This is a genomic window from Nocardiopsis coralliicola, from assembly GCF_054779695.1.
In genome coordinates this window covers 57,672-169,753 of sequence record NZ_BAAGXT010000004.1, presented here as the reverse complement: position 1 = coordinate 169,753, position 112,082 = coordinate 57,672, and the positions used below count along the sequence as shown (strand labels likewise).

Below are 112,082 nucleotides of genomic sequence, written 5' to 3'. Positions count from 1 at the left end.
CTTGTGGGCGGGGACGGCGTCGGGGTCGGTCTTGCACAGCAGCGCGATCAGGCCGGAGCGGCGGGCGTTGGAGATCCAGGTCTTGGTGCCGTCGACGGTGTAGCCGCCGCCGTCGGCGGGGCGGGCGGTGGTGCGCATGGCCTGCAGGTCGGAGCCGCCGCCGGGTTCGGTGAGCGCCATGGTGGCGCGCAGCTCGCCGGTGGCCATGCGCGGCAGGTAGCGCTGCTTCTGCTCCTCTGTGCCGTAGGAGAGCAGCAGCTTGGCGACGACGGTGTGGCCGCCCATGGCGCCGGCCAGGCTCATCCAGCCGCGGGCGAGCTCCTCGGTGACCTGGGCGTAGCACACGGCGGAGACGGCGGCGTCGCCGTAGGGCTCGGGGATGGCCAGCCCGTAGATGCCCATCTCCTTCATGGCGTCGATGAGCTGCTCGGGGTAGGTGTTGCTGTGCTCCAGCCCGGGGGCGGCGGGGCGGACTTCGCGGTCGACCCACTGGGCGACGGTGTCGACGATGAGCTGCTCTTCTTCGGGCAGGCGCGGCATGGCGGTCGGTCTCCTTAGCGTTTCGGGCGGTGCTGCGGCCGGCGCAGCTGGGGGCGGTGGCGCCGCCGGGCCCCGGGGCCCGGCGGCGGGATGGGTGAGGGTGCGGTCAGCGGTGGTGGCCGGCGGGCTCGGGCGCGGGCAGGTGCTCGGCGGCGAAACGCTCGGCGTCCTCCCAGGTGAGGGAGGACAGTTCTGCGGCGAGCGCGGGAGCGCAGTCGGTGATTTTGGCGGCCATCTCCTCCTCGGACGGCGGGCGGCCCGGTGCGCCGGGCGGAAGGCTGAGGGAGGCGGTGCGCACCCCGCCGCCGCGGAGGGCCGCTTCGACCACGACGCCGCCGGCCAGCAGGCCGCCTTCGCCGGAGTCGGCCTCGGCCTCGGTGCGCACGGCGGTGGTGAGTCGGCGCGCCTCGGGGCGCTGCACAGCGGCGTCGGTGAAGGACGCGAAGCCCGGCCGGCCGTCCAGCAGCGCGGCGGCCACGGCGTACTCGAGGCTGAACTTGCCCTCCAGGCCGGTGGCGGGGGAGTGGTGGATCAGCGGCTGCAGGGTGCAGGCCGGGGTGCGCACGGTCACCGACTCCACCTCGCCGGCGCGCAGTCCGAGGTCGAGCACCGCGCTGATCGGCCGCTGCATCGCGTAGCAGCAGGGGTACATCTTGATCGCCAGCCCGCCCGGGACGGCGCCGGCCCCGGCGGGAGCACCGTGCGGGGTGCGGCACAGCTCGGCCAGCACGGCGGGGTCTCCGCCGGCGAGGGCGAGCCACTGGTCGACGGCGCCGGGGTCGGCGGTGGCGCCGTCGGCGGCCAGCGCTGCGGCCCGGAGTCCGGCGTCGGCGGCGAAGCCGACCTGGAGCGCCTTGCCGGAGGTGCCGAACGCGCGCTGCACGCCGCCGGCTCCGGGCACGGCCAGGGCGAGGGCCCGCTCGATGCCGTCGGCGTCCAGCCTGGCCTTGACTGCGGCGGCCGCGGCGGCGCCGAGCGCTCCGGCGGCGCACGTGGCGTGCCAGCCGGCGGAGTAGTGCTCCCAGCCCAGCGCGGAGCCGATACGCGCCATCGCGGCCGCGCCGGCCAGGTAGGCGCGCTCGGCCCGCTCGGCGGGGCCGGGGGCGGCGATGGCCGCCGGGACGCACACCACGCTGATGTGGGTGGTGGAGGCCATGTGCAGGTCGTCGAAGTCGAGTACGTGCCCGGCGGCGGCGAGCCGGCCGGCCGGGCCCAGGTGGCGGGTCAGGGGGAGCAGGGCGTCGCCTTCGGCGGCGGCCGCGGAGGCGGCGGTGTCGCGCAGGGCCCTCACCGCCAGTGCCCGGTCGGCTGCGGAGTCGAACGGGTCGGCGGCCAGTAGGCGGGCGAGGTCGGCAGTGGCGCTCATCAGCGGTCGCCTCCGGTCTGGTAGTCGGCGCGGGCGGTGGCGGAGGGGTCGGCGGCCGCGCTGTGCGCGCGCAGGTCGGCGCCGGTGCCGTCGGGCTCGCCGGTGACCGTGACGGGCGCGCCGAGGAAGGCGGGGCGGCGCAGCCGGAAGCTGTAGCGGTGCACCTGCGCGCCGCTGCGGCGCAGCGGCTCCAGCATGGCGAGGGCCAGCAGCGGGCCGTGCACGACCAGGCCGGGGTAGCCCTCCTCGCCGGTGGCGTAGGGGTGGTCGTAGTGGATGCGGTGCGCGTTGTAGGTGAGCGCGCTGAACCGGAACAGCAGCGCAGCGGTGGGGTTCAGGGTCAGCGACAGCGGCGCCCCGGCGGGGTCGGGCGGGTCGCCGGCGGGCGCGGTGCGTGCGGGCGGCAGCACGTGGCGGCGGTAGACGATGTCCTGCTGCTCGACCATGCGGGTGCGGCCCTGCACGGTGTAGGTGTGCTCCTCGGTGACGAAGAGGAGTTCGCCGCTGCGGCCCTGCTTGGGCTGTACGGCGGCCACCCGGGAGGTGCGCACGGCGCGCTCGCCGGCGCGCAGCGGCCCGGTGATGTCGAGGCGGCCGCCGGCGAACATGCGGTGCCGGCCGGGGATGGGCGGCAGGAACGCGCCGTCGGCGCGGTGCCCGTCGGGCCCCAGCTCGGATTCGGCGGGCCGGTCGAGGAAGTAGGCCCAGTGCCACAGCGGCGGCAGCGGGTCCCCGTCGGCGCGCACCGGCGAAGGCTGGTCGAGGACTCCGGCGAGCGCGCGCGCCGGCCCGGGGGCCACCACCTCCTCCCGCGCCGCCGGCTCCGGCTCCCAGCCGGACACGTACTCGGCGATCGGCGTCTCGTCCACCGCTGTACTCCCTTCCTTCGTCGGTTCCTGCAGTCGTTGTGCGGCGGCGGCCGGCCGGGTCACAGCCCGAACACCCAGGTGCCCAGGGTCAGCACGGCGATCGGGACCAGGGCGATGCCGACCAGGTTGAGCCAGAGCCCGCCGCGGATCATCTGCCCGATGGTGATGTAGCCGGTGGAGATCGCGATGGCGTTGGGCGGTGTGGCCACCGGCAGCATGAAGGCGAACCCGGCGGCGAAGACGGTGGTGAGCACCAGCAGCAGCGGGTCCATCCCCAGCCCGACGGCGATGCCGCCGAACACCGGCACGTAGGTGGTCACGGTGGCGGTGGTGGAGGTCAGCTCGGTCAGGAAGAGCATCAGCACGGCGACCACGATGACCACGACGACGGCGGACACGCCCTGCAGGACGGTGACGCGATCGCCGATCCAGGCGCTGAGGCCGGTCTGGGTGATCATCGCCGACATGCTCAGCCCGCCGCCGAACATCAGCAGGATGCCCCAGGGCAGCTCCTTGGCGTCCTCCCACTGCATCAGCATCTGCCCGCGCGAGGGGCGCACCGGGATGAGGAAGCAGGCGAGCGCGGCGAGGATGGCGATGCCGGCCTCGCTGAACCGGGACAGCCACGGCACCGCGGCCGCCACGGCGGGGGTGCCGGCCAGCAGCGGGATCGCGATCCAGCTCACCGCGGTGGTGACGAAGACGGCGGCGATGATGCGCTCGCCGCGGCCCATCCGGCCCAGGGCGCTGTGCTGGGAGCGGATGAGCTCCTCGCCGCCGGGGATGGCGGCGATGCGCGGCGGGAACACGACGCGGGTGAGCAGGAACCAGGCGATGGCGAGGAACACCAGCGCCAGCGGCGTGCCGACGGCCATCCACTGCGCGAAGGAGATGTGCACGTCGTGCGCCTCGGCCATGTAGGCGACGACGAAGGCGTTGCTGGGCGTGGCCACCATCGTGGAGGTGGTGCTGATGGTGGCGGCGAAGGCGATGCCCAGCAGCAGGCAGGTGGAGAAGTTGCGGTCGACTTCTGCGCCGTCCTTGCGCAGCAGCGCCACCACGGACATGCCCATGGGGAGCATCATCATGGTCGTGGCGGTGGAGCTCACCCACATGGAGATGAAGCAGGTGGCGATCATGAATCCGGCGATGATGCGCCGGGGCTTGGTGCCGACCATCAGGACGGTGCGCAGGGCGATGCGCCGGTGCAGCTCCCATTTCTGCATCGCCAGCGCCATGACGAAACCGCCCAGGAACAGGAAGACGGTCTCGGAGGCGTAGGGCGCGGCGGCCTCGCCGATCTCGGCGACGCCGAACAGCGGGAACAGCGCGAGCGGCAGCAGCGCGGTGGCGGCGAAGGGGATGGCCTCGGTCATCCACCACACGGCCATGAGCACGGTCACGCCGGCCACTGCGCAGGCGTCGAAGGCCAGCCCGTCGGCGCCGGCGAGCAGGGCGAGGAACACGGCGCCGCCCAGCAGCGGCCCGAGAGCCAGGCCGATGGCCTGGCGGCGCGGCATGCGGGAGGGCGGTGCCGCGTCCGCAGGGGCGGGGGCGGCGGAGTCGGGTGGTTCAGCGGATGCGGTGTCGGTGGGGTGCATCGGGGGGTCCTCGTGGCTGGAGGGGACAGGGACGGATGGGGGATGGTGCGCCCGGGCCGGGGCGCGGCGGAGGCGGGCACCGCGCGGTCCTGGTGGGCGGAACCGCGGCCGCGGTGGCGGGGGTCAGTCGGGGCGCGGCGCGATCTGCAGCAGGGGCTGCGCCATGGGGGCGTAGAAGTCGCCGCCCTTGTCGTCGATCATCAGGAAGGCGGGGAAGTCCTCCACCCGGATGCGCCAGACGGCTTCCATGCCGAGGTCGGCGTGGTCGATCACCTCGACTGCGCGGATGTGCTCGGCGGCCAGCCGGGCGGCCGGTCCGCCCACCGATCCCAGGTGGAAGCCGCCGTTGCGGCGGCAGGACTCCACCACTGCGGCCGAGCGGTTGCCCTTGGCCAGGGTCACCAGCGAACCGCCGGCGGCCTGCAGGCCGGCGACGTAGCGGTCCATCCGCCCGGCGGTGGTCGGGCCGAACGATCCGGAGGCCATCCCGTCGGGGGTCTTGGCCGGGCCGGCGTAGTAGACCGGGTGGTCGCGCAGGTAGTCCGGGAGCGGCCGGCCCTGCTCCAGGTCGGCGGCGAAGCGGGCGTGGGCGATGTCGCGCGCCACGACCAGTGTGCCGCTCAGCGACAGCCGGGCACCCACCGGTACCGCCGACAGTGCGGCGCGGACCTGCTGCATCGGCTGGTCCAGGTCGATGCGGACCGCCTCGCCGGGCTCTCCGGGGTCCTCCTCGGGCAGGAAGCGCGCCGGATCGGCCTCCAGGCGCTCCAGGAAGACGCCCTCGGGGGTGATCACCGCTTCGGCCTGCCGGTCGGCCGAGCAGGAGACGGCGATGGCGACGGGCAGCGACCCGCCGTGCCGGGGCAGCCGCACCACCCGGACGTCATGGCAGAAGTAGCGGCCGCCGAACTGGGCGCCGTAGCCGATAGCGCGGGTCAGTTCGAGGACGCGCTGCTCGAAGGCGCGGTCGCGGAACCCGTGCCCCTGCGCCGAGCCCTGCTCGGGCAGCCCGTCGAGGTGGCGGGCCGAGGCGAGCTTGGCGGTGCGCAGCGCGGCTTCGGCGCTGGTGCCGCCGATCACCACCGCCAGGTGGTACGGCGGGCAGGCCGAGGTGCCCAGTTCGCGCAGGCGCGCCTCCAGGAAGGCGATCATCCGCTCGGGTTCCAGGAGCGCCTTGGTCTCCTGGAACAGGAAGGTCTTGTTGGCGCTGCCGCCGCCCTTGGCGAGGTAGAGCAGCCGGTACTCCAGGTCGCTGCCGGGCGCCAGTTCGATATCGACTTGGGCGGGCAGGTTGGTGCCGGTGTTGGCCTCCCGCCACAGCGTCAGCGGCGCCATCTGGGAGTTGCGCAGGTTGAGCCGCCGGTAGGCCGTGTAGACGCCTTCGCTGATGCGCCGGTGGTCGTCGCCGTCGGTGAGCACCGCGGCGGTGCGCGCTCCGGCGACGATCGCGGTTCCGGTGTCCTGGCACATCGGCAGCACGCCGCCCGCGGCCACGCAGGCGTTGCGCAGCAGGTCGGAGGCGACGAACCGGTCGTTGGCCGAGGCTTCGGGGTCGTCCAGGATGGCGCGCAGTGAGGCCAGGTGGGCGGGGCGCAGCAGGTGGGCCAGGTCGCCCATCGCGGTGTCGGTGAGCTCGGTGAGGACTTCGGGCTCCACCCGCAGCAGGTCGCGGCCTGCCGCGCGGGCCGCAGAGACGCCGTCGGTGGCGAGGGTGCGGTAGTCGGTGGAGTCGGGGCCCAGGGGGAGGAGCTCGGTGTAGGCGCCGCTGAAGTCCGGTGCGGCGCTCATGCTGCGCCCCCTGCGGTGCCCTCGGTGGTGCCCAGGCCGAGTTCGGCGAGGATTGCGCCGGTGTGCTCGCCGACGGCGGGGACCGGCCGCAGCGGGGGCTCGGCGCCGTCGGGCAGCGCCGGCGGGAGGAGGGTGCGCAGCGGCCCGGCGGGGGAGCCGACCTCGCGCCAGCGGTCCCGGGCGGCCAGCTGCGGGTGGCCGGCGAAGCCCGCCATGTCGCGCAGCCGGGCGTTGGCGATGCCGGCCGCCTCCAGCAGCTCTTCGGCGCGGGCCGCATCGATGCCGCTGAAGGCGTCCTCGATGGCGCCGCGCACCCGCTCGCCGGCCGCGACGCGCTGGTCGTTGGCTGCCAGCGCCGGGGCCGCGGCGAGATCGGGCCGGTGCAGCACCTTTTCGCAGAGCGAGCGCCACTCGCGGTCGTTCTGCACGGCGAGGAAGACCTCCTCCCCGGAGCCGGTGCGGAACGGTCCGTAGGGGGCGATGGCGGCGTGCCGGGCGCCGGTGCGGCGCGGCGGGGTGCCGCCGTAGGCCGCATAGAAGTAGGGGAAGCCCATCCACTCGCCGAGCGCCTCCAGCATGGACACCTCCACGTGGGCGCCCTCGCCGGTGCGGCCGCGCTGCAGCAGCGCCGCGAGCACGCCGGAGTAGGCGTACATGCCGGCGGCGATGTCGGCCACCGAGATCCCGGCCTTGGCGGGGTCGTCCTCGGTGCCGGTGACCGACAGCAGGCCCGCCTCGCACTGCACCAGCAGGTCGTAGGCCTTCTTGTCGCGGTAGGGGCCCTCCGGGCCGTAGCCGGAGATGCTGCAGGTGACCAGGCGCGGGTTGCGGGCGCGCAGTTCGGCGTGGCCCAGTCCGGCCCGGTCGGCGGCGCCGGGGCCGAGGTTCTGCACGAACACGTCGGCGGTCTCCAGCAGGCGGGCCAGCGCCTCGGCGCCGGCCGGGTCCTTCAGGTCCAGGGCCAGGCTCTCCTTGCTGCGGTTGAGCCAGACGAAGTGGCTGGACAGCCCGTTGACCGTGGTGTCGTAGCCGCGCGCGAAGTCGCCGCTGCCGGGCCGCTCGACCTTGATGACGCGGGCGCCCAGGTCGGCGAGCTGGCGGGTGGCGAAGGGGGCGGCGACGGCCTGCTCGACCGCGACGACGGTGATTCCGTCCAGTGCGCCCATCAGGGCTCCTCCTTGGGGTGGGGCGGGGGACCGGCCCGCGCGGGGGAGCGCGGGCAGCGGCAGCGGGTGGCCCGGCGCACCCGGGGGTGTGACGCGCCGCACCGCTGCATCGTCGCAAGAGTAATTTATAAAGTGCAAATTATGAAGGGCAAAAAGCAACGATGCGCTAGCCTGCTGGGCATGCCGATCGATCGCGTCGAGGCGCCTACGAAGTCCGAGGTCGCTTACGCGGCCCTGCGCGACGCCATCCGCTCCGGTGAGCTCGCCCCCGGCGAGCGGCTGCTGCTGCAGGACTTGGCGGGCCGCCTGGGGATGAGCCTCACGCCGGTGCGCGATGCGCTGCGCATGCTCGCCGCCCACGGCCTCATCGAGCACCGCGCCAACCACGGTGCGGTGGTCGCCGAGTTCACCCCGGAGCGCGCCGAGGAGGTCTACCGGCTGCGCACCGTCCTAGAGCCGATGGCGGCCGAGCTGGCCGCCCAGCGCGCCGCCCCGGCCGAGCTGGCGGCCATGGAGGCGGCTCTGGCGGAGGTGGACCGCGCGGTGGCCGACGGCCGGGAGAACGACATCACCGACCTCAACGCCCGCTTCCACCACGCCGTGTACTCCGCCGCGGGATCGCCCTACCTGCAGGAGTTCATCGACCGGCTGTGGAACGGCGTCCCCTACCAGGCCATCAGCCTCGCCGGCCGCGCCCGCGCCTCCTCCCGCCAGCACCGCGCCATCATGGACGCCCTGCAGGCCGGCGACGCCCCCGCCGCCGCCGAGGCGATGCGCGCCCATATCGCCGAGGCCGCCGAGCACACCCTGCGCCAGCTCACCGACCGCTCCGCCGTCCCCGACGCCTGACCCCCGCACCCGCCGCCCCGCTCGGCTGCGGCCGCTGCCAGGGCGCTTCCCGCTGCGCCGCCTCCCGTGGTTTCGGCGCTGCCGGCCGCGCCCCGCCAGGCCAGCCGGGGCGCTATTGGGAGAACGCGTTCCTCCTCCCCCCCCCCTGGGCGCAGAGAGCGCCTGCGCCGCGGCCGGGCCACCGCACCGGGGCTGCCCGCGGCGCCGCCGGGAAACCCTCACTGCACGGGGTTGCACCGGATGGGGCCGGACGGCTCCGTGTCCACCGCCGTGTGGCGCCGGGTAGCGCGCCGGGGAGGGCCCGCTGCCCTGGGGCGTGTCGGATGGACACCTGTCCTGCTGCGCGGCGCCCCCGCAGGCCCCTCGCGGCGTTCTCCTCTCCTCGGCAGGAAAACCCCCGCCCTGACTCCCTCGTCGGCCCTGCGACGGGTGCACCGCCGACACCGCTCGCGGTGAACGCCACCCACCACACACGCCCTAGTCCGTTCCCGTCCTCCCGGGCGGTGGGTGAACCGGGAACTGCCCGGCGGTACGGTCCCGTCCTGGACCCTGGCCGGCGACGGCGCGGCAGGACACGGTGGCAGAGCGGATCCCCGGCGGGGGCACGCTGGCGCACGCACCAGCGCGGCGCAGCGCTGACCGTCCGGGCGCGTCCTCCGGCAGCGCGCGGCGCGGCCCGAAGGGCACCCCCTCCGCCGGCGCGGCACAGCAGGTGACCTGGGAATCAGACGGGTTTGCGGCAGATCATCCTTGACCGGGCAGGTCCCGGACGCGGGCGGCCCGGGTGAGACCCGACACGGCACCGGCGGGGAAGGGGCCCGGCGAAGCCGGCGTTGCCGGGTGCAGCCGATCACACCGACCGGAAGGCCCCCGTGCGCACCCCGTCCCCCACGCCCGCGCTGGCCGCCCTCGCCCTGGGCGGCTTCGGCATCGGCACCGCCGAGTTCACTGCGATGGGCCTGCTGCCCGACGTCGCCCGGGACTTCGGCGCCAGCATCCCCGCCACCGGAGCCACCATCTCCGGCTACGCGCTCGGCGTGGTCATCGGCGCCCCGCTGCTGGCCGCCGCAGGGGCGCGCGTCGAGCGGCGCCGCCTGCTCATCGCACTGATGGCGCTGTTCACGCTGGGCGGCCTCGCCTCGGCGGCCGCACCGACCCTGGAGGCGCTCGTCGCCGCGCGCTTCGCCACCGGCCTGCCGCACGGCACGTTCTTCGGCGTCGGCTCCGTCGTCGCGGCCGGGCTGGTCCCGCCGGCCCGCCGCGCCCAGGCGGTGGCGCTGGTCATGGCGGGGCTGGCGGCGGCCAACGTCGTCGGCGTCCCGCTGGCCACCTGGCTCGGCCAGCACCTCGGCTGGCGGGCCGCCCAGCTGGCGACCGCCGCCATCGGGGTGCTCGCCGCCGCCGCGGTCGCCCGGTGGGTGCCCGAGCGCCGCGCCGAGCCGGGCGCCTCGGTCCGCTCCGAACTGGGCGCGCTGCGCCGCCTGCAGGTGTGGCTGTCGCTCGCGGTGGGCGCGGTCGGCTTCGGCGGCATGTTCGCCGCCTACAGCTACATCGCCCCGACGATGACCGAGGTGACCGGCCTGCCGGAGGCAGGGGTGGCGCCGGTGCTGGGCGTGTACGGCGTCGGCATGGTGCTGGGCACCCTGGCCGGCGGGCGCGCCGCCGACCGCGCCCTGATGCCGACCCTCTACGGTGCGCTGGCGGCCATCGGCTGCACCCTGCTGCTGTTCTCGGCCGCGGCCCCCTACCCGGTGCCCGCGATCGCCGCCGTCTTCCTGCTCGGCTTCTGCGGCAGCGCCCTCATCCCGTCGCTGCAGATGCGCCTGATGAACGTCTCCGCCGACGCCCCGTCGCTGGCGGCCGCGCTCAACCACTCCGCCCTCAACTTCGCCAACGCCGCCGGCGCAGCGCTGGGCGGAGTCGTCATCGCCGCGGGCTACGGCTACACCGCCCCGGCCGTGCTCGGCGCTGGCCTGGCCGCGCTGGGCCTGGCCATCGCCGTCACCGCCGGGGCCCTGTCCCGGCGAGCGCCCGTCCCCGCCGCATGACGTGCCACGGAACCCCGGCACCGGCGCAGCAGGGGCGGGCCGGAACGCAGCGGCCCGTGCAGGCCGGCGGCGGGCAGCGGGAACCGCGCGAATGCGGATGATCGGAAGCGATCAGCCCCTCGCCGGGGGCGTCTTCCCGGTGGTCCCGTCTCAGCCGGCGACCTCGGCGACGAGGTCGGGGGAGTCGTTGCGGGGGGAGCCGACGGCGCGGCCGACGCGGCGGGGGACCAGCTCGGGCTCGGGGAGGGAGTCGATCAGGGAGCGCACGTCGGCGGGGTCGGTGGCGGACGGGTCGAGCCACTCGGCGACGCGGTCCATCGGCAGGACTAGGGGGGCGCGGTCGTGGATGTGGCCCAGCGAGTCCGACGCCGGGCGGGTGAGCACCGTGCAGGTGCGGACCCAGCGGTCCGGGTCGCCGCGGGGGAGGTCGGGGTCGGGCCACAGTTCGTACAGGCCGGCCAGCGCCAGCACGCCGTCGCCGCCCGGGTGCAGGTAGTAGGGCACTTTGCCGCCGGCGGTGCTCTCCCACTCGTAGTAGCCGTCGGCGGGCAGGACGCAGCGGCGGCGGGCGGCGGCGGACCGGAACGAGGGCTTCTCGGTGACGCTCTCGGAGCGGGCGTTGATGAGCCGCGCCGCCATCCGCCGGTCCTTGGCCCAGGGCGGCAGCAGGCCCCAGCGGGCATCGCGCAGGACCCGCACGCGGTCGTCCGCGCCCGCGCCGCTGCCGGCTGCACCGGCGCGGAGCTCCTCGACGACGATGCGCACCGGCTGGGTGGGCGCGACGTTGTAGGACGGGCCGGATCCGTGGTCGGCGCTCTCCTGCACGTCGAAGAGGAGCTGCAGCTCGTGGTCGTTCCGGGCGCTGACATAGCGGCCGCACATGGTGGTCCCCCCGGTTGCTCGGCCGGAATCGGGTGCCGATCCGCACCGCCGGGCCATGATCGCACCCGGGACCGACGCCGGCGGGGCGGCGCCGCGCGCCGCCCCGCCGATCCGTTCCGCCGCCCGCAGGCGGGCGGCGCCGGACGGTCCATCGCGGGTCCCCTCCCACGCAGGGCGCGCACCCGGGGCCGCCCCGGCTACGGGTGCGCGCCCCCGTATGGTGGCGCCTCCCGTCCGATCCCGCCAACGTTGCATTGACGTTGCAACACCCGGTGCGCGGCAGCGAAAACCCCTTGCGCGCCCCGCCGGTTTCAGCCAGATTGGCGGCCATGTTCCTCCGTGCCTTCGCAGCGACGCCCGCAGCAGCGGGCGCTGCGGAGCGTGCGCGCCGCAGCGGCGAGCGAGTCCGGCCGTTCCCCGGACGCACAGCGGGATGACCCTCGGGGAGCGGTAGCGCAGTCCTACGGGTCTCCTGTCCGTGCAGCACCCCGAGAGGAACAGCTATGACGCCCCGGCAGGGCGCCGCCGCGCCCCCCAAGCCGCACCTCAACATCGGCACCATCGGCCACGTCGACCACGGCAAGACCACGCTCACCGCCGCCATCACCCGCGTGCTGGCCGAGCAGGGGATCGCCGCGGCCGTGCCCACCGGCCGGATCGACCGCACGCCCGAGGAGGCCGCGCGGGGTATCACGATCACCGTCGGCCACGTCGAGTACGAGACGGCCACCCGGCACTACGCCCACGTCGACATGCCCGGCCACGCCGACTACGTGAAGAACATGATCACCGGCGCGGCCCAGGTCGACGGCGCGCTGCTGGTGGTCTCGGCGGTGGACGGGATCATGCCGCAGACCGCCGAGCACCTCGTGCTGGCCCGCCGGCTCGGCGTGCGCCACGTGGTGGTGGCCGTGAACAAGGCCGACGCGGCAGCCCCCGAGCTGGTCGAGCTCGTCGAGCTGGAGGTGCGCGAGCTGCTCGCCCGCTCCGGTTTCGACGGCGCGGCCGCTCCGGTGGTCCCGGTCTCCGCGCTGCGCGCCCTGGAGGGTGACACGCGGTGGAGCGGGGCGCTGCTGGAGCTGCTGGCAGCGGTCGACGCGCACGTCCCGGTGCCCGAGCGCGACGTCGACGGCCCGTTCCTGCTGCCGGTGGAGAGCGTGCTGACGATCTCCGGCCGCGGAACCGTCGTCACCGGCGTGGTGGAGCGCGGCACCGTCGCGACCGGTTCCAGCGTGGAGCCGGTCGGTGCGGGAGAGCGGTTCCGTGCGGTGGTCACCTCGGTGGAGACCTTCGGCCGCCCGCTCGGCGCCGCCCGGGCCGGCGACAACGCCGCGCTGCTGCTGCGCGGGGTGGCGCGGGACCGCGTCCGGCGCGGCGACGTGCTCGCGGCGCCGGGGAGCACGGCGGCGCACCGGCGGTTCCGGGCGCGGCTGCGGCTGCTGCCCGGGGACGAGGGCGGCCGCCGCACCCCGGTGCGCAGCGGCTACCGGCCGCAGTTCCACCTGCGCACCACCGACGTGAGCGGCGCGATCGACCTCGGCGGGGCGGACCCGGCCCAGCCGGGGGAGACCGTCGAGGCGGAGGTGGAGCTGGGCCGGGCAGTGGCGCTGGAGCGGGGGCTGGGCTTCGCGGTGCGCGAGGGCGGCCGCACGGTCGGCGCGGGCACGGTGCTCGCGCTGCTCGACGCCCCGCAGTGAGTACCCCGTAGCGGCGCGGCGGGCGGCGGGACGGTGTGTCCTGCCGCCCGCCTCCTGTGTCCTGCCGCTGCCGTCCCTTCCTGATCGCTCCGAACTTCGTCGCAGGTCGCAGCGTCGTAGCGGGTAAGAGGGATCACTACACGGGGGGATTGGCAATGAGCGCGAAGGCACACCTGCGTGCGGGCTCCGCGGCGACGGCGGCACTGGCCGCCGGGGTTGCACTCGGAGCATGGGCGGCCGCGCCCGCGGCGGCCGACTCGGCCGGCGGAGCCGGCGAGCAGGGCGTCCGCGGCTGTCTGTCCGGCGACTTCAAGCCGGTCTACGAGGGGCGGGATGCTGCGGCGGGCACCGACTACATCCGGGTGACACTGGTGCGGATCCAGGGCGGTGAGGGCTCGGACGAGACCTGCACCGTCACGCCGCCGGCGTCGATGCACTGGGTGGACGAGCTCGGCGGAGAGCAGGTGGGGGATTGGGCCGAGGCGGACCCGGACCAGCCGGGGGCGTTCGACGTGGAGCCGGGCGGCACCGCGGAGGTCGTGGTGGCGCAGCCGCACCCGGGCAACTACCCGGAGGAGGAGTGCAAGGCCCAGGACGTGGCGGGCTTCCAGCTCTATCTGGACCAGGGCAGCAGCGACGACGGGGTGTACGCCTCGACCGGCGGCGAGGACACCATGTGCACCGTCTCCGGCGCCGCGGTGCCGACGCTGTCCGTCAAGCCGGCCGCGTAGCTGCGGCCCCGGGCGCACTCGGCCGGGGCCGCAGACGGTCCTGGGCGGGGCATAGGGGAGGGGAGCGCGGCAAGGACGGCCGCAGTAGCGGGGGCGGGGGCCGGCGCGGATGGCGCCGGCCCCCGCTTATGCGCTCGCTCTGGGGGCGCGGCCAAGGCGACGGGGCGGCGCCACGGCCGCTCATAGCTTAAAAATCTACATCGTAAAGGACGTGGTGAGGAGCACTCCTCACTAACCCCTTCACTAACCCAAAAGGAGCGGCTACGCCGCCCTCATTGCCAAGGGGGCGCCGTCTCGGGCATTTCCAGCAGACCGGGGCGAAGCGTCACCGTCCGTAGTCGCTGTGCCGGATGGGGCGCACCTTCCGCTGCCCTGGCCCGCGAGCGCGGCCCTCCGGCGGTCGGCGGCGGCTCGGACTCCGGCGCGTGCGGTGCGCTGCGCTCAGAGTGTCCGGGGTTATCCGGAGGGAGGCCGCACCTCCGGAACGCGGCGGGGCGCGAACCGGTGTAGATTCCCGCCATGGCGAGTGCGGATGAACGCGTGGAGATCTACACCGACGGTGCGTGCAAGGGAAACCCCGGGCCGGGGGGCTGGGGCGTGCTGCTGTCGTGGGGCGGGCACGACAAGGAGCTCTACGGCGGGGAGTCGGAGACCACCAACAACCGCATGGAGCTGATGGCCGCGATCGTGGCGCTGGAGAGCATCACCCGCCCGGCCCCGGTCCGGCTGCACACCGACAGCACCTACGTCCGCAACGGCATCACCGGCTGGATCCACGGCTGGAAGCGCAACGGCTGGCGCACCTCCACCAAGAAGCCGGTCAAGAACGCCGACCTGTGGCGCCGGCTCGACGCCGCGGCTGCGCGCCTGGACGTCGACTGGCAGTGGGTGAAGGGCCACGCCGGCGACCCGGGAAACGAGCGCGCCGACCTGCTCGCCTGCAAGGGCCGGGACGAAGCGGCGACCGGCTGAGCTTCCGAGCCAGTGCAGGGTCCGCGTACCGGACGGGCCCCGTCAGCGCCGCAGCCGGGCCGCGGTGGCCAGGACGGTATCCGCGGGTAGCCTTCGTGCGCGGCACGTCGCCGTTTTCAATGTCTGAGTGAGGTGTATGGATGACGGTCCGGGCAGTGGCTGCCGGCTTCGGTCGGCGGTTTTCGGCAGGTGCAGTGATCGGATCGAACCTTAAGGACGTCTCCCGTGGATCTTCCACGCATCTTCACCATCTACGAAGGTAGCCATCGCATTCACAACCCGCTGACGCCGGGGAAGTTCGCGCAGTTGGGTGCGGCGCTGCGGTTGCCGCCGGGCACCAGTGTCCTCGATCTGGCCAGCGGGTCGGGCGAGATGCTGTGTACGTGGGCGCGCGACTTCGGGTTCGCCGGGACCGGGGTGGATATCAGCTCGGTGTTCACCACCCAGGCGCGGGAGCGGGCGGCCGAGCTGGGTGTCGCTGACCGGGTGGACTTCGTGCACGGCGATGCTGCGGGGTTCCGCGCTGCGGAGCCGGTGGATCTGGCTGCGTGTGTGGGGGCGACGTGGATCGGCGGCGGTGTGGCCGGGACGGTCGCGCTGCTGCAGGAGAGTCTGCGTCCGGGCGGCATGATGCTGGTCGGTGAGCCGTTCTGGCGCGGTGAGGTGCCTGATCAGGCGACGGCTGAGTTGTGCCAGGCGACGGGGCCGGACGATTTCCTGGTGCTGCCGGATCTGGTGGCGCAGTTCGGCGGTCTGGGCTACGACGTTGTGGAGATGGTGCTGGCTGATCAGGACAGCTGGGATCGGTATCAGGCGGCGCAGTGGTTGAATATGCGCCGCTGGCTGGATGGGAACCCTGATGATGAGCTGGCCGCTGAGGTGCGGGCTGAGCTCCGGGAGGGGCCGGTGCGCTATACGCGGTTCCAGCGGGAGCTGCTGGGCTGGGGTGTGTTTGTGCTGATGCAGCGCTGATCCGGCTGGTTTCGGGGCGCTGAAGGGGCGGGTCCGGGCTTTTCTGCCCGGGCCCGCTTTTCTGTGTGCGGATGGGGGTCAGCGGCGGGTGCGGGCGGCGATGTCGGCGCTGCCGCCGGCGCCGACGGCTGCGGCGCGCTGGTGGGCGGTGGCGTCGAGGCGGGGTTGGAGGCGGCGGATTTCGCGGGGGCCGAAGGTGCCGGTGATGGCGGGGAGGCCGGCGCGGACGGCGTTGAGGCCGCGGAGGAAGGGCTGGCCGTAGACGTGGGGGGAGCGGCGGGCGATTCCGGTGACGATGCGGTCGACCGCGGGTGGGAGGGGGTGGGTGGTGTTGAGGGGCCAGGGGAGGCGGGCGCGCATTTCGCGGAGGACGTCGTCGTGGTCGGCGCCGCGGACCATGTCGGTGTCGGTCCAGGAGAGGTAGGCGATGCCGACGGTGGTGCCGTGGACGGCGGCTTCGGGGCGGATGCTGTGGGCGAAGGATTCGACGGCGGCTTTGCTGGTGCAGTAGGCGGCCATGAGGGGGGCGGGGGTGATGGCGGCGAGGGAGGCGATCTGGAGGTAGTGGCCTTGGCTGCGGCGGAGTGCGGGGAGGAAGGCGCGGGCGGTGTTGATGGAGCCGTGCAGGTTGACGTCGATGACGCGGTGGAAGGCGTCGGGGTCGCTGTCGGTGAAGGGGCCGCCGGTGGCGATGCCGGCGTTGGCGACGGTGATGTCGATGGTGCCGTGGTGGTTTTCGATGTCGGTGGCGGCTTGGGTGAGGGCGTCGGCGTCGGTGACGTCGGCGGGGTGGTGGGTTGCGGTGGGTCCGCAGTCGGCGGCGGTTTTGGCGAGGAGGTCGGGTTCGAGGCCGATGAGGGCGACGGTGGTGCCTTGGTCGGCGAGTTTGCGGGCGAGGAGGGCGCCGACTCCGCGTGCGGCGCCGGTGATGACGGCGGTGCGGCCGTTGAGTGCGGGGTGGCGGCGGGTCATGCGGGGGCCTCTTCCGGGGTGGTGGCGGGCAGGTGGGTGCGGGCGAGTCGGGTGAGGGCGGTGGCGATGGCGGCGGGGTTTTCGAGGGGGGTCATGTGGGCGGCGCGGGGGAGTTGGATGAGTTCGGTGAGGTTGGGGAGGGCGCGGGCGGTGTGGTGGGCGTGGGTGATGGGGGTGAGGCGGTCGCGGGTGCCGTGGATGACGGTGGTGGGCATGTCGAGGTGGGTGAGTTGGCGGGTGAGGTCGAGGGTGCCGAGGACGCGTCCCCAGTGGGCGCGGGCGAGGGGGTGGCAGGTGTGGATGATGCGGGCGCAGAGTGCGCGCATGCGGGGGTCGGCGGTGGGGTGCATGGTGACGTAGCGGAGGGCGTGGGTGGTGAGGGGGGTGCGGGGGCCGAGGGGGAGGGGGGCTTGGAGGGCGAGGCGTTGGAGTGTGGCGCGGGGGGTGCTTCCGGTGGGGAAGAGGGGGAGGACGTTGCTGGTGTGGGGGAGGTGGGTGGAGCCGGTGGAGATGAGGGCGGTGGCTTTGGCTCGGGTGCGGAAGGCGGGGCGTTGGGCGGCGGCCATGATGGTCATTCCGCCCATGCTGTGGCCGGCGATGACGGCGGGGGTGTTGTCGGGGAGGGTGTGGGTGAGGACGGCGGTGAGGTCGTCGGCGAGGGCGTCGGTGGTGTAGGCGCCGGGGTGGGTGGGGCGTTGGCTGTGGCCGTGGCCGCGCTGGTCGTAGAGGACGATGCGGAGGTTGCGGGGGAGGTGGTGGATGACGGGGGCCCAGAAGGCGGTGCGGCAGGTCCAGCCGTGGGAGAGGACGATGGTGGGGGCGTCGGGGGGGCCGATGGTTTCGGTGTGGATGCGGGTGCCGTCGGCGGAGTGGACGGTGGTGGGGTGCCGGGTGGGGGTCATGGGGGCTCCCTGTCCGGGGTTGTTACTGGCGGGTTGTGGTCGGTGCCACAGGAGCGTAGACCATGACAATGATCATTGGAAGGTTGTGGGGTTCGGTGGTGGATCCGGCGCTGGGTCTGGAGGCGTTGGTGCGGGGGTTTCCGCTGTTCACGGTTGCCGGTGAGGGGCGGCGCGGCCGGGTGAGCTCGGTGGGGTCGGATCCGGTGTCGGGGGAGGCGACGCGGGCGGTGGTGGACTTCGGGTCGACGCCGGAGGGGGCGGATCGGGGCCCGGAGGTGGAGGTGGCGACGCGGCTGTGGGGGGAGGCGGTTCCGGAGCGGGTGCTGCGCGGGCTGTGTGCGGAGCGGGCGCTGATGGAGCGGCGGATGCGGGATCCGCTGGCGGGGGATGCGCTGTCGCTGGGCGGGGATGCGGTGTGGTCGTCGGGTGAGCTGGTGGTGGATGGCCGGGTGCTGGTGTCGGTGGTGCTGGAGTCGGGGCCGGCTCGGGTGGTTGCGGCCGATGTGGGCGGCGGGGTGCTGGTGCGGGTGTTTGAGCGGGTGGCGGAAGGGCCGGTGCCGGGGCTGCGGCGGGTGGCGGATGCGGGGGAGTTGGAGCCGCTGGTCGGGCGGGGGTGAGTGCGGTGCCGCCGGCGGTGCGGGGCGGGCTGCCCGGTGCGGTGCGGCTGGAGGCGGGAAGCGGGGCCTTCCGGGAGGGCTGCCGGCGGCGCGGTCGCTGCGCGCGGAGGGCGGGCAGGCTAGCACGGTCGGTGGAGTGTGCGGTGGGCGTTAGGCTCCGGCGGAGTCGTGAGAGTTTCGGGGGTTGCTGGTGATGAGCGGTCGTGCGGGTTCGGCGAGTGGCGCGGAGCTGGTGTGGGAGTCGGGCGCGGGGGTGGAGGAGCGGCTGGCCGCGGAGGTGCTGGCGTCGGCGGGCTTCGACGCGGGGGTGGCTGACGCGGCGGGTGAGGCTGCGGAGGGCGCCGAGGATGCGGTGGAGCTGCTGGGGACGGTGGTGGCGCGGCGCGGCGGTGAGCTGCTGGGCTGGGCGAGTGTGATGGCGGGCGGCGAGGGCGACCCGGTGGCGGAGTGGGCGCTGGCGTCGTTTGAGGAGGAGCTGGCGGTGACCGGGTCGGCTCCGGAGCGGGGTGCGGAGCCGGGCGAGGTCGCGGTGGTGCAGGACCTGGTGTGGGAGGCGGCGCAGTGGGTGCGCGGGCGCGGGTTCGGCGGTCTGCTGTGGGCGGCGGGGCTGCCGGAGGCCGATGCTGCGGTGGCGGAGCGGCTGGGCGCTGCGGTGCACCGGGAGGAGGGCCGCGACTGGTCGGGTGATGTCGCGGCGGTTGCGGTGTCGGCCGGGGAGGGCGTGCGCGAGGTTGCGGGGGAGCTGCCTGCGGGGCGGCTGGAGGAGTATGCGCAGCTGTTCGCGGCGCACGCGATTCTGCACCCGTTCCCGGAGGAGTGGGATGCCGAGGATGTCGCGGAGTGGCTGGGCGGCGCCGAGGAGGAGGGGGATGCGGAGTGGCTGCTGGCGTCGCGGACCTTCGACCTGGTGGGCGGGCGCGGTGAGGCGCCGGTGGTGGCGCAGGTGACGGTGCTGGTGGACCGGGAGGGTGCGGCGTCGGTGGCGCGGGTGGTGCACCACGGGGTTCCGGCGGGGCGGCTGGCGGGCCTGCTGGGGGGTGTGGCGGCGGCGCTGGAGGGGTCGGCGCGGCGGCTGTCGGTGCGCGAGTTCGATGATGCGGTGGTGGCGGGGGCGTGCCGGGAGGCGGGCTTGTCGGTGGAGCGGGTGTGGCCGGTGTACCGGTTGTCCTGGTAGGTGTGCTGCGCCGGCTGGTGGAGCGGCGGGGAGTTGGCGGCGGGGGCCGCTGCGCTGGTGGGCGCGGCGGCCCCCGCTGTCTGTGTGCGGGGGTTAGAAGGCTTTCCCGGGGTTGAGGATGTGCTGGGGGTCGAGGGCGTCTTTGACGGCGCGGTGCAGGTCGAGGACGTCGGGGCCGAGTTCGGCGGCGGCGCCGCGGCGTTTGAGCAGGCCGACGCCGTGTTCGCCGGTGACGGTGCCGCCGAGGGCGATGGCGTCGTCGACGATGTCTTCGAAGGCGGCTTGGGCGCGGCGGCGGGCGTCGTCGTCGCCGGCTTCGACGATGAAGAGCGGGTGGAGGTTGCCGTCGCCGGCGTGGGCGATGTTGCCGATGCGGGTGGTGTGGCGCTGGGCGGCGGCTTCGATGCGGGCGAGCATGTCGGGGACGCGGATGCGGGGGACGCAGACGTCTTCGGTGAGCAGCGGGCCGAGGCGTTCGAGGGCGGGGTAGGCGAGGCGGCGGGCGGAGAAGAGGGCTTCGGCTTCGTCGGGGTCGGTGGAGCGGTCGGCGTGGGTGGCGCCGGCGTCGCGGAAGGTGGCCAGGACGGTGTCGGCTTCGGCGTCTCCGGCGGCGCCGGGGGCGTCGGTGCGGGCGAGGAGGAGGACGTTGCCGTCGGCGGCCAGGCCCATGTTCTTCCAGTCGTCGACGGCTTGGAGGCAGAAGCGGTCGATGAGTTCGAGGGCGGAGCAGGTGGTGCCGGATGCGGCGACGGCGGCGACGGCCCGGCCGGCGTCGGCGAGGGTGTCGAAGTGGCCGACGATGGTGTGTTCGGTGCCGGTGCGCAGGGGGCGCAGGCGGAGGGTGATTTCGGTGATGAGGGCGAGGGTGCCTTCGGAGCCGACCATGAGTCCGGCGAGGTCGTAGCCGGTGACGCCTTTGGCGGTGGCGCGGCCTAGGCGCAGGGTGCGGCCGTGGGCGGTGACGGCTTGGAGGGCGAGGACGTAGTCGCGGGTGACGCCGTATTTGACGCAGCAGAGGCCGCCGGCGTTGGTGTTGACGTTGCCGCCGATGGTGGACCAGGGGGAGGAGGCGGGGTCGGGCGGGTACCAGAGGCCGCGGGTGGCGGCGTGGGCGCGCAGGTCGTCGTTGATGACGCCGGGTTGGACGGTGGCGGTCTGCTGGTCGGTGTCGATGTCGAGGATCTGGTTCATGCGTTCGAAGGAGAGGACGGTCCAGCCTTCGGCGGCGTTGGCGGCGCCGGAGAGGCCGGTGCCTGCTCCGCGGGGGGCGATGGGGGTGCGGTGGCGGGCGCAGATTTCGACGGCGGTTTGGACGTGGTCGGCGGTGGTGGGGCGGACGAGGGCGGCGGGGGTGCCGTAGGGGGCCCATTCGGCTTCGTCGTGGGCGCGGGAGGCGGTGATGTCGGGGTCGGTGGTGACGATGTCGGGGCCCAGGGCCTGGAGGAGTTCGCGGGCGGTGGCGGTCTGGGCGGTGGTGGGCACGGTCGGGGTCCTTTCGGACGGCGGTGTGGCTGGTGGTGGTGCTGGGGGGAGCGTATGCGGTGGTGGGGCGGGTGTGCGGGGGCGGGGTCAGGCGTGGGCGTCGAGGTAGGTCCAGGCGCCGTTGTGGCGGCGGAAGCGGGAGTTTTCGCGCTGGTGGCCGGGCTGGCCGGCGCTGGTGTAGGCGGCGGTGAAGTCGACGGTGGCTTCGGTGTGGAAGGGCGTGCCGCCGGTGGTGGCGTGGATGGTCAGGCCGGTCCAGGTGGTGTGGGGGTCGGGGTCGATGCGGGCGGGGCGGGTGTCGGGGTGCCAGGTGCGCAGCAGGTGGGCGGTGTCGCCGAGGGCGAAGGCGCTGTAGCGGGAGCGCATGAGGGCTTCGGCGGTGGTGGCGGGCGCGCCGGCGTGGAGGGGGCCGCAGCAGTGGGTGTAGGCGGCGGCGCCGCAGGGGCAGGTGCGGGGTGTGCGGGCAGTCATGGTGTTGATTGTGCCTGCTCGGGCGGGGTGGCCCGGCCTGGCCGGGGTGGGGGGGGGTAGCGGTGGGGCGCAGGGCTGCGTCGCTGCGGCGGGAGGGTTCGGCGCGGCCGCCGGTCGGGTGGTGGCGGCGGTCGTATTGGGCGCAGAGGTGTTCGGCCGCGGCTGCGGCGAAGGCGCTGGCGGCGGAGCGGTCGGCGAGCAGGCGGGTGGTGATGGGGGTCTAGGGGTGCGGCGGCCGGGTCGGCGGGGGCGGTTCGGCGCTGGGGTGGCAGCGGGTGCGGCGGCGGTGGAGTGTGCACCGTGTGGGCGGGTGGGCCCGGGGCCGGGGCCGGTGGAGGGCGGCGGCCGGGGGCGGGCAGGTGGTGCGGGGCGTGAGGGCTGTGTCGGGGAGTGCGGGGCTGGAGCCGAGCAGGGCTGCGGTGAGGCTGGCGGCGAGGATGCAGTGCGGGGGCATGGGGGTGGTGTGCCCGCGGTGGGCCGGGTGGGCACTGGGGCGGCCGTTAGCGGCCGGTTGTGCTGTTGGGCGGGTGCCGGGTGGTGCGGTCCGCTAGGGCGGTGCCGGGGTTTGACCTTGACGCAGCGTCAATGCTTAGCGTTGGGGGCATGTCCATCACTGTTGTTGACAGCCTTTCTGCGATGCGCCGGGTCCTGGCTGCGGCGCCCGACGAGCGCCGCGGTCTGCTGCGGGAGCTGCACGCCCCGGTCGCGGCCCAGTACCGGTTTGCGCCCGAGCCGCCCGATCTGGCCGATGTGCACGGATTCGGGCACGGCTTCCCGATCGACCGCGATGGTGATCGGTGCCTGGCCGCGGTGGAGGTGCTGGAGGAGGCCGATGCGCTGGGGCGGATGCAGCGCGCCCTGGACGGCGCGGCCGCGGTGCTCGCCGAGGCCAACCCGGGGTTTGCGGTGCCGGATGTGGCGGTGCTGCTGGTGCTGGGCGATCCGGGCGATGAGCACTTCCTGCAGACCAGCCTGGGGATGACCGCGATGGGCGGTATCTCGGGCGCCATCACGATCACGCTGTGGCCGACCCCGGAGAACCTGGAGCGGTTGGAGGCGACCGCGGTGCACGAGCTGCACCACAATCTGCGGTACAGCCCGGGCGGGGTGGTGTGGAATCCGGCGGCGGTGACGGTGGGCGAGCAAGTGGTGGCCGAGGGGCTGGCGGATGCGTTCGCGCGCAGCCTGTACGGCGACCGGCTGGGCTATGCGCGTGTCGGTGCGGCGCACCTGGGGGACGACGCGGTGTATGCGCGGGTGCTGGAGGGGCTGGAGGTGACGGGTATGGAGAACATCACGGCGTGGGTGCTGGGCGATGCGCATGCGCGCCGGTACGGGGGCGAGCCGGTGGGGCTGCCGACGGGTGCGGGATATAGTGCCGGGAACCGGCTGGTGGATGCCTATCTGGCGGCGAGCGGCCGGACGGCGGCGCAGGCGCTGCACGACGACCAGGCGCGCATCATCGCTGCGGCCCGCGGCTGAACCCTGCCGGGGCGCGGCGCGCGGGTGAGGGGGCGGCGGGGTGGAGTGGACGGTTGCGCAGCTGGCGGCGCGGGCCGGTGTCACCGGGCGCACGCTGCGCTACTGGGACCGGGTCGGGCTGCTGCCGCCCACTCGGGTGGGCGGCAACGGCTACCGCTACTACGGGCCGGGCGCGGTGGCGCGGCTGCAGCGGATCCTGCAGATGCGGCGCACCGGGATGGGGCTGGCGGCGATCGGCGAGGTGCTGGCGGGCGAGGTGGACCGGTGCGCGGGGCTGGAGTCGCATATCGCTGCGCTGCGCGCCGAGCGCGAGCGTATCGACGGGCAGCTGCGGGCGGCCGGGCACGCGCTGGAGGCGGCGCGGGCCGGTGTTGAGCCGGACGGCGATGTGCTGCTGGAGGGGTTCAACGACCGCTACGAGGCAGAGGTGAGTGCGCGGTGGGGGGCGGAGGCGTTCCGGGCCGCCTACGAGTGGTGGCACGGTATGGCGCTGGCCGAGCAGGTGGCCTGGCGCGATGAGCGCGACGGGTTGGCGGCGGACTGGGCGTCGGCCTGGCGCGAGGGCGCGGCGGTTGCGGGTGGGCGGGCGCGTGCGCTGGCGGCGCGGCATGTGGCGTGGCTGTCGTCGATCCCGGGGACGCCGGTGTACGAGGGCGACCGGGGGCGTTCGCGGGACATGGTGGCGGGCATCGGCGACAGCTACGTCGCCGAGCCGCGGCTGGCTGCGGCGTTCGGCGGCCCCGGAGGCGCGGAGTTCGTGCGCGAGGCGCTGCGCCGGTATGCGGCGGAGTGCATGTAGGCGGTGGCCCGTGGCGGGTGCGGCTCCTCCCCTGACGTCGGCGCTGGCGGGGAAGGTCAGGGGCGTCGGGCGAGGAACACGAGTTCGCGGCCGGGGCGGTCGGGGGCGCCGCGGACCTCTTCGACGGTGAAGCCGGCCGCGGCCAGGTCGGCGGAGGTCTCGGCGCGGGTGCGGAAGCGCAGTGTGGAGGTGGAGGTGAGCTCCTGGCCGTCGGCGAAGGCGAAGGTCCATCGGAAGGCCACCAGCGGCCCGTCGACGTCGAGCAGGTCCACCCAGACGGTGACCGGGCCGGTGCCGGGGACCTCCAGGGTGCGCAGGGACTCGGCGCGGTTCCAGCGCTCCCAGGCGCGGGCGTCGGGGTTGCGGGTCTCGAAGGCGAACAGGCCGCCGGGGCGCAGGGCGGCGTGCAGGTCGGTGAGGGTGCGCCGCCACTGGGCGGGGTTGTCGACGGCTTGGGAGGCGTTGCCGGCCATGACGGCGGCGTCGGCGCGCAGCGGCGGGTCGAGGGCGGCCAGGGCGGAGGAGTCGCCGTGGACCCAGCGGACGCGGTCGGCGCCGGGTTTGGCGCGGGCGACGTCGAGGGAGGCGCGGGCCGGGTCGAACCCGGTGGCGGTGCAGCCGCGTGCGGCCAGCGCCAGGGTGAGGCGGCCGGTGCCGCAGCCGGCGTCGATGATGTCGCGGGCATCTTCAGCCCGCAGGATCTCCAGGTAGGGCGGCAGGTCAGAAGGGTCGGCGTGGAGGTGGTCGTAGAGGGCGGCCAGGCGGGGGTGGGCGTACTCGGCGTCGGGCATGGCGGCGAGGCTACGCGGGGTCCGGCGGGCCGCACCAGCGGGTTGTGCGCTGGGGTCAGGGCATGAGGTCGGAGGTGGCGAAGAGCAGAGCGAGGCCCCCTGCGGCCGCCCCGGCCAGGAGGAACGCGACGGCTGCGCCCGCCTGGGTGGCGCGCGCGACGTGGGCGCGGGTGGGGTCGTGCGGGTCGTAGGCGACGGTGACCTCTTGGCCGGGGTGCAGGCGCGTGGTGGTGCTGGCGAAGGCCTGGGTGGCGGTGGTGCGGCGGCCGTCGCGGGTGGTGAAGGAGAACACGACAGGGCCGCGGGCTCCGCCGGTGGGCACGGAGTCGATGCGGCCGGGTACGCAGATGCCCCGGCGGCGCAGCGCGGCGGTGCGCGCCAGTTCGGCGGTGCCGATTCCGGTGGATGCGGCACACAGCAGCACGCCGATCGCGGCGGGAAGCACGGTGCGCAGTGTTTCGCCGTCCACAGCGGCCCCCCTTTTTTGTGGTCTGTCGTCTTTGCCGCCGGGCGGGTGATCCTAGCGCGGGGGCGGGTTCAGCGGGCCTTGGCCTGTTCCCAGGCGGTGTCGGGGATGCGTTCGAGCAGGTCGGCGAGGCGGTCGGCGACGGTGCGGACGCGGTCGGGGTGCAGGCGGGTGGCCTCCCAGGTGATGAGGTGGTCGCCGGTGAAGCGCAGCGGCAGGTGGCCCGCTGCGGGGGTGGCCAGGAGCCAGGCGCGCAGGTCGGCGTCGAGGACGGCCCGGGTGAAGTCGTCGTCGGTGGTTTCGATGCGGAAGGCGCGGTCGAAGTCGTCGTCGCCCAGGCGGAGGTCGTGCAGGCCGACGAGGTTGAGCAGGGTGTGGCCGAAGTGCTCTTCCTTGATCTGCAGGGTGGGGGTGGAGACGGGGGTGGCCAGGGCGGTGATGTGGAAGCGGTGGGTCTTGCGGGTGGTGGTCTGCCCGGTCGACTGGACGGTGGTGTAGGTGTGCTCGTAGGCCAGGACGCGGTGGCCGCGGTGGGTTCCGGTGAGGGCGAGTCCGGCGGTGGGGTTGCTGCCCTTGTCGAAGGGGGTGCCGGAGAAGTAGCCGACGAGGTCGGGGCGGCGTTCTTCGAAGCGCCAGCCGTGTTCGTCGGCCCAGGCGGTGAGTTCTTTGATGCGCTTGTCGAGGGCGGCGCTGGAGGCGGCCATGGCGATCACGGCGATGGCGACGGTGGCGATCACGACCAGGGGGATGAGGGTTTCGGGGTTCTCCACGGGGGATGGGGCCTTCCTCGGTGCTGCGTGCGGTCCGGGGGTGGGACGGTTCCGGCGGGCGGGATGGTTCCGGCCGGGTCGGGCCGCGCGGCGCCGCGTCCGCCGGCCCGCCGCGCGGGTCGGCGGGGGCCGGCGTTGGGGTGCGGCTGCCGGTGCTGGGGGCCGCGGTGCGCGCCGGCCGCCTGCCGGCGTTTCGTCAGCTGGACCCGCCGCTGCGGGGCAGGGCGTCGGGGCTGTAGGCGGCGGCGAATTCGGGTGAGGGGGCGATGGGTTCGATGATGTCGATCAGGACGCCGCCGGGGCCTTCGATGATGAAGTGGCGCTGGCCGAAGTCCTCGTCGCGCAGGCCCAGGACCGGTTCGATGCCGTGGCTGCGGGTGAGGCGGGTGTGCAGGGCGGTGGCGTCGTCGGTTTCGAGGTTGAGGAGGAGGCCGGCGGCGCGGGTGCCGTAGCCGTGGGGGACGGTGGCGTGTTCGGGGTCGAGGAGGGCGAGTTCGTAGCTGCCTAGGCGCAGGCTGGTGTACCAGTCGGAGGTGAAGGTGGTGGTGAAGCCGAGGATGTCGCGGTAGAAGGCGGTGGCGGCGGGGATGTCGTCGGTCATCAGGACGGGGTAGAAGCTGGTGGTCGGCATGGGCGCCCCTCAGATACATACACTGTGGATGTAAACACGGCCATCATACATACTCCATGTATGTAAAGTCTGCGAGGACCGCCCATGCCCCGCGCCACCGCCGCTGACGCCGCCGCCACCGGCCGCCGCGTCCTGGACGCCGCCCTGCACCACTTCGCCGCCCACGGCTACAGCCGCACGTCGCTGGATGCTGTGGCCCGCACCGCCGGCGTGACCCGCGGCGCCGTCTACCACCACTACGACGGCAAACCCGCGCTGTTCGCCGCCGCGGCCCAGCGCCTGCACGCGCAGGTGGGCGACGCCGTGGCCGCGGCCGCCGACGCTGCCGGCCCCTCGCCCCGCGACCAGCTCGCGGCCGGCAGCCACGCCTTCCTCGACGCCATCACCGCCGACGGCGCCGCGCGCGTGCTCCTCACCGACGGCCCGGCCGCACTGGGCTGGGCCGCCTGGCGCGCCCTGGACGAGGCCCACTCCGGTACGCATCTGCGCGAAGCCCTGGCCGCGGCCGGCGTCGGCCCCGACCTGTGCGGCGCGCTGGCCGTGCAGCTGTCCGGCGCCATGAACGACGCCGCCCTGTGGCTGTCCGAGCGCCCCGGCGACACCGCGGCGCGCGATGCCGCCCACCGGGCGCTGGACCGCCTGCTGGCCGCCGCCCTGGCCTGAGGGCGCCGGAGCGCGGCTGGCTCAGCGGCGCCGGCCGCTCACAGCGGCCGGTAGCGGGTGCGGACCACGCCGGACGGGAACGCGGCGGCGTCGAGCAGTTCGAGCCGCGGGATGGCCCGGCCCTCGGGGAAGAGCCGCCGCCCGCCGCCCTGCACGGCCGGGTAGGTGAACAGGCGGTACTCGTCGACCAGGTCCGCGGCGATGAGCGCATGCGCCAGGCGGATGCTGCCGATGCAGGCGAGGTCCCCGCCGCCCTCCTCCTTGAGCGCGCGCACCTGCCCGACCGGGTCGCCGGCGAGCACCGCCGAGTGCTCCCAGCCGGCGTCGGCCAGAGTGGAGCTGACCACGTACTTGGCCGCGCTGTCCAGGGCGGCGGTGACGCCGGTGCGGTCGTCGCGCTGCAGCGGCCAGAACCCGCGCGGGTCCTCGAAGGTCCTGCGGCCGAACAGGAGGGACTCGCCCGCGGCGCCGTAGCGGGCCAGCTCTCCGGCGAGATAGTCCTGGGAGGCCGCGTCCTCGGGGGAGAACCAGTCGCCGATCATCTCGGCCGCCCCGTCCAGGGTGAGGTTCTGGGTCATGATCAGCCTGCGCATCGGCCCCCCTTGTCCTTGCGGCCGGCGCGGGAAGCGCCGGCCGTCCACGGCATGCTGTGCGGATACTGCGCGGCCCCGCCGCTGCGGTGCAGGTCAGGCGCTGGTGTAGGCCGCCAGGTGCTCGCCGGTGAGCGTCGACCCGGAGGCGGCCAGGTCGGCCGGGGTTCCCTCGAACACGATGCGGCCGCCGTCGGAGCCGGCGCCGGGGCCCAGGTCGATGATCCAGTCGGCGTGGGCCATCACCGCCAGGTGGTGCTCGATCGCGATCACCGTGCGGCCCGAGTCCACCAGCCGGTCCAGCAGTTCGAGCAGCTGGGCCACATCGGCCAGGTGCAGGCCGGCGGTGACCTCGTCCAGTACCACCACGCCGCCCTTGTCGCCCAGGTGCACCGCCAGCTTCAGGCGCTGGCGCTCGCCGCCGGACAGGGTCGTCAGCGGCTGGCCCAGCGCCAGGTAGCCCAGCCCCGCCTCGGCCATCCGCGCGGCGATGCGCTGGGCGGCCGGCACCCGCGACTCACCGGCGGCGAAGAACTCGGCCGCCTCGGCCACCGGCATCGCCAGGACCTCGGCGATGGTACGCCCGCCCAGTGTGTAGGCCAGCACCGACTCCTCGAAGCGCTTGCCGCCGCACACATCGCAGGTGATCGCGGCGCCGGCCATCATCCCCAGGTCGGTGTAGAGCACCCCGACGCCCTTGCAGTTGGGGCAGGCGCCTTCGGAGTTGGCGCTGAACAGCGCCGGCTTGGTGCCGTTGGCCTTGGCGAACGCCTTGCGCACCGGCTCTAGCAGGCCGGTGTAGGTGGCCGGGTTGGAGCGGCGCGAGCCGCGGATCGGCGCCTGGTCGATGGCCACGACGCCCTCGCGCGGGGCCACCGAGCCGTGGATCAGCGAGCTCTTGCCGGAGCCGGCCACGCCGGTGACGGCGACCAGCACCCCCAGCGGGATGTCGACGTCGACGCCGTCGAGGTTGTGCGCGCGGGCGCCGCGCACCTCCAGGACTCCGGAGGGGGTGCGCACCTTGTCCTTGAGCGGGGCGCGGTCGGCCAGGTGGCGGCCGGTGGCGGTGTCGGCGGAGCGCAGGTGCTGCACGCTGCCCTCGAAGACGACGTGGCCGCCGCCGGAGCCCGCGCCGGGGCCCAGGTCGACGACGTGGTCGGCGATGGCGATGGTCTGCGGCTTGTGCTCGACCACCAGCACCGTGTTGCCCTTGTCGCGCAGCCGCAGCAGCAGCCGGTTCATGCGGGCGATGTCGTGGGGGTGCAGGCCGATGGTGGGCTCGTCGAAGACGTAGGTGACGTCGGTGAGGGCGGAGCCCAGGTGGCGGATCATCTTGGTGCGCTGGGCCTCGCCGCCGGACAGGCTGCCCGCGGCGCGCTCCAGCGACAGGTAGCCCAGGCCGATCTCGACGAAGGAGTCCAGGGTGTGGCCCAGTTTCTCCAGCAGCGGCGTGACCTCGGGGAGGTCCAGGGCACGCACCCACTCGGCGAGGTCGCTGATCTGCATCGCGCACAGGTCGGCGATGTTCCTGCCCTCGATGCGCGAGGCGCGGACCGCGTCGGAGAGGCGCGTGCCCTGGCAGGCGGGGCAGGTGCCGAAGGTGACGGCGCGGTCGACGAATTCGCGGATGTGCGGCTGCATCGCTTCGCGGTCCTTGGACAGGAACGACTTGCGGATGCGGGGGATGAGGCCCTCGTAGGTGAGGGTGGAGCCGTCCACGGTGACCTTGACGGCCTCCCGGTAGAGGAAGTCGTGCAGTTCGCGCTTGGTGTAGTCGCGGATGGCCTTGTCGGGGTCGACGAATCCGGAGGCGGCGTAGGTGCGCACCGTCCACCAGGAGTCCGACTTCCAGCCGGGGATGGTGAAGGCGCCCTCGGACAGGGATTTGGTGTCGTCGTAGAGCTGGGTGAGGTCGATGTCGTCGACGCGGCCGAGTCCTTCGCAGTGCGGGCACATGCCGCCGGTGCGGCTGAAGGCGACCTTCTGGGCGCGGGTCCGGTCGGGGTCGCGCTGCACGGTCATCGCGCCCTGGGCGGAGACGGAGGCGACGTTGAAGGAGTAGGACTGCGGGCCGCCGTTGCTCGGGCTGCCCTGGCGGGAGAAGAGGATGCGCAGCATCGCGTTGGTGTCGGTGGCGGTGCCCACCGTGGAGCGCGGGTCGGCGCCCAGCGGCTCCTGGTCGACGATGATGGCGGTGGTCAGGCCGTCCAGCACGTCGGCCTCGGGGCGGTGCGCGGCGGGCATGAAGCCCTGCAGGAACGCGCTGTAGGTTTCGTTGATCATGCGCTGGGACTCGGCGGCGATGGTGCTGAAGACCAGGGAGCTCTTGCCGGAGCCGGACACCCCAGTGAAGACGGTGAGGCGCCGCTTGGGCAGTTCGATGGCGACGTCGCGCAGGTTGTTCTGGCGGGCGCCGACGACCCGGATGCGGTCGTGCCGGTCGGCAGGGTGGGATCCGGGGGCGCCGGCGGGCGCAAGGTCGCTGGTCATGGCGGTGTCCCTCGTGGTGTGGGTCGGGTGGGCGGGCCGGCGCGGGCGTCAGGCAGGCCACTGGCGGTCGCGCATCAGCGTGCGCCCCGCCGGTTCGTCTGCTTCGCGCCGGGCGTGGATGCGGGCGGGCGTGCTGCGGTGCCGGCGGTAGCCCTGGCCCTGGGCGGGGGGATCGAAGCCGGTGCGCGCGGCAAAGAGGTCGGCGCGCTCGCGCGGCAGGGCGTCCAGGGCGATCGGTTCGGCGCGGCCTTCGACCATGGTGGCGTCGCGGGTGGGTCCGATCCCCAGGTGGACGGCGCCGTCCTCGAAGCCGCAGGACAGCGGTACCAGGGGCGGCACTCCCTGCGCGGAAGCGGTGTCGGTGCGCAGCCGGTGCTCGGTGTCGCGGCGGCACCGGGCGGCCGGGCGCGGCCCGCCGGCGGTGCTCAGCTGCGCTCCTGGATGCGCAGCAGGGTGCCGGCCGGGTCGCGGAAGGCGCAGTCGCGCACGCCCCAGAACTGGTCGGTGGGCTCCTGGACGACTTCGGCGCCGCCGGCCTGCAGCCGGTCGAAGACCTCCTGGAGGTCCTCGGCGGCCAGGAGCAGCCCGGCGTAGGTGCCCTTGGCCATCATCTGCTCGATGACGGCGCGCTCGTCCTCGGTGATGCCGGGGTCGGCCGAGGGCGGCTGCAGCACGACCGAGGTGTCCGGCCGTCCGGGCGGGCCGACGGTGATCCAGCGCATCGTGCCCTGGCCGACGTCGTTGCGCACCTCCCAGCCGAGCAGGTCGCGGTAGAAGCCCAGCGACGCCTCGGGGTCGGTGTGCGGCAGGAAACTGGCGTTGATCGCGATGTCCATGCAGATCACACTAGGCTCAGCGGCGCCGCGGGCGCTTCTCGATTCCTGACCGGCCGCGCGACCTGCTTGGCGATGCACGCCGGCAGGTGCTCGGCGCCGGAGTCGGCCAGGTCGCGGTAGGCGCTCGGGGACATGCCGACGAGTTCGGTGAAGCGGGTGGAGAAGGTGCCCAGCGAGGAGCCGCCGACGGCGAAGCAGACGTCGGTGACGCTGAGGCTGCTGCCGCGCAGCAGTGCCATGGCGCGTTCGATGCGGCGCGTCATCAGGTAGGAGTAGGGCGATTCGCCGTAGGCGGCGCGGAACTGGCGGCTGAGGTGGCCGGCCGACATGCTGGCGCTGCGCGCCAGTGCGGCCACGTCGAGCGGCGCGGCGTACTCGCGGTCGATGCGGTCGCGGACCCGCCGCAGCGCCGCGAGGTCGCGCAGCCGCTGCTCGCGGGAAGATCGCCTGGCCATGCGCCCAGTCTTCCATGCAGCTCCGACGTTTCCCGTAAAGCGGCGGTCAGCAGCGCGGCCTGCTTGGGTCACCGGCCGCGGCGTCACTCGTCCAGGGGCAGAGTGATGCAACCGGTGCCCCCCCGGGTCCAAGGCCAGTCCGTCCGGGGTGCGCACCAGGCGCAGCACGAGCACCGCGCAGGCGGGGCAGCGCGCCACCAGGCCGGGGCCGCCGGTGGAGACGTGCAGGCGGGCGAACGCGCCGCGGTCTCCGCTTCCATAGCGCTCGGTCCGGATCCGGCGGGGGTCGTGTCCGAGGGCGATCAGGCCGTCGGCGGCGGTCTCGACAAACCCGGTGGGTCCGCACACGAAGCACACCGGGCTGAACTCTGCCGGGAACCCGTGAGTGTTGAGGTCGGCGACGCTGAGCCGCTTGGGTCCGCGGGGCGACTCCTCGGGCACCTCCCGGATGTAGGCCAGGAACACGTCGACACCGGGCCCGGCAGCGGGCCCCAGTTCGGTGCGGTAGTAGCGGTCGTCGGGGCTGCGCAGGGAGTAGAGGACCCGGAACAGGGCCCGGCTTCCGGTCCGGCGGCGCTCGCGGACCATGCTGGCGAGCGGGGCGATGCCCGAGCCGCCGCCGATGAGGACCACCGGGCCGGGCGCGGTGGTGTTCCACACGGACCAGCCGCCCAGTCGGCCGCGCACATCGATCCGGTCGCCCACCCGGAAGTCGCGGAGCAGGTAGGGGGAGACTTCGCCGCCGGGGTCGAGCAGGACGGTGAGTTCCAGGCGGTCGGGGCCCGACGCCGAGGACACCGAGTAGGAGCGAGCCGTATTGGGCCGTGAGGCGCACGCCGACGTGCTGTCCGGGGCGGTGCCCGGTCCACCCGGGGACGGACAGCACCAGGGTGCGGGCGGTGGGGGTCTCCCACCGGTCGGCTTCCAGGGCGGCCGGGAGCCAGCGGGCCACGGATCAGTCCCCCCGGTAGCGCTGTTCGCGCCAGGGGTCGCCGTAGCCGTGGTAGCCGGCCTGCTCCCAGAAGCCGGGTTCGTCGCTGGGCAGGAGCGTCAGGCCGCGCACCCATTTCGCCGACTTCCAGAAGTACAGGCGCGGGACGAGAAGCCGGGCCGGGCCGCCGTGGGAGTGGGTCAGGGCGTCGGCGGCGGTGGTCTCCACGCCTTCCACCAGGCTGACGCCGGCCCAGTCGGTGTCGAGCTCATGGGGTTAGCGGTCTCCTGCGAGGCGCTCGAGTCCGTGCCGGGTCACTGCTTCCCAGGTGGGCTGGTGTGCCGACACGGCGCGGTGCAGATGGGGGTAGCCCCGGTCCTCCAGTGATGCCGGCCATTGCTGGCCCGCCGATTCTGCGTTGCGCTGTGCAAGCACGCAGCCGATCACGAAGTCGCTCATCGCGTAGGACGTGCTCAGCAGCTCCTCGTCCGGCACCCCGCGCTCGGACAGCAGCGCGCACAACCGGTCGGACAGGGCGAGATAGCCGGGACCAAGCGGTGGTTGCCGCATCACGTGCGTGATCGCCCAGGGGTGCCGGAGCAGGTGGGATCGCCACGCCAGCAGCGTGCGCACGAGGTCGTCGCCGGTCAACTCGCCGGCGGTATCGGCGTCGGAGACCAGCACGGCGTCCACGGCCAGATCCAGTACTTCGCTGCGGCTGCGCACATGGCGGTACAAGCTCGCGACCACAACACCCAGCTGCGCGGCCAGTGTCCGCAGGCTCAGGCCGTCCTCGCCCTCGGAATCCAGGATCACCACGGCGGCCTCCGCGATCGCTTGCGGTGACAGTGCGCGCTTGCGCTGCGGCGCAGGGCGCTGCCGGAGCCAGTACGACATAGTTCCTCATCTGCTAGCGTGCTAAGCGAACGGTGATCACTTTAGGAGGCTGTGTGGACATCCGGGCACTGCTGCCCATCGCGCGAGCAGGTGTGATGATCAGGCCCCTGGGCGCCGACGATGCCGCCGCGTATGCTGCCGGCACCGCGGATGCAGACGTCCGCCGGTTCGCCCATCTTCCCGAACCGCACTACACCCCGGCCCTGGTCGTGGAGCAGGTCGACTCGATCATCACCCCGGGGCTCGTCAGCGGCACCCTGGCCGTGCTCGCGATCGCCGAGTCCGGCTCGGAGGAGTTCCTCGGCAGCGTGGTGCTGTTCGACATCGCCGGCGACCGCGCCGAGGTCGGCTTCTGGCTCGCTGCAGCGGCGCGCGGCCGCGGAGCCGCGCAGCAGGCCGTGGAGTGCACGGTCGAACTCGGCACCCGCATGGGGCTTGGAGAGCTGTACGCCCGGACCGCCAGCGAGAACGCAGCCTCTATGCGCACACTGGCCGCTGCGGGTTTCGCCCCCTACGGCGACGTCGAGCTGGGCACAGCGCCCTCCGGCGAGCAAGCCCTCCTGCAGCACTACATCCGCAGCCTGTGACCGGGCCTGGCCCGAATCTGCCGCGGCACGGCCGTTCCGGGCGCTTGGCGACTCCGCAGAGGCCGCCCCGCAAGGGGATGCCCGGCTGAGACGGCTGCCTGCCCGGTGGCCGTGTCCGCCGGGCAGCTCGCCCAGCTCCTCAGCCAACGGCTCTCACCAGCGTTCCGGCGATGGGCGCGCGGCCCGGCCCGAGCGGGGCAGGGGTGGTCGCGTTGCGGTCTGCTGAAAAACGTTTGGTTGGAAACGTTATTTCGCGACAGAACAAACAGATCGCGACGCAATGAAGTCCATGGAGCCGCCGGATTCACGCCTCCGATAAGTGGGGCTTCCCGGAGGCCAGGCAATATTGGTTGACGCGAGGCTGGGGAGGCTGGAGCGAGCTGCCTGCAACGGAATTCGCACGGCGAAGGAAGCTCGAAAACGCGTCGAAGTCGTACATGCGTTCGCTGATCTCCGGCGTCAGGCGATTCGACAACCAGGGTTGGAACTCCAGCTGCTTCGACCACAGCGCGTGCGGCCACCGCCACAAGCGGGAGATAACGAGTTGCCGACGGCCGGCGGGGAAGTCGCCACCCCGCCTTTGCGGCAGCTGCGGCCAGCAGTTCGTCTACCGGGTGAGTTCCATGCGGTACTGCTCCTGGGAGTGCAAGCTTGATGACCCGGCTGGATGGATCCGCCTGAATCACGGTTCGCTCTTCAAGTACGTGAACATGCTGGTCCCCGGCAGCGAAGGCGCTTGGAGACCCAAACGGGTTTCCTTCCTTCAGCACAGGTGGGTGATGGCACGCAAGCTCGGGCGATTGCTCAGTGAGCACGAAACCGTGCACCACATCAACGGCATCGCCGACGACAACAGGATCGAGAACCTCCAGCTCCGCAGCGGGAACCACGGCCAGGGGGCGCGGCGCATCTGCGGAAGCTGCGGCTCTGAAGACGTACGCGACATCGCCCTGTGAGGGGTGCGGCAGCACGATCGGACGTCCGCCTTCCCCACCCGGCTCCGGGCGGCTTGCGGAGGGAGGCCACCGAGTGTGACCGGAGTAGGCGAGCAGGGTGGATCGCCGGTGGTCCACCCTGCTCGGCGCCTCGGAGCCGCGGCCGGGGGCGCCCAGGCGGGCGTTGAAGGTCGACGACTCTGCCCTGCCCGGGGGGGGCCGACTCGCTCGGTGAGCACCGGCAGCTCGCCGCGGTAGGAGCACGGTGCCGGGGTCGGCGACCTCGTCGAGGAACATCTCGGCGGCCCTGCGCCACTGCCGGGGCGGGTGCGGGCACCACCCCCGGCGGAAGACCGCCACCCCTGACGGCGGGGCGGCGCGGGGGAAGCCTGGGAGCCGACCACCCCCCATGGAAAGAGGCGGAGATGTCCTCCACACCGCAGACCCGCACCACCGGACTGGGCGCCTTCGCCGCGCTCACCCTCGCCCTGTCCTGGCTCCCGTGGGCCGCGCTCATCGCCACCGGGACCGCCACCGGCGACGGTCCGGGCGCCACCGCCCTGTTCGTCCTCGGCTCTTTCGGCCCCACCCTGGCCGCTGCGGCGCTGTGGGTGCGCGGCCGCGCAGGGCTCGCCCCGCTGCGCGCCCGCGCAGCCGCCGCCTGGCCCGCCCTCGCCCTGCTGCTCGGCGCCGCGCCCACCGCCACCGCCGCCCTCGCCCTGAACACCGGCGACCTGTCCGCGCTGCCCCAGCACGCGGCAGCGGTCGCCGCCAGCGTCGGCGGAGCCGGCGGCGTCCTGGGCTACACCCTCATCTCCGGGCCGCTCGCCGAGGAGTTCGGCTGGCGCGGCTACGCCCAGCCGCGCATGCGCGCCACCCGGGGGCCGGCCCGCACCGCCGCTGTGCTGGGCGGCGCCTGGGCGCTGTGGCACCTGCCGCTGTTCTTCATCGAAGGCACCGGGCAGCACGCCATGGGCCTCTTCAGCTGGCCCGGCGCGCTGTTCTTCCCCACCCTGCTGCCGCTGAGCTACCTGATCCTGTTCGCCAGCGAGTACCTCGGCGGCGGGGTGTGGGCGGCGGTGCTGGCCCACGCCTCCTGGAACGCCGCCGACGCACTGCTGCCCGAGCTCGGCACCCCCGGCCTGCTCCTGCGGTCGGCGGTCACCTTCGCCCTGGCCGCCGCCGTGGCCCTGTACTGGCGTGCGCAGCAGCGGCGGGCCGCAGATCCGCCGCAGTACCGGGCCTGCGGCCGGCGGCTCCGCGCCGCTAGCCGCGGGCCCGGCAGTGCGCGGCCCTCTGCGGACGCCCGCCCGTGACACCCTGGGCCGCAGCGGCGCGCCGCGGTCCGGTCGCGCCCAGAGCCCACCCGTGCCGTGCAGGGGCCGGCGGTCCGGCTCCCGGCGGCGAGGAAGGAGGCGGCTGCAGATGCAGCTCCTGGTCATCGGCGGCAGCGGGTTCCTCGGCAGCGAAGTCGTCCGGCAGGCCGCGGCCGCGGGACACCGGGTGGCCGCAACATGCCGGGCGCAGCGGCCCGGCACGGCAGCGGCGGCCTGGTCGCCCCTCGACGTCCGGGACCGCGGGCGGGCCGCTGAGGTGGTGGCCGCGGTGCGGCCGGACGCCGTCGTCAACGCGGCCTACCGGCAGAGCGACTGGCGCATCACCGCGGACGGAGCCGCGCATGTGGCCCTCGCATCCGCAGCGGCCGGCGCCCGGCTGGTGCACGTCTCCAGCGACGCCGTCTTCTCCGGGGCCGCGGTCAGCTACGGCGAGACGGCGGCCCCGGACCCGGTCACCCCCTACGGTGCCGCCAAGGCCGCGGCGGAGACCGCGGTCAGCGCCATCAGCCCCTCGGCGGTGATCGTCCGGACGTCGCTGATCCTCGGCGATGGCGGGTCGCCGCACGAGCGGAGGGTCCGCGACCTGGCCGCGGGGGCCTCCAGCGGAGCGCTGTTCACCGACGACGTGCGCTGCCCGGTCCACGTCGGCGACCTGGCATCCGCGCTCCTCGAACTCGCCGCACCCGGCCACGCCGGCGTCCGCCACGCTGCCGGATCCGACGCGCTCAGCCGCCACGAGGCGGGGACCCTGATCGCCCTGCGGGACGGCATCGACCCGGCCGTGCTCCCCGCCGCGCGGCGGTCCGAGACCGGCCCGCCCGGGCCGCTCGATGTGCGCCTCGACTGCACCGCCACGCAGGAACGCCTCCGCACCCGACTGCGCGGCGCCCGCGAGTTCCTGCGCTGACCGCGGCACCGCGGCACCGCGGCGGCGCCGCCCCCGCGTCCCCGCGCACCTGCCCGGTGCCCCCGGCTCTACCGGCGGACCGGGTACATCAGGTGCAGGGCGCGCCGACCGGGGATGACGACCGGGTCCTCCAGCAGCACGTGCCCGCCCTTGAGCGCGGCGAAGTAGGGGATGCCGTCGCCGAACAGCACCGGGGCGAGGCTGACGCAGACCTGGTCCACCAAGCCCAGGGCGAGGGCCTGCTGGGTCACGCTCGCGCTGGCGATGACGGTGTCCTTGGCGCCGGCGATCTCGGTGGCCGCCGAGACCGCTTCTTCGATGCTGCCGGCGAAGACTGTCCGCGGCCACTTCTCGGCGGCGTCTTCGGGCGGCCGGCGGGTGACCACCACGACGGGTGCTCCGGCCGGGTGCTGGTCGTTCCAGCCGCCGGCGATGTCGAACAGGCGGCGGCCCGCGATCAGCGCTCCGGTGTTCTCGGTGAGGCGCCGCCACGCCTGCGCCCCCGCGCTGTCCACCGTGAAGGAGAGGTCGGTGTTGGGGGTGGGCACGGCAGTGTCGCCGGCGTGGTACCACTCGAACAGTTCTCCGACCCGGTCGTCGGTCTGGGCGATGTAGCCGTCCAGGGACATCGTCATGTGGCTGAAGATCATGCTCATCGCGGTCCGGTCTCCTCGTGTGCGGTTGTCGGCGGGGCAGCGGCCCGTGGTGCGGCTGTCCTTACCGGGAGGGAGACCGGTCGGGGCGCGCGAACTCATCGCAGGGGCTCCCGGCCGCGCGGTGCGCGGTCCTTGACTCTGCCGCGGCGTCGTGGTTTTAGCTGGCAGCGGCGGGGCCGCGCAGGGCGGCCGCCGCGCGCGAGTGCCGCCCGGACCCGCGCGAGCGGGGAGGGGACCGGGCAGTGGGACGGCCGCGCGCCCGGCGCGGCCCGGAGCCGAAGGAGCAGCCCATGCGCAGCAGCGAGCTCGCCGAACTGGCCGGCGTCACCGTGCGCACACTGCGCCACTACCACCAGATCGGGGTGCTGGAGGAGCCGCCGCGCTCGGCCGGCGGCTACCGCACCTACGGCGTCGGCCACCTCGTGCGGCTGCTGCGCATCACGCGGCTGACCGCGCTCGGCGTCCCGCTGGCGGCGCTGCCCGGCGTACTGGACGACCCGGATGCGGCCGAGGAGCTGCTGGCCGAGCTCGACCGCCGCGCTGCCGACGAGATCGAGCGGCTCACCACCCGCCGGGCCCGTATCGCGGCGCTGCGCCGCGCCGGATCGCCGCCTGACCTGCCTCCCGAGCTGTCGGCGTGGCGCTCGGCTGAGGTGGCGGAGATCCCGGAGGACATGGCGCGCTACGAGCACGAGCAGCTCATCCTGGTCGCCCATCTGCTCGGCGAGGACGGCCCCGCCCGGTTCGCCGCCCTGCTCGGCGAGCCGGAGCAGTTGCAGGCGCCGTTCGCGCAGCTGACGGAGCGCTTCTACGCACTGGGGCCCGACACCCCCGATGACGAGGCCGCCCAGCTGGTCGAGGACATGGCGGCGCAGATGGGGCCGCTGACGGAGCGGCTGGCCCGCCTGGGCCCGTTCGGGCGCAGGGCCGCTGAGCTGGTGGACGAACTGAGCCGGCAGAACCTCCAACCGGTCCAGCACCGCGTCCTGCGCCGCCTCCAGCAGCGGCTGGATTCCACCGGCGGGGCCTGACCGGCGCCGGTGCGTGCCGCGGCGGCCCGCGCTGCGCGGAGCCGCTGCCGCGAGTCGCCGGCGGCCGGGGGCTTGCGCCCGACGCGACGTCAGGGAGTGGACTCTGCGGTGTCCGCACGTGACCGACCCTGAGGATGCGCCATGACCACCCAGCCGCCGCTGATCACCGCCGAAGCGTTCTTCGGCCTTCCCGACCGCACCGGGGCCGTGCTGTCCCCGGACGGGACGCGGGTTGCCTACCTCGCGCCGTGGCGCGGGCGCCTCAACGTGTTCGTGCGGGCCGTCGACTCCGACTGGAGCGTCGACGACGGTGCCCCCGCCTCCGGTGCCCGGCGCGTCACCTCCGATGAGCGGCGCAGCATCGACGCGTTCTTCTGGAGCGCCGACGGCCGCTACCTGCTGTTCCAGCAGGACACTGACGGCGACGAGAACTGGCACCTGCACCGCGCCGACCCGTTGCGGCCCGATGAACCCGCGGTGGACCTGACGCCGTACCCGGGCGTGCGGCTGGTGGGGGTGCAGCTGCCGCCGGACCGCCCGGGGGCGGTGCTGGTCCAGCTCAACAAGCGCCGCGCCGACCTGATCGACCTGTTCGAGCTCGACCTGGCGACCGCGGAGCTGGTGCCGGTCGCCGAGAACCCCGGCGACGTCATCTCCTGGCTGAGCGCCGGCGGTCGGGTGCTGGCGTTCACCATGGAGGAAGGGGGCGACCAGGCGCTGTGGGAGTGGGAGGCCGGCGCGCGGCGCCCCATCGCGCGGTTCTCCGGCAGCGACGCCCTGTTCGGGGCGCTGCCGGCGGCGCCGGCCCCGGACGGGGGCGGGCTGTGGGTCGGCTCGGCGCGGGGGACGGACCGCACCCGGCTGGTCCGCCTCGACCTGGCCACCGGCGAGGAGACCGAGGTTGACAGCCACCCCGTGTTCGATCTGGACACGCCGCGGCCCGAGGCCGACCCGCGCTTCCCTTCCTCGCTGATCCTGCACCCGGGCACCGGGGAGCTGCTCGGTGCCCGCTATCTCGGGGCCCGCCAGGAGGTCCATGCGCTCGACCCGCACTTCGCCGAGGTGCTGCCGCGGCTGGCCGAGCTCTCCGACGGCGATCTGGGCCGCGTGTCCTGCGATGCCGCGGCGCAGCGGTGGGTCGTGGACTTCACCCGTGATCGCGACCCCGGCGCGACCTGGTTCTACGACCACGCCGCCGGCACCGCCCGGCGGCTGTTCCGGTCCTTCCCCCGCCTCGACCCGGCCCAGTTGGCGCCGGTCGCGCCGGTCACCGTGACCGCGCGCGACGGGCTGCAGCTGCCCTGCCACCTGACCCTGCCGGCCGGGGTGGAGCCGCGCCGCCTGCCGACCGTGCTGCTGGTGCACGGCGGGCCGTGGTACCGCGACAGCTGGTGCTACGACCCGGAGGTGCAGTTGCTGGCCAACCGCGGGTATGCGGTGCTGCAGGTCAACTTCCGCGGGTCGACCGGCTATGGCAAGGCCCATGTCGAGGCCGCGGTCGGCGAGTTCGCCGGACGGATGCACGACGACCTGATCGACGCCCTGGACTGGGCGGTCGGGCAGGGCTACACCGACCCCGGGCGCGTGGCGATCTACGGCTGCTCCTACGGCGGTTACGCCGCGCTGGTGGGGGCGGCGTTCACTCCGGACCGGTTCGCGGCGGCGGTCAGCTACACCGGGATGTCGGACCTGGTCGACCTCGTCGAGTCGGTGGTGCCGTTCGCCCGGCGCGCCGTGGAGAACTCCTACCTGCGCTACATCGGCGACCCGGAGGACCCGCGGCAGAGGGAGGACATGCTCGCCCGCTCGCCCATCACCCGGGTCGGCGACATCACCGCGCCGGTGCTGCTGATCCACGGCGCCAACGATGTGCGCGTGCACCGGCGCAACTCCGACCGGGTCGCCGAAGCGCTGCGCTCGCGGGGGGCCGAGGTGGAGTACCTGCTCAACGAGTCCGAGGGCCACTGGTTCACCAACCCCGACAGCAACATCGAGCTGTACCGCGCTCTGGAGCGGTTCCTGGCCCGGCATCTGGGGGGCCGGGCGGCGGACGGGCTCTGACCTGAGCCGGCGTTTCTCCGCCCGCCGGCGCACCGCGGGGTCAGGGGGAGGCGGCGGGGGCGGCCAGCGCGTCGGCGATCCACGCCCAGGGCAGGTCGCCGGCGTCGCCGGTGCCGTTGATGGCCGCGACCAGCATCAGGTAGCGCTCGTGGGCGTCGTCGTAGGGGGGTGCTCCGGCGGCGGCTTTCTCTTCGGCGATGGTGCGCTCGATCTCGGGCACCTGGCGGAGGCCTGCGGCGACGCGGTCCCGCAGCTGGCGGGTGTCCTCGTCGCCGGAGAGTGCGGCGACCCCCTCGGCCAGCTGCCGCGCCGCGTCCTGCACCCGCGGCGACGACGGGGGTTCGCCGTCGCTGTGCAGGGCGACGAGTGCGGACATCGCGTCCGTTCCGGTGCCGTAGATGAAGCCCTGGAAGGAGGGGCTGGCGATCACCTGCCCGGTGCTGTCGTCGATGAAGCCCTGCAGGGCGGTCCGGACCTCCTCGCGGAACGCCGTGTCCTGGAGCAGGTCGCCCAGCTCGATCCAGGCCTCCAACTGGGCGAGGGTGGGGTCGGCGGGCAGGACGGGGCGCACGCCGCGGTTGCGGTCGACGAGGCCGCCGGGGGTGTCCAGGCCGCGGCCGACGTCGTTCCAGAAGTCGTCGATGATCTGCTCGCGCTCCTCGTCCGTCATGGAGACCAGGCGGTGCATGAGCGCGGCCTGGGCGGGGGTGGCGCCCTGGGTGGTCAGCGACCGCAGGACCGCTCTTCTGGCGCGCAGGGTCCGCTCCTGGCGTTCGACGACGGCGAGGTGGGCGGTGAGCAGACCGTGCAGTGTCGTTCCGCCGCTGAGATAGCCGCGGATGCCCGGCAGGTCGGTGCCGAGTTCGCGCAGGGTCCGCACGAGCTCCAGCGCGGCGATGGCGCCGATGTCGTAGAGCCGGTGGCCCGCCTGGCTGGTGCCGGTGGGCGCGACGATCCCCTCGTCTGCATAGAACCGCACGGCGCTGACGCTGAGCCCGCTGCGCCGGGCGGCGTCGCCGATGGAGTACAGCGTGTCGTTGTCCATGGGGCCACTGTGGTGCCTCAAGCGGCTTGAGGTGCAACCGGATCGACGCCGCTCCGGGGGTTCTAGGATCGGCGGCATGGACATCACCTGGGAGGCCCTGACCGTTGCGGCCGGCGAGCCGCTGGCGCTGGCGCAGTGGTGGGGCCGGACCCTCGGCTGGGACGTCGTCGATCCCTATCCCGACGGCGTGGAGGTCCGGCCGCGCGGCGGGCGCGGGCCGTCGCTCTTCTTCATCCCTGCCGGCGGGCCGGGAACCGGGCAGAACCGGCTGCACCTCGACCTTTCGGTGCGGGACCGGGCGGCCGCCGCCGAAGAGCTGGTGGCCCGGGGCGCCGCCCACGCCGACGTCGGCCAGCCGGCGGATGCGGAGTGGACCGTGCTGCGTGATCCCGAGGGCAATGAGTTCTGCCTGCTCGAACAGCACTGAGGGCGCATTCGGCTCCCTCCGGCAGGAAGCTCCCGGCCCTGCGTGAGAAGCGCCCTTGCGGTACCGGCCCGCGCCGCTGCGGGCGGGCCGGTACGGGGTGGGCTGCACTGCGGCGGCCCCGGCGGAACCGCAGTCGGCCGTGCCGGAGCGGGGCCGCCGCGGTCCTGCGGCGTTACAGCAGTGCGGAGACGGCAAGCGCGGCGGCGATGCCCAGGCACAGCAGCGCGATGGCACCGAACACCGCCGCCATCACCATCGAGCCGTCGCCGCGGATGCGGAACCGCTCGGGGTTCTGCGGCAGGTAGTGCAGCTCGACGGCCTGGCCGACGCTGATGCGGGGGTGGCTGCTGCCCATCGGGCTGCGTCCGCGCACGTCGAGGCCCTCGGCCGTGCGGTAGGCCACGACCGGGTGGTAGGTGCGTCGGCTGGATCCGCCGCTGCCCGAGGTGCTGCTGCTGCGGCGCACCTCGAAGTCGACCACTTGCGCCATGACGGCGACGCCCTGGGTGCGGTAGCGGCGTTCGCTCCACACCAGCAGCGCGGAGACCAGACCGAAGATGAGGGCGAACAGGGCCACAACGCCGACGGCGATCACGAAGTCCACGGCACAGGCTTTCTCTCGGGAGCGGGCCGCCCTACCCTGCCAGAGCCCTGCGCCCGCCTGCACCGCCCGGGGGCGGTCCCGGCCGGTGCGCAGGCGCGCCCGGCCGGGAACGTGCCGCACGGTCCGCGGCGGTGCCGTGCCACGATGGGGCCATGACCGCCTTTGCCTCCGCAGCTGACCGTGCCCGCCGCACCGCTGGTGCCGCCGACGCTGCCGTGGCCGCGGGGCGCGGCCTGGGCCTGGATGTGGCCGGCGCCGACCTCGTGCACGACGTGTTCTCCGTGGTGGTGCGGCTCCACCCGGCACCGGTGGTGGCGCGGATACCGGTGGTGGTGCCCTCCAGCGGCGGCACGGCGGCCCTGCAGCGCCGCCAGCGCGACGAGCTCGCGGTCGCGGCCTGGCTCGACGGCCGCGGCGTCCCGGTCCTGAAGCCCAGCCCCCTGGTGCCCGCCGAGCCGGTGGAGCAGGACGGGTTCTCGATGACCTTCTGGGAGTTCGCCGAAGAGGACCGCAGTGCTGCGCCGGACTATGCGGCCAACGCCGAATCGGTTGCCGGCCTCCACGCCGAGCTGCGCCGCTACCCGGGCCGGCTGGGCTTCCTGTCGGCCGCCGACCCCGACTTCGTCACCGAAGCCTTCGCGGAGCTGGCGGGCCATCCGGACCTGATCGGCGCCCAGGAGCTGGACCGGGCGCGGCGCGAATGGCGGGTGCTGGAGCCGCTGGTGCGCTCCCCGGAGGCGTTCGCCGCCCGCTTCCCCGGCGTGCAGGTGCAGCCGGTGCACGGCGACAGCCCGGTCGCCAACGTGTTCGCCGGCGCCGCGGGCCCCCGCTTCGCCGACTTCGAACTGGTCTCGCGGGGCCCCGTCGAGTGGGACCTGGCCGGTCTGGGCCCCGACTTGGAGGCCGCCTACAACCGCGGTGCCACGGCGCGCGGGCTGCGCCCCCTCGACCCCGATGTCCTGGCATTCGTCAACGCCGTGGGGGTTCTGCGCGGGCTGGCCACCCTGTCCCTTGCGCCGCAGCTGCCCGCCGTGGTCGGCTTCATCGCGCCGGTCTTCAGCGAGTGGGCCGGCATGCCCTTCGCCGGGGGCCTGGCCGGCTGAGCCTGCCGGGCCGCACCGGGGCCGGGGTGCCGCGGCGTGCGGCCCGCGGCGGCCGGGTGCAGTTCACAGGAGCGCCCTGGCCACGGCCGTGCCGCCGATGCTCAGGAACAGCACGGCGAAGGCGCCGAGCACCGCCGCCATGTGCGCTGAGCTGTGGCCTTCGATGAAGAAGCGCTCCGGCTCCCGGGGCAGGTAGTGCACCTGCACGGCGTGGCCCACGGGGAGCAGCTTCGGGCTGCTGCTGACGGTGCTCTGCTCGCGGACGCTGCGGCCGTCGTGCGTGTGGAACTCCACGGTGGGGAAGTAGTGCGTGCCGCGGCCAATGGACACCCACTCGAAGTCGACCACCCGGGCGGTCGCGGTCAGGCCTTGGGCTCTGATGGGGCGGTCGCTGCAGATCATGTGCACCGGCAAGGCAGCCAGAAGCAGGCCGACGGGGAATGTCAGACCGATAGTCAGTGCCAACTCCACGGACACGGCCTCTCTCTCGGTCGCCGCCCACCACTCTGCCGGGAGTCGGCGGACCGAGTACACCACCGCCGCCGCCACTCGGGCCTTACCGTGCCGTGACCGCGCACCAGGGGCAGCCGCCGGCGCTGCGGGCGGCCCCGGCACGCCGTGCTGATCCTGCCGTGTGCCCTAGGTCCGCGGCGCTAGGACAGGGGCTTTTCGTAGCGCATGACCGGGTGCCACCCCACTGCGGGGCCGAAATCGCGCCGGCCCCGCGGCAGGTAGCCGCGGTGCTCGTAATAGGCGCGCAGGGGGCGGTTGCCGGCGACGCAGTCCAGCCGGGCGGCGGCGCAGCCGTCCTGTGCGGCGCGGGTTTCGGCCCAGTCCAGCAGGAGGCGGCCCCGCCCTTTGCCGGCGGTGGAGCGGGCGGCCATCAGCCCGTGGATGTAGAGGGCCTTGGCCGGCCCCGGGTCGGGCCACACCTGGGGGTCCGCGGCCAGCAGGCGCACGGCCGCCACGAGACCGCCGTCGCGCACGACCCACCACTGGCGCCGGTCGATCTGGCCGGCAACCTGCTCGGTGCTGACCTCGCCCGGATTCCACTGGGTAATTCCGCTGCGCTGCTGCCAGCGGGCGCATGCGTCGCGCAGGGCGGCGATGGCTGCGGCGTCGCCCGGACGCGCGGGTACCGGTTCTTCGGCCACGTCTCCTCCTCCGGGTCCGGCGTCAGGGTGCGGGGACGGCGGCTTCGATGCCCGCGATGTGGGCCGCCAGGATCTCATCGAAGGCGGCTGCCCGGCCGGTGCCCAGCGGGCGCAGGTCGCGGGCGAAGCGGGTGAGGGCGGGGAACCGGCCGGGGTCGGCGCCCAGGACGGCGACGCGGAACAGTTCGAGGCTCTGCTCCCGCTCGCGGGAGCTGACCGCGGCCATCCCGGCGTCGGCGGAGATCAGCGCCGCGGTGAGGACCACGAGCCGGTGGTAGCGGTCCGGGATCTCCTCGTCGGACAGCCCGGACGCCTGCAGGGCCTGCAGCACCTCCTCCATCACCAGCCGCGATCCGGCGCCGCTGGAGGCGTAGCGCCCCCAGACCTCCGCGAGCTGGGGGTGGCTGCTGAACGCATCGCGCACCCGGTGCGCGACGGCGGTGAGGCGCTGCTGCCAGCTGCCTTCGGGGCGGTAGCCGTCCATGGCGGCGGCCAGGACGCGGTCGGCGACTGCGCGCAGCAGCTCGGTCTTGCTGCGGAAGTGCCGGTACAGGCTGGACGAGTCGGTCCCCAGGGACGCGGCGAGCTTGCGCACGCTGAACGACTCGGCGTCGTCGGTGCGCAGCAGTTCCGCTGCGGCGTCCAGGATGTCCTCGCTCGACCAGCGCCGTCGCCCTGCCATTGCGCTCCCTCCGACGTTTCCACGATGGCCCGACCCTACCGGTGCACTTGCCGTTGCACGCACCGCGTGCATAATGGGTGCCGATGCGGGCGGAGCGGCCGGCGTCCACGCCGTCCGCTCCTCGAAACCCCCCGAAGGGACCACAGCATGGGCTCCCCACTGGACACCGCGGCACTGGACTCCGCCCTCGAGGAGGTGCACCGCGCCGGGATGCCGGGGCTGTTCGCCGAGGTCCGCGAGGGAGACGAGGTCTGGCGCGGGGCGGCCGGCACCGCCGAACTCGGCTCAACGCGCCCCACCACCGCCGACATGCGGCACCGCGTCGGCAGCGTCACCAAGACCTTCACCGCCGCGGCGGTCCTGCAGCAGGTCGAGAGCGGCCGGATCGAACTGGACGCGCCGGTCAGCCGCTACCTGGATCTCGTCGCGGGCGCACGCGGCCGCGCGATCACCGTGCGGATGCTGCTCAACCACACCAGCGGCCTCGCCGAGTACCTGCCGCACGCCTATCCCTCGCTCCGGGCATTCCCCGACATCGCGGCGACCAGCCCGCAGAGCCTGTTCGACCACCGGTACACCTCCTTCGACCGCCGCGCGCTCATCGCGATGGGGGTCGGCGCGCCGCCGGCGGGCGAGCCGGGCGACAGCCCCGGGGTGTACTCCAACACCAACTACCTGCTCCTGGCGGAACTGCTGGAACGGGTGACCGGCACGGCGGCCGAGGACTGCATCCGCGGCGGCGTCATCGAGCGCGCGGGCCTCACCGGCACGGACTTCCCCCGCGGTGCGCACATCAGCGGAGAGCACTCGCGGATGTATGAGGCGTGGTTCGGCATGATCAGCCCGCCCGGCGACTTCAGCGTCTTCGACATGTCCTGGGTGGGGCCGGCCGCGGCGCTGGTGTCGACCATGGCCGACCTCAACCGCTTCTACGGAATGCTGCTGGACGGGCAGATCGTCAGCACGGCGTCGCTGGAGCAGATGCAGCGCACCGTCCGGGTCGTCTCCCAGGAGGGCGCGGTGATCGACTACGGCCTGGGCCTGCACCCGATGGAAGGCGGGGGAGGTGCCTGGGGCCACGGCGGCACCGTCTGGGGCGGCGGGACAATGGCCATGGCCGACCCCGGCGGCCGGAGCATGGCCGTTGCGGTGAACATGCAGCGCTGGAACCCCCTCGGCTCCGACGGCCGCCCCCGGCCCCATCCCATCGACGGCGCGCTGGCGCACCTGTACCGCACAGCGATGCCCGCCTCCCCGGTCCGGGACGGGTGACGGACAGCGGGCCGTCCTCGAACGGGCCCGGATCCGCGCTGGACCGGAGAGGGCGGCGGCCCGGCTGCGGATGCATGTGCGGGAGCCCGGCGATTCCGCGCGAAAGGAGTATTCGTGGGCTCGGCTGAGGCGCTGCGGCGGGCGTGGCAGCCGGTCTCCGGCGGCCTGCTCGTCTCCGCCGCCGTTCTGGTTGCGGCGACGCTGCCGTTCTACGCTCTGGGACCGCTGCTCGGCTCGCTGTCGCCGGTCACGGGCAGCGACGTGCCTGGAGCCGCGCTGATGTTCGCCTGTCCGGCGATTGCCGCGCTGGCGGCGGCGCGGCATGGCTCCGGTGCCCGGGCGTTCCTGCTGAGTCTGCGCCAGCCGGTGCCGCGGACCTGGTGGTGGGTGGCGGCGCTCGGCGCCCTGCCCGCCGTCGTGGCCGTCGCTTCCGGTGGTCCGCTCGGCGGCGGGATGACCGTCGCGCAGCTGTGCGGCCTGGCCGCCGTCTACGTCCTCAGCGCCGCGGCGGAGGAGGCCGGGTGGTCCGGGTACGTCCATCCCCGGCTCCTGCCGGTGCTGGGCGAGCTCGGCTCCTCGCTGGTGATCGGTGCCGTGTGGGGGCTGTGGCACGTGGTGCCCTGGGTGCAGCGCGGTGACGGCGCGCCTGCCGTCGCCGCCCACTTCCTCTTCACCGTGGCGTTCCGTGTGGTGCTGGGGCGCTTCTGCACGGCGGTGCCCCGCGGCGGGCTCTGGCTCGCCACCGCGGGGCACGCCTCACTCAACATCGCCTGGGCGGCATCGCCGAACTCCGGCGCGGACTACGATCCGCTGATCGCCGCCGGGCTGACGTTCCTGCTCGCCGCGGTGCTGCTCCTCTCCCGTTCCGGAGCCCGTCGGCGCACGTGAGGGCATTGCGCCGCCTGCGGCTGTGCCGGGAGGGCCGTGGGCCGGGCGCCTGCCTCAGGGGTGCTTGGGGCGGACCGACTGGCTGTGCCGGAAGACGTTGTGCGGATCCCACTCGTCCTTGGCGTCTTGGAGGAGGGGGTAGGCCTGCTTGTAGTAGAGGGACGGCCAGGGCTCGGGCCCGGTGGCGGTCTGCTTCTCCGGCAGGTCGCCGTCGGGGTAGTTGATGTAGCAGCCGTCGGTGTTGTGGGTGCCTTTGCCGTCGTGGGTTTTGGGCACGCCGCCGGTGCCGGCGAAGGTCGCGGCATAGGTCTGCTGGATCCAGTCGATGTGCTTCTGCTCGTCCTTGTCGCCCGGGGCCCAGTAGACCTGGTACTGCATCTTCATGATCGAGTCGCGCTGGGGGATCGCGGTGGCCGGGTGCTGGCGCTGCGGGGTGTTGATCGCCGATCCGTAGGAGTCGATCTGGATGCGGGCCTCGGCGTTGGTGTAGTCCTTGGGCGGGAAGTGCTTGGTGCCGAGGTAGTCCCACATGGCGCTGATCTGGGCGTCGGTGAAGGGTTTGCGGATGTAGGCGGACTTGTACTTGCCGCACTGGTTCTCGCCGGAGCCGTTCAGGGTCTGGGTGGCTGCCAGCCACGGCAGCCGTCGGGGCTTCTTCATCTTCGCGATCGGCGGGTGTTCGCCCATCGGGGTGCGGGGCTCTTTGGCCTCGGGGGTGATGCCGCCGTCGACGGTGGCGATGAAGCGGTCCATGGCCTCCTGGGCGCCGTCGATGTCGGCGTCGACCTGGGCGAGCAGGCCGATCTGGCCGTTGCTCACGTGGTTGAGCTTGAGCATGGCGAAGAGCCGGCCGTCCGGGGTGGCCGGGTTCTGGTGCCGCTGGAAGTAGGTGCCGTATGCGGTCAGCAGGGCGTGCAGGTCGCTGACGGAGTGGAAGTCCTTCCAGTCCCAGGCCAGGTTGCACAGCAGCACCTCGCTGGGCGGCTGGGGGATGTCGCGGAACCAGAAGCGGGTGACCACGCCGAAGTTTCCGCCCCCGCCGCCGGTGTGGGCCCACCACAGGGCCCTGGCCTTGGCGTCGCGGTCGTCCCGGCGGGCCGTGACCAGCTCAACGCTGTAATCGGGGCGCACGACGGCGACCTCAACCGCGTAGAGGTAGTCGACGGTGAGGCCGAACTGGCGGGACATCAGGCCGAAGCCGCCGCCGGTGATGTGGCCGCCCAGCCCGACCGAGTAGCACGAGCCGCCGGGCAGGGCGCGCCCGGTCCCGGGGTAGAGGTGGCTGTAGACGTGCCAGTTGGTGGCGCCGGCCTCGACGCAGTGCGCCTTCTCCGTGTCGTCGTAGTACATCGCGCACATCGGGCTGACGTCAATGATCTGCCCGACGTCGTCGCTGCACACGAAGTCCTCGTAGCAGTGGCCGCCGGAGCGGACGGTGATGCGCTTGTCCTTGCCGTGGTTGGTCTTCGCCAGCGCCTCGACGAGGGCCTGGCGGGTCTCTTCCGGTGTGCGGACGACCAGGATGTGCTCGGGCCGGGCGAGCCAGCGCTGGTTGAATCCGCGGCGCAGCGAGGAGTAGCGCGCGTCGCTGCGGCCGATCCGGCTTTCCGGAGGAAGGGAGTGGGTGCCGGTCATGGGAGAGCCCCCGAAGGAATTGCGGGAACGGGACGACGGTACTGTTCCTACCCTTTTCGATCCGGGGCGCAGTCGCGCCGTTTCCCTCTTCTCGGTGTTGCGGTCGGCCCGTTTTCTTGCCCATTCGTTTCAGGTGATTTTCGGCTGGCACACTGCCGGCCCGGCGGAGTGCTTTGCTGCTGATCGGCGCTGCCGTATGCACGTTTCTGTCGATATCTGCGCGGGAGCGACATTTGATGTCGGAATCGGATCTCCCGGACTCCGAAAACGAGCGGGGCAGCGCACGACCGGAAACCGGCATCGGAGGCGCCGCGGTTTCAGTCCCCGAGCTGGGCCTGGGCGCTGAGCCGGGCCAGGGGGCGGCCCAGTAGCACCAGGGGGAGGGCGATCACCGCAGCGGCCGCAGCGTAGGGCAGGCGCAGCGCTTCGGCGGTGGTCAGCCAGGGGCCCGCCGCGTCGGCCAGGGCGCCGCCGGCCAGCATGCCGAGTGCGCCAGTGCCCCAGGTGGCCATGCCGACGGCCGCGTTGACGCGGCCGAGCAGGTGGTCGGGGACGGCGCGCTGGCGCAGTGTGGACGCGGCCACGGTGAAGATGAGGACGCCTGCGCTGGAGCAGAACAGGGCGCAGGCGGTGACCGCGACGGTGGGGAAGGCCGCGGTTGCGGCGTAGCCGGCCGAGGCCGCGGCCAGGCCGGCCGCTGGCAGCCACCCGGGCGGCAGCCGGGACGACAGCGCGGCGCTGAAGTGGCCGCCGGCGATCCCGCCGACTGCCGCGGCGGCCATGAGCAGGCCGAATTGCGGTGCGGACAGCCCCAGCACGGATTGGGCGAACAGGACCTGGATGGCGGTGGCCATCGCGTAGGCGAGGTTGAGGGCCACCGCGGCGCCGACGAGGTGGCGCAGCAGCGGCGAGCGGGCGATGGCGGTGAACCCGGACCAGGGCGGGCCGGGCACGGCCCGCCGGGAGGGTTCGCTGCCGCGCAGCGGAAGCAGGAGGGCGGCGGCGAGGAGGCCCAGGGCCGCCGGCGCGAAGAGCGCCGCCGCGGCGCCCAGAGCCAGGGCGAGGCCGCCGGCCGGACGCCCCAGCAGCTCCTGGGCGGTGATCTCGGCGATGCGGAACCGCCCGTTGGCCGTATCGAGCTGGTCGCGCCGGACCAGGCCGGGGATGGCGGTGACCGCCGCGGTGTCGTAGACGACCTCGACCAGGCCGAGCGCGAACGCCGCGCCCAGGAGGAGGGGCACGCTGAGCCCGCCGGTGAGCGCGAGCACCCCGAGGGCGCCCCACAGCAGTGCGCGGGCGCAGGAGGCCGACGCCATAGCGGCCGTGCGCGAGACCCGGTCCACCAGCGCTCCGGCCGGGACCACCGCCACCAGCCACGGCGCACGGCCCGCGGCTGCCACCGCGGCGACCCCCAGGGCGCTGTCCGCCACTCCGGTGGCGATCCACGGCAGCACGATCAGCGCCACCCCGTCGGCCAGGTTCGACGCCCACGATGCCGCCCAGAACCAGCCGAACCGCCGTCCCAGCATCTGACTCGCCACCCGCCTCCTTGAGTATCAGGCGGCAGCGAACCTAGCAGTGCCGCAGGGGGAGGAGCACAGGGTTTTCCGCGGCGCCATTCGATGCAATCCCTCAACGGCTCCTTCCTGCTCGAAATATCTTTTTAGGGATTTTTTCCAACATCGAGTAATTCGTGAATAGCGGAGACGCGCGCCCGAGGTGCCGCTATTTTTCTCGCATGCCCTCCCAAGAACACGAATTCCCGCTCGACATGATCCGGCGGGCCCCGCGGGCTGCGGCCGACCTGCTCGCCGCTGCAGCCGGCGAACCGCTGCCCGACTACTCCAGGATCCGCTGCGACGCCAGCGACGCATCCACCACCGCACCGGTCGAGTTGCGCGTTGACAGCCTCACCGTGTGCGAGGACGAAGGCGAGGCGGCGCTTGCGATCATCACCGAGGTCCAGCGTCGAACCGATGCCGCGAAGAAATACACCTGGCCCGAATACGTCACGCTCGTCCGGGGGCGGTTGAAGTGCCCGGTCCGGCTGCTCGTCCTGGTCCCCGACCGCGCGACCGCCGCATGGGCGGGCGGTCCGATCGACCTGGGGTGCGGACAGGTGCGCCCGATCGCCCTGGACATGGACCTGCTCCAGCCGATCACCGACCCCGAGGAGGCCCGAGCCCACCCCGAACTGGCCGTCCTGGCCGCGGCCCACCAGCCCCAGCCGTCCGACGACGTCCTGGACGCCCTGCTCCCCGCCCTCGTCGCCGTCGACGAGTCCGCGACCAGCCTTTATTCTGACTATGTGCTCGCGGCACTGCCGGCCGCGGCCCGGAAGTACCTGGAGGATGCCGTGAACGCATCGACCTATGAGTACAAGACGGAGCTGTTCCGCCAGTCCTTCCATGACGGAGAGGTGAAAGGGAAAGCGGAAGGCAAGGTGGAAGGGAAAGCGGAGCTCGTTCTGGACATCGCGGCCAAGCGCGGCATCGCGCTGTCGGCCTCCGAACGCGAACGCATCGCCTCCTGCACCGACCCCGACCAACTGAGCACCTGGGCCCTGCGCGCCGCGACCGCAGCCACGGCCGGCGAGCTCTTCGCGTGAGCGGGGATCCGCAGGCAGCCGGTGACGCCGCGGACCGCTCCCGGCCCTGCCCCGGCACGAGTGAGGTGGCGGGCAGCCGCAGGACTGAAGATCCCTGGTACGAGTACAAGACGGAGCTGTTCCGCCAGTCCTTCCATGACGGAGAGGTGAAAGGGAAAGCGGAGGGGAAGGCGGAGCTCGTTCTGGACATCGCGGCCAAGCGCGGCATCGCGCTGTCGGCCTCCGAACGCGAACGCATCGCCTCCTGCACCGACCCCGACCAACTGAGCACCTGGGCCCTGCGCGCCGCGACCGCAGATGCCGCCCGCCCTCTCTTCTGATCCGCCCGGCGTGCCCGGGGCCGAGCGGCCCCGGGCACGCCCGTCCGCGCACACCGGCGGCGGGACAGGCGTCGACAGCGCGGGTTCGATCGGCAGGGCCGCGGCGCTCCGACGTATCCCACAGCCCTGCCGGCGGCTTCGCGCCGCCGCGTTCTCGACGGCGGCGCCCTCTCTGCCGGGGCCACGTGCCGGGTCGTGCTGGCGCTGCCTGGGAGCCAGGGGCGGTCTAGCGGGCGTCGGCGAGCAGCTCCTCGAGATTCCATACGCGCGCTGCGCCGTCCTGGCCTGCGCTGGCGAGCGTCGCCCCGTCGGCGGAGATCGCGACCGCGTGCACGGGCGCGCCGTGCCCTTCGATCGCGGCCAGAGCCTCTCCTGTTCCGGTGTCCCACAGCCGGACGGTGCGGTCGTTGCCTACGGTGGCCAGCAGTGATCCGTCCGGGGTGTAGGCCATGCTGTTCACTGTGGACGTGTGCCCTTTCAGCGTGAGGTGCCGCTCATTGGTCTGGGCGTCCCACACCAGCACCGTGCCGTCGGCGTCTCCGGAGGAGAACGTCGTGCCCTCGGGGGAGTAGGCGACCGCGTGTACCACGCTGTCGTCGTGGGCGCCGAATTTGTAGATCCGCTGACCGACGTCGAAGTCCCAGAGGCTGATGTCGGTGCTGCCGGCCACTACATACATTGCTCCGCTGGGATCGAACGCCACGGCGTTCGCATTGGACGGTGTCCCAACGGTGTCCAGGTGCTCGCCGGTTTCGGCGTCCCATATCCGCGCCGTGGTGTCCTGGCTTGCGCTGGCCAGCAGGCCGCCTTCGGTGCTGAAGGCGGCGTCGTGCACCGCACCCTCGTGCCCGGACAGCTCCTCGACGAGTTCACCGCTGCCGGTGTCCCAGAGGCAGACGGAGTGGCGGCAGCCCGCGGCGATGCGATCACCGCTGGGGGAGAAGGCCACCGACTGCACCCCGGGGGCCTCCATGGTGTGCAGTCGCTCGCCGGTCTGGGAGTCCCACAACTGCACGCCCCCCTCTGCGCCGGTGGCCAGCACCGCGGAATCGGGGCTGAACGCCACGCCTTGCACCGTGCCGTCGTGGTCGTCGAGGGTGAGCTCGGGCCGCGGCGACGTGTCCCAGGCGATCAGTGCGGCGGCCAGCAGGACGGCCGTCCCGAGGACTCCGCCCGCCCACGCGAACCTCCGTGTGCGGGAGCGGGGCGGCTGCGCCCGGTCTTCCAGGCGGGTGGGCGGGAGGAGACCGCTCTGCTGGAGCACGGCGGGACTGTTCTGCGGCCCGGTGGCTTCCTCCGCGTCCGCTGCGCGCGCCGCAATCTCCTCGGTGAGGTCGTCGGGCAGCCAGGGCTGCGGTTGCGCGTCATCCCGGCTGCCGGGCGGCTCCGCGGCGAGCCGCTGCAGTACGCGCTCCACGGTCGGTCTGTCCCGGGGATCCTTGGCGAGACAGGTGACGACCAGCTCGGCCAGTGGCTGCGGGACGCCGGACAGGTCGGGTTCGCCGTGCACGATGCGGTGCGTGATCGCATGGGAGGGCCCCTCTCCGAAGGGACTCCGTCCGGTGGCGGCGAAGACCAGGACGCAGCCCAGGGCGAACACGTCGCACGGCGGCCCGATCCCGCCCCCGGTCACCTGCTCGGGGGCCATGTAGGCGGCCGTGCCGAGCACCGCCGAGGTGCGGGTCGCTGCGGCGGCGTCCAGTGCGCGGGCGATACCGAAGTCGATCAGCCGGGGCCCGTCGGCGGCCACGATGATGTTGCCGGGTTTGAGGTCGCGGTGGACCACGCCCGCTGCGTGCACCGCGGCGAGGCCCTCGGCCAGGCCCGCGCCCAGCGCGGCGGTCGAGGCGGCCGGCAGCGGGCCGTGGCTGCGCACCGCCTCCAGCAGGGTGGGGCCGGTGATGTAGGCGGTGGCCAGCCATGGCGGATCGCCGTCAGGGTCGGCATCGACGACCTGGGCCGTGTAGAAGCCGCCGACGCGGCGGGCGGCCTCCACCTCGATGGTGAACCGGCGCCGGAATTCCGTGTCCCCGGCCAGTTCGGGGTGGGCGACCTTCACTGCGACCGTGCGGCCACCCGGTGAGGTGGCCAGCGAAACCGTCCCCATGCCCCCGACCCCCAGGCGCCGGTGCACGCGGTAGGGGCCGACGTGCCCCGGGCCGCCACTGTTCGGTGCGGTCGGAGGCCCTGCCTCTCCGGCTGCGGGGGCGTTGCTGCTCCCCGAACCCCGGCGGCGTACCCACACCAGGCCGGCCGCAACTGCGGCGATACCGATGGACGCAGCGAGGACGATCGCCCAGACGGGGGTGGACGTTTCCTCGGCGGCGAGGGTGATCGCCGAGTAGGGGATGCTGGAACTCATTTCCATAGCGTGACGCTAATGCCCCGCACCGCAGAAAGGCACCGCCCCGCACCTCTTCTGCGGCGGCCGTGCCGAGTTCGAGCGGATGCAGGTGCCAATCAGCATGGGCAAATGGAGCTGTCTGCCGACGACGGGATCGGCGCCGCAGGGCCAGCCGGGCTTCCCGCCCCGAGGGCAGGTGAGCTGAAGGCATGTAGTGCTCGGGGCAGAGCGTGGCAGACTCTGCCTGCAGGAGGGGGAGGCAGCCAATCGGTTCCATAGCGGAGAGGCGGAGCAGGGATGCGGGAGAACGGCCCGGCGGTCTGGAAGTACTTCGCTCCCGTGCGGGCCGACCCGAACCGAGTCGGCGAAATCCTCCGTTCGGAGGGGCTCGCTGAGCTCACCCGGGGGATGACCGACAGGGAATACTTCACGGCCGTCAACAATGCGCTCACCATGTCCCTGGCCGAGGTCGCTCACTGGAGAGTCTTCGCGGACAGCGTGGAGCAGGTATTCCCGTCACACCCGGGGAGCCTGATCGATCCCCGGATCCAGGCATCGACCCCTGAGCCGCAGCTGCTGTTCGATCCGCGCCACGAGGCTTCCTACCGAGCTGATCAGGAAGCCTTCATGCGCACACTGCTCCACAAGTTCGAGGCGGCGGTTGCGGAAGTCTTCCGGCACCCGTCCCGACCGCACCTGGAGGATCCAGAGCACCCGTACTACCCGATCCGGGATGCGCAGATCCGGTTCCAGCACGAGCACGGCGTCGGGAACCTCCAGGACTTCCAGACGGACATGCTTCGGTCGGGCAGGCAGCAGTTCGTTTTCATGCTCCTTTCGGCAGAACGGATCGTCGGCCCGTGGGGGGCGATGCGCAGCCCCGATGCGGGCAGCGACCCGCTGGCCCGCCCACCGGAGACCGTGGCAGACCTCGCCTCAGCGGTCCTGCACAACCTGCCGCGGGTACTGCAGACCATGCGGATCAGCCCGGGGGCTGTCGAAGCCGTCATCCTGGGGATGATCTCGCGCAAGCCGGGATCAATCGAGTTGATCAGAGACACCTTCGGCGAGGCTGCCCTGCAGGACTTCGAGGCGCAGTGGGACCGCATGCAGGAGAAGGACTTCTCCGACGACCTCTCTCGCGTCCAGGGCTGGAGCCTCGTCGGCGGGAAAAGCCTCCCGGACATCGCCCTCAACCTGTTTCCGACAGGGAAGGACAAGTCTGAAGGGCGCGCTCCCAGCGGGTTCCAGGTCGGCCCGAAGGGGCGCTGCCCGGCCCCTGAGGTGGAGCCCGTGGCGCGCGCTCTTTCCCTTGTGGGGCCGGACGGCAACCCCGATTGGGCCGTGCAGGCGCTGACGAAGTACCGGACACTGCAGAGATCCGGCCTGTTGCCGCACAGGGGAGCTGCGCGGGCGGCGCTTTCGACGGCGCTGGCGGAGACGATCCTGTTCACCACCGCCGTTCATCTCGGCAAACTGGTCGGTGGCCGGGCAACGGCCATGGGCCACGCGATGGCGGATTGCCTGCCGTGGGGGCGCGTGGCCGGGATCGGAGCGGAGCCGCGCCCCTTCCATACGGTCATCGGGAGCCCTGCACGGAGGCCGCGCTCCTCCGCGCCCACTCCACGGAAGGCTGGTCCTCCCGTGTTCCAGGCGGCTGCGCCGCGGCGGTGAGCTGACCCGTTTCCCCGGGCCGCAGACGCTGCCGGCATACCTGCTGCCGGTGTGCGGCAACGCCGGCGGGTCGCCCGTCCACGCCGTGCAGCGGCTCCGCAGCCCGGCATGCCCGCCCTGCCGGATCCGCAGCGGGCGCACCGCTGCCTGCACCGCACCGGCCAGCGTTGGCCGAGCCGCTCGCGGGCGCCGCACCCGCCGGCACCGGCCCCCTCCCTGTTCTCCCGGCCAATGCGACGTGTCCGGGCCCGTACCGCTGCGTGCGCAGCGGTGCCGGGAGGCAACCCAGCGCAGCTGGAAGACAGGCAGCAGCCTGCGCCCATCGGGCGGAAACGCCGGCGGTTGCGGGGATTCTGGGGGGGGCGTGAAGGGATTCGCCGATGAACGCCGCGTGTTCCTGTTTCCGGAACGTCAGAATTTATTGCGGTACGCGTATTGACTCCCTTGATTGGGCCTTCGTATCCTCGGTGGAACCTTAATCAAGCGAAATACTCCACTCTTTTTCGGTGAGCCCGGAGGCTCCGGCGAAGGGATTATTCGGCTTGGCAATGACGATGGCAGAGAAGATTCTGTCGAAGAAATCCGGAAAAACCGGCGCCCGCCCTGGTGACATTGTGGTGTGCGACGTCGACATGGCGGTGATGCTGGACCTGGGCTTCTCGATGCCCGGGCGCGAGGACCTGGTGCCGAAGTACGTCCGCGATCCCGAGGCGGTGGCGGTCATCCTCGACCACACGGTCCCGGCGCCCAGCGTGCACGACGCCGAAGGGCACCGCAGAGCCAGGGCGTTCGCCCGCGAGTTCGGCATCGAGCGCTTCTTCGACGTCGGTGCACACGGGATCTGCCACCAGGTGATCATGGAGAACGCCCTGGCGCTGCCCGGGTCGATCCTGGCCTGCTCCGACTCCCACACGATCGCCTCCGGAGCGCTGAACTGCCTGGCCCGCGGGCTGGGCCCGGTGGAGATCCTGCAGATCGTGTGCACCGGGCGCACCTGGTACAAGGTGCCGCCCACCATCCGCTACGAACTGGTCGGGGAGAAGCATCCCGACGTCTACGGGAAAGACATCTTCCTGCACATCGCCGGAAAGTACGGAAGTGCCGAGGGGTTCTCCATCGAATTCGGCGGCGAGTCCCTCGGTGTGCTTTCGATCGACGACCGGAGCACGCTTTCCACTATGTGCGCGGAAATCAGCGCCGAGTTCGCGGTATTCCCCTTCGACGCGGTCGTCGCCGACTATCTCGACGGCCGGACGGAAAAAGAGTTCGACCCCGTCGAGCCCGACGCCGGCGCCGAGTACGCGGCGGTCCGCACCGTCGACCTCGGTGCGATCCGCCCCGCCGTGGCCCGCCCCGACTCCATCCCCGGCAACACCCTCGATGTCGCCCAGCTGGTCGCCGAGGACGCCGGCATCGCCATCGACCAGGCGTTCGTCGGCTCCTGCGCCAACGGCAAGCTGGAGGACCTGCGCGTCGTGGCCGGCATCCTGCAGGGCCGGACGGTGAGCCCCGGCGTCCGCTTCATCGTCACCCCCGCCTCCCAGCGCATCTACCAGGAGGCGGCGGCGCTGGGCTACGTCGCGACGATCGTCGGCGCCGGCGCCGTGTTCACCAACTCCACCTGCGGCGCCTGCTACGGCGGCCACATGGGGGTGGTCGGCGCCGGCGAGGTCTGCATCACCTCCAGCACCCGCAACTTCCGCGGGCGGATGGGCTCTCCCGACGCCCGGATCTACCTGGCGTCCTCGGCGACCGTGGCCGCCTCCGCGGTGGCCGGGCGCATCGCCGACCCCGCCGACTACCCCGCCCGCCACCCGGCCGAAGGGAGTGCGCGATGAGCGGCGCACGGGGCGCCGTGCGGAGCGGCCGCGCCTGGGTCATGGCCGACGACAACATCAACACCGACCTGATCATGCCCTCGGAGACGTTCAAGAAGCCGGTCAGCGAGCAGGTCCGGCTCGTCTTCCGGGACTACCGGCCGGGCTGGGCCGAGGAGGTCGGCGAGGGCGACATCCTGCTGGCCGGGCGCAACTTCGGCACCGGCAGCAGCCGCCCCGCTCCCCAGCTGCTCCGGCTCCTCGGCGTCGGCGCGGTCGTCGCGGAGAGCTTCAACGGCCTGTTCTACCGCAACTGCATCAACTACGGGCTGCTCGCCCTGGAATGCCCCGGCGCGCCGGCCGCGGCGGCAGAGGGCGACCGGGTGGAGGTCGACGCCGAGGCCGGCACGCTGCGCGCGGCCGCCTCGGGCGCCGTGCTCCAGGGCACCGCCACACCCCCACTGCTCATGGAGATCATCCGGTCCGGCGGACTGCTGGAGCGCCTGCGAAGCGAAGGGTATGTCTGATGGGACCGCATCCGAGTCCGGCCCGGAAACTGCGAGAGCTCCTCGCCGAGGACGGCCTGCTGGTCGCCCCCGGCGCCTACGACTGCGTGTCGGCCCGCGCCGTGCAGCACTCCGGCGCCCGCGCCTGCTATATGACCGGTGCGGGGACGGCCGCGATGCTCGGCTATCCCGACTACGGGCTGGCCACCCTCACCGAGATGGCCGACAACGCCGGCCGGATGGCCGCCGCGATCGGCATCCCGCTGATCGCCGACGCCGACACCGGCTACGGCAACGAGCTCAACGTGATCCGCACCGTCGCCGAGTATGAGCGGCGCGGGGTGGCGGGGATCCACCTGGAGGACCAGGAGTACCCCAAGCGCTGCGGCCACCTCGACGGCAAGCGCGTCATCGGCCGGGACGCCTACCTGGCCAAGATCCGCGCCGCGGTCGGCGAGCGCTCCGACCCCGACTTCGTCATCATCGCCCGCACCGATGCGCGTGCCGTCCTCGGCTTCGACGAGGCCGTCGAGCGGGCCCGGCTCGCCCTGGACGCCGGCGCCGACATCGCCTTCGTCGAGGCGCCCCAGACGCCCGAGGAGGTCGCCGCAATCCCGGGGCGCGTCGGCGGCCCCTGCCTGCTCAACTCGGTGGCCGGCGGGAAGACGCCGGCTACCCCGTTCGCCGAGGCCGCCGCACACGGCTACGCCCTGTGCATCGTGCCCGGCATCACCGTCTCCGCAGCCCTGTCGGCCTGCGACCGCGCCCTGGCCGACATGTGGAAGCAGGACGGGACCCCGGCCGGCACGCCGCCGCTCACCGAGCGCTTCCGCCGGTTCGGCTCGGAGGACTGGGATGCCCTCCAGGCCCGCTACGCCTAGCAGCAGCCCCCCAGCGAAGGAAACGCCAGCCATGCCGAAGGACCAGCTCCGCGCAGGCGCACGGCCGTGCGCCCTCGGCCTGACGGCCGCACTCCTGCTGTCCGGGTGCGGCGCGTCGGGGCCCGTCGAATCGGCCGACGGCGAGCCCGACCGGTTCGACATCACCGTCACCCACTACCCCAGCGGCTACTACGGCCTGCCCTACAAGGTCGCGATCGAAGAGGGCTTCTTCGCCGCGGAGAACATCGAGATCGGCGAGATCATCCCCGGCGACGGCGGCGGAACAACGGTGCGCAACGTCCTCTCCGGCGACCTCGCCTTCGGCGACGTGGGCACCGCCGCCGCGGTCCAGTCCTTCCAGACCGGCGCTCCGCTGCACATCGTCGGCGGCTCGGTGCGCACGTTCGGCAGCACCTTCTACGTCGCCGGGCCCGGTGAGGACTTCGCCGCCATCGAGGACCTGAAGGGCCACCGCGTCGGCGTCACCAACCCCGGCTCCTCCACCGAGACCGCCCTGCAGGTGATCCTGGAGGAGCGCGGCCTGACCGGCGAGGTCGAGGTGGTGCACACCGGCGGCCCCGAAGAGGGCATGGTCATGCTGGAGCAGGGCGAGGTGGACGCCACTAACCTGGCCGAACCCCTCTACACCATCGAGGGCGGGCAGTGGTCGCCGGTCTTCGGGATCTCCGACTACCTCCCCGAGTTCCAGCAGAGCGTCCTGGTGACCTCGCCGCAGCTCGTGGAGGACAACCCCGGCCTCGTCGAGCGCTTCCTCGCCGCCCACGCCGCCGCCGTGGAGTGGATCGGCGCCAACCCCGAGGAGGCCGGCCGGCTGTTCGCGGAGTATGCCGAGGTCGACACCGAGGCGTCGGTCTCCTCGGTCGAGCGCCTGGCCGAGGAGGAGTTCTGGAGCACCGGCCTCGACCCCGAGGGCACCAACCAGGCGGTGCGCGGCATGCGGCTGTCCGGCACGCTGCCCGCCGACGAGCAGATCGAGTGGGACGGGCTGCTGCATCAGGAGCAGCTCCCCGAGGAGCTGCGCATCGACCCCTCCCGACTCGACTCAGGCGGCTGACCCCCCACACACCGGCAGGCGGAGGAACATGGAACCGATCATGGTCGTCGAGGACCTGACCAAGCACTACGACGGCGGCGGCACCGCTGTCGCGGCCCTGGACCGGCTCTCCCTGCACGTCGCCGAGGGCGAGTTTCTCGCGGTGGTGGGGCCCAGCGGCTGCGGCAAGACCACGCTACTGGAGATCCTGGCCGGGCTGCGCGCACCCACCAGCGGCACGGTCCGCGTCGGCGGCAGCCCGGTGGCCGGGCCCCGCTCCGAGATCGGCGTCGTCTTCCAGGAGGAGTCGACGTTCCCGTGGCGCACCGTGCGCGAGAACGTGGAGTTCGGCCTGCAGATGGGCGGCGTGGCCCGCGCCGAGCGTGCCGAGCGCGCCCGCCGGATGATCGCGGTGGTGGGGCTGGACGGCTTCGAGGACGCCTATCCCCACCAGCTCTCCGGCGGTATGCGCCAGCGGGTGGCCATCGCCCGCACGCTGGTCACCGAGCCCTCCATCGTGGTGATGGACGAGCCCTTCGGCGCACTCGACGAGCAGACCCGGCTGATCATCGGCGGTGAGCTGCGCGGCATCGCGGCGCGCACCGGCGCCACCGTGCTGCTGGTGACCCACAGCATCCAGGAGGCGGCGCTGCTGTCGGACCGGGTCGTGGTCCTGTCGGCGCGCCCCGGCCGCATCAAGGCGGTGGTCGAGAGCCCGCTTCCCAGCCCCCGCGGTGCCTCGGCGCTGCTCACGCCGGAGTTCGCCGCCATCACCCAGCAGTTGTGGTCCTGCCTCGAAGAGGCGTCCCTGGTCGACGCGGGCCAGCCGCCCGCCCGGCAGTGAGGCGGGTGGCCCCATGCCTGCCGCACTCACCCGCACCGTGATCGTCGTCGCCCTGGTCGCCGGCTACGAGGCGGCCACCCGCCTGCAGCTGCTCGACCCGTTCACCTTCGTACCGCTCACCGACATCGTGCTGCGGCTCAGCGCCGACCTCGCCGACCCGGAGTTCCGCGCGCTCCACCTCGTGCCCACGCTCGCGCAGGTCACCGGAGCCTTCGCGCTGTCCACCGCCGCCGGAATCGCCTTCGGCGTCCTGCTGTGGCGCTCCGACCTGCTCCACCACGCCGTGCAGCCCTACCTGCTGCTGCTGTACGCGATCCCGTCCTTCGTGCTCTATCCGGTCTTCATCAGCGTCCTGGGCATGGGCAGCGCCGCCGTGATCCTCGCCGCCGCGCTGTCGGCGGTCCCCGCGGTGGTGCTCAACACCGCGCTGGGCTTCCGCCAGACGCGCAGCAGCCTCGTCAAGGTCGGCCGCGCCTACCGGCTGTCCGCGCGCCGGATGCTGGTGTACGTGCTCTTCCCGGCCGCGTGGCCGCAGATCTTCACCGGGCTGCGCCTGGCGGCGGTCTACTCCATCATCGGGGTGATCGCCACGCAGTTCATCCTGTCCGCGCAGGGGATCGGCTTCAACGTCTCCTACCAGTACAACAACTTCGACCTGGACGGCATGTACGCGTCGATCCTGCTGATCCTGGCCTTCGCCATCGCGATCACCACGGCGCTGCGCTACGTGGAAGGCAGGCTGCGCACATGACGCGATCCCCGGCCGGTGACCCCCGGGTCCGCATGGCGAGCCGCATCGCCGTGGTCCTGGTCCTGATCGGCTCCTGGCAGCTGCTCCACCTGGCGGTGGGCGAGCGGGCGGTGGCCTCTCCGGCGCACGCCGGCGCGGCCCTCGCCGCCAACCTGGGCGCCTGGGCCTCCGACATCTCCACCACGCTGGGCGCCCTGCTGCTGTCGTTCGCCATCGCCGCCCTGTTCGGCACCGCGGCCGGGCTGGCGATCGGTATGAGCGACTACTGGACCCGCGCCCTCAATCCGCTGCTGCTCGTGGCCTACTCCATCCCCAAGGTCACGCTCTACCCCGTCTTCCTGCTGGTGTTCGGCCTCACCCTGCAGGGGCGCATCGCCTTCGCCGTGCTGCACGGCATCCTGCCGATCATCATCATCTGCGTGGAGGCGGGGCGGACCCTGCCCGGCGTCTACACCAAGGTGGCCCGCTCGCTCCGGCTCACCCGGCGGCAGAAGATCCTGCAGGTCTACCTGCCCGCGCTGCGCCCCCAGGTGGTGGTGGCGCTGCGGCTGGGCTTCAGCCTGTGCTTCCTGGGCCTGCTGCTGGCGGAGATGTTCGCCTCCTACCACGGCCTGGGCGCGCGGCTGCTGCACTACACCACGCTCCAGCAGTCCGACCAGGTGCTGGGCGTGATCTCGCTGGTCGTCTTCACCGCGTTCCTGGGAACGTTCCTCTTCGTCCTGTGGCAGGAGCGCCTCGAGTCGCGCACCGGAAAGGTCGCGGTGAACCTGTGAGACCGCAGCAGAGTCCCCGGTCCCGCCCGCCGCAGCAGGGGCGGTGCCATGGCCGCTGACCACTCGCGGGCCACCCTGGCCACCGTGGAGCGGGCCTGCGACGTCCTGGCCGCCTTCGCCCGCTGCGGCCGCCGCGACCTCGGCGTCACCGAGATCGCCCTCCAGCTCGACCTGGCCAAACCGGTGGTGCACCGGCTGCTCACCACCCTGGCCGGGAAGGGGCTGCTCACCTGTGACGGCGAGACCCACCGCTACCGGCTGGCCGCGGGCTCGCTGCGCCTGGGCATGGCCTACCTCGCCAACGTCGACGTCCGCCAGCTCGCGCTGCCCCGCATGCGGGAGCTGTCCGCCCGCTCCGGTGAGACCGTCACGGTCTCGCTGCGCAGCGGGTGGACCCGGGTCTACATCGACCAGGTGCCCGCCGCCCGCGAGGTGCGCATGTCGGTGGAGCTGGGCAGTCCGGTCCCGCTGCACGCCGGGGGCTCCTCCAAAGCGCTGCTGGCCTTCCTGGAGGCCGGGGACCGGGAGAAGTACCTCAACGCCGGACCGCTGAACGCCCTGACCGGCATCACCGTCACCGACCCGGCGGCGCTGCGCCGCGACCTCGACGCCATCCGCGACCGCGGCTACGCGGTCAGCTTCGGCGAGCGCCTCGCCGGCGCCGCCAGCATCGCCGCGCCCGTCCTCAACCACCGCGGCCAGCCCGAGGCCGTCGTGTCGGTGTGCGGGCCGGTCGACCGCTTCGGCCCGCACGCCGAGGAGATGGCCGGCCCGCTGCTGGCGGAGACGGGTGAGCTCTCGCGCGCCCTGGGCTATGAGGGCGCTGAACCGCCCGCCGGGTAGCGGGCCCGCTCAGCTCTTCGCCACCGACCGCACTTCGGGGAAGGCGTTGTTGCGGAAGGCGTCGACGAACAGGGCGTGGTCGGCGCGGGCCTGGGCGGCGTAGGCGTGGGCGAAGCGGGTGCACCAGCCGGTGAAGGCGGTCTCGCGGCCGGCGAGGACGGCGGCGATGGCGTCTTCGGTCTGTCCGGGGACGAGCGTGGCGTCGGCATCGGCGTCGGAGACGCAGTGGGCCTTGGCGGTGGCACGGCCCAGGTCGGCGAGGACGGGGCCGATCTGGTCGGGTTCGGTCAGGCCGCTCCAGTCGAGGTCTTCGGTGTAGGGGGAGACCTCGCTGACGACGAAGCCGCGGCCGCCGATCTCGGTGTGGCCCAGCAGCGGGTCGGCGTGGGCCTGCAGGGCGCGCTGGGAGACGGCGGTGCGGTGGCCGTGGTGCAGGAAGTGGTCCATGATGCGGCGGTCGGTGACCACCCGCGAGGGCGCGGCGACGTTGCCCTGCTTGATGGAGAGCACCCGGTCGTTGTCCCACGCCTCGGAGGTGCCCTCGATGAGGGCGGTGTAGGCGGGCAGGCCGGCCGAGCCGATGCCGAATCCGGCCGAGCCGACCAGGTCCTTGATGCGGTAGTGCAGCGGGGCGAAGCGCTTGTCGGCCGGAATGGTGCTGACGTAGGCGTCGAAAGCTGCGGTGACCTCGGCGTGCTCCTGCTCGCCGAGGCGGCGGGCGCGCGGGCCGGGCCGGAAGCGGCGCTCGAAGCCGTCACGCTCGGTCATCGCGGCCAGCATCTCGAAGCGGCTGTTGAGCCGGGCCCGCTGCAGGACCTCGTGCACGGTGCCGGCGGTGCTGTCGGTCTTGAGCGAGAACGCGTCGTCGCCGCCGTGCTCGGCGAAGGTGTGCACCTGGGCGGTGTAGGCGCCGGCGTAGTGCGGGACGAGCGCGCCGATGTCGTCGTCGGACAGCGCCTTCTGCCAGCCCAGCAGGGCGACGCTGGCGCACAGCCGCAGCACGTCCCAGGTGAAGTGGCCCAGGTAGGCCTCGTCGAAGTCGTTGACGTCGAAGACGAGGCGGCCGGTGGAGTCCATGTAGGTGCCGAAGTTCTCGGCGTGCAGGTCGCCCTGGATCCAGGTGCGGGAGGTGCGGTCGTCGGCCCAGGGGTCCTCCATGGGGGCGACGTCGGCGTAGAACAGCGGGGCGCTGCCGCGGTAGAACGCGAAGGGGTCGGCGGCCATGGTGCGGAAGCGGGTGCGGAAGGCGTCGGGGGCGTCGGCCATGAGGTCGGCGAAGGAGGTGCGCAGCGTGTCCACGATGGTGTCGCGCCGGCTCGGCGAGCGGTCGGCGGGGGCGTCGGGATCGAACATGGCGCCCATCCTGGCAATGCGGGGGCCCCGCCGCGACCCGGCGCCGGGGCCCCGGCCGCGGAGCCGGCGGCTTCACCGCCGGCTCCGCGGTCCGGTGAAGGGCTTGTCGCCGCGGTGTTACGCGCCGAACCGCGGCGGTAACGGCGGTTCCCTACGCTGAGCGGCGTTTCGCGCTATCCATCGGAAAGGGCGCTGCCGTGACTGCAAACCCTGCCACCCCCCGGCGCGGGCGCTGGATCGATCACTGGGATCCCGAAGACCGCGGCGCCTGGGAGGCGACGGGCCGCTCGGTTGCGCGGCGCAACCTGTGGGCGTCGGTGTTCGCCGAGCACCTCGGCTTCTCGGTGTGGTCGATCTGGTCGGTGCTGACGCTGTTCATGGTGCCCGAGACCGGGTTCGGCTTCTCGGCCGGCCAGAAGTTCCTGCTGGTGTCGATGGTGACGCTGGTGGGTGCGGTGCTGCGGGTGCCCTACACGCTGGCCGTGCCGCTGCTGGGCGGGCGCAACTGGACGGCGGTGTCGGTGCTGGCGCTGCTGGCGCCCACCGGCCTGGCGATGGTGCTGATGCAGCGCCCCGACACCCCGTTCTGGGTGTTCCTGCTGCTGGCGGCGACCGCGGGCCTGGGCGGCGGCAACTTCTCCTCGTCCATGGCCAACATCAACTTCTTCTTCCCCGAGCGGGAGAAGGGCCTGGCGCTGGGCCTCAACGCCGGCGGCGGCAACATCGGGGTGCCGGTGGTGCAGCTGGCGGGCCTGGCGGTGATCGCCGCGGTCGGCCTGGGCGGCGGCTGGCTGCTGGCGGCCCTCTACATCCCGCTGCTGCTGGCCGCGGCCGCGGTGTCCTGGGCGCGGATGGACAACCTGGCGTCGGCGCGCACGGATGCGGGCGCTCAGCTGGCCGCGGTGCGCGACCGCGACTTCTGGATCATGGCGCTGCTCTACGTCGGCACGTTCGGCTCCTTCATCGGGTTCTCCTTCGCGTTCGGGCTGCTGCTGCAGAACCAGTTCGACCGCACCCCGCTGGAGGCTGCCGCGGTCACCTTCATCGGCCCGCTGATCGGGTCGCTGATCCGCCCGGTGGGCGGCTGGCTCGCCGACCGGTGCGGCGGCGGCCGCGTCACGCTGTGGACGTTTGCCGCGATGGCCGCCGGCACCGGGCTGGTCCTGGCCGCCTCGGCGGTGGGGTCGCTGGCCGTGTTCACCGCGGCGTTCGTGGTGCTGTTCGTGCTCACCGGGGTGGGCAACGGCTCCACCTACAAGATGATCCCGGCGATCTATGCCGCCCGTGCGGCCTCCGCCGAGGGGGACCGGGAGACTGCCGCAGCCCACTTCCGGCGGGTCTCGGGCGCGGTGCTCGGGCTGGTCGGCGCGGTCGGCGCGCTAGGCGGGGTCGCGATCAACCTGGTGTTCCGCCAGTCGTTCGAGGCGACCGGCGGCGCGGCACCCGCCTACGCGGCGTTCCTGGCGTTCTACCTGGTGTGCGCGGCGGTGACGTGGGCCGTCTACCTGCGCCGCCCGCGCGCGGCGGCCGCCGCGCGCGCCGGAGCGGCGGCGGGCACGCCGTGACCCGCACCCACTGCCCCTACTGCGCGCTGCAGTGCGCCATGCACGTCGAGCCCGCCGCCGGGGAGGCCGGCGGCTGGGCGACACGGCCGGCCGACTCCGACGTCAACCGGGGCGGACTGTGCCGCAAAGGATGGACGGCCGGCGCGCTGCTCACCCACCCCGGCCGGCTCACGTCGCCGCTGATGCGGGCCCGGCGCGGCGCGCCGCTGGAGCCGGTGGACTGGGACACCGCGCTGGACGCGGTGGCCGGCCGGCTGCGCGCGCTGCAGCGGGCCCACGGCGCCGACGCCGCAGCGGTGTTCGGGTCGGGTTCGCTGACCAACGAGAAGGCCTACCTGCTCGGCAAGTTCGCGCGGCTGGCGCTGGGCACCTCGCGCATCGACTACAACGGGCGCTTCTGCATGTCCTCGGCGGCGGCCGCGGGCAGCCGAGCGTTCGGCCTGGACCGGGGCCTGCCGTTCCCGGTCGCTGACCTGGCCGGCGCGGGGGCGGTGCTGCTGGCCGGCGCCAACCCGGCCGAGACGATGCCGCCGCTGATGGGGCACCTGTCGGCGCCGCAGCTGATCGTGGCCGACCCGCGGGAGAGCGCCACCGCCCAGGCCGCGCTCCAGCGCGGCGGCCTGCACCTGGCACCGCGCCCGGGCAGCGACACCGCACTCGCACTGGGCCTGCTGCACTGCGCGCGCCGCGAAGGGCTGCTGGACGAGGCGTTCATCGCCGAGCGCACCAGCGGCTTCGAGCGCGCGTGGCAGGAGGCGGTGGCGTGGTGGCCCGAGCGCACCGAGCAGGCCACCGGAGTGCCGGTGCACCGCATGGTCCGGGCGGCGCGGCTGCTGGGCGAGGCCGCGGCCGGCGCGGGCGCCTACGTGCTCACCGGTCGCGGCACCGAGCAGCACGCCAACGGCACCGACACCGCCTCGGCCTGGATCAACCTGGCACTGGCCCTGGGGCTGCCGGGCCGGCGCGGTTCGGGCTACGGCTGCCTCACCGGGCAGGGCAACGGCCAGGGCGGCCGCGAACTGGGCCAGAAGGCCGACCAGCTGCCCGGCTCCCGGCCGCTGGCCGACCCCGCAGCGCGCGCCGCGGTGGCCGCGGTGTGGGGCGTGGACGCCGATGCGCTGCCGCAGCCGGGGGTGAGCGCGTTCGAGCTGCTGGACTCCCTGGGGCGCGCCGGCGGCCCGCGGGCGCTGCTGGTGTTCGGCTCCAACCCGGCGGTGTCGGCGCCGGACGCGGCCCGGGTGCGCGCCCGGCTGGCGGCCACCGAGCTGCTGGTCGCCGCCGATTTCGTGCTCTCCGAGACCGCGGCGATGGCCGACGTGGTGCTGCCGGTGGCCCAGTGGGCCGAGGAGGAGGGCACCCTGACCAACCTGGAAGGCCGGCTGCTGCTGCGCCGCAAGGCCGCCGACCCGCCTGCCGGGGTCCGCACCGACCTGCAGGTCCTGTCCGGGCTGGCGCAGCGGCTCGGCCGCAGCGCCGCGGAGTTCCCCGACGACGCGGGCCGGGTGTGGGAGGAGGTGCGCGCGGCCACCTCGGGCGGCGCTGCCGACTACTCCGGGGCCGACCGCTCCCGCCTGGAGGCCGGCGCGGCCCTGTACTGGCCGCTGCTGCGCCGGAGTGCCGGCGGGGCCGCGCAGGGCGGTCCGGCACCGGGGACGCCGCGCATGTTCCTGGACCGCTTCGCACACGCCGACGGGCGCGCCCGCTTCACCGCCGCCGCCCACCGGCCGCCGGCCGAGGAGCCCGACGCCGACTACCCGCTGCAGCTCACCACGGGCCGCACCATGGGCCACTACCAGTCCGGCGCCCAGACCCGCCGCATCGCCGAGCTCGCCGCCGCCGAACCGCACGCCTGGGCCGAGATCCACCCCGACACCGCGGCCGCGGCCGGCCTTTCGGCGCCGGGGTGGGTGCGGCTGTCCTCCCGCCGCGGCACGATGCTCGCCCGACTGCGGTGCAGCCCCCGCATCCGCCGCGGCACCGTCTTCGTCCCCTTCCACTACGGCGGCGCCCAGACCGCCAACGACCTCACCAACGCCGCCCTGGATCCCGTCAGCCGGATGCCGGAGTTCAAAGCCGCCGCCGTGCGCGCCGAAGCCGCGCCGCCGCCCGGCACCGCTGCCGCTGCCCCCGGAGGTGCGCGATGACATCCAGCGCCCCGCGCCGCATCGCCGTCGTCGGCAACGGCATGGCCGGCGCCCGCTTCGCCGAGGAGGCCGCCCGCCGCGACCCGGAGGGGCGGCGCGTGCAGCTGAGCATCGTCGGCGCCGAACCCGGCCCCGCCTACAACCGGGTGCTGCTGCCCGGCGTCCTCGAAGGCGCCTACCGCGCGGACGGCATCGCCCTGCCCCGGCCCGCTGCGGGTGCCGCCTCCTGGCGCACCGGCACCACCGCGGTGGCGCTCGAACCTGCGGCGCGCCGGGTGGTCCTCGACGACGGCGGCCACCTCGACTACGACGACCTCGTGCTGGCCACCGGAGCCCGCGCCGCGCTGCCGCCGCTGCCCGGGGTGCGCGCCGCCGACGGCGGCCCCGGCGCCGGCGTCGCCGCCCTGCGCACCCTGGCCGATGCCGCCCGGCTGCAGGCACTGGTGCGGGCCGGCGCACCGGCCGTGGTGCTCGGCGGGGGCGTGCTCGGGCTGGAGGCGGCCCGCGCACTGGCCGCGGCCGGGGTGCGGGCGGCGGTGGTGGAGTCCTCGCCCTGGATCATGCGCCGCCAGCTCGACCGGGCCGGCGCCGATGTGCTGGCGGGCGCCTACGCCCGCCTGGGCGTGGCGGTGCACTCCTGGCGGGTGGCGGCGCGCTGGATCCCGGGCACCGGCCTGGAGCTGGACGACGGCCGGGTGCTGGCCGGCGACGCGCTGGTGGTCACTGCGGGCGTGCGCCCTGCGGTGGAGCTGGCCGAGCAGGCGGGCCTGGCGGTGGACGGCGGCGTGGTCGTCGACGACCGGCTCGCCACCAGCGATCCGCGTATCCACGCCATCGGCGACTGCGCCCGCCATCCCGGCGGCGGCGCCGGCCTGGTCCAGCCCGCCTACACCCAGGCGGGCGTGCTGGCCGACCTGCTCACCGGCGCCGACCCGGCCGCCCGCTACACCGGCGCGCGGCCGCTGACCCGGCTCAAGGCCACCGGCATCGACCTGATGGCGATGGGCGACCCCGGCTCCGACGGCGCCCCGCCCGGACCGGAGGGCGGCGCAGCAGGGGCGGACACGGTCACGGTGAGCGATCCGCGGCGCGGCCGGTATGCGCGCCTGGACGTGCGGGGCGGGCGCATCAGCGGCGCGGTGCTGCTCGGCTTCCCCGACGCCGCCCCGGAGGTCGCGCGGCTCTTCGAGTCCGGTGCGGCGGTGCCGGAGGACCGGCTGGCACTGCTGCAGGGGCTTCCCGCGGCCGTGCCGGACGGCGGCGAGACGGGGGAGGACCTGCCGGTGTGCCGGTGCAACGGGGTCACCCGCGAGGGGATCGAGGCGGCGTGGCTGGACGGCGCGCGCACCCGAACCGCGGTCGCTGAGGTTACCCGCGCCACCACCGGCTGCGGCGGCTGCATCCGCGATGTCGACGCCCTGCTGGCCGGATTGGAGGCCCCGAAAGCCGGGCGGCAGGCCGCCCGGTAGCCGCGGTCCGCCGGGGGGCCGGTCACTCGGCGGCCGCCTCACCCGGCGGGTTCGCGAGCGGCCCGGTGCAGGGCGCGTCTGGCGAAGGCGGGGAAGGTGCCCGCGCGCGGCCCGTTGCGGGCTGGTGCGGCGCAGCGCGGCCACGGTGCGGGGCCCGGGCCCGGCACCGGCGGGTCGCGGTCGGCCCCGAGGGGAGGCGAGGACGCAGCGCTCACCTCGCGGCCGCTATCCGCTCCGGCACCCGACTGGGGCTGCAGGGCGGCCCGCCGAGCTGCTCCCGCACCCCGCCCGGGACCGCCCGTTCGGCCCTCGGCGCGCGGCCCGGCTGCCCGAGTCCCGGCGCGCGCTGGGCGGTCCGACGGCCCGGTGCGGGCATCGGCGTGGCCGGACCGCGCCCGCGCCCCGGTAGCGTGGCCTCGCATGAGCGGCCCCGAGATCACCGCCGACCTGGTCCGCGACCTGCTGCGGAACCAGCACCCCGACCTCGCGGACCTGCCCCTGCGCGCCGTGGCGGGCGGGTGGGGCAACCAGATGTGGCGGCTGGGGGAGCACCTGGCCGTGCGGATGCCGCGCACCCCTGAGGCTCCCGCGCTGCTGCGCAAGGAGCACCGGTGGCTCCCGCTCCTCGCCCCGCGCCTGCCGCTCGCGGTGCCCGAGCCGGTGCGGATCGGACAGCCTTCGCAGCGCTTCCCTCAGTCCTGGACCGTGATGACCTGGGTCCCCGGCGTCCCGCTGGACTCCGCCCCGCTCCGCCGCGGCCGCCACGCGGCCCAGGCACTGGCCGGCTTCCTCACCGCGCTCCACACGCCGGCGCCCGCGGACGCGCCGGTCAGTGACGACCGCGGCGGCCACCCGCGGGACTACGCCGAGGGCTTCGACCACTTCTTCCGCCAGGCCGTCCCCGAGCACCTCGCCGGCCGCGTCCGCGCCGTGTGGGACGACGCCGCCGCAGCACCGGCGTGGCGGGGCCCGCCGCTGTGGGTGCACGGCGACCTGCACCCCGCCAACGCTGTGGGCGTGCAGGGGACACTTTCGGGGGTCATCGACTTCGGCGACCTGCTCGCCGGCGACCCGGCCTGGGACCTCGCGGCCGCGTGGGTCGTCCTGCCCGCCGGGGCCGCCGCCCCCTTCTTCGACGCCTACGGCCGGGCCGATGCGGCGGCGATCCGCCGCGCCCGCGGCCTGGCCGCCCTGAAGAGCCTCTTCCTCCTGCTGATGGGCCGCAACGGCGACCTCGGCCTGCCCGGCGGAAAACCGGCCTGGGGGCCTGCGGGCGCGGCCGCCCTCGACCGCGTCCTCAACGAGGAGATCCCGGTGGCGGGCCGGAGGTGACCGCAGGCGCGGCGGCGCGCGCGGGTCAGGCGCCGGCGATGTGCTCGCGCCAGTCGGCGTCTGCCTCCATGTCCACCAGCCAGCGGGGGACCACCGACACCGGGAAGGGCGCTTCGGTGCGGAATACCTCATTGCCGAGCACTTTTGCCGCTTCGCGGTAGGTTCCGCCGTCCAGCCGCAGCTCGAATATCGAAGGATTCTCCTCGTCAGGGGTGACTATCCAGTAGGACTCGATCCCAAAGGCCGCGTACTCGTCCCGCTTCGTGTTGGTGTCGCGCAGCACACTCTCCGGGGAGAGCACCTCGATCGCAAGCAGCGGTGGGCGGGTGAATCGAGGCTTCTGGAAGTCCTTACCGTGAAAGACAGCTCCGTCGGGGATGCGGTGGTGGGTCTTCTGCGCGTTGAAATCGATCCCCACCGGGCCTGTAACCACCAGGTCTGAGGGGGCAACGTTGCCAAGGTGATGGGTGATCCGGTACTCGGCGATGGTGTGCAGCGAACCCGGTGAGGGAGACACGTCAAGCCTCCCGTCGACGAGCTCGTAGCGCCGGCCGTCGTCGGGCATGCGCTGAAGGTCCTCGACGGTCAGAGGACGGTCGGGCTGCGCCGACTTCCCGATACTCATGACAGACATGATGCCTCCAAGCGCTCACGGGAACCAGTATTCGGACGCCTGTTCGGGTGCGCGGCTTTCTCTGAAGATCCACGCGCTTTTCTTTTCCAGCGACCAGGTTTTGTAGGAGCCCGAATCAGCGCCGCTCGGCCGCCCCGCGGATCACCCTGCCCCGACCAGCAGTGACAGCACAACGAAACGCGGGGGTCATCGGCGGCTGACGCGGGCGAAACCCGGTGCGGCTTACCTGGAGGGCGAGCGCACCAACCGGGCGCCGCACGGCCGTACCGGAGGGGGAACCCCGCACCATGGCACGACTCGTCGTCCTCGGCTACGGCATGGCCGCCCACCGCCTCATCGAGACGCTGTCGGCCGCCGACACCGCCGGGCGCTGGGCCGTCACGGTCCTGGGCGAGGAGCCCCGCCCGGCCTACGACCGGGTCGCTCTGTCGTCGTTCTTCGACGGCGCATCGGAGGGCGCCCTGGCGCTGGGCGACCAGTCCGGCCGCGCCCAGGTGCGCACCGGCGAGCGGGCGGTGCGCATCGACCGCGCCGCGCGCACCGTCACCACCTCCACCGGGGACATCGTGGCCTACGACGCGCTCGTCCTGGCCACCGGATCGGCGCCGTTCATCCCACCGCTGGCAGGAGCCGACCTGACCGGCTGCCACCCCTACCGCACCATCGGCGACCTGCACGCCATCACCGCCTCCGCCCGCTCGGCCACGACCGGCGCCGTCATCGGCGGCGGCCTGCTCGGCCTGGAAACCGCCAACGCGCTGCGCCTGCTGGGCCTGGACACCCACGTCGTCGAACGCGCCCCGCACCTCATGCCCGCCCAGCTCGACCAGGGCGCCGCCGCGCTGCTGGCCCGCATGGTCGGCGACCTCGGCGTCACCGTGCACACCGGCGCCGACACCACCGCGGTCCTGGCCGGCGCCGGCGGCCGCGTCCGCGCGCTGGCCATGGACGGCGCCGAACTCGCCGCCGACCTCGTGGTGTTCTCCGCCGGCATCCGCCCCCGCGACGAACTCGCCCGCGACGCCGGCCTCGAACTGGGTCCGCGCGGCGGCGCAGCCGTCGACGGCGCCTGCCGCACCAGCGACCCCGCCATCTACGCCATCGGCGAATGCGCCAGCCACGACGGCACCGTCTACGGCCTGCTCGCGCCCGCCACCGCCATGGCCGACACCGCAGCCGACCGGATCGCCGGCGGCAGCGCGTCCTTCACCGGCGCCGACAGCGCCACCAAGCTCAAACTGCTCGGCGTGGACGTGGCCAGCTTCGGCGACGCCCAGGGCCGCACCGCCGGCGCCCTCGACGTCACCGTCAACGACGCCGCAGCCCAGCGCTACGCCAAGCTCGTCGTCTCCGACGACGCCACCACCCTGCTGGGCGGGATCCTGGTCGGCGACGCCTCCCGCTACGCCGCCCTGCGCCCCCTGGCCGGGCGGACGCTGCCCGCAGACCCGCTGGCGCTCATCGCCCCCGACGGCGACCCGGCCGGCGCCGGCGCGCTGCCCGACGACGCCCAGGTCTGCTCCTGCAACGCCGTCACCAAGGGAGCGCTGTGCTCGGCCATCAGCGGCGGCGCCGACGACGTGGCCGCCCTCAAGGGCGCCACCGGCGCCGGCACCAGCTGCGGCTCGTGCGTGCCGATGCTGAAAACCCTGCTGGCCGAGGCCGGCGTGGAGCAGTCCAGCGCCCTGTGCGAGCACTTCGCCCACTCCCGCGCCGCACTCATGGAGATCGTGCGCACCAGCGCCATCACCACCTTCTCCGAGCTGATCGCCGCCCACGGCACCGGCCGCGGCTGCGACGTGTGCAAGCCGGCCGTGGCCTCCATCCTCGCCTCGCTGGGCGGCGGCCACATCCTGGCCGGCGAGCAGGCCGCCCTGCAGGACACCAACGACCACTTCCTCGCCAACATCCAGCGCAACGGCACCTACTCGGTGGTGCCGCGCATCCCCGGCGGCGAGATCACCCCGCAGCGGCTCATCACCATCGGCGAGGTCGCCCGCGACTTCGGCCTCGCCACCAAGATCACCGGCGGCCAGCGCATCGACCTGCTCGGCGCCCGGGTGGAGCAGCTGCCCGCCATCTGGGCGCGCCTGGTCGAGGCCGGCTTCGAATCCGGCCACGCCTACGGCAAGTCGCTGCGCACCGTGAAATCCTGCGTCGGCACCACGTGGTGCCGCTACGGCGTACAGGACTCGGTCACCATGGCCATCGGCCTGGAGCTGCGCTACCGCGGCCTGCGCGCACCGCACAAGATCAAGGCCGCCGTATCGGGGTGCGCCCGCGAATGCGCCGAGGCGCGCAGCAAGGACGTCGGCGTGATCGCCACCGACACGGGCTGGAACCTCTACGTCGGCGGCAACGGCGGCTTCACCCCGCGCCACGCCCGGCTGCTCGCCGCCGACCTGGACGACGCCGCGCTCACCGCGTGCATCGACCGGTTCCTCATGTACTACATCCGCACCGCCGACCGGCTGCAGCGCACCGCGGCCTGGCTGGAGTCGATCGAGGGCGGCCTGGACCACGTGCGCGCCGTCGTCGTCGACGACGCCCTGGGCATCGCCGCCGACCTGGAGGCCGACATGGACGCCCACGCCGCCGGCTACCGGGACGAGTGGCGCGGCGTGCTGGAGGACCCCGGCACGCTGGCCCGCTTCGTGTCCTTCGCCAATGCGCCCGAAGCGCCCGATCCGACCGTCTCCTTCACCACCGTGCGCGACCAGCCCGCCCCCGCCGCACCGGTGGACCTGGGCATGCCGCTGGCCGCCCGCAGCTGAACCCGGCCGCGGCTCCCGCCGCAGTGCGGCCCCGCCCCACCGAGAAAGGACCCGCCGTGACCATCGCACCCACCGCACCCGCCCCCGCAGTGCGCCCCGCCGGCACCGCATGGGTGCCGGCCTGCCCCTCCGAGCGCCTCCAGCCCGAGCGCGGGGTGGCCGTGCTGCTGCCCGACGGCGGACAGGCCGCGCTGTTCCGCACCCACGACGGCGCCTTGTACGCCCTCGACAACATCGACCCCTTCACCGGCGCCGCCGTGCTCTCCCGCGGTATCGTCGGCGACCGCGCCGGCGAGCCCACCGTCGCCTCCCCGATGCTCAAGCACCGCTTCTCCCTGCGCACCGGGGCCAGCCTGGACGACCCGGCGGTGCTCCTGGCCGCCTACCCCGTCCGCGAGCACGGCGGCTGGGTCAGCGTCGGCGCCCGTCCAGCCTGACCCCGCACCGCCCGCCTGCCCCGAGGAGTCCCGATGAGCGCCGCCACCCGGCCCGCCGCGCCGCCCGCCGCCGGCAGCACGGCGCCGCTGGCCGGCTACACCGTGGGCGTCACCGCCGCGCGCCGCGCCGACGAGCTCGCCGCCATGCTGGTCCGCAAGGGGGCCGACGTGGTGTGCGCGCCGGCGCTGCGCATCGTTCCGCTCAGCGACGACCGGGCCCTGGCCGACGCCTCCCGCGCCCTCATCGCCCGGCCCGCCGACATCACCGTCGCCACCACCGGTATCGGTTTCCGCGGCTGGCTGGAAGCGTGCGAGACGTGGGGCCTGGCCGACGACCTGCGCGCTGCGCTGCGCGCCGGCCGGATGCTGGCGCGCGGCCCCAAGGCGACCGGGGCGCTGCGCGCCGCCGGGCTGACCGAGGAGTGGTCGCCGCCTTCGGAGGCCTCCGCCGAACTCCTGGACTACCTGCTGCAGCGCGGTGTGCAGGGGCTGCGCATCGCCGTCCAGCTGCACGGCGAACCGCTGCCCGACTTCTGCGCCGCGCTGCGCATGGCCGGCGCCGACGTCGTCGGCGTGCCCGTCTACCGCTGGACCGCACCGCACGACACCGCGCCGCTGGAGCGGCTGACGGCCGCAGCCGCCGCGGGCGAGATCGACGCCCTGACCTTCACCAGCGCTCCCGCGGCCGCCGGGCTGCTGCAGCACGCCCGCGCAACCGGCGCCGACGGGCCGCTGCTCGCCGCGCTGCGCCGAGAGCGGCCGCTGGCGGCCTGCGTCGGCCCGGTCACGGCCGGCCCGCTGCAGGAGGAGGGCGTGCCGGTGCGGTGGCCGCCGCGCGGCCGGATCGGCGCGCTGGTGCGCCACCTCGCCGAGGAGCTGCCCCGCCGCACGCCGGCGCTGCCCGTCGCCGGCCACACGCTGCGCCTGCGCGGCAGCGCCGCCGAAGTCGACGGCGCGCTGCGCCCGCTCAGCCCGGCCCTGATGCGGCTGCTGCGCGAGCTGGCGGACCGCCCGGGCCGGGTGCGTCCGCGCGCCGAGCTGCTGGCGGCCTTGGGCCCCGACGCCGACGTCCACGCCGTGGAGACGGCGGTGGCGCGGCTGCGCACCGCGCTGGGCCGCCCGGCCCTGATCCAGACCGTGGTCAAGCGCGGCTACCGGCTCGCGCTGCAGCCACCGCACGGTGCGCCCGGCGAGGCCGGCGGCGGCGCTCCCGGCTGATGCCGTGCTGCCGCGGGAGACGGGCCAGAGGCGCTAGCGGGCCTGGCCGGCATACAGGTAGACGCCGAGGTTTTCGGGGCGCCCGTCCAGCCGGATCCGCATCTCCTCCGACGCGGCGCGCGCCATCCCGCGCTTCTCGTAGAAGCCGTAGGTGCACAGCGAGTCGGTGTAGAGGTAGAAATCCGTCCGCCCGTGTTCGCGGAGGTGCCGGATGTAGGCCTGGTACAGCGCCGTGCCCACGCCCGTGCCCCGGGCCGAGGAGTCGACCGCGAAGAGTGTGAGCTCGTCGGTCAGCGGGGCGGAGGTGCTGCTGCGCAGTCTCCGGTAGACGCCGCCGAAGGCGAAGTACTGCGCCAGCGAGGGCAGGTCGGCGAACCCCGTGGCCGCGATTCTGGCGGAGTGCAGCCAGGTCCGCAGGGTGTTCCGGGCGGCGTGGGGAAGGCGCGGATGGCCCGGAACCCGGCCCATGATCACGCCGACTACGCGGTCGCCGTGCACGGCGACCCGGGTGAAGGTGCTGGCCAGGAGCCGCTCGCGGAGGTAGACCTCCAGGGCGCTGTCGAGCAGGTGCTCCTTGCGCATGTAGCGGTGGATATGGAAGGCCTCGTCGAGGATGGGCTTGATGTGTGCGGCGTCGCGTTCGCGGTAGGGGCGGAGGTCGGTGGCGGCCATGGCGGGTCCCGTCGTCGGAGAGCTGGGGCGCCGCGGGTGGGCGGCGTCATTGCGGTGCGCTGTCCGCGGGCTCCGCCAGGGCGGCGAGGAGCTCCGCGAACTGGGCGAGGTCGGCGCGGGCTGCGGCGCTGTCGCGGTGGGCCAGCCAGGACCAGGCGACACCGTTGAGGGCCGCGACGGTGAGGCGGGCGATGGAGCGCGCGTCGCGCTGGAAGGAGAGGCCTGCCTCGCGCTCCAGGCGCCGGATGTAGCGCGTGGCCGTGTCCAGGGAGACCCCGTACTCCCGGCCGGGCAGCGACCGGAGCCCGGGGTCGCGGAGTGCGAATCCGCCGAGGTCGAAGAGGGCGAGCTGGGCGTCGGCGTCGGTCTCGATCTGGGACCAGTAGGCGAGCAGCACTGCGCCGATGCTCTCCTGCGCCTCGCCTCCCGGGGAGATCTCCGGCCACACGGCGTCCAGGTCGATATCGATGTCGCTGGCGAGCAGCTCCGCATAGAGCTCGCTCTTGGAGCGGAAGCAGTAGTGGAAGGCTCCGTGCGGCATGCCCGCCTCTGCGCAGATGGCGCGCGTGGTCGCCGCCGCGGTTCCGTCCCGCTTCATCACTCGCAGCGCGGCCGCGAGCAGGCGCTCGCGCCGCTGATCGGCGCTGATCTGCTGGCGCGGCGGCTTCGCCTCCGGGTCCTCCATGCGTCCACGCTAGCAATTGGCCATGCGCCTTGGCCAGTTGGCCAAACCCGTGCTGCCGGGCGGCAAGGGCTGCCGGGAGAGGGCCGGGCGGGTCAGTCGGAGCGGTCCGCGGCGCGGGGGCCGCGGCGGGAGCGGTAGCTGCGCATCTTGCTCCGGGCGCCGCAGATGTCCATGCTGCACCAGCTGGCGTTGTTGGCGGGGGAGCGGTCGTAGAAGACCCAGCGGCATTCGGGGGCGCGGCAGGCCTTGAGCCGGCCGCGGCGCCCCGCGAACTCGGCGGCGGCCAGGGCGGCCAGGACCGCTCCGGCCAGGGCGCGGACCGGATCGGCGCCGGACACCGGGTGGTCCACTGCCCCGTCGGGGGTCCAGCGCGGGGCGCCGAGCAGTTCGGCGGCTGCCGAACCCAGCCGGCCGCGCGCGGCCGCGCTGCCCTCCAGGTGTCCGCGGATTGCCTCGCGCACCTCGGTGAGCAGCTCCAGTCCCGCGCCGTCCAGGGCCTCGGCGGCCGCACGATGCCCCTGGCGGCGGAGCCAGGAGCGGGCCGCGGGGAGGTCGGCGAAGGCGTCTTCGCCGTAGAGGAAGCGCGCCGAGTCGCAGAAGGACTCCACCGGCGCCAGGTCGTCCGGAGCGGGCGGTCGGTCGTAGGCCATACCGAAGACGTTACCCCCTTGGGTTGTCTTGCGGTAACCGAGCTTGTTACCGTCATCGACATGAAGACGGTAACGACCGATGGCCTCGGCACCCCGCCCCGCGAACACTTCCGCTCCTCCCACGGCGACGTCGCCTGGAGCCGGCACGGCTCCGGCAGCCCAGTCGTCCTCCTGCACGGCACCCCCTTCTCCTCCCTGGTGTGGCACGAGACCGCCGCCGCACTCGCCGCCCGCCACACCGTCTACCTCTACGACATGCCGGGCTACGGCCACTCCGCCCAGTACGACGGCCAGGACGTCTCCCTGCCCGCCCAGCAGCGCGTCCTCGCCGAACTCCTGCAGCACTGGGAACTGGACACGCCCGCCGTCGCCGCACACGACATCGGAGGCGCCCTCGCCCTGCGCACCGCCCTGCTCGAAGGGACGCCCCTCCGCCGCCTCGCCCTCATCGACCCGGTCGCCCTGCGCCCCTGGGGCAGCCCCTTCTACCGCCTCGTCCAGCAGCACGCCGACGTCCTGGGCGCACTGCCGGCGCAGATGCACGAGGCCGCAGTCGGCGCCTACATCGACGGCGCCTCCCACCGCAGAGTCCACCCCGACCTTCGCGCGGCACTGATCAAGCCGTGGACTGGCGAGCAGGGCCAGGCCGCGTTCTACCGCCAGATCGCCCAAGCCGACCAGAGCCACACCGACGCCGCCGAGCAGCGCCTGAGCGAACTCGACCTGCCGGTCACGATCGTGCGGGGCGAAGAAGACACCTGGATCCCGCACGAACGCGGCGCCGAACTGGCCGCCCGCATCCCCGGCGCCCGCCTCCACCTGCTCCCCGGCGCCGGCCACCTGGTCCAGCAGGACGCCCCCGGCCGCCTCGCAGCGCTACTCAGCGGCTTCTTCGCCGACTGACACCCAGAGCCGCGGTCCCGGCTCCATGCCGGCCCCGGCAGTTGGTCCAGTGGCGGGGCCGCCCCTCCAGGGGTGGCGCGGCCAGACAGGGCCCGACAACAAACACTTCGCTCTTCGCTTCCGCCGCCGTGCACCGGCACTCCCGCCGCGAACGGGCGGTAGCGTTCCGCCCCCGACGTCGTTTGCGCCGCGCAGCACCCCGCCCTGACCTCCCTGCCGCGGCCCGAAGGTCGAGCCGAAGGGAGAAGCAGTACTCAATGTCGGGCCCCGTGGAGTGGAACGCCTTCGAACCGGCACGCCATGAGCCCGAGCGTGTCCGCGACGTGCTGCGGTCGGAGCAATTGGCCGAGCTGACTCACGGCCTCAGCGACGCGGACCGGTTCCGGGTCGTGAACAATGCCTTCACCACCCTCCTTGCCGAGCCGATCTACTGGCGCGTGTTTGCCAGCACTGTGGAAGAACTCTTCCCTTCGGACCCGCGCGTCCGCCTCGACCAGCGCGTAGATCTCACTGTTCCGGGAGCGGATTCCCCTTTCGACCCCAAGAGGAACCCAGGCCCTCACCGGTCGGACCAGACGAGGTACATGCAACACCTCGTGGGAATGTTCGATTCGGCGTTTTTCGAGATCTACCAGCCCTCGTCCGGGCCGCACCTGGAGAATCCGAAGCACCCCTACTATCCGATCAGAGCAGCCCAGATGGAATTCCGGCGGGCCATGGGCGCAGGGGAGGGCCAGAGCCTGTTCACCGACATGCAGCGGTTCGGCCGGCAGCAGTTCCTCAACATGCTCTTCGCCGCAGAACGGGTCATGGGCGCGTGGGGCGCGATGACAGCGCAGGAGGCCGAACGCGACCCCGCAGCCCGCCTCCCCACATCGGTCGGCGACTTCGCCTCGGCGCTCCTGCACAACTTCCCCCTGGTGCTGCAAACGACGCGCATGTCCCCGGTTCCCGTCGACAGCATCGTCCTCGGAGTCGTCACGTGGCAGCCGGGAGCGCTTGAACTCATTCGAGACACCTACGGGGAACCGGCCGTGGAGCGCTTCCTCAAGGAGTACCGGCAGCGCCAAGGACAGGATTTCGCCGCCGACCTCTCCCACGTGCGGCGCTGGGACACTGCGGCGGGCACCACGCTCCCTGACGTCGGCCTCCGCCTTCTCCCCACCAGCGAGGACAAGCGCGCCGGACGGGCACCGAGCGGGTTCGCCACGGGCGGCAAGGGCCGCTGCCCGGCCCCGGAGACCGCCGCCGTGCCCGCAGCCCTCTCGAAGCTCGGTCCGCCCGGTTCACCCGACTGGGCCCGCCACGCGCTCCGCAAAATCGAAACCCTGCGTGCCACCGGCTTCCTGCCCGACCGCGGCGCCCCGCGCGCCAAGGGGCGCACTTCCATCGCCGAGCTGCTCTGGATCCCCTGCGCGGTCCACCTGGACAAGCTGGTCGCCGGCCGCACCACCGCAGCCGGCACAACCATCGCCCCCGGCCCGCCCTGGGGCAGCGTCGTCGGCATCAGCGCGGCAGACACACCGCGGCACACCACCCGTCCCGGTTCGCGCGCCCCGTCACCGCGCACTGCGACCGGGCCGCGTCCCAAGCCCGGCGCGACGCTGTTCCGCCCCGCCGCACACCGCCGCTGACCCGCTCCGCCGCGCCGCGGCGGCCCCCGGTAAGGTCGCGCCCATGCACGACATCCCCCTCGCCAGCGGACCGGTGCGCCGTGGCTGAGCAGCGCGACCGCGCGCGCGGACTGGCCTTCGCCGTCGCCTCCGCCCTGGCGTTCGGCGGATCCGGACCGGCCGCCCGGCCGCTGCTGGACGCCGGCGTCGACCCCCTGCACGTCACCTGGCTCCGAGTGGCCGGGGCCGCCCTCATCCTCGCGCCGCTGGCCGTGCGCCACCGCAGGGCCCTGCGCACCCACCCGGCACTGCTGCTGGCCTACGGCGTCTTCCCGATGGCCGGCGTGCAGGGCTTCTACTTCGCCGCAATCGCCCGCATCCCCGTCGGCGTCGCCCTGCTCATCGAGTTCCTCGGCCCCGTCCTCGTCCTGGGCTGGGTCCGCTTCGTGCGGCGCCGCCGGGTACCCCGCTCGGCCGCCTGGGGCGTCCTGCTCGCCCTCATCGGCCTGGCCTTCCTCGTCGAAGCCTGGGCCGGCATCCGCCTCGACGGCCCCGGCCTGGCCCTCGCGCTCGGAGCCGCCGCCTGCCAGGCCGCCTACTTCCTGCTCTCCGACGCCGCATCCGCCGACGTCGACCCGATGGCGCTGGTCTCCTACGGCTGCCTCACCGCAGCACTGCTCCTCACCCCGATCGCCGCGCCCTGGACCCTGCCCTGGCCCGCCCTCGCCGGCTCCGCGACCCTGGGCGGGGCCGAACTGCCCGCGGCGCTACTGGTGGTCTGGCTGGCCGCCGTCACCACCGCCCTGGCCTATGCCACCGGCATCGCCGCCATCCGCCGGCTGTCGCCGACGGTCGCCGGACCGGTGGCCTACCTCGAAGTCGTCACCGCCATCGCCCTGGCCTGGCTGCTGCTCGGCGAAGCCCTCACCCCCGTGCAGAGCCTGGGCGCCGCCGTCATCATCGCCGGCGCCTACCTGGCCCAGCGCGCCGTCCCCGAGAAACCGGACCGCCACCCCGAGCCCGCCCCGACCTGAACCGCTCGGACACACACCGGCCGCCCCTCAGCGGACGGGGGAGTGGAGCACAGCAGAACGGCCGGCCCCGCATCCCGGGGCCGGCCGCACACACGAACCGGGTACTGCGCCGCCGGCGCCCGCTCACGGGCCGCCGGCCGGCGCCGCCACTCCCTAGCGCTCGGCCTCCCCGGCCCGGCCATCACCCTGAGCGCGCTCACGCAGGTACAGCGGCGTGCGCGACACCGGCACCCGCCCCCAGCGCCGCCGCACCTCATAGGCCACCAGCGCCACGAACAGCGACCCCAGCGTCGCCAGCAGCGGCGGCCGCTGATCCGGCAGGAACGCCATCGCCACCAGCACCGATACCAGGCCGGCCAGCGTCACCCAGGACAGCCACGGAAAGCCCCACATGCGGAACCGCACCGACTCCGGGTCCTCCCGCCGCAGCCGCCGCCCCAGCACCACCTGCGAGGCCACGATCGTAATGAACAGCACCAGCAGGATCGCGCCGATCGAGGCCACCAGGAACCCGAAGACCTCCTCGGCCCACAGGTAGTTCGCGATCACCGACGCATAGCCCACCACGGTACCCAGCAGGATCGCGCGCACCGGCACCCCGCGCCGGCTCACCCCCGCCAGGCCGTGCGGAGCATCGCCCTGCAGCGTCAGCACATGCAGCATCCGCGAGGAGGTGTACATCGCCGCGTTCAGCACGCTCAGCACCGCGATGAACACCACGATCTCCATGATCAGCGGCGCCGCCGGCACCCCCACCGTCTCCATCACCGTCACGAACGGGCTCTTCAGCAGCTCCGCGGTATCCCACGGCACCACCGCCACCACCACCAGGATGGAGGCGATGTAGAACAGCCCGATCCGCCACAGCACATTGGTCGTGGCGCGGGCCACGTTGTGCTCGGGCTCGGCACTCTCCCCGGCCGCGATCGTCACGATCTCCACGCCGCCGAAGGAGAACAGCACCACCACCGTCGCGGCCAGCACCGCCAGCCAGCCATTGGGCGCAAACCCGCCGTGCTCCCACAGGTTCGCCAGCGTCGCGCCGCCGCCACCGGGCCACAGCCCCAGCGCATACAGCCCGCCCAGGATCAGAAAACCCACGATCGTGGCGACCTTGACCAGCGAGAACAGCGACTCCGTCTCACCGAACACGCGCACCGAGATCAGGTTCGCCGCCGTCATCGCCACCAGCAGCAGCAGCGACAGCAGCCACCCGTCCAGCGGCACCCAGTTCGCCAGGATCGCCGCACCGGCCACCGCCTCGGCCGCCACCAGCACCGCATACATCCACCAGTACATCCAGCCGATGGCGAAACCGGCCCGCGGCCCCAGCGCCAGCCGCGCATAGTCGGAGAACGAACCCGTCGCCGGCCGCGCCACCACCATCTCACCCAGCGCCCGCAGCGTCAGCAGCACCAGCGCGCCGGCCAGCGCATAGGAGACGATCGCCGCCGGCCCGGCCGAATTGATCACCGCCCCCGAGCCGATGAACAGCCCGGCACCGACCGAGCCGCCGATCGCGATCATCGACATATGGCGCCGGCGCAGCGACTGCGCCAGGCGCGGGGGCTGCGGCGCGGCAGCCGCGGGGGAGTCTTGCTTGTCCGGCCCATCCGAAAGGGCCCCATCGTGCGAGGTCACGAGCGCAAAGGCTACGCCGTATAGCGCCGATCACCCAACGCCGCGGGCCCCAGAGCGCCGCAGCGCACCCCCGAAGTGGCCGAAGTCACCGACACCCGCGCCAACCGGACACCGGTACCGGAACGCCTCACTCGGCGCCGCCGTCCTCCTCCGGCGCGCACAGCTCCAGCGCCGCCCGCGCCTCCTCCTCGCTCAGCAGCCCGTCACAGGCCGCCGCACGCAGCACGTCGCGAGCGAACAGCATGTGCTGGCGCACCCGACCCGCCGGCCACGCAACCCGGCCGTCCCGCCACAGCGGACGCACCGCCACAAATGCCCGCGCATCCGCGATACGCCCCGCATCCAGCGCGGCCACCAGCTCTTCGCGCGCTCCCATCACCGATTCCTCCACCGGCCCGCAGCAGGCCGCCACCGGCCCTTGCGACACTGCGGCCACTGCGACCGACGGTAGCGGCCCGGAACCGCCCGCACCCGCGATTCGCCCCGATCCGCACCTGCACGGCCCACCCCCTCAGGAAGCGCCCGACGCTCCGTCGGCCTCCACTGCGGAGCGCCCCTCCCGGCGCCGCCGGGCCGCCCGCATCTCCTGCAGCTCCACCACGTCGGCCGCATCGGCCACGATCCGCCCGAAGTTGTGCGGCTGGTCCAGGCTCACCATGTGCCCGGCCCGGGGGATATTGAGCAGCCGGCCCTGCGCGCACACATCCAGAAACCGCTTCTCATGGATCCGGAAATGGTCCCGGGCGCCGTTCACCAGCCACACCGGACCCGGATACGACGACAGCGCCCCCAGCACGTCCAAGTCGGCGATCTCGTCAATCACCTTGCGCGCCGCCTCCATCGCCAGCCCGCCGCCCAGCACCGCCTCGGCCCCCTCACCCGGCAGCGTCATCCGGTGGAACCGCTCGTTGACCGCCGCACCCTTGTCCGGCAGCACATCCAGCAGCGCCGCCGGAATCCGGTACACGTGCGCCAGCGACTGCGCCGGCCGCGCCGTACAGCTCGCCGCCACCAGACCGCCGATCCTCTCCGGCGCCGCCGCGGCCGCCGCGATCGACACGAACCCGCCCAGGCTCAACCCCACCAGCAGCGGCCGCCCGCCCACCGCGTCGGCCGCCTCCAGCACCGCATCCACCGCCGACCCCAGCGAGAACACCTCGCCGCGCCGCCCACCGTGGCCGGGCAGGTCCGGCGCCACCACGAGGCGCCCCCGCTCACCCAGCTCCGCCACCTGGGGGCGCCACATCGACGACGACACCCGCAGGCCGTGCACCAGCACCACGCCCACACTCATCAACGGCTCCCGTCCGATCCGATGGCCCGCAGACCCCACACGAATAGCACACCCGCCCTGCGCAGCCCCTCAGAGCGCGTAGACCGCCGTCACCGGCGCGTGGTCGGACCACCGCTGGTCGTAGGAGGCCGCCCGCTCCACCTCCGCGCGCACCGCGGACCGCGCCAGCTCCGCCGTCGCCGCGTGGTAGTCGATCCGCCACCCCGCATCATTGTCGAAGGCCCGGCCGCGATAGGACCACCACGAGTACGGGCCCTCGGCGTCCGGGTGCAGCGCGCGCACCACGTCCACCAGCCCCACCTCGCCGAACACCCGGGACAGCCACGCGCGCTCCTCGGGCAGGAACCCCGAGTTCTTCCGATTGCCGCGCCAGTTCTTCAGGTCGGCCTCGCGGTGGGCGATGTTGAAGTCCCCGCACACCAGCAGCGACCGGCCCTGCGCCTCCACCTCGGCCCTGCGCCGCACCAGGTAGTCGCCGAACGCCGCCATGAACCGCTCCTTCTCGGCCTGGCGCTCCGTCCCCACCTCACCCGAGGGCAGGTACAGGCTGCCCACCGACACCCGGCCGAGGTCGGCCTCCAGATAGCGGCCCGCGCCGGCGAACTCCGCCGCCGCGCCGCTGTCCCCGAAGCCGACGCGCACCGCATCGGGCCCGGTACGGCTATACACCGCCACCCCCGAGCGGCCGCGCACCCGCGACGGCGCCACGGACACATGCCAGCCCGCCGGATCGGCCACCGCCGCGGGCAGCTGCTCAGGTTCCGCCCGCACCTCCTGCAGGCACACCACGTCGGCCGAGCACCCCGCCAGCCACTCCGCAAACCCCTTGCGGGCCGCAGCGCGCAGCCCGTTCACATTGACCGTCGAAATCGTCAGAGACACGGAGGCAACCCTACGGCCGCGCCATGCACCGCGCGGAGCCGCCGGCCGGCCCCGCCTCGGGGCCTGGGCCGGCGGCTCGGGAGCGGGGCAGCGATCAGCCCGGGGCGCGCCTGCTGAGCCGCTCCCAGTCCCGGTACAGCTGCGCCGTCTCGAGGTCGGACTCCAGGACGTGGTCGAAGGACTGGCTGCCCACGATCAGCCGCCGCGGCGGATCCTCCAACCCCACCAGCTCCATGATCACCGGCGCCGCCGTCTCCGGCCCGGGCCCGGCCTCCTCACCCCACATCTGCTCCATCTCGGTGCGCAGCGGGCGGTAGTGCTCCAGCGGTTCGGTCATGGTCATACCCGCGGAGAACAGGCCGGTGGTGTAGCCCCCCATCTGCACGACGGTCACCTTCACGCCCAGCCCGGCGACCTCCATCGCCAGGGCCTCGCTGACCGAGTCCAGCGCGGCCTTGCCCGCACCGTAGAAGCCGACGGTGGCCATGCCGCCGCCGCTGCCCATGGACGTGACCTGGAGGAGCCGGCCCTTGCTCGCACGCAGGTGGGGGAGGGCGGCCTGGGCCACCCACACGGCGCCGAAGAAGTTGACGTCCAGGTGGGCGCGGATCTGCGCCTCCGTGGACTCCTCCACCATGCCGTAGAGCATGGCGCCGGCGTTGTTGACGACGATGTCGAGCCCGCCGAAGGCGGCCGCCGCCTCCTCCACGCCGCCGAAAACGCCCTGGCGGTCGGACACGTCCAGGGCCAGGGGCCGCAGCTGGCCGGGGTGGCGCTCGGCGAGGCTGTCCAGCGGCGCGGGGTTGCGGGCGGCGGCGACGACGCGGTCGCCGGCGGCCAGGGCGGCCTCGGTGAAGGCGCGGCCCAGGCCGCGGGAGGCGCCGGTGATGAACCAGGTGCGGGGATGGGCCATGGGGGCTCCTTCTGCTGCAGGGCTGCCGGCGGCGCTGCCTCCCGCCGACCAATACGGTCCGTCTCGTTTCGATGTGAGCCTAGGGGGCCCAGTTCTCCCGAAGGCCCGGCAACAGGACAAGTAACCCGTAAGTAACTTAAAGTCCAGTTCGAGATCACGGATCAGACGAACTCCCCGGTAACCCAGCACCTGTCCGCCATCGTGTGCGCTGTCGACTGACCGCACACGATCGCGGAGCACCTTCATGCGCCAGGACTGGACCCCTGAACAGCTCGTCGATGAGTGGACCCTGGAAGAGGGCGACCGCAAGCTGCTGAGCAACAAGAGCGGCGCTACCCGGCTCGGGTTCGCGCTCAAGCTCAAGTTCTTTCAGATCGAGGGCCGCTTCCCCTCCTACGCCGAGGAGATCCCGGCGGCGGCGGCACCCTTCGTCGCCGACCAGGTGGGCGTGGAGCCGACCCTGTTCGGCAAGTACCCCTGGAACACGCGAGTTCCAGGGCGGCACCGCCGCCAGATCCGTGACACCTACGGCACCCACGCGGCCACCGAGGACGAAGAGAACCAACTCGCCGACTGGTTGGCCGACCAGGTGTGCCCGGTGGAAGCCGGCCGTGATGAACTCGCCCAAGCCGTTCAGCGCCGGTGCCTCACCCTGAAGATCGAACCCCCGCGCCCCGGGCAGATCGAGCGGATCGTGGCCTCGGGGGTGCGCCGGTTCGAGGAGGCCTTCACCACCAGCGTGATGACCCGCCTGGGCCCGGGGATCTGCGATCGGCTGAGTCCAAGGTGCTGGGTACCGAGGGCGTGCTGGGGGCTGTGAAGTCCGACCCGGGGCCGCTGGGGTTGGAGACCCTGCTGGAGGAGGTCGACAAGCTCAAGACCGTGCAGGCCCTGGGCCTACCGGACGAGCCGTTCGGGGGCGTGTCGGAGAAGATCGTGGCCGCCTGGCGCTCGCGTGCGGCGCGGATGTACCCCTCCGACTTCGCCGAATGCGCCCCGGCGGTGCGCTACACCCTGCTGGCCGCGTTGTGCTGGACCCGTCAGGCCGAGCTGATCGACTCCCTGGTAGAGCTGCTGATCCGGCTCATCCACCGGATCAACGCCCGCGCGGAGAAGCGGGTGGAGAAGGAGCTGATCGGGGAGTTGAGCGCGGTGCCGGGCAAGAAGGGCATCTTGCGCCGGATGGTGGACGCCTCCCTGGCCGAGCCGGGCGGGACGGTGGCCGAGGTGATCTTCGGCGCGGTTCCGGGTGGGGAGAAGACGCTGCGCAAGCTCGCGCGGGAGTTGATGGCCACGGAGAAGGCGATGGCTGAGCGGGTGCGCTACCAGCTGCGTGGCTCCTACTCCCACCACTATCGGCGTATGCTCTCCCCCTTGTTGGCCGCGTTGTCGTTTGCCTGCAACAACACCGCCTACCGGCCGGTGATGGAGGCCATCGAGCTACTGGGCCGCTACACCGACGTCGACCGCTCCGAGAAGTTCTACGGGACCGCCGAGCACGTGCCGATCGAGGGCGTGGTGCCCAAGGCCTGGCACGAAGCGGTCACCGACCAGGCTTCGGGGCGGGTGGAGCGCATCCCCTATGAGCTGTGCGTGCTCATCGCGCTGCGCGAGGCCCTGCGCCGCCGCGAGATCTACGTTCAGGGCGCGGGGAAGTGGCGCGATCCTGACACCGATCTGCCCGGTGACTTCGCCGACAACCGGGACGTGCACTACGCCGCGTTGAACAAGCCCCTGGAGCCGAACGCGTTCGTGGACGGGGTACGCACCCGGATGCGAGCGGCCCTGGACCGGCTGAACACCGCGATGTCGGAGGGCACTACCGGCGGGGTGCGGATCGTGACCCGCAAAGGCCAGCCCTGGATCAGTGTCCCGAAGCTGGAACCACTGCCCGAGCCGCAGAACCTGGGAGCGCTCAAGGCTGAGGTGCTCAGGCGGTGGGGCACCATCGACCTGCTCGACATCCTCAAGGACACCGCCCTGCTCACCGGGTTCTGCTCCGAGTTCGCCTCGGTGGCCACCCGCGAGGCCATCCCGAAAGCGACGTTGCACCGCCGGTTGTTGCTGTGCCTGTTCGCGCTGGGTACCAACATGGGCATCAAGCAGATGATCGCCACCGGCGACCACGGCGAGGACGAGGGGGCGCTGCGCCGTACCCGCGCCAGCCACATCACCCGCGACAACCTGCGCCGCGCGATCGCGACCGTGGTGAATGAGACCTTCGCCGCCCGCGATGCCACCTGGTGGGGCACCGCGACCACGACCGCGTCGGACTCCAAACGGTTCGGGTCCTGGGAGTCGAACCTGATGACGGAGTTCCACGCCCGCTACGGCGGGCATGGGGTGATGATCTACTGGCACGTCGACAAGGGCCGGGCCTGCATCTACTCCCAGCTCAAGTCGTGCTCCTCCTCCGAGGTCGCGGCGATGATCGAAGGGGTCCTGCGCCACTGCACCGACGCCGACGTTCAGGCCAACTACACCGACACCCACGGCGCCAGCATTGTGGGGTTCGCCTTCACCGAGCTGCTCGGGTTCAAGCTACTGCCGCGGTTGAAGAACATCGGCGCGGTGCGCCTGTACAGCCCCGACACCGGCCCGGCCACCTGGCCGCGCCTGGAGCGGGTGGTCAAGAACCGGCCCATCGACTGGGCGCTGATCGAGCGCAACTACGACCAGATGGTCGCCTACGCCACCGCCCTGAGGTTGGGCACGGCCGACACCGAGCAGGTCTTGCGCCGCTTCACCAAGGGCGGCGGCCCCAAGAACCCCGTCTATCAGGCCATCGAAGAACTCGGCCGGGCGGTGCGCACCATCTTCGCCTGCGACTACCTGGCCGACGAGGCACTGCGCAGGGAGATCCACGGCGGCCTGGAGGTGGTGGAGAACTGGAACGGCGCCAACGACAAGTTCTTCTATGGCAAGGAGGGCGTGCTCACCGGAGGCGATCGCGAGCACGCCGAGATCTCCATGCTGTGCCTGCACCTGCTCCAGTCCGCGCTGGTCTACGTCAACACCCTGCTCCTGCAACGGGTGTTGGAAGACCCGGCCTGGGCGGGGCGGCTCACTCCCGAGGACCGGCGGGCGCTCAACCCGCTGTTCTGGACCCACATTAACCCCTACGGCCGGTTCGACCTAGACATGGACAAACGCCTGGACCTGGCCGTGTGAGGATCTGGCATTGACACCGACAAGCAGGAAAATGGCACCACGTCTGGTTTTTACGTGTGCGGTTGGCGGTCTTCCCGGGCGCTCTGGTATGCCATTTTCCCAGCTCAAGCGGCAATACTCCTTTCATGAGCGAGGTCACCAGGACATCAAAAGGGCTTTAACAGATGAGTTGATGCCAAGGAAGAGGATCATGGCCCTCATCCGTTCGATACCAAGCCTTAGGATCTTTGAGCAGGGGCAGCTGTGTTTGCTGTGGCCAAATGTGGCCCCGGGTGGTTGCTGTGCAGCATGACGGTAAAGGTGAGTATCGTCCGATCATTCCCCCTTGTGTAGAGGATGCTTTTTGATGCGCGTCACCTCCCGTGTCATCGCCACGACCGGAGCCGCCGCTCTGGCCTTCAGCCTCGTTCCCTCCGCCTCGGCCCTGGCCGCTGAGGTCCCGGAGCCGCAGGCCTCATAGGTGGCCGACGTGGAGACCGCCGGCGACACCACGACGCTCACCTATGAGGACGGCTCCACCTTCTCGAGCCAGCTCATGACGGGATACTTCTCCTGGGATGCTGAGTTTGACGGCGTCGTGTTCTCCCGCAACTACACCGCGACCGACTCTGGCACGCACACCATCACGGTCGACTCAATCACCAACTGCGACCCCGGCCTCGGGACCTTCTACATCCGCCTGGAGCAGGACGTCTGGTACGGGTGGGATGAGGTAGGCAGCGTCTACGGCTTGGACTGCGACGGCGAAGCCGCCACCTTCACCGGCGTCGAGTCCGGAACCTTCCGCTGGTACCTGGGCGTCAACGGCGGCTCCAGCGGGGACCTGTTCGGCTCTGACGAAGGCCACCGCGTCACTGTCCATGCCGGTAGCGTGGCGCGCCCCGCCACGGGTGTCAACAGATGTGACAGTTGCCGGTACTCACCGTTCCGTTCCTACTCGGACCCCACCATCACCCCGAGTCGCCCGTTCGGTGATCAGCTCGGTGGTTTCTCGGCGATTACGTCCACCGGTTCGATGGTGGGCTGGGCGAACAGGGTGCCGGTGTTGTCGGCGAGGGCTTGGGCGACCTGGCCCGAGAGGTGGGCTTGGCGGCCGGAGTCGTCGGGAAAGGCGTCGTAGATCCCGAACGACGAGGGCCCGAAGCGGATGGCGAACCACCGCACCGTGTTGGGCTCCTGCTCCACGATGCCGAGCCCCTGCTGCAGGAAGTCTTCGACCTCTTTCTCGTGGCCCGGTAGCGCCTCGATCCGGACGAGGAGCCCGACGGTCACCGATTCAGCCATGCTCTGGCCTCCTACTCAAACGGGTGCTGTTCAAAGCCGCGGCGGACAAGTCACGCCGCCGTGCCGGGGTTGAGGACGACCTTGGTCCAGCCGTCTTCGCGGGCGTCGAAGTGCTTGTAGGCGTCCGGGGCTTTCTCCAGCGGCAGGTTGTGGGACACGATCCAGGAGGGGGTGACCTAGTCGGCGGCGATGAGGTTGCGCAGGTGGCGGTTGTAGCGCTTGATCGGGGCCTGCCCGGTGCCCATCTGCTGACCCTTGAACCAGAAGTTGCCGAAGTCGAAGCGGACCTTGCCCTGCTGGGACAGCTCGTCCGGCCCGCCCGGGTCCTGGGGGATGAACACCCCGACGGTGCCGATGCCGCCGGTGAACCGAACGGAGGAGACCAGCCGGTCGACGGTGAAGGTATCGCCCTTGTCGATGTCAGCGTTCATCGACTGGATCTCTCCGGTGTGGATCGACAGCAGCGTCACCTGCGCCCCGGCCTGCTCCACCGCCTCGCGGGGCTGGGTCAGTTCGACCTGCTCGACACCGTCAGTGGCCAAGATCGCGACCCGTCGGCCGCGCAGCTCTTCTGCAATGGGAATCGCGCCTCCTCATAGTGTGGGATAACCACAGAGTTGCCCGGTCAGGCCGGGTCGAAACCACCCGCCGAGGGCGGTTAGCGCGGATCGACGGGCCGTGCAGGCGTGGCCGCGTGCCCACGGTGTTCACCCCATCGAGCACGAGCCCAAGGCGGGTGGGGTCAAGGGCTGTGCGGCCGGACGAGGGGGACTCTGACCGCTGTCGGTGAGCCGGGCCGACGCTGCGTCTCGGGCGATCACCGCCACACGGTCGCGCCGCGAGTGCCGTAAGCCGATCCCCAGCTGAGACGGCTACCACCGTTAGAACCTAAGCTCCTTCGGGCCCGCGTGGTGTCGGCTCCGTGGTCGACGGGCCCTGACGGACCCACCGACCCACGGACCCACGGGCCGACAGCGGCGCCGCTCACGCCATGGCGGGCTTGAGTACCACCTTGGTCCAGCCGTCCTCGCGGTTGTCGAAGTGCTCGTAGGCCTCCGGCGCCCTCTGCAACGGCAAGTCGTGGGAGACGATGAAGGACGGCTTCGCGCGGTCCTGGTGGATCATGTCGCGCAGCTGCCGGTTGTAGGCCTTCACCGGCGCCTGGCCGGTACCGATCCTCTGCCCCTGGAACCAGAACGTCCCCATCTCGAAGTCGAGCCGGCCGTTGCGGGACATCTCGTCCGAAGCTCCGGGGTCGGAGGGCAGGAAGATGCCTACGACACCGATGCCGCCGGTGAACTTCACCGACTTCACCAGGTTGTTCATGGTCAGCTCAGGGTGCTCGACACCGAGATGGTCGTGGGCCTGGTAGCCGACACACTCACATCCGCAGTCCGCACGCCGGCCGTCGGTGAGGTTGAGGACCTGCTCGACCGGGTCGCCCTTGGAGTCGTCGACGGGGATCGCCCCCATCCGCTCCACCAGGCGCAGCCGGTCGGGATGGCGGTCGACCACCATCACCTGGGACGCCCCCTGCAGCAGCGCCGAATATGCCGCCATCAGGCCGACCGGACCCGCGCCGTAGACCACGCAGGACTCACCCGGCTTGAGCCCGGCCAGGCGGGTAGCGTGCCAGCCGGTGGGGAAGATGTCGGCGACCATGACGTAGTCGTCCTCCTTCTCTGCCGCGTCCTCGGGCAGCCGCAGGCAGTTGAAGTCCCCGAACGGCACGCGCAGGTACTCGGCCTGCCCGCCCGAGAAGGGGCCCATCCCGGCGAAGCCGTAGGCGGCCCCGGCCATGTCGGAGTCGGGGTTCGCGGTCAGGCAGTAGGAGGGCATGCCGCTCTCACAGTTGCGGCAGAACCCGCAGCCGATGTTGAAGGGCAGGCACACGTGATCGCCGACCTTGACGCGCTCGACGCCGTCACCGATCTCGGTGACCACGCCCAGGTTCTCGTGTCCGAGGACCTTGCCGGGCTCCAGGTCGGTGCGTCCTTCGTACATGTGCAGGTCGGAACCGCAGATGTTGGTGGCGGTGATGCGCACGAGCACGTCGGTGGGACGCTCGATCCTGGCGTCCGGCACCTCTTTGACGGATACGTCGCGGGATCCGTTGTACACAAGAGCCTTCATGATCTTCTCCAAGAATGGGTGCGGGACGGAATCGGGCTGGCGGGGCTGCCTGCCCCTGCTTCGGACCCTGCTCTCCTAGCACCAGGACGAAACAGCATTACGCGCGTGGTTCGGACAAAACACGTCAAGGTTCAGTGACTGACCGCCACAAGAGCCCGGACACCGGGTCCACCACAGGGCTGTTGCAAAGTCGGATGAGGGCTGCACCCGTGCTGGTCAGGGGATCTGGAGAAGCTCGAGAGGGCGCGTGAAGGTCTCGTAGGACACCCACCGCGTGGCCTCGGGGATGCCGCTCATCCCCAACTCGCTCAGCAGCGGGATCGCCAGATTGCGCAGCATCGCCATGTTCTGCGGTCCGTGCCCGCACCGCACCCGCGAGGCGTCCTCACCAAAGCTCACGTCCCGCACATGGTGCAGCACCTCGATCCGCCAATGGCCCCGCACCAGGCCCGCCAACCGGGCAGCATCGGCCCGCTCAGCGGGCAAACTCGTCACGACATAGGCGTAGGTGCGCCGCACATCACCGGTGGCCAACTCTTTGACCCACCGGTGTACCCGCAGCACCTGCGCCACGTGCGGGGAAGTGATCCGGGGTGCGGTAACGACCTTGACCGTGCGCCTTTCGGCCCGTCCGTGCCCGCGCTCGGTCTCGGCCCGGTTCTCCCGAAGCTACGGCGAGGGGCAAAGTAACCCGTGAGTAGCTTCGGGAGCGGTCTGAGGTCGGGTCGCCCGGGGGAATCTCACCCCCGGGCGACCCGACCTGAGGTCACAGATGGGGGTCGAGAGGATTACTACAGGATTTAGCGGTAGGCCTCCGGCCGCTCACCGGTCGATGGTGAGCGCCTCCAGGGCTGTGGCTTTGTCGGCTTCGGTGGGTAGGGCATAGCGGCGGGTGGTGTTGATGTCGGCGTGCCCCATCAGTTCGGCGACCGTCACCAGGTCCACCGGATCGCGCGCCAGATCGCCGCGGCCGCGCACCAGGTCGGTGCCGAAGGTGTGGCGCAGCACGTGCGGTCCGAACGCCTCGCCGTCATCGTCCGGCCCGATCCCCGCCGCCGCGCCCAGCGCGGTGACCGCCGCGGCGGCCGCCCGGGTCGACAACCGCCCCCCGTCGCGGTTGCGCACCAGCGGCCCCGCGCCGGGGCGGCCGAGCTCGTCCAACAGCCGCTCCAGCGAGGAGCGCACCTCGGAGTGCAGCGGCACCGTGCGGTCCTTGCCGCCCAGGCGTCCCTTGCCGCGCACCCGCACCGTGCCCTTGCGCGCCGACAGCCGCAGATCGGCCACGTCCAGGGCGACGATCTCGGCGACCCGCAGCCCGGCATAGTAGGCCAGGTGGCAGATCACCCGGTCGCGCACCGAGGCGTCCCGGGCCACGGTGCGCAGGAACCGCAGCTTGGCCCGCCCATCCAGAGCCCGTGGGGCGCTGGGACGGGCCAAGTGCTCGCGCACCACCTCGGGGCGCCCTGAACCGCGCAGGGCGAAGAAGGCATCCAGCGCGGCCAGGCGGTTGTTGATCGTGGCCGCCGACAGGCGAGCGCCCGCGCGGGTGCGGGTGTTCTTCAGGGTGCGCCGCCAGTCGCGCACCGCCCAGTCCCGCGCGGTCGCATCGGTGAGCGGGTCTCCGTCCAGCGCGCCGGCCTCGCGCGCGTCGGCGAGCCAGGCCAGGAAGTAGCCGACGTTGCGCCGGTACTTGTCGCGGGTGGCCGCGCCCAGGTCGGTCGCCGAGGCCAGTCTCTCGGCGAAGGCCGCGCGTTCGGCGTCCAGGTCGCCGGGCAGCGCCACGGTTCGGCGCGGCCGCCCGGTTTGTGTGTTTCCAGAAGTCGAATCAGTAGCCTGTTCAGCGGAGGAAGCTGTGTTTCCAGAAGTCACCCGGCCAGTCTAATTCCGGGAACACTAGTTTCCAGAAGTACGACACCCGCTGCGAACGTCGACTAAGTTACTCGCGGGTTACTTGTCCTGTTGCCGGGCCTTCGGGAGAACTGGGCCTAGGGTGCCCCCGCGCAAAAAACAATACGAACCGTCTCGTTCTCCATCCGGTAGGGTGTCCCCATGCCCTCCCCACCCGCCGCCGGCCCCGACCACTCCCACCGCAAAGAGCGCTCCCGCCAGGCCATCTTCACCGCCACCCGCGCCCTCGTCGCCGAAGAGCACTACGACAGGGTCACCATCGAAGCCATCGCCGCCCGCGCCGGCGTCGGCAAGCAGACCATCTACCGCCGCTGGCCCTCCAAGAGCGCCGTCGTCTTCGCCGCCTTCCTCGCCCTCAGCGAAGACGCCGGCAGCCGATCCACCGCCCTGCCCGACACCGGCGACCTCGAAGCCGACCTCAAACACGTCCTGCGCGCCACCGCCGAAGAATTCGCCGACCCCGCCACCGACCGGCTCATCCGCGCCCTCACCACCGAGACCGCCAACGACCCCGCCCTCGCCGCCCAGTACAAGGAGAAACTCGCCGACCCGCTCGACGAATCCAAGAAAGACCGCCTGCGCAGCGCTCAGGAAGCCGGCCAGCTCGACCCCGGCGCCGACCTCGACCTCGTCCTCGAGGTCCTCTACGCCCCGCTCTTCCAGCGCTGGCTGCTGCGCAGCGGCCCGCTCACCGCCGCCTACGCCGACGCGCTCGTCGACACCGCACTCCGCGCCTTCGCCCCCCGCAGCCGGACCGAACCCGGATAGGGCGCAGCCGGCCCCGCTCCGCTACCGCGCCGCCACCGCCCCGTCGGCATCACCGTCCGCCGGCTCCGACAGCCGCCGCAGGACGCCATACGTCCGGTTCGACCGCGCCGCCTCCCGCTGCGCCGACGCCGTCACATCGATATAGGACTGCGACGACGTGATCGAGGAATGCCCCAGCAGCCGCATGATCTCGCTCACCGACGCACCGTCCTCCGCCAACCGCGTCGCAAAGGTATGCCGCAGCGCATGCACCAGCGTCCCCCGCGCCACCCGGTCGTGCACCCCCGCGTGCCGGTAGCACTGCTGCACCAGATACTGCAGGCCGCCCCGGCGCAGCCCCGCACCGCGGTTGTCCACCAGCAGCGCATCCCCGCCCGCAACCGCGCGCCCGAACCGTGCCTCCCGCGACTCCAGATACACCCCGATCAGCGCCTCCAGCGGCGCCTCGATCGGCAGCGACCGCACCCGGCCGCCCTTGCCCACCACCCGCAGCCGCCGCTCACCCGCGCGCCCGCCCAGCGAATCCACCCGCAGCGCCAGCATCTCCGCCGACCGCAGCCCCGTCAGCAGCGCCAGTGCCACCACCGCCAGATCCCGCTCCGGCCACGGATCGCGCGCCCGCCGGCACCCCGCCGCCAGCGCCTCCAGCAGCCGCTCCGGCGTGTCCTCGCCCATCAGCGGCTTCGGCTCGCCCTGCCGCATCCGCGGCCGCTGCACCGCCTGCATCGGATTGCCCTCAACCGCACCTTCGGCCACCCAGAACCCGAAGAACCCGTTCCACGTCGACCACGCCCGCACCACACTCGACGGCGCACGCTCCGCGGCGAACCCCGCGAACGCCCGCCGCAGCAGCCCCGCATCCAGATCCGCCAGCGCCAGCTCGCCGGACGCGCACTCCCGCGCAGCCGCCGCATACCCCAGCACCGTGCGCAGATCCCGCCCGTAGGCCGCCAGCGTGTGCGGCGACGGCTTCGCCGCCTGCCGCGCCACCAGATACTCCGCCACGGCCGCCTCCGCAGCCAGCCCAGCACCCACTCCGCTCATGCCCCCAGCCTCCCCGATGCAGGCCCGCCGCACCCCGGCGGCCGACCGCGGAACCGGCGCTGCGCCGAACCCGCGTTCGAACAGCATGCCGGGCACTGTTCGAACCCGACAAGCGCACCGGCATCCAACCCGCCGCAGCAGCAGGGGAGAGGTAGTCCGAAACACCCGGGCACAGCACCGGCGCGCCCCGCGCGCCCGCTGCAGGCGGAGGCAACCGGCGGACAGGACCGGGGGAGAGGGTCACGGAATGCGGCGTGCCGCCCACATCGACACCACGTGCAGCGGCCCCTCCAGCGGACCCCGCCGCACCAGCAGCCGCCACACCGTGGCAAACACCAGGCAGCCCACCAGCACCGTCACCGCCAGCTGGTTCTCCACGAACGCCAGCGGTGTGCCCGCCACCAGCCCCGACTCGGCCAGCCAGATCACCAGGATGTGTCCGACATAGGTGGTCAGCGCCAGCGCACCCACCGCCCCCACCGGATAGAGCACCCACCGCAGATAGGGTGCGATGATCAGGCACAGCCCCAGTACCGCGATCCCGATGCCGCCGGCACCGAACACCTCGAACGGTGTCCCGCTGTGCCCGGCCGACACCAGCAGCCACGCCCAGTCGTTCACCGGAACCGTCCCGGGGAAGCCCACCGTCAGCGCCTCGCTGAGCGAGGACGCACCGCCGTAGCCCTCCATCGCCTCCGGCGTGACCGCGGCCTCCAGCCGCGCCCGCCCGCCCAGCAGCTCCAGCGCCGCCCACGAGGCGGTGTAGGCGGCAGCCGCCAGGGCCGTGCCCACGCCCACCAGCGCCCACTGCACGCGGGCGCTGCGCAGCCGCAGCCGGCCGATCGCCAGCCCGGCGAGGACGAACGGCATCCAGGTGATCGCCGGGTAGGCCCCGGTGAGCAGGAAGTTCACGAAGCCGTCGTTGGCCCAGGCCACGAACGGGTCGACCGAGTTGATCGCGCTGACCGGCGCGCGCAGCGGGCCGTCGTCGATCAGGCGGCGCACCGCGAACGACGCAACCGGGCCCAGCAAGCCCAGGACCGCCGCCGCTCCGGCGACGATCTTCCACCGCTCGCTCATCAGCGGCGCCGCCAGCACGAAGAACACCGCGTAATAGGCGAGGATGACCGACACCGGCGTGCCCAGCATCGTCAGCAGAGTGCCGACCGGCAGCATGATCAGCCCGCGGATGACCACCCGCCACAGCGCCACCCCCATGTCCTTGCCCTCCTTAGGCGCGGACCCGCCGGACAGCAGCGCGATGGAGACCCCGGCCAGCAGGGCGAACAGCGCCGCCGAACGGCCCGAGGCCAGGCCGTAGAGGGCGTTCTCGCCGGAGGCGAGGGTCCAGCCCAGGCCCACGTGTACGACGAACATCCCCAGCACGGCGATGCCGCGCGCCACGTCGATGCCGGCGAGGCGGTCGGCGGGCGCGCCGCCGCGCGGCCGTCCCGCCGGGGGAGCGGCGCTGTCGGCAGGGGCCGCACGCGCTTCAGGGCGCGCTGCGGAGGCAGCGGGCTCGGGCGGGTCCGGAGGGTCGGAGTGCCCGCCGCCCACTGCGGTATCGGTGTCGCGAGGGGAGGGGCCGGTGCTGTTCCACACCCTTCGAGCATCGCGCCCCGGGCGGCGGAATACAGGGGGATGGGCGGTTGTGACCGCTTGTGGCCGGGGAGTGGCCGCCCGCGCGGACCCTGCCAACGGAAGGGGGCGTCCAGGCGTCGGGGCCGGCGGGAGGAGCGGTGATCGCACCGGTCCGGTCGCCGCATTCGGAGCCGATGCTCCGTATGGGCGTTTCATCCCGTTTCGTGCATAACGCACTTTATGCATGAAACTTTGCCGAAAGCTGGCCGGCCCGTGGGCGTGGCCGCCGCGGGATCGGGGAGGCGCTCCCGCCTCATACAGGCCCTGCGCCTGCTGCACGTCCAGCAGGCCGCGCCGGGGTCGGGATGGAGCTCGGCGGCACAACGCCCGCACCGCCGAAGGGCTGCGGGCGCGGGTCTGCCAGCGCATCTGCGCGCTCAGCGCCGCGATCCGGCAGAACAGGCTGAACGGCGCCCCGGCCAAGCGATCACTGACCGCCTGCGACTACTGACCAGGACGCAGAACGCCGCCCAACACGCCCTAGCCCCGCGGGGACAGCGCCGTCCAGACCGGCTCGCACGCTGCCACCAGCCGCTCCGCAGCGGCGTACGTCGCAGCGGGATCGCCGGCCGCCTCGAACTCGGCGATCTCGATGCCGGCGAACCCGCCGTCGGCAAGGGCTGCCAGCGCGGCGCTGAGCTCGTCGGCGCTCAGGCCCCCGGGCGCAGCGGGAGCGTCCAGGACGTCGCAGTCGATGTGCACATACACCGGGCGGCCGGCGGCAGCCGCGCGAAGCCGCTCGGGCAGGTCCGGCCCCGGCGGCACGGCGGTCAGGGCGCCGGAGTCGATGCGGCGCTGCTCGGCGGGGTCGATGTCGCGTGCTCCGGCGAGGAGGGTGCTGCCGGCAGCGAGCCCGGCGCCCAGGCCGGAGTCCCACCGGCCCAGCGGCGCGGCCAGCGCCATGCCGCCGAGGAATCCGGTCGCGCTCTCTGCCGGCGTGTTGAGGTCGGCATGGGCGTCGAACCAGACGACGGCGGCGTCGGGCCGGCGGGCCGCGACGGGCGGGACGGTGGCCACCGACGCGGCGCAGCGGCTGGATGCGGTGACCGGCGTCCGGCCGCCCTGCAGGAGTGCGTCGAGATGGTCGCGCAGCGTCCGCAGTTCCTCCGCTGCACCGGCGAGCTCCGCGTGCCAGCCGGCGCTCAGCGCGGGACGCGGGGTTCCGATGGTGCGGGGCCCAGTGCCGAGCCGCTGGGCCAGTACGCCGGTGAGGACGGCCGATCCGGCCATGGCGCGGTCGTTGCGGTCGGCGATGCGCCCGGCGAACCGTGTCAGGGCCAGCGGCTCTGCGGGAGGTGGGGGTGCCATGCGGGGATCGTAGCGTCCGGAATGGCACCGCTGAACTGCAGTGTCCGGCGGCGTGCACCGAAGGCGGGTGCCGGGGTTTTGCGTGCGTGTACTGGAGGGATGGCCCGCGGAAATCTCGCTCGCCGTGGCAGCGCGCCGCCGCTGACTGCGCAGATGCCGGAACTCGGCGGCGCCGGGCGGTTCAGCGGCTGCCGGCACGGCGTTCGCTCGGCGGCGGGTGTCCGGCGCATGGGGCGGCCCGGCAGCCGCGGGCGCGGCCTGGGCGCGAAATGTCGGCGTCCGCCGTGCGCGACGGCGTGCGCAGCGGGTGTTCGACCCCTCTCGGCCCGGCAGTCAGATGCGCCGATAATCAATATTATGTCAAGTTGGGGAGTCCGAGAGGGGGTCCGGACCTCTGGCTGCCTCCCCCCGTTTCTGTCTCTCCGCTGCGCGTGCCGCTGCGGATCTGCGCGGCGTCGGCGGTTCTGCTGGCGCACGCACCGCCGTCCCGCCCGCGCCGGTGGCTCTGGCTCCGATGTGCGCGCTGCGTGCCGCCGCTTCGCTTCCGGCTTGGGCGCATTCGCAGCGGCCTTCCTTCGCTCACCTGCGGTCTGCGTGCTGACCGGCGCCTGGGGCGCGGCCCAGGCGATGCCGTCGACCGCGAGGATCGGCTCGCTGGCCGCGGTGCAGGGATTGCATCCGCGCAGGCCGTGCGGCGCGGTGCAGGTGCGACGGGCCGGCGTAGCCGGAGCCGGCGGCGACGTCGGCAGGCCTCTCCCCTGCCGACAGGCGGTGGGCGGCGCGGTCGAAGCGGATGAGGGTCGCGGCTTCGGCCGAGTCGGTCGGTGCGGGCGCGGAGGGTACTGCGCCGGGTCGCGGGGGCTCTCCCCTGCTGGAGCCTCCGGAGCGGCCGCCGCTCCCCTGCCGGGGTTTGCTGCGGTGCATGCGGTCGGGCCGCCTGGACGGCGCATTGCATATCCTTTATGTCGCACTTGCGTACGTTTGGGATGTTCCGTGGCCGCGCCGCTGCCATCGCCGCCTCTGACCCGGGGCGGTCGGCCCCGGCGGCGGCCGGAAGGGCCGATCGTGACCGCCACCGCCGCGCCGCCCGCCGCTGCACCGGGCCCCCTCTCCCCCGCCTGCCCGCCGCCGGCGCGCCGGAGTTCCCGGCTGCACGGGCTCGACCTGGCGCGGGCGGTGGCGGTCCTGGCGATGTTCACCGTGCACCTGGGGGCGCCGCTGGCGGCTGTGTTCCCGCGGACGGGCTCGGTTGTGGAGGCGGCGGCGCACGGGCGCTCCTCGGCGCTCTTCGCGGTGCTGGCCGGGGTGGCGCTGGCGCTGCTGAGCGGCCGGACGCGCCGCCCGGCAGGAGCGGATCTGGCGCGGGCGCGCCGGCGGATCGCGGTGCGCGCCGCCGTGCTGGTCACGGTGGGGTGGTCGCTGATCGCCCTGGACACCCCGGTTGCGGTGATCATCGCCCATTACGGCGGGTTCCTGCTGCTGGCGCTGCCGCTGCTCGGGGCGGGGCCCGGTGTGGTGGCCGGGGCCGCGGCTGCGGGCGCCGTGCTGCTGCCCGCGGTGTCGTTCGGGGTGCGGGCGTGGGCCTCGGGTGCGGGGGCGGAGTCGGCTGCGGCGCTGCTGGCGGCGGGTCCGGTGGGCGGTTTCCTGTTCACCGGGATGTTCCCGGCGGCGGCGTTTCTGCCGTACGTGCTGGCGGGGCTGGCACTGGGGCGGTGCGATCTGGCGCGGGCCCGGGTGCGGCTGGCGGCGGTGGCCGGCGGGCTGGTGTGTGCGGCGGCGGGGTACGGGGGTTCGGCTCTGGTGCTGGCGGTGGCGCCGGGCCCGGTGGCGGACGCCGTCGGCGCGCGGCCGTATCTGCACGGGGCGGTGCCGGTGGAGTCGGGCTGGTGGCTGGCGACGGCGGTACCGCACAGCGGGACGGTGTTCGAGCTGGTGGGATCGGGCGGTGTTGCGGTGGCGGCGGTGGGGGTGTGCCTGTTCGCGGCGGATCGGTGGCCGCGGGCGTCGGCGCCGCTGGCTGCGGTGGGGGCGCTGTCGCTGACGGTGTATGCGGTCCATGTTCTGGGGATCTGGGCGGTGCGCGGTGCGGGGGTGGCCCAGTGGCCGGTGTGGGCCGAGGTGTTTGCGGCTGCGGCGGTTGCGGGGGCGTTCGCGTGGCGGCGCTGGCGGGGCCGGGGGCCGCTGGAGGGAGCGGTGTCGGCGGTGGTGCGCCGGGCGGTTCCCGGTCCGGGGGCGGTGCGCGGCGGCGCGGGGTGGCCGCTGCCGGACTCGGGCGATGCGGGCGCATTCGCTGCGGGGGGCGGGGGGCGCGCCTAAGGTTGGGCCATGGTGTGGCACCGCGACGTCGATCTGGTCGTGCCGTTGTGGCAGGGGGGCGACGACGTGCGCGTTTCCGCCGGTCCGGGGGCGCTGGCGCATCTGGTGCCGGCGGGCGGGCGGCGGCTGCACGTTGCGGTGGCGGACGGGCCGCGCGCGGTGGTGGACGGCGTGGTGAACCTGGAGACGGTGGCGGAGACGCAGCGGCTGCTGGCGGAGCGGCTGCGGCGGCGGGATCCGCGGCGGGCGCTGACGCTGGGCGGGGACTGCGCGAGTGATCTTGCGGTGGTGCGCCATCTCGCCGGGCGCAATCCGGGGATGGCCTGCTACTGGGTGGATGCGCACGCGGATCTGAACACGCCGGGGTCGTCGCCGTCGGGGCGGGCGCACGGGATGGCGCTGCGGGTGCTGCTGGGTGAGGGGCATCCGCGGCTGGTGGAGGGGGCGCCGCTGCGGCCGGATGAGGTGACGCTGGTGGGGGTGCGTTCGCTGGATCCGGGTGAGGCGGGGTTCGTGCGGGCGGCGGGGGTGGCTGCGGTTCCGCCGGAGCTGGTGGCGGCGGATCCGGGTGCTGCGGTCGCGGGGCGGGCGGCGGGTTCGCCGGCCTATGTGCATCTGGATCTGGATGTGTGCGACCCGGCGGAGATGGGTGCGGTGGCGTGTCCGGAGCCGGGCGGTCCCCCGGTGGCGGCGCTGGCGCGGTGTTTGGCGGTGATTGCGGCGCACCACGATGTGGTGGGCGTGGGGGTGTGCGAGTACGTGCCGGTGGTGGAGCACGATCCGGGCGCGGTGGCGGAGCTGCTGGGTGCGCTGGGGCTGGTCGGGGCGGCCGCGGAGTAGGGCTGCCGCTGCCCTCCCCCGGTCCCCTGGTCCGCGGTGCCGGCTGGGCCGGTGTGCCGCTGCTGCGGTGGGCTGCGCGGGCGGGCGGTGCTGCTGCTCCCCCGCCCGCGCGGTGCCGGTCAGGGCACGTCGGCCGGGGTGAGCAGGGTGAGGTCCTCGCGGGTGGGGTCGGCGAGGTCGATGGTGCGGCCGGCTTGGCGGGTGATCATGCGTTCGAGGACCTGGCGGGCGTAGCGGGCGTTGCCGAAGGAGTCGGTGCGCGGGACGGCGGAGAAGTGGGCCCGCAGTGCGTCGGTGGTGTCTTCGGGCAGGGTGTATCCGCTGGTGGCGGCCATGGATTCGACGATGGTGACGAGTTCGCCGTCGCTGTAGTCGGCGAAGGGCACGTGGTGGGCGAAGCGGGATGCGAGGCCGGGGTTGGAGTCGAGGAAGCGCTGCATTTCGGCGGTGTAGCCGGCGACGATGACGACGACTTCGTCGCGGTGGTCTTCCATGAGTTTCACCAGGGTGTCCACTGCTTCCTGGCCGAAGTCGCCGTTGGCGCCGACGGGGGTGAGGGTGTAGGCCTCGTCGATGAAGAGGACGCCGCCGCGGGCCTTTTCGAAGGTCTCCAGGGTGAGCTGGGCGGTGTGGCCGATGTAGCGGCCGACGAGGTCGGATCGGGCGGCCTCGACGGTGTGGCCCTTGGGCAGGACGCCGAGGGAGTGCAGCAGGCGGCCGTAGAGGCGGGCGACGGTGGTCTTGCCGGTGCCGGGCGGGCCGGCGAAGACGAGGTGGTGGCTGAGGCTGGGCGCGGGCATGCCGAGTTCGCGGCGGCGCGCGGCGGAGACCAGGACGTTGACCAGGTCGTTGACGGTGGTCTTGACGTCGGCGAGGCCGGTGAGGGTGTCGAGTTCGGCGCGCAGGGCGGCGAGGTCGTCGCCGGGGCCGGTGGCGTCCTCGGCGGCGGTGCCGAGGTCTTCGGGGGTGAGGACGGTGAGTTCGGCGGGGTCGGCGGGCGGGTTCTCGCCGAGGCGGTGGGCCTGGCGGTCGACCATTTCTTCGAAGACCTTGCGGGCTTCGCGGCCGTTGCCGAAGGCGGGGCCTTTGGGCAGGGCGTCGAAGTGGCGGAGCAGCAGGGGGTGCAGGTCGTCGGTGAAGGTGTAGTGGTGGTCGGCGCCGAGGCGTTCGATGATGGCGACGAGCTCGTCGGGCTGGTAGTTGGGGAAGGTGATGGTGCGGGCGAAGCGGGAGGCGAGGCCGGGGTTGGAGTCGAGGAAGGTGTCCATTTCGGCGGCGTAGCCGGCGACGATGACGACGACGTCGTCGCGGTGGTCTTCCATGAGTTTGACCAGGGTGTCGATGGCTTCCTGGCCGAAGCCGCCGCCGTCGTCGGCGGCGAGGGTGTAGGCCTCGTCGATGAAGAGGACGCCGCCGCGGGCCTTTTCGAAGACTTCGGTGGCTTTGATGGCGGTGGCGCCGACGTATTGGCCGACGAGGTCGGCGCGGGCGGTTTCGACGACGTGGCCGTAGCGCAGGACGTCGAGGTCGGCGAGGATGCGGCCGTAGAGGCGGGCGACGGTGGTCTTGCCGGTGCCGGGCGGGCCGGCGAAGACGAGGTGGCGGGCGACGGGGGGTGAGGGCAGGCCCATTTCGGCGCGGTGGCGGGCCATCTTGGTGCGGTTGACGAGGGTGGTGACCTCGTTTTTGACGTTGCCGAGGCCGATGAGGGCGTCGAGTTCGGCGAGGGGGCCGGCGTCTTCGGTGTCGTCGTCGGCGGCGGGTGCGGTGGCGGGTGCTGCGGTGACGGCGTCGGGTCCGTAGCTGTCTTCGGCGTGGTTGTCGTGGCTGATGAGGGCGTCGGCGCGGATGCGGTCGCCGGGGACGGTCTGGCGGAGTCCGGCGCGGCCGTTTTCGCGCAGGGTGCAGCTGTCGACGACGACGTCGTCGTCGCTGCCGACGAGGATGCCGTCGCCGCCGTTGGCGAAGAGTTCGCAGGAGCGCAGGACGGCGCGTCCGCCGGAGGCGATGAGGGCGCCGTTGCGGGTGTTGGTGTGGGCGCGGATGCGCAGGGCGGTGATTTCGCCGTCGGTGTGGGCGGCGATGCCGTCGCCGCCGCATTCGGCGGCTTCGCCGTCGCGGAGGTCGAGGACGGCGCCGGCTGCGGCGGAGATTCCGTTTTCGCGGGCGCCGATGACGCGGATTCCGGTGAGTGAGGCGCGGGTGTCGCCGGTGGCGTGGACGCCGGTGCGGCGGGGGGCGGTGATGTCGGTGTCTTCGAGGCGTCCGCCGGCGGCGTCCCAGCGCAGGCCGTGGGCGCGGGATGCGGTGACGGTGGTGTTGCGGAGGAAGGGGGCGGCGCCGGAGAGGATCTCGATGCCGGGGCCGGTGGTGCTGTCGGTGGTGAGGCGGTCGAATTCGGCGGTGGAGTCTTCGGCGATGCGGACTCCGGCGGCGGCGGTGGTGTGGATGGTGAGGCCGCTGAAGGAGGTGGAGGAGCGTCCGGCGACGTCGATGCCTTCGGCTCCGCTGTTGCGGATCTCGCCGTCGCGGATGAGGCCGCGGGCTTTGTCTTCGGTGCGGATTCCGGCGCCGGTGGTGGCGGTGATGCGGAGGCGTTCGACGCGGGGGTCGGTGGCGGCGCGCAGGACGAGTCCGCGGCCGCTGGCTTTGTCGATGGTGAGGGTGTCGATGAGGACGGCTGAGCGGGTGGCGATGACGACGGCGTCGTCGGCGGCGTTGCGGACGGTGAGGTCGCTGAGGGTGGTGGCGGCGTGTTCGTCGAGGACGATGGCGGGTTTGGCGGTGCCGGTGATGGTGCAGTCGCTGATGTGGCCGGCGCCGCTGCCGGCGGCGTAGATGCCGTTGGCGCCGGCGTCGCGGACGGTGCAGCGGCGGACGTGGGGGGCGCCTTTGTCGTTGATGACGATGCCGCTGGTGGCGATGTCTTCGATGAGGCAGTCTTCGATGACGCTGCCGTGGGGTGAGGTGACGACGATGCCGGCGCCGGCGGTGCAGCGGACGGTGCAGCCGCGCAGGGCGAGGGCGCCGTCGTCGCGGGCGAGGACGGCGGCCCAGGCGGCGCCTTCGACTTCGCAGTCGGCGAGTTCGACCTGTCCGGCGGCGGAGTCGATGACGGGGGCTTCGGTGTCGCGTCCGCGCAGGGTGAGGCCGGTGAGTTTGACGGCTTCGGCGATGGAGGTGATGGTGCTGCCGGTGGAGCTGAGGATTTCGACGGTTCCGGGGCCGTCGGCTGCGAGGAGGGTGACGACGCGGGTGAGGACGAGCTGTTCGTCGTAGCGTCCGGGGGCTAGGGAGAGGACGGCTCCGTCGCCGGCGGCGGCGAGGGCTTCGCCGATGGTGCGGAACTCGGCTCCGCCGGAGGGGTCGACCGCGCGCACGTGACGGTTCATCGCCTGGTGTCATTCCTTTCTGGGCCCGCGGACCGGGTGGTCCGCGGGCGTGTCCTGCTGCGCCCGTGGAGGGGCGGGTGCTTCGGGTGCTGTCAGGGGGTTAGCTGCACTCTGCCTCGACGACGGAGTAGGGGTGTTCTGGGGTTCCGCCGCCGTCGGGGTCGGCGGCGGCGTTGGTGGTGCGCAGGGTGAACGATTCTCCGACGTCTTCGAGTTCGGTCATGGCCCAGTAGCGGCCGCCGTCGGGGCGGGTGACGTCGAAGCCGCCGCGGGGGCTGCCGTTGCTGTTGTCGGCGTCGAAGACTTCGTAGTGGGCGGGGATTCCGTTCTCCCAGAGGGGTTCGGCGCCGTTCTGGACGAGGATTTTGACGGTGCAGGTGGCGCCGGGGCGGCCGGGCCAGAAGGTCCATTGGGCGGCGGAGGTGCTGTTGCCGGGGTCGCCGCTGACGGGGGCGACGTCGTAGGCGTCGTCGCAGCCGGCTCCGTTGTAGCCGGCGGGGCCGTCGCGGCGGACGTTGTCGCCGTTGACCTGGTAGCGGGCGCCTTCGGAGGTGCATCCGGGGCCGGCGACGGCGCGGAAGGGCTCGGGTTCGGGGTTCTGCTGGGTCTGGGGCTGGTCGGCGGGCGGGTTCTTTTCGGTGTCGCTGCTGTCGTCCTGCGGGGTGCCGCCGGAGCGGGTTTCGGGGCCGCTTCCGCTGTCGTTCTTGCTGCCTTCGCCGCCGCTGTCGTTGCTGTCGTTGCTGTCCTGGCTGTCGGAGCGGCTGTCGTCGCTGCGGGTGTCGTCGGAGCTGGAGCCGGAGCCGCGGGATTCTTCGTCCCCGGTGTCGGAGTCGCGGCTGGTCGCGCCGTCGCCGGTGCTGCTACCGGATTCGCGGCTGCTGCTCTCGCGGTCCTCGCGCTCCTCGCGGTCGCTGAGCAGGCCGGCCAGGAAGGATCCCTGTTCGATTTCCAGGGTGGGGGTCTCGTTGTCGTCCCCGCCGCTGCCGTCGGATCCGTCTTCGTCCTCGTCTTCGTCGGTGGGGCCGGGGGGCACGGGCGTTCCGTTGCCGCCGCCTCCGTCGCCCCCTCCCCCGCCCTCGCCGCGGGGCTCGCCGGACTGGCCGCCGCCGTCTCCGGAGCCGGGGCTGTCGGGCAGGACCTGGGGGACGTAGCCTTCGGCGCCGCCGGCTGATCCGGTTCCTGCGCCGGCGCCCGCTCCGGTGTCGGGTGCCTGGGGCTGGGCGGCGCCGTCTGAGCCGGCGTAGGCGTGGTCCTGGGTGGTGCCGGATGCGGTGTCGCCGTCCAGGGGGGCGGCGCCGCGGTATTCCTGGGCGGCGGACATGCCGAAGGGGGCGGCCACGAGCAGCAGCCCGGCGATTCCTGCGACGGCGAGGGTGGGGCGGCCGGGGCGGTGGCGGTCGGCGTCGGTGTCTGCGGCGCCCGGTGCGTTGGCGGCGCTGCTGCGCAGGGCCAGGGCGGTGAGCAGGGCGCGTCGCCCGCGCCCGGTGTCGGTGTCGGTGTCAGTCGCGGCGGCTGCGGCGGCGGGAGGGGGCTGGGGGGTGGCGGCCGAGGGTGGGGCGGGGGCCGCGGGCGCCCCGATGCTGCCGGTGCCCGTTGCCGGGGCGGCGGGTGCGTCGTTGCCCGTCGAGCTGAGGACGGGGCTGGGGCGCACGGGCCCGCGCGCTGCCTCGGTGTTGTCGGTCATGGTCTGCTGCGTCCTTTCCAGCTCTGGTGGTGCTCGGGTGATTCTTCGGTACTGGAGTGGGTTCAGGGAAGGCGGGGTCAGGAGATCGGGTTGAGGGCGGCGTTGAAGGCGGCTGCCATGGTGGTTTCGGTGGGGGGTGCGGGGGGTTCGGGGCGGGCTTGAGTGGTGTGGGCGGTGCGCAGGGCGGCGAAGTAGTCGTCGAGGGCGGCGCGGTGGCGGGTGAGGGCGGTGTGCATCGCGTCCCGGGCGGTGTGGAGTTCGCGGAGGCCGCGGACGGTGTCGGCGGGCAGCCCTGCGGGGGTGCCGGCGCTGCCGTCGAGGGTGGTGAGTGCGGTGGCGGCGGCTTCGCTGGCCTGGCGGGTCTGGTCGGGGGTGCGGTCCCAGCCGCTGGGGTCGAGGTGGTGGCGCAGGGCTGCCACGGCGTCGGCGGTGGCCGGTGTCCAGTCGCGGGGGGCGGTGTCGGCGCTGAGGGCGAGGAGGTCGGCGGCGGTGCGGGTCCGGGTGCTGGTTTCGGTGTCGCGGTGCAGGCCGAGTTCGCCGTCCAGGGCGGTGCCCAGTGCGGTTTCGGTGCCGGCGGCGCGGGTCTGGTGGGCGGCGGCGGTGTCCCAGGCGGCGAGGTAGGTGTCGGACAGGCCGGTGCCGAGGGCGCGGAGCTGGTCGGCGGTGAGCCAGACGTCGAGGTGGCTGGTGGCGGCTTCGGCGGCGGGGGGTGTGCCGCTGGCGGTGTCGTCGGCGGTGAGCAGGGCGTCGACGGGCAGGCGCACGAGGTAGCCGCGGCCCTTGGCGGGGGGTGCTCCGGTGGTGGTGCGCATGGTGGAGTCGGCCTGTTTGGCGGTGCCGGAGGAGGTGCTGGCGGCGCCGGAGGTGGCGGGGCCGCCGCCGATGATGGCTGAGGATTCGGTGAAACCGGACGCTGGCGGGTGGTCGACGGATTTCATGCCGGCGAGGTCGGTGCCGGTGGTGAGAGCGGTCTGGCCGTCGTGGGTGGCGGCGTGCTCGTCGCGGTGGAGGTGCTGGGAGTCGCTTTCGGCGGCGGTGTCTTCGGCGGCGCCGATGATGGTGGCGCGGGTGGCGTCGATGCGGGTGTGCAGGCGGGTTTCGAGGCCGGGGACGGCGAAGGGGCCCTGGCGGTCGAGGCCGGTCAGGGTGGCGCCGTGGCCGGCGGAGGCGGCGTAGACGGCGCGCAGGACCTGTTCGTCGATGGCGGCGGCGAGGATGGGGCCGCGGGCGCCGGGGCGGTGGGTGCGCAGGTATTCAGCGGCGGCGGTGCCGGGGTCGGTGCGGTCGGCGGGGGTGGGCTGCCAGCCGAGGGCGCGGGCTTGGGCGGTGAGGGCGGCGTCGGCCAGGGGTGCGGGGTTGAGGCGTTCGATCGGCGGGAGTTGCGGGGTGGCGCGGTTGAGGTGGCGGAGCCAGGCGTCGGCGGTCTCGCCGGGTCCGGCGCCGTCGCGGGGTGGGGGGAAGGCCGTGGAGGCGGGGGTGCGGGGGCCGGTGGCGGTGGTGGGGGCCAGGCCGGTCTGGATGAGTTCGCTGCGGTGGCCGGCGTTGACGGTGCCGGTGAGGGCGGGGCCGCGGGAGCTGTCGTGCCAGTTGTCGAGGGACAGGGTGAAGCGGACCTGCAGGTCGGTGTCGGTGGTGACGGCGGGGGCGGTGATGGAGCGGGTGGTGTTGGCGGTCTCGGTGTCGGAGGTGAGTCCGGTGGTGGTGGTTGCGCTCTCCCAGCCGGTGCCGGCGGTGAGGGTGGTGGCCCAGTAGCGGTCGGCGGGGTAGGTGGGGGCGCCGTCGGCGTCGGTGCCGGTGGCGGCGACGGGGTTCTGGCCTCCGTCGACGGCGGCGGTGATGCCCTTCTTGGTCTGGGCGGCGTGGGAGCTGTTGGTTTCGGTGGATTCGGAGTCGGTGCGTTCGGTGGAGAAGCCGGCCTCGACGGGGCCGAGGCGGGGGGCTCCGTGGGCGAGGAGCTGCAGGCGGATCCAGCCGCCGCTGCTGAGGCGCTGTCCGCCGAGGCGGGCTTCGGTGGCGCGGACCTGCAGGACGACTCCGCCGGTGCGCAGGCGGCGGTTGGTGCCGCGGCTGCTGGTGGCGGAGAGGGCGGTGGCGAGGTCGCGCCGGCTCTGCTCGGTGAGGTCGAGTCCGGCGTTGCGGATGCGGTCGGCGATGCGTGCGGCGGTGCCGTGGGTGTCGAGGGGGCCCAGGGCGTAGCCGGAGTGTTCGCGGCCGGGGAGGAGGGTGAAGCCGTCGGGGACGGCGCGGGCTGCGGTGAGGGCGCGGCCCATTCCGGTGGTGCCGGGCAGTGCTTCCTGGTGGGCGAGGTCGAGGACGCGGTAGCGGGCTTCGCTGGTGGCGGTGCCGTCGTGGTCGGCGGCGGCTTCGGTGCTTTCGGTCTCCTCGGTGTCGGTGTCGCTCTCGTCGGAGCTGTCGCTGTCGGGGAGCAGTGGTGTGGTGGTCGTGGTGGTGCTGGTGAGGGGCAGCGGGACCAGCAGGTTGAGGCGTCTGCGGATGGCGGCGGTGATGCTGAACCGGTCGGTGGTGGTCACCGCCACGGTCGTGCCGGGCAGGGTGGCCTTGTCTTCTTCGGTGAAGGTGGTGCTCGCGCCTTCGGTGCGGGTCTTCTTGGTGGCGTAGGGCACTGCTCCGGCGCTGAACCGCAGCCGGTTGTAGCGGGTGTCGGCGGGGTTGGGCGCCCCCTCCCCCCTCACGCCGAGGGTGGTGGTGTGGGCGGTGGCGCGGCTGGTGCCGATGACCCGGTCGGACTCGGTCTTGTAGGTGAGTTCGATGCCGCTGTCGGGCAGGGTGGCGGAGGTGTGCACGGTTTCGCGTTCGGCGCGGGGGGTGAGGGTGAGGTCGCTGCGGTAGCGGAAGCCGTCTTCGAACTGGCCCTGGTGGGCGATGCCGCCGTTGTGGACGTCGGCGGTGTGGGCGGCGAGCCCCTTGGGGCTGTCGAGGAGCTGCCAGTGGCCCAGGAGGGCTTCGCCGGAGCGGGTGGAGGGGCCGAAGCCGGCTGCGGTGCGCGCGGCGGCGAGGAGGGTGGGCCACAGGCGGGTGGCGCGGGTGTGCTTGGGGGCGTTGGGGAGGGCGTCGAGGTCGAGGCGGGGGCGGGCGGCGGGCTGCGCTGGGTCGCCCTGGGCCGGGTCGGGGCGGCGCAGGCGGGAGTCGCGCTGGCCGGCGAAGGTGTGGTCGCGGTGGCGCCCGCGCGCTTCGGCGGCCGCGGTGTGGGCGGCGTGTTCGGCGCTGAGGGCGTCGGCGGCGGCCTCGCCCAGGCGGGTGAGGCGGTTGCGGGCGGCGAGGGAGGCGTTGCGTTCGCGGTGCGCGTCGGCGGCGGCGTCGTTGCTCTGCTGGGCCAGGTCTTCGGCGGCGCGGGCCGCCTGGTCGGCGCTGTCGGCGGCGGCGCGGTGGCGCTGCGCGGTGGCGGCGCGGCTGCCGGCTGCGGTTTCGGCGGCGGTGGCCCGGTCGCCGTGCTGGTCGGCGCGGGCGCTGGCGGTCTGGGCGGCCTGGTTGGCGTTGCGGGCTTCTTCGCGCAGGTCAGCGAGTCCGGTGGGGGTGTCGGGGCGGGCTGGTGCCCCTTCTGCCGGGGTGGGGCGGGTGGCGGCCTCGGCGGAGCTGACGGCGGCGAGGGCCTGCTCGTGGGCGTCCTGTAGGGCGTCCCAGTCGTCGATGGCGCGGTCCCAGGCGCGGTCGGCGCTGTCCTGGCTGAGCGGGCCCGGGGTGGTCTCGGCGGGGCCGGGGGGCAGCGGGGTCCAGTCGCGC

The 112,082-nt window shown here is 73.3% G+C and carries 96 protein-coding genes and 4 pseudogenes (2 of these 100 cut by a window edge); 47 read left to right on the top strand and 53 right to left on the bottom strand.

The features are described 5' to 3' along the window. From ACYVGT_RS05215 to ACYVGT_RS05190, 6 genes are all read right to left on the bottom strand, one after another. Positions 1–540 carry the beginning of an acyl-CoA dehydrogenase family protein gene (locus ACYVGT_RS05215; RefSeq protein WP_460855253.1) on the bottom strand. It extends 627 nt beyond the left edge of the window, so 540 of the gene's 1,167 nt are visible here — the first part of the coding sequence; the start codon lies at positions 538–540; its stop codon lies off the left edge, out of view. Between the two features lie 106 nt (positions 541–646). Beyond that, entirely contained in the window at positions 647–1,906 is a 1,260-nt protein-coding gene (locus ACYVGT_RS05210; protein WP_460855252.1) for an MmgE/PrpD family protein, read from the bottom strand. After that, the gene (locus ACYVGT_RS05205; protein ID WP_460855251.1) at positions 1,906–2,775 is read right to left on the bottom strand and encodes an HTD2 family dehydratase; all 870 of its coding nucleotides are present in this window, start codon (positions 2,773–2,775) and stop codon (positions 1,906–1,908) included. Before ACYVGT_RS05205 ends, ACYVGT_RS05210 begins: the two co-directional genes overlap by 1 nt. Positions 2,776–2,834: 59 nt before the next feature. Further along, entirely contained in the window at positions 2,835–4,376 is a 1,542-nt protein-coding gene (locus tag ACYVGT_RS05200) for an SLC13 family permease (protein ID WP_460855250.1), read from the bottom strand. 123 nt (positions 4,377–4,499) lie between these two features. After that, positions 4,500–6,164 carry a FumA C-terminus/TtdB family hydratase beta subunit gene (locus tag ACYVGT_RS05195; RefSeq protein WP_460855249.1) on the bottom strand — a complete coding sequence of 555 codons (1,665 nt, stop codon included), beginning with the start codon at positions 6,162–6,164 and terminating at the stop codon, positions 4,500–4,502. Further along, positions 6,161–7,330 (bottom strand): CaiB/BaiF CoA transferase family protein, encoded by a 1,170-nt coding sequence (locus ACYVGT_RS05190; RefSeq protein ID WP_460855248.1) that lies wholly within the window; start codon positions 7,328–7,330, stop codon positions 6,161–6,163. The genes ACYVGT_RS05195 and ACYVGT_RS05190 overlap by 4 nt, the downstream gene beginning before the upstream one ends. Positions 7,331–7,510: 180 nt before the next feature. On the opposite strand from ACYVGT_RS05190, the gene ACYVGT_RS05185 reads away from it, so the two are divergent. After that, entirely contained in the window at positions 7,511–8,179 is a 669-nt protein-coding gene (locus tag ACYVGT_RS05185; RefSeq protein ID WP_460855247.1) for a GntR family transcriptional regulator, read from the top strand. 872 nt (positions 8,180–9,051) lie between these two features. Further along, on the top strand, positions 9,052–10,227 hold the full coding sequence (locus ACYVGT_RS05180; RefSeq protein ID WP_460855246.1) for an MFS transporter: 1,176 nt from the start codon (positions 9,052–9,054) through the stop codon (positions 10,225–10,227). A gap of 150 nt (positions 10,228–10,377) precedes the next feature. Here ACYVGT_RS05180 and ACYVGT_RS05175 read toward each other — a convergent pair whose 3' ends face one another. Then, the gene (locus ACYVGT_RS05175) at positions 10,378–11,109 is read right to left on the bottom strand and encodes an SOS response-associated peptidase (RefSeq protein ID WP_460855245.1); all 732 of its coding nucleotides are present in this window, start codon (positions 11,107–11,109) and stop codon (positions 10,378–10,380) included. 503 nt (positions 11,110–11,612) lie between these two features. On the opposite strand from ACYVGT_RS05175, the gene ACYVGT_RS05170 reads away from it, so the two are divergent. From ACYVGT_RS05170 to ACYVGT_RS05155, 4 genes are all read left to right on the top strand, one after another. Then, on the top strand, positions 11,613–12,806 hold the full coding sequence (locus ACYVGT_RS05170; RefSeq protein ID WP_460855244.1) for an elongation factor Tu: 1,194 nt from the start codon (positions 11,613–11,615) through the stop codon (positions 12,804–12,806). Between the two features lie 155 nt (positions 12,807–12,961). Continuing rightward, the gene (locus tag ACYVGT_RS05165; RefSeq protein WP_460855243.1) at positions 12,962–13,537 is read left to right on the top strand and encodes a DUF4232 domain-containing protein; all 576 of its coding nucleotides are present in this window, start codon (positions 12,962–12,964) and stop codon (positions 13,535–13,537) included. A 519-nt stretch (positions 13,538–14,056) separates the two neighbouring features. Beyond that, positions 14,057–14,509, top strand: a complete 453-nt coding sequence (rnhA, locus tag ACYVGT_RS05160; protein WP_460855242.1) for a ribonuclease HI — start codon at positions 14,057–14,059, stop codon at positions 14,507–14,509. A gap of 225 nt (positions 14,510–14,734) precedes the next feature. Further along, the gene (locus tag ACYVGT_RS05155; RefSeq protein WP_460855241.1) at positions 14,735–15,481 is read left to right on the top strand and encodes an SAM-dependent methyltransferase; all 747 of its coding nucleotides are present in this window, start codon (positions 14,735–14,737) and stop codon (positions 15,479–15,481) included. A 78-nt stretch (positions 15,482–15,559) separates the two neighbouring features. Here the strand turns inward: ACYVGT_RS05155 and ACYVGT_RS05150 are convergent, their stop codons facing one another. Both ACYVGT_RS05150 and ACYVGT_RS05145 read right to left on the bottom strand, forming a co-directional pair. Beyond that, complete coding sequence (locus ACYVGT_RS05150; protein WP_460855240.1) at positions 15,560–16,453, bottom strand: SDR family oxidoreductase; 894 nt, start codon at positions 16,451–16,453, stop codon at positions 15,560–15,562. Continuing rightward, positions 16,450–17,355 carry an alpha/beta fold hydrolase gene (locus ACYVGT_RS05145; protein WP_460855239.1) on the bottom strand — a complete coding sequence of 302 codons (906 nt, stop codon included), beginning with the start codon at positions 17,353–17,355 and terminating at the stop codon, positions 16,450–16,452. The genes ACYVGT_RS05150 and ACYVGT_RS05145 overlap by 4 nt, the downstream gene beginning before the upstream one ends. A gap of 95 nt (positions 17,356–17,450) precedes the next feature. Between ACYVGT_RS05145 and ACYVGT_RS05140 the strand changes: the two genes are divergently transcribed. Both ACYVGT_RS05140 and ACYVGT_RS05135 read left to right on the top strand, forming a co-directional pair. Continuing rightward, complete coding sequence (locus ACYVGT_RS05140; protein ID WP_460855238.1) at positions 17,451–17,972, top strand: hypothetical protein; 522 nt, start codon at positions 17,451–17,453, stop codon at positions 17,970–17,972. A 193-nt stretch (positions 17,973–18,165) separates the two neighbouring features. Further along, a complete protein-coding gene (locus ACYVGT_RS05135; protein WP_460855237.1) occupies positions 18,166–19,146 on the top strand; it encodes a hypothetical protein in 981 nt (326 codons plus the stop codon). A gap of 93 nt (positions 19,147–19,239) precedes the next feature. Here the strand turns inward: ACYVGT_RS05135 and ACYVGT_RS05130 are convergent, their stop codons facing one another. Together ACYVGT_RS05130 and ACYVGT_RS05125 are read right to left on the bottom strand one after the other, a co-directional pair. Continuing rightward, positions 19,240–20,628 carry an FAD-binding oxidoreductase gene (locus tag ACYVGT_RS05130; protein WP_460855236.1) on the bottom strand — a complete coding sequence of 463 codons (1,389 nt, stop codon included), beginning with the start codon at positions 20,626–20,628 and terminating at the stop codon, positions 19,240–19,242. Positions 20,629–20,715: 87 nt separating this feature from the next. Next, the gene (locus tag ACYVGT_RS05125) at positions 20,716–21,099 is read right to left on the bottom strand and encodes a YchJ family protein (RefSeq protein ID WP_460855235.1); all 384 of its coding nucleotides are present in this window, start codon (positions 21,097–21,099) and stop codon (positions 20,716–20,718) included. A 603-nt stretch (positions 21,100–21,702) separates the two neighbouring features. On the opposite strand from ACYVGT_RS05125, the gene ACYVGT_RS05120 reads away from it, so the two are divergent. Together ACYVGT_RS05120 and ACYVGT_RS05115 are read left to right on the top strand one after the other, a co-directional pair. Beyond that, a complete protein-coding gene (locus tag ACYVGT_RS05120) occupies positions 21,703–22,581 on the top strand; it encodes a DUF2268 domain-containing putative Zn-dependent protease (RefSeq protein WP_460855234.1) in 879 nt (292 codons plus the stop codon). A gap of 40 nt (positions 22,582–22,621) precedes the next feature. Then, positions 22,622–23,380, top strand: coding sequence for a MerR family transcriptional regulator (locus ACYVGT_RS05115; protein ID WP_460855233.1), 759 nt, complete (start codon positions 22,622–22,624; stop codon positions 23,378–23,380). A 56-nt stretch (positions 23,381–23,436) separates the two neighbouring features. Here the strand turns inward: ACYVGT_RS05115 and ACYVGT_RS05110 are convergent, their stop codons facing one another. The 4 genes from ACYVGT_RS05110 to ACYVGT_RS05095 all read right to left on the bottom strand — a co-directional run bounded on the left by ACYVGT_RS05110 (position 23,437) and on the right by ACYVGT_RS05095 (position 26,038). Continuing rightward, a complete protein-coding gene (locus ACYVGT_RS05110; RefSeq protein ID WP_460855232.1) occupies positions 23,437–24,171 on the bottom strand; it encodes a class I SAM-dependent methyltransferase in 735 nt (244 codons plus the stop codon). Between the two features lie 55 nt (positions 24,172–24,226). Continuing rightward, on the bottom strand, positions 24,227–24,640 hold the full coding sequence (locus ACYVGT_RS05105) for a DUF3592 domain-containing protein (RefSeq protein WP_460855231.1): 414 nt from the start codon (positions 24,638–24,640) through the stop codon (positions 24,227–24,229). A gap of 68 nt (positions 24,641–24,708) precedes the next feature. Beyond that, positions 24,709–25,407 carry a hypothetical protein gene (locus tag ACYVGT_RS05100; protein ID WP_460855230.1) on the bottom strand — a complete coding sequence of 233 codons (699 nt, stop codon included), beginning with the start codon at positions 25,405–25,407 and terminating at the stop codon, positions 24,709–24,711. A gap of 196 nt (positions 25,408–25,603) precedes the next feature. Next, positions 25,604–26,038 (bottom strand): VOC family protein, encoded by a 435-nt coding sequence (locus ACYVGT_RS05095; protein ID WP_460855229.1) that lies wholly within the window; start codon positions 26,036–26,038, stop codon positions 25,604–25,606. A gap of 84 nt (positions 26,039–26,122) precedes the next feature. Between ACYVGT_RS05095 and ACYVGT_RS05090 the strand changes: the two genes are divergently transcribed. Then, the gene (locus ACYVGT_RS05090) at positions 26,123–26,701 is read left to right on the top strand and encodes a TetR/AcrR family transcriptional regulator (protein WP_460855228.1); all 579 of its coding nucleotides are present in this window, start codon (positions 26,123–26,125) and stop codon (positions 26,699–26,701) included. 38 nt (positions 26,702–26,739) lie between these two features. On the opposite strand, the gene ACYVGT_RS05085 is transcribed toward ACYVGT_RS05090, so the two are convergent. The 8 genes and pseudogenes from ACYVGT_RS05085 to ACYVGT_RS05050 form a co-directional block, all read right to left on the bottom strand. After that, positions 26,740–27,294: a dihydrofolate reductase family protein gene (locus tag ACYVGT_RS05085; protein ID WP_460855227.1), complete on the bottom strand. Its 555-nt coding sequence runs from the start codon at positions 27,292–27,294 to the stop codon at positions 26,740–26,742. Positions 27,295–27,387: 93 nt separating this feature from the next. Next, on the bottom strand, positions 27,388–29,781 hold the full coding sequence (locus ACYVGT_RS05080; RefSeq protein WP_460855226.1) for an ATP-binding cassette domain-containing protein: 2,394 nt from the start codon (positions 29,779–29,781) through the stop codon (positions 27,388–27,390). A gap of 48 nt (positions 29,782–29,829) precedes the next feature. Next, positions 29,830–30,120, bottom strand: coding sequence for a hypothetical protein (locus tag ACYVGT_RS05075; protein ID WP_460855225.1), 291 nt, complete (start codon positions 30,118–30,120; stop codon positions 29,830–29,832). An 86-nt stretch (positions 30,121–30,206) separates the two neighbouring features. Further along, positions 30,207–30,617 carry a VOC family protein gene (locus ACYVGT_RS05070; RefSeq protein WP_460855224.1) on the bottom strand — a complete coding sequence of 137 codons (411 nt, stop codon included), beginning with the start codon at positions 30,615–30,617 and terminating at the stop codon, positions 30,207–30,209. Positions 30,618–30,622: 5 nt separating this feature from the next. Beyond that, a complete protein-coding gene (locus tag ACYVGT_RS05065) occupies positions 30,623–31,072 on the bottom strand; it encodes a helix-turn-helix transcriptional regulator (protein ID WP_460855329.1) in 450 nt (149 codons plus the stop codon). Between the two features lie 171 nt (positions 31,073–31,243). After that, positions 31,244–31,870: pseudogene (locus ACYVGT_RS05060) on the bottom strand (ferredoxin reductase domain-containing protein); the annotation flags it as partial. A gap of 157 nt (positions 31,871–32,027) precedes the next feature. Further along, positions 32,028–32,231 (bottom strand): molybdopterin-dependent oxidoreductase, encoded by a 204-nt coding sequence (locus ACYVGT_RS05055; protein WP_460855223.1) that lies wholly within the window; start codon positions 32,229–32,231, stop codon positions 32,028–32,030. A gap of 48 nt (positions 32,232–32,279) precedes the next feature. Continuing rightward, positions 32,280–32,900: a TetR/AcrR family transcriptional regulator gene (locus ACYVGT_RS05050; protein WP_460855222.1), complete on the bottom strand. Its 621-nt coding sequence runs from the start codon at positions 32,898–32,900 to the stop codon at positions 32,280–32,282. Between the two features lie 53 nt (positions 32,901–32,953). On the opposite strand from ACYVGT_RS05050, the gene ACYVGT_RS05045 reads away from it, so the two are divergent. From ACYVGT_RS05045 to ACYVGT_RS05030, 4 genes are all read left to right on the top strand, one after another. Then, positions 32,954–33,487, top strand: a complete 534-nt coding sequence (locus ACYVGT_RS05045) for a GNAT family N-acetyltransferase (protein ID WP_460855221.1) — start codon at positions 32,954–32,956, stop codon at positions 33,485–33,487. A 437-nt stretch (positions 33,488–33,924) separates the two neighbouring features. After that, positions 33,925–34,443 (top strand): HNH endonuclease, encoded by a 519-nt coding sequence (locus ACYVGT_RS05040; RefSeq protein WP_460855220.1) that lies wholly within the window; start codon positions 33,925–33,927, stop codon positions 34,441–34,443. Positions 34,444–34,847: 404 nt separating this feature from the next. Continuing rightward, positions 34,848–35,738: a CPBP family intramembrane glutamic endopeptidase gene (locus tag ACYVGT_RS05035; protein ID WP_460855219.1), complete on the top strand. Its 891-nt coding sequence runs from the start codon at positions 34,848–34,850 to the stop codon at positions 35,736–35,738. Between the two features lie 109 nt (positions 35,739–35,847). Further along, the gene (locus ACYVGT_RS05030) at positions 35,848–36,666 is read left to right on the top strand and encodes a sugar nucleotide-binding protein (RefSeq protein ID WP_460855218.1); all 819 of its coding nucleotides are present in this window, start codon (positions 35,848–35,850) and stop codon (positions 36,664–36,666) included. Between the two features lie 68 nt (positions 36,667–36,734). On the opposite strand, the gene ACYVGT_RS05025 is transcribed toward ACYVGT_RS05030, so the two are convergent. Beyond that, a complete protein-coding gene (locus ACYVGT_RS05025; RefSeq protein WP_460855217.1) occupies positions 36,735–37,322 on the bottom strand; it encodes a dihydrofolate reductase family protein in 588 nt (195 codons plus the stop codon). Positions 37,323–37,612: 290 nt separating this feature from the next. Here ACYVGT_RS05025 and ACYVGT_RS05020 point away from each other — a divergent pair, with 290 nt between their 5' ends. Further along, positions 37,613–38,353: a MerR family transcriptional regulator gene (locus ACYVGT_RS05020; RefSeq protein ID WP_460855216.1), complete on the top strand. Its 741-nt coding sequence runs from the start codon at positions 37,613–37,615 to the stop codon at positions 38,351–38,353. A gap of 141 nt (positions 38,354–38,494) precedes the next feature. Continuing rightward, complete coding sequence (locus ACYVGT_RS05015; protein ID WP_460855215.1) at positions 38,495–40,414, top strand: S9 family peptidase; 1,920 nt, start codon at positions 38,495–38,497, stop codon at positions 40,412–40,414. Positions 40,415–40,454: 40 nt separating this feature from the next. Here the strand turns inward: ACYVGT_RS05015 and ACYVGT_RS05010 are convergent, their stop codons facing one another. Beyond that, positions 40,455–41,459 (bottom strand): helix-turn-helix domain-containing protein, encoded by a 1,005-nt coding sequence (locus tag ACYVGT_RS05010; protein WP_460855214.1) that lies wholly within the window; start codon positions 41,457–41,459, stop codon positions 40,455–40,457. A gap of 76 nt (positions 41,460–41,535) precedes the next feature. On the opposite strand from ACYVGT_RS05010, the gene ACYVGT_RS05005 reads away from it, so the two are divergent. Beyond that, positions 41,536–41,886, top strand: a complete 351-nt coding sequence (locus tag ACYVGT_RS05005; protein ID WP_460855213.1) for a VOC family protein — start codon at positions 41,536–41,538, stop codon at positions 41,884–41,886. Positions 41,887–42,058: 172 nt separating this feature from the next. Here the strand turns inward: ACYVGT_RS05005 and ACYVGT_RS05000 are convergent, their stop codons facing one another. Beyond that, entirely contained in the window at positions 42,059–42,490 is a 432-nt protein-coding gene (locus tag ACYVGT_RS05000; RefSeq protein ID WP_460855212.1) for a DUF3592 domain-containing protein, read from the bottom strand. Positions 42,491–42,642: 152 nt separating this feature from the next. On the opposite strand from ACYVGT_RS05000, the gene ACYVGT_RS04995 reads away from it, so the two are divergent. Continuing rightward, entirely contained in the window at positions 42,643–43,593 is a 951-nt protein-coding gene (locus ACYVGT_RS04995) for an aminoglycoside phosphotransferase/kinase family protein (RefSeq protein ID WP_460855211.1), read from the top strand. A gap of 63 nt (positions 43,594–43,656) precedes the next feature. Here the strand turns inward: ACYVGT_RS04995 and ACYVGT_RS04990 are convergent, their stop codons facing one another. From ACYVGT_RS04990 to ACYVGT_RS04980, 3 genes are all read right to left on the bottom strand, one after another. Beyond that, complete coding sequence (locus ACYVGT_RS04990) at positions 43,657–43,995, bottom strand: DUF3592 domain-containing protein (protein ID WP_460855210.1); 339 nt, start codon at positions 43,993–43,995, stop codon at positions 43,657–43,659. 251 nt (positions 43,996–44,246) lie between these two features. Continuing rightward, positions 44,247–44,747: a GNAT family N-acetyltransferase gene (locus tag ACYVGT_RS04985; RefSeq protein WP_460855209.1), complete on the bottom strand. Its 501-nt coding sequence runs from the start codon at positions 44,745–44,747 to the stop codon at positions 44,247–44,249. Between the two features lie 22 nt (positions 44,748–44,769). Continuing rightward, the gene (locus tag ACYVGT_RS04980) at positions 44,770–45,429 is read right to left on the bottom strand and encodes a TetR/AcrR family transcriptional regulator (RefSeq protein ID WP_460855208.1); all 660 of its coding nucleotides are present in this window, start codon (positions 45,427–45,429) and stop codon (positions 44,770–44,772) included. Positions 45,430–45,576: 147 nt separating this feature from the next. On the opposite strand from ACYVGT_RS04980, the gene ACYVGT_RS04975 reads away from it, so the two are divergent. Continuing rightward, a complete protein-coding gene (locus tag ACYVGT_RS04975; RefSeq protein WP_460855207.1) occupies positions 45,577–46,701 on the top strand; it encodes a serine hydrolase domain-containing protein in 1,125 nt (374 codons plus the stop codon). A 114-nt stretch (positions 46,702–46,815) separates the two neighbouring features. Further along, complete coding sequence (locus tag ACYVGT_RS04970; RefSeq protein ID WP_460855206.1) at positions 46,816–47,589, top strand: CPBP family intramembrane glutamic endopeptidase; 774 nt, start codon at positions 46,816–46,818, stop codon at positions 47,587–47,589. 54 nt (positions 47,590–47,643) lie between these two features. Here the strand turns inward: ACYVGT_RS04970 and ACYVGT_RS04965 are convergent, their stop codons facing one another. Continuing rightward, entirely contained in the window at positions 47,644–49,224 is a 1,581-nt protein-coding gene (locus ACYVGT_RS04965) for an FAD-binding oxidoreductase (protein ID WP_460855205.1), read from the bottom strand. Positions 49,225–49,541: 317 nt separating this feature from the next. Next, positions 49,542–50,765 carry an MFS transporter gene (locus tag ACYVGT_RS04960; RefSeq protein ID WP_460855204.1) on the bottom strand — a complete coding sequence of 408 codons (1,224 nt, stop codon included), beginning with the start codon at positions 50,763–50,765 and terminating at the stop codon, positions 49,542–49,544. Between the two features lie 197 nt (positions 50,766–50,962). On the opposite strand from ACYVGT_RS04960, the gene ACYVGT_RS04955 reads away from it, so the two are divergent. Beyond that, the gene (locus ACYVGT_RS04955) at positions 50,963–51,832 is read left to right on the top strand and encodes a hypothetical protein (protein ID WP_460855203.1); all 870 of its coding nucleotides are present in this window, start codon (positions 50,963–50,965) and stop codon (positions 51,830–51,832) included. After that, positions 51,829–52,152 carry a hypothetical protein gene (locus ACYVGT_RS04950; protein WP_460855202.1) on the top strand — a complete coding sequence of 108 codons (324 nt, stop codon included), beginning with the start codon at positions 51,829–51,831 and terminating at the stop codon, positions 52,150–52,152. Before ACYVGT_RS04955 ends, ACYVGT_RS04950 begins: the two co-directional genes overlap by 4 nt. A 226-nt stretch (positions 52,153–52,378) precedes the next feature. Here ACYVGT_RS04950 and ACYVGT_RS04945 read toward each other — a convergent pair whose 3' ends face one another. Further along, positions 52,379–54,520: a WD40 repeat domain-containing serine/threonine protein kinase gene (locus ACYVGT_RS04945; RefSeq protein ID WP_460855201.1), complete on the bottom strand. Its 2,142-nt coding sequence runs from the start codon at positions 54,518–54,520 to the stop codon at positions 52,379–52,381. A gap of 273 nt (positions 54,521–54,793) precedes the next feature. On the opposite strand from ACYVGT_RS04945, the gene ACYVGT_RS04940 reads away from it, so the two are divergent. From ACYVGT_RS04940 to ACYVGT_RS04900, 9 genes are all read left to right on the top strand, one after another. Beyond that, positions 54,794–56,170, top strand: a complete 1,377-nt coding sequence (locus ACYVGT_RS04940) for a hypothetical protein (RefSeq protein WP_460855200.1) — start codon at positions 54,794–54,796, stop codon at positions 56,168–56,170. A 554-nt stretch (positions 56,171–56,724) separates the two neighbouring features. Then, a complete protein-coding gene (locus ACYVGT_RS04935) occupies positions 56,725–58,008 on the top strand; it encodes a 3-isopropylmalate dehydratase large subunit (RefSeq protein WP_460855199.1) in 1,284 nt (427 codons plus the stop codon). Continuing rightward, positions 58,005–58,514, top strand: coding sequence for a LeuD/DmdB family oxidoreductase small subunit (locus ACYVGT_RS04930; protein WP_460855198.1), 510 nt, complete (start codon positions 58,005–58,007; stop codon positions 58,512–58,514). Before ACYVGT_RS04935 ends, ACYVGT_RS04930 begins: the two co-directional genes overlap by 4 nt. Beyond that, entirely contained in the window at positions 58,514–59,374 is an 861-nt protein-coding gene (locus tag ACYVGT_RS04925) for an isocitrate lyase/PEP mutase family protein (RefSeq protein WP_460855197.1), read from the top strand. Before ACYVGT_RS04930 ends, ACYVGT_RS04925 begins: the two co-directional genes overlap by 1 nt. A gap of 31 nt (positions 59,375–59,405) precedes the next feature. Then, entirely contained in the window at positions 59,406–60,449 is a 1,044-nt protein-coding gene (locus tag ACYVGT_RS04920) for an ABC transporter substrate-binding protein (protein WP_460855196.1), read from the top strand. 28 nt (positions 60,450–60,477) lie between these two features. Then, a complete protein-coding gene (locus ACYVGT_RS04915; RefSeq protein WP_460855195.1) occupies positions 60,478–61,272 on the top strand; it encodes an ABC transporter ATP-binding protein in 795 nt (264 codons plus the stop codon). A gap of 13 nt (positions 61,273–61,285) precedes the next feature. After that, entirely contained in the window at positions 61,286–62,023 is a 738-nt protein-coding gene (locus ACYVGT_RS04910) for an ABC transporter permease (RefSeq protein ID WP_460855194.1), read from the top strand. After that, positions 62,020–62,796 (top strand): ABC transporter permease, encoded by a 777-nt coding sequence (locus ACYVGT_RS04905; RefSeq protein WP_460855193.1) that lies wholly within the window; start codon positions 62,020–62,022, stop codon positions 62,794–62,796. The genes ACYVGT_RS04910 and ACYVGT_RS04905 overlap by 4 nt, the downstream gene beginning before the upstream one ends. A 48-nt stretch (positions 62,797–62,844) precedes the next feature. Next, on the top strand, positions 62,845–63,639 hold the full coding sequence (locus tag ACYVGT_RS04900; protein WP_460855192.1) for an IclR family transcriptional regulator: 795 nt from the start codon (positions 62,845–62,847) through the stop codon (positions 63,637–63,639). Positions 63,640–63,648: 9 nt separating this feature from the next. On the opposite strand, the gene ACYVGT_RS04895 is transcribed toward ACYVGT_RS04900, so the two are convergent. Continuing rightward, positions 63,649–64,992: a DUF2252 domain-containing protein gene (locus ACYVGT_RS04895; RefSeq protein WP_460855191.1), complete on the bottom strand. Its 1,344-nt coding sequence runs from the start codon at positions 64,990–64,992 to the stop codon at positions 63,649–63,651. A 197-nt stretch (positions 64,993–65,189) separates the two neighbouring features. On the opposite strand from ACYVGT_RS04895, the gene ACYVGT_RS04890 reads away from it, so the two are divergent. From ACYVGT_RS04890 to ACYVGT_RS04875, 4 genes are all read left to right on the top strand, one after another. Next, positions 65,190–66,557, top strand: a complete 1,368-nt coding sequence (locus ACYVGT_RS04890; protein ID WP_460855190.1) for an MFS transporter — start codon at positions 65,190–65,192, stop codon at positions 66,555–66,557. Next, positions 66,554–68,701 (top strand): molybdopterin oxidoreductase family protein, encoded by a 2,148-nt coding sequence (locus ACYVGT_RS04885; protein WP_460855189.1) that lies wholly within the window; start codon positions 66,554–66,556, stop codon positions 68,699–68,701. Before ACYVGT_RS04890 ends, ACYVGT_RS04885 begins: the two co-directional genes overlap by 4 nt. Next, positions 68,698–70,170 (top strand): FAD-dependent oxidoreductase, encoded by a 1,473-nt coding sequence (locus tag ACYVGT_RS04880; RefSeq protein ID WP_460855188.1) that lies wholly within the window; start codon positions 68,698–68,700, stop codon positions 70,168–70,170. The genes ACYVGT_RS04885 and ACYVGT_RS04880 overlap by 4 nt, the downstream gene beginning before the upstream one ends. A 420-nt stretch (positions 70,171–70,590) precedes the next feature. Continuing rightward, complete coding sequence (locus ACYVGT_RS04875) at positions 70,591–71,502, top strand: phosphotransferase (RefSeq protein ID WP_460855187.1); 912 nt, start codon at positions 70,591–70,593, stop codon at positions 71,500–71,502. Between the two features lie 25 nt (positions 71,503–71,527). On the opposite strand, the gene ACYVGT_RS04870 is transcribed toward ACYVGT_RS04875, so the two are convergent. Further along, positions 71,528–72,136: a Uma2 family endonuclease gene (locus ACYVGT_RS04870; protein WP_460855186.1), complete on the bottom strand. Its 609-nt coding sequence runs from the start codon at positions 72,134–72,136 to the stop codon at positions 71,528–71,530. 287 nt (positions 72,137–72,423) lie between these two features. Here ACYVGT_RS04870 and nirB point away from each other — a divergent pair, with 287 nt between their 5' ends. From nirB to ACYVGT_RS04855, 3 genes are read left to right on the top strand one after another with little or no spacing between them, the layout of a single operon-like run. Then, the gene (gene nirB, locus ACYVGT_RS04865) at positions 72,424–74,910 is read left to right on the top strand and encodes a nitrite reductase large subunit NirB (RefSeq protein WP_460855185.1); all 2,487 of its coding nucleotides are present in this window, start codon (positions 72,424–72,426) and stop codon (positions 74,908–74,910) included. A gap of 56 nt (positions 74,911–74,966) precedes the next feature. After that, on the top strand, positions 74,967–75,347 hold the full coding sequence (gene nirD, locus ACYVGT_RS04860) for a nitrite reductase small subunit NirD (protein WP_460855184.1): 381 nt from the start codon (positions 74,967–74,969) through the stop codon (positions 75,345–75,347). A 33-nt stretch (positions 75,348–75,380) separates the two neighbouring features. Then, positions 75,381–76,565, top strand: a complete 1,185-nt coding sequence (locus ACYVGT_RS04855) for a uroporphyrinogen-III synthase (RefSeq protein WP_460855183.1) — start codon at positions 75,381–75,383, stop codon at positions 76,563–76,565. A 33-nt stretch (positions 76,566–76,598) separates the two neighbouring features. Here ACYVGT_RS04855 and ACYVGT_RS04850 read toward each other — a convergent pair whose 3' ends face one another. The 3 genes from ACYVGT_RS04850 to ACYVGT_RS04840 form a co-directional block, all read right to left on the bottom strand. Next, complete coding sequence (locus ACYVGT_RS04850) at positions 76,599–77,237, bottom strand: GNAT family N-acetyltransferase (RefSeq protein ID WP_460855182.1); 639 nt, start codon at positions 77,235–77,237, stop codon at positions 76,599–76,601. A 46-nt stretch (positions 77,238–77,283) separates the two neighbouring features. Continuing rightward, on the bottom strand, positions 77,284–77,922 hold the full coding sequence (locus ACYVGT_RS04845) for a TetR/AcrR family transcriptional regulator (protein ID WP_460855181.1): 639 nt from the start codon (positions 77,920–77,922) through the stop codon (positions 77,284–77,286). Between the two features lie 92 nt (positions 77,923–78,014). Then, positions 78,015–78,572, bottom strand: coding sequence for a CGNR zinc finger domain-containing protein (locus ACYVGT_RS04840; protein ID WP_460855180.1), 558 nt, complete (start codon positions 78,570–78,572; stop codon positions 78,015–78,017). Positions 78,573–78,632: 60 nt separating this feature from the next. Here ACYVGT_RS04840 and ACYVGT_RS04835 point away from each other — a divergent pair, with 60 nt between their 5' ends. The 3 genes from ACYVGT_RS04835 (at position 78,633) to ACYVGT_RS04825 (ending at position 82,122) form a co-directional block, all read left to right on the top strand. Next, positions 78,633–79,475, top strand: a complete 843-nt coding sequence (locus ACYVGT_RS04835; protein ID WP_460855179.1) for an alpha/beta fold hydrolase — start codon at positions 78,633–78,635, stop codon at positions 79,473–79,475. A 269-nt stretch (positions 79,476–79,744) separates the two neighbouring features. After that, positions 79,745–81,109, top strand: a complete 1,365-nt coding sequence (locus ACYVGT_RS04830) for a hypothetical protein (protein ID WP_460855178.1) — start codon at positions 79,745–79,747, stop codon at positions 81,107–81,109. A gap of 80 nt (positions 81,110–81,189) precedes the next feature. Beyond that, positions 81,190–82,122, top strand: coding sequence for an EamA family transporter (locus tag ACYVGT_RS04825; protein ID WP_460855177.1), 933 nt, complete (start codon positions 81,190–81,192; stop codon positions 82,120–82,122). Positions 82,123–82,275: 153 nt separating this feature from the next. On the opposite strand, the gene ACYVGT_RS04820 is transcribed toward ACYVGT_RS04825, so the two are convergent. The 5 genes from ACYVGT_RS04820 to ACYVGT_RS04800 all read right to left on the bottom strand — a co-directional run bounded on the left by ACYVGT_RS04820 (position 82,276) and on the right by ACYVGT_RS04800 (position 86,852). Further along, positions 82,276–83,655 carry an amino acid permease gene (locus tag ACYVGT_RS04820; protein ID WP_460855328.1) on the bottom strand — a complete coding sequence of 460 codons (1,380 nt, stop codon included), beginning with the start codon at positions 83,653–83,655 and terminating at the stop codon, positions 82,276–82,278. Positions 83,656–83,890: 235 nt separating this feature from the next. Beyond that, positions 83,891–84,139: a hypothetical protein gene (locus tag ACYVGT_RS04815; RefSeq protein ID WP_460855176.1), complete on the bottom strand. Its 249-nt coding sequence runs from the start codon at positions 84,137–84,139 to the stop codon at positions 83,891–83,893. A gap of 135 nt (positions 84,140–84,274) precedes the next feature. Beyond that, on the bottom strand, positions 84,275–85,057 hold the full coding sequence (locus ACYVGT_RS04810) for an alpha/beta fold hydrolase (RefSeq protein WP_460855175.1): 783 nt from the start codon (positions 85,055–85,057) through the stop codon (positions 84,275–84,277). A 69-nt stretch (positions 85,058–85,126) separates the two neighbouring features. After that, the gene (locus ACYVGT_RS04805; protein ID WP_460855327.1) at positions 85,127–85,933 is read right to left on the bottom strand and encodes an exodeoxyribonuclease III; all 807 of its coding nucleotides are present in this window, start codon (positions 85,931–85,933) and stop codon (positions 85,127–85,129) included. A gap of 100 nt (positions 85,934–86,033) precedes the next feature. Then, positions 86,034–86,852, bottom strand: coding sequence for an SDR family NAD(P)-dependent oxidoreductase (locus ACYVGT_RS04800; RefSeq protein ID WP_460855174.1), 819 nt, complete (start codon positions 86,850–86,852; stop codon positions 86,034–86,036). A 244-nt stretch (positions 86,853–87,096) separates the two neighbouring features. On the opposite strand from ACYVGT_RS04800, the pseudogene ACYVGT_RS04795 reads away from it, so the two are divergent. After that, a pseudogene (locus tag ACYVGT_RS04795) lies at positions 87,097–90,023 on the top strand (Tn3 family transposase). A gap of 975 nt (positions 90,024–90,998) precedes the next feature. On the opposite strand, the gene ACYVGT_RS04790 reads toward ACYVGT_RS04795, so the two are convergent. From ACYVGT_RS04790 to ACYVGT_RS04770, 5 genes and pseudogenes are all read right to left on the bottom strand, one after another. Beyond that, positions 90,999–91,307 (bottom strand): putative quinol monooxygenase, encoded by a 309-nt coding sequence (locus ACYVGT_RS04790; RefSeq protein WP_083917893.1) that lies wholly within the window; start codon positions 91,305–91,307, stop codon positions 90,999–91,001. A 176-nt stretch (positions 91,308–91,483) separates the two neighbouring features. Next, entirely contained in the window at positions 91,484–91,852 is a 369-nt protein-coding gene (locus ACYVGT_RS04785; RefSeq protein WP_460855326.1) for a hypothetical protein, read from the bottom strand. A gap of 439 nt (positions 91,853–92,291) precedes the next feature. Beyond that, positions 92,292–93,440, bottom strand: coding sequence for a glutathione-independent formaldehyde dehydrogenase (locus tag ACYVGT_RS04780; protein WP_460855173.1), 1,149 nt, complete (start codon positions 93,438–93,440; stop codon positions 92,292–92,294). A 216-nt stretch (positions 93,441–93,656) separates the two neighbouring features. After that, positions 93,657–94,085, bottom strand: a pseudogene (locus tag ACYVGT_RS04775) (ISAs1 family transposase); the annotation flags it as partial. A 177-nt stretch (positions 94,086–94,262) separates the two neighbouring features. Beyond that, a complete protein-coding gene (locus ACYVGT_RS04770) occupies positions 94,263–95,222 on the bottom strand; it encodes a tyrosine-type recombinase/integrase (protein WP_087096645.1) in 960 nt (319 codons plus the stop codon). 267 nt (positions 95,223–95,489) lie between these two features. Between ACYVGT_RS04770 and ACYVGT_RS04765 the strand changes: the two genes are divergently transcribed. After that, positions 95,490–96,116 carry a TetR/AcrR family transcriptional regulator gene (locus ACYVGT_RS04765; RefSeq protein ID WP_460855172.1) on the top strand — a complete coding sequence of 209 codons (627 nt, stop codon included), beginning with the start codon at positions 95,490–95,492 and terminating at the stop codon, positions 96,114–96,116. Between the two features lie 21 nt (positions 96,117–96,137). On the opposite strand, the gene ACYVGT_RS04760 is transcribed toward ACYVGT_RS04765, so the two are convergent. Beyond that, complete coding sequence (locus tag ACYVGT_RS04760; RefSeq protein WP_460855171.1) at positions 96,138–97,160, bottom strand: tyrosine-type recombinase/integrase; 1,023 nt, start codon at positions 97,158–97,160, stop codon at positions 96,138–96,140. 240 nt (positions 97,161–97,400) lie between these two features. Next, positions 97,401–98,762 (bottom strand): heparan-alpha-glucosaminide N-acetyltransferase domain-containing protein, encoded by a 1,362-nt coding sequence (locus ACYVGT_RS04755; RefSeq protein ID WP_460855170.1) that lies wholly within the window; start codon positions 98,760–98,762, stop codon positions 97,401–97,403. A 346-nt stretch (positions 98,763–99,108) separates the two neighbouring features. Here ACYVGT_RS04755 and ACYVGT_RS04750 point away from each other — a divergent pair. After that, positions 99,109–99,252, top strand: a pseudogene (locus ACYVGT_RS04750) (IS982 family transposase); the annotation flags it as partial. Between the two features lie 29 nt (positions 99,253–99,281). Here the strand turns inward: ACYVGT_RS04750 and ACYVGT_RS04745 are convergent. Beyond that, the gene (locus tag ACYVGT_RS04745; protein ID WP_460855169.1) at positions 99,282–100,109 is read right to left on the bottom strand and encodes an arginase family protein; all 828 of its coding nucleotides are present in this window, start codon (positions 100,107–100,109) and stop codon (positions 99,282–99,284) included. A gap of 1,065 nt (positions 100,110–101,174) precedes the next feature. Here ACYVGT_RS04745 and ACYVGT_RS04740 point away from each other — a divergent pair. Together ACYVGT_RS04740 and ACYVGT_RS04735 are read left to right on the top strand one after the other, a co-directional pair. Beyond that, positions 101,175–102,425, top strand: a complete 1,251-nt coding sequence (locus tag ACYVGT_RS04740) for a heparan-alpha-glucosaminide N-acetyltransferase domain-containing protein (RefSeq protein ID WP_460855168.1) — start codon at positions 101,175–101,177, stop codon at positions 102,423–102,425. Positions 102,426–102,434: 9 nt separating this feature from the next. After that, positions 102,435–103,265, top strand: coding sequence for an arginase family protein (locus ACYVGT_RS04735; RefSeq protein WP_460855167.1), 831 nt, complete (start codon positions 102,435–102,437; stop codon positions 103,263–103,265). Positions 103,266–103,384: 119 nt separating this feature from the next. Here ACYVGT_RS04735 and ACYVGT_RS04730 read toward each other — a convergent pair whose 3' ends face one another. The 3 genes from ACYVGT_RS04730 to ACYVGT_RS04720 all read right to left on the bottom strand — a co-directional run. Then, a complete protein-coding gene (locus ACYVGT_RS04730; protein WP_460855166.1) occupies positions 103,385–106,657 on the bottom strand; it encodes a right-handed parallel beta-helix repeat-containing protein in 3,273 nt (1,090 codons plus the stop codon). Positions 106,658–106,757: 100 nt separating this feature from the next. Beyond that, positions 106,758–108,341 (bottom strand): hypothetical protein, encoded by a 1,584-nt coding sequence (locus ACYVGT_RS04725; RefSeq protein WP_460855165.1) that lies wholly within the window; start codon positions 108,339–108,341, stop codon positions 106,758–106,760. A gap of 77 nt (positions 108,342–108,418) precedes the next feature. Then, on the bottom strand, positions 108,419–112,082 hold the final stretch of the coding sequence (locus ACYVGT_RS04720; protein WP_460855164.1) for a WXG100-like domain-containing protein. 20,633 nt of this gene lie beyond the right edge of the window; the window shows 3,664 of its 24,297 coding nt (coding positions 20,634–24,297); its start codon lies off the right edge, out of view; its stop codon occupies positions 108,419–108,421.

Bases quoted from the DNA above. Each gene is read 5' to 3' on its own strand.
- ACYVGT_RS04995 (WP_460855211.1), top strand. From the start codon at position 42,643: ATGACCGCCTTTGCCTCCGCAGCTGACCGTGCCCGCCGCACCGCTGGT.
- ACYVGT_RS05120 (WP_460855234.1), top strand. From the start codon at position 21,703: ATGTCCATCACTGTTGTTGACAGCCTTTCTGCGATGCGCCGGGTCCTG.
- ACYVGT_RS05095 (WP_460855229.1), bottom strand. From the start codon at position 26,038: ATGCCGACCACCAGCTTCTACCCCGTCCTGATGACCGACGACATCCCC.
- ACYVGT_RS04925 (WP_460855197.1), top strand. From the start codon at position 58,514: ATGGGACCGCATCCGAGTCCGGCCCGGAAACTGCGAGAGCTCCTCGCC.
- ACYVGT_RS05025 (WP_460855217.1), bottom strand. From the start codon at position 37,322: ATGAGCATGATCTTCAGCCACATGACGATGTCCCTGGACGGCTACATC.
- ACYVGT_RS04915 (WP_460855195.1), top strand. From the start codon at position 60,478: ATGGAACCGATCATGGTCGTCGAGGACCTGACCAAGCACTACGACGGC.
- ACYVGT_RS04835 (WP_460855179.1), top strand. From the start codon at position 78,633: ATGAAGACGGTAACGACCGATGGCCTCGGCACCCCGCCCCGCGAACAC.
- ACYVGT_RS04855 (WP_460855183.1), top strand. From the start codon at position 75,381: ATGAGCGCCGCCACCCGGCCCGCCGCGCCGCCCGCCGCCGGCAGCACG.
- ACYVGT_RS05005 (WP_460855213.1), top strand. From the start codon at position 41,536: ATGGACATCACCTGGGAGGCCCTGACCGTTGCGGCCGGCGAGCCGCTG.
- ACYVGT_RS05145 (WP_460855239.1), bottom strand. From the start codon at position 17,355: ATGACCCCCACCCGGCACCCCACCACCGTCCACTCCGCCGACGGCACC.
- ACYVGT_RS04765 (WP_460855172.1), top strand. From the start codon at position 95,490: ATGCCCTCCCCACCCGCCGCCGGCCCCGACCACTCCCACCGCAAAGAG.
- ACYVGT_RS04920 (WP_460855196.1), top strand. From the start codon at position 59,406: ATGCCGAAGGACCAGCTCCGCGCAGGCGCACGGCCGTGCGCCCTCGGC.
- ACYVGT_RS04845 (WP_460855181.1), bottom strand. From the start codon at position 77,922: ATGGAGGACCCGGAGGCGAAGCCGCCGCGCCAGCAGATCAGCGCCGAT.
- ACYVGT_RS04815 (WP_460855176.1), bottom strand. From the start codon at position 84,139: ATGGGAGCGCGCGAAGAGCTGGTGGCCGCGCTGGATGCGGGGCGTATC.
- ACYVGT_RS05040 (WP_460855220.1), top strand. From the start codon at position 33,925: ATGCGTTCGCTGATCTCCGGCGTCAGGCGATTCGACAACCAGGGTTGG.
- ACYVGT_RS04910 (WP_460855194.1), top strand. From the start codon at position 61,286: ATGCCTGCCGCACTCACCCGCACCGTGATCGTCGTCGCCCTGGTCGCC.
- ACYVGT_RS04810 (WP_460855175.1), bottom strand. From the start codon at position 85,057: ATGAGTGTGGGCGTGGTGCTGGTGCACGGCCTGCGGGTGTCGTCGTCG.
- ACYVGT_RS05195 (WP_460855249.1), bottom strand. From the start codon at position 6,164: ATGAGCGCCGCACCGGACTTCAGCGGCGCCTACACCGAGCTCCTCCCC.
- ACYVGT_RS05030 (WP_460855218.1), top strand. From the start codon at position 35,848: ATGCAGCTCCTGGTCATCGGCGGCAGCGGGTTCCTCGGCAGCGAAGTC.
- ACYVGT_RS04800 (WP_460855174.1), bottom strand. From the start codon at position 86,852: ATGGCCCATCCCCGCACCTGGTTCATCACCGGCGCCTCCCGCGGCCTG.
- ACYVGT_RS05065 (WP_460855329.1), bottom strand. From the start codon at position 31,072: ATGGCCAGGCGATCTTCCCGCGAGCAGCGGCTGCGCGACCTCGCGGCG.
- ACYVGT_RS04875 (WP_460855187.1), top strand. From the start codon at position 70,591: ATGAGCGGCCCCGAGATCACCGCCGACCTGGTCCGCGACCTGCTGCGG.
- ACYVGT_RS04895 (WP_460855191.1), bottom strand. From the start codon at position 64,992: ATGTTCGATCCCGACGCCCCCGCCGACCGCTCGCCGAGCCGGCGCGAC.
- ACYVGT_RS04870 (WP_460855186.1), bottom strand. From the start codon at position 72,136: ATGTCTGTCATGAGTATCGGGAAGTCGGCGCAGCCCGACCGTCCTCTG.
- ACYVGT_RS04780 (WP_460855173.1), bottom strand. From the start codon at position 93,440: ATGAAGGCTCTTGTGTACAACGGATCCCGCGACGTATCCGTCAAAGAG.
- ACYVGT_RS05015 (WP_460855215.1), top strand. From the start codon at position 38,495: ATGACCACCCAGCCGCCGCTGATCACCGCCGAAGCGTTCTTCGGCCTT.
- ACYVGT_RS04900 (WP_460855192.1), top strand. From the start codon at position 62,845: ATGGCCGCTGACCACTCGCGGGCCACCCTGGCCACCGTGGAGCGGGCC.
- ACYVGT_RS04940 (WP_460855200.1), top strand. From the start codon at position 54,794: ATGCGGGAGAACGGCCCGGCGGTCTGGAAGTACTTCGCTCCCGTGCGG.
- ACYVGT_RS04735 (WP_460855167.1), top strand. From the start codon at position 102,435: ATGGTGTGGCACCGCGACGTCGATCTGGTCGTGCCGTTGTGGCAGGGG.
- ACYVGT_RS04820 (WP_460855328.1), bottom strand. From the start codon at position 83,655: ATGTCGATGATCGCGATCGGCGGCTCGGTCGGTGCCGGGCTGTTCATC.
- ACYVGT_RS04905 (WP_460855193.1), top strand. From the start codon at position 62,020: ATGACGCGATCCCCGGCCGGTGACCCCCGGGTCCGCATGGCGAGCCGC.
- ACYVGT_RS04990 (WP_460855210.1), bottom strand. From the start codon at position 43,995: ATGATCTGCAGCGACCGCCCCATCAGAGCCCAAGGCCTGACCGCGACC.
- ACYVGT_RS05185 (WP_460855247.1), top strand. From the start codon at position 7,511: ATGCCGATCGATCGCGTCGAGGCGCCTACGAAGTCCGAGGTCGCTTAC.
- ACYVGT_RS05020 (WP_460855216.1), top strand. From the start codon at position 37,613: ATGCGCAGCAGCGAGCTCGCCGAACTGGCCGGCGTCACCGTGCGCACA.
- ACYVGT_RS05165 (WP_460855243.1), top strand. From the start codon at position 12,962: ATGAGCGCGAAGGCACACCTGCGTGCGGGCTCCGCGGCGACGGCGGCA.
- ACYVGT_RS04975 (WP_460855207.1), top strand. From the start codon at position 45,577: ATGGGCTCCCCACTGGACACCGCGGCACTGGACTCCGCCCTCGAGGAG.
- ACYVGT_RS05010 (WP_460855214.1), bottom strand. From the start codon at position 41,459: ATGGACAACGACACGCTGTACTCCATCGGCGACGCCGCCCGGCGCAGC.
- ACYVGT_RS04730 (WP_460855166.1), bottom strand. From the start codon at position 106,657: ATGAACCGTCACGTGCGCGCGGTCGACCCCTCCGGCGGAGCCGAGTTC.
- ACYVGT_RS04955 (WP_460855203.1), top strand. From the start codon at position 50,963: ATGCCCTCCCAAGAACACGAATTCCCGCTCGACATGATCCGGCGGGCC.
- ACYVGT_RS04880 (WP_460855188.1), top strand. From the start codon at position 68,698: ATGACATCCAGCGCCCCGCGCCGCATCGCCGTCGTCGGCAACGGCATG.
- ACYVGT_RS05090 (WP_460855228.1), top strand. From the start codon at position 26,123: ATGCCCCGCGCCACCGCCGCTGACGCCGCCGCCACCGGCCGCCGCGTC.
- ACYVGT_RS05070 (WP_460855224.1), bottom strand. From the start codon at position 30,617: ATGGACATCGCGATCAACGCCAGTTTCCTGCCGCACACCGACCCCGAG.
- ACYVGT_RS05200 (WP_460855250.1), bottom strand. From the start codon at position 4,376: ATGCACCCCACCGACACCGCATCCGCTGAACCACCCGACTCCGCCGCC.
- ACYVGT_RS05085 (WP_460855227.1), bottom strand. From the start codon at position 27,294: ATGCGCAGGCTGATCATGACCCAGAACCTCACCCTGGACGGGGCGGCC.
- ACYVGT_RS04945 (WP_460855201.1), bottom strand. From the start codon at position 54,520: ATGGAAATGAGTTCCAGCATCCCCTACTCGGCGATCACCCTCGCCGCC.
- ACYVGT_RS04935 (WP_460855199.1), top strand. From the start codon at position 56,725: ATGGCAGAGAAGATTCTGTCGAAGAAATCCGGAAAAACCGGCGCCCGC.
- rnhA (WP_460855242.1), top strand. From the start codon at position 14,057: ATGGCGAGTGCGGATGAACGCGTGGAGATCTACACCGACGGTGCGTGC.
- ACYVGT_RS05080 (WP_460855226.1), bottom strand. From the start codon at position 29,781: ATGACCAGCGACCTTGCGCCCGCCGGCGCCCCCGGATCCCACCCTGCC.
- ACYVGT_RS04850 (WP_460855182.1), bottom strand. From the start codon at position 77,237: ATGGCCGCCACCGACCTCCGCCCCTACCGCGAACGCGACGCCGCACAC.
- ACYVGT_RS05175 (WP_460855245.1), bottom strand. From the start codon at position 11,109: ATGTGCGGCCGCTATGTCAGCGCCCGGAACGACCACGAGCTGCAGCTC.
- ACYVGT_RS05035 (WP_460855219.1), top strand. From the start codon at position 34,848: ATGTCCTCCACACCGCAGACCCGCACCACCGGACTGGGCGCCTTCGCC.
- ACYVGT_RS04790 (WP_083917893.1), bottom strand. From the start codon at position 91,307: ATGGCTGAATCGGTGACCGTCGGGCTCCTCGTCCGGATCGAGGCGCTA.
- ACYVGT_RS05210 (WP_460855252.1), bottom strand. From the start codon at position 1,906: ATGAGCGCCACTGCCGACCTCGCCCGCCTACTGGCCGCCGACCCGTTC.
- ACYVGT_RS05135 (WP_460855237.1), top strand. From the start codon at position 18,166: ATGAGCGGTCGTGCGGGTTCGGCGAGTGGCGCGGAGCTGGTGTGGGAG.
- ACYVGT_RS05125 (WP_460855235.1), bottom strand. From the start codon at position 21,099: ATGACTGCCCGCACACCCCGCACCTGCCCCTGCGGCGCCGCCGCCTAC.
- ACYVGT_RS04965 (WP_460855205.1), bottom strand. From the start codon at position 49,224: ATGACCGGCACCCACTCCCTTCCTCCGGAAAGCCGGATCGGCCGCAGC.
- ACYVGT_RS05050 (WP_460855222.1), bottom strand. From the start codon at position 32,900: ATGTCGTACTGGCTCCGGCAGCGCCCTGCGCCGCAGCGCAAGCGCGCA.
- ACYVGT_RS05150 (WP_460855240.1), bottom strand. From the start codon at position 16,453: ATGACCCGCCGCCACCCCGCACTCAACGGCCGCACCGCCGTCATCACC.
- nirB (WP_460855185.1), top strand. From the start codon at position 72,424: ATGGCACGACTCGTCGTCCTCGGCTACGGCATGGCCGCCCACCGCCTC.
- ACYVGT_RS04980 (WP_460855208.1), bottom strand. From the start codon at position 45,429: ATGGCAGGGCGACGGCGCTGGTCGAGCGAGGACATCCTGGACGCCGCA.
- ACYVGT_RS05190 (WP_460855248.1), bottom strand. From the start codon at position 7,330: ATGGGCGCACTGGACGGAATCACCGTCGTCGCGGTCGAGCAGGCCGTC.
- ACYVGT_RS04930 (WP_460855198.1), top strand. From the start codon at position 58,005: ATGAGCGGCGCACGGGGCGCCGTGCGGAGCGGCCGCGCCTGGGTCATG.
- ACYVGT_RS04840 (WP_460855180.1), bottom strand. From the start codon at position 78,572: ATGGCCTACGACCGACCGCCCGCTCCGGACGACCTGGCGCCGGTGGAG.
- ACYVGT_RS04760 (WP_460855171.1), bottom strand. From the start codon at position 97,160: ATGAGCGGAGTGGGTGCTGGGCTGGCTGCGGAGGCGGCCGTGGCGGAG.
- ACYVGT_RS04725 (WP_460855165.1), bottom strand. From the start codon at position 108,341: ATGACCGACAACACCGAGGCAGCGCGCGGGCCCGTGCGCCCCAGCCCC.
- ACYVGT_RS05170 (WP_460855244.1), top strand. From the start codon at position 11,613: ATGACGCCCCGGCAGGGCGCCGCCGCGCCCCCCAAGCCGCACCTCAAC.
- ACYVGT_RS05110 (WP_460855232.1), bottom strand. From the start codon at position 24,171: ATGCCCGACGCCGAGTACGCCCACCCCCGCCTGGCCGCCCTCTACGAC.
- ACYVGT_RS04745 (WP_460855169.1), bottom strand. From the start codon at position 100,109: ATGGCACCCCCACCTCCCGCAGAGCCGCTGGCCCTGACACGGTTCGCC.